The organism is Methylobacterium sp. Leaf361 (assembly GCF_001424445.1).
Lineage (GTDB): Bacteria > Pseudomonadota > Alphaproteobacteria > Rhizobiales > Beijerinckiaceae > Methylobacterium.
Genome location: NZ_LMPY01000013.1, coordinates 1 through 92,247, shown reverse-complemented (window position 1 = coordinate 92,247; position 92,247 = coordinate 1). Strand labels below are relative to the sequence as shown.

Below are 92,247 nucleotides of genomic sequence, written 5' to 3'. Positions count from 1 at the left end.
TGATCGTGCCGGTGGCCATGGAGGAGAAGCTGCGCTTCGCCATCCGCGAGGGCGGCCGCACCGTCGGCGCCGGCGTCGTCGCCGCCATCAACGACTGACGATCGATCCGGGGCGGCGCCGCGCGCCGCCCCGCCTCTCCGACGCCGGCCCCCGTCTCGACGGGGGCCGGCGTCGTCGTTTCGGGCGGGCGGGGTTCTGTCGGCGCCGCTTCCCGCCCGCTTCCCGCCCGCTTCCCGCAAGCGACCCCTTGCAAGCCGCGCCGCGATGGGGCATTGGGCGGTGCGCTAGGAGTGTAGCTCAACTGGTCAGAGCGCCGGTCTCCAAAACCGGAGGTTGCGGGTTCGAGTCCCTCCACTCCTGCCAGACATTCAGCCCGATCCCGCGCGGCGGCCCGGTCGACAAGCCGGGGGAGTTGCGCTAGAGCGGGCGCAATCCGAGATCTGAAGCGACCGTCGGTGCGGGCCCATCCGGGTCCTCGGCGCCGACATTCGCATTCCCGGATGCGGTCTCTGCCTCGGGGCCGAACACGCACAGACACTGGCGCCATGGCATCGAACGAAGCGACCAAGAAGGTGGACCTGGTGCGCGGCGCGGCCCGCGGTCCCGCGAATCCGCCGCCCGCCCGGCCCGCGACCCCCGCCCGCGCGCCGCAGAAGCGCGCCACGCCGGGCGAGTTCTTCGCCCAGGTGCGCGACGAGGCCCGCAAGGTCACGTGGCCGAGCCGCCGGGAGACCACGATCACGACCATCATGGTGTTCGTGATGGTCGTCGCCGCGAGCCTGTTCTTCACGGTCGTGGATCAGGCCCTGCGCTTCTTGGTCGGCCTGATCCTGGGCGTCTGAGAAATCCTGGGCGTCTGGGGGCGGCTCGCCGCCGATCGGGGGTGACCCCGGGGACTTGTCGGAGTTGAACGGAACCGTGTCGAAGCGCTGGTACATCGTCCACGCCTACTCGAACTTCGAGAACAAGGTTGCCCAGTCCATCAAGGACCAGGCGGCCCAGCGCGGGCTGACCGAGCTGTTCGACGAGGTGATGGTCCCGACCGAGAAGGTCGTGGAGGTCCGCCGCGGCCGGAAGGTCGACGCCGAGCGCAAGTTCTTCCCCGGCTACGTGCTGGTGAAGTGCGACCTCACTGACGAGGTCTACCACCTGATCAAGAACACCCCGAAGGTCACGGGTTTCCTCGGGGCCGACAAGTCGAAGCCGGTGCCGATCCCGGACGCCGAGGCCGAGCGGATCAAGGGCCAGGTCGCCGAGGGCGTCGACCGGCCGAAGCCCTCGATCTCCTTCGAGATCGGCGAGACCGTCCGGGTCGCCGACGGCCCGTTCGCCAGCTTCAACGGCACCGTCGAGGAGATCGACGACGCCCGCTCCCGCCTCAAGGTGGCCGTGTCGATCTTCGGCCGCGCCACGCCGGTCGAGCTCGAATACGCCCAGGTCGAGAAGGCCTGAGCCCCCGATCGCGGCGGCCCTCCGGCCGCCCGTCCGTTCCGGTCGCCGCATCCCCACCGGGTGCGGGGACCGCGAAGCCGCCGCGTTCCGCTGAGGGCGCGGCACCATCCGCGGGAGAACCGCCCGGCTTCGCCTCCGGGATCCACGGCTCGCACCGCGACCTGCAACCGTCCGACCCGCCGCGCTTCAGGCCGCACGGGGGCGGATTTTCATTGGGAGCAGTCCCATGGCGAAGAAGATCACGGGCTATGTGAAGCTTCAGGTCCCGGCCGGCGCCGCCAACCCGTCGCCGCCGATCGGCCCCGCGCTCGGTCAGCGCGGCCTCAACATCATGGAATTCTGCAAGGCCTTCAACGCGAAGACCGCGCAGATGGAGAAGGGCACCCCGATCCCGGTGATCATCACCGCGTATCAGGACCGCTCCTTCACCTTCGAGATGAAGCAGCCCCCGGTCACCTTCTTCCTGAAGAAGGCCGTCGGCCTGAAGCTCGGCAAGAAGCCGGCCTCCGGCTCGAAGACCCCGGGCAAGGGCCCGACCGTCGGCAAGATCACCGAGGCGCAGCTTCGCGAGATCGCCGAGAAGAAGATGCCCGACCTCAACTGCGACACGGTCGAGTCGGCCGTCGCGATGATCCGTGGCTCCGCGCGGGCCATGGGCCTCGAAGTCGTCGCGTAAGGGAGGGCAGCATGGCTAAGGAAGGCAAGCGCATCCGCGCCGCCCGCGAGGGCATCGAGGCGACCAAGCTCTACGCGCTCGACGAGGCGATCAAGCTGGTCAAGGAGCGGGCGACCGCGAAGTTCGACGAGACCGTCGAGGTCTCGATGAACCTCGGCGTCGATCCCCGCCACGCCGACCAGATGGTCCGCGGCGTCTGCAACCTGCCGAACGGCTCCGGCCGGACGGTGCGCGTGGCGGTCTTCGCCCGCGGCGCTAAGGCGGACGACGCCAAGGCCGCGGGTGCCGACATCGTCGGCGCCGAGGATCTCCTCGAGATCGTGCAGAGCGGCAAGATCGAGTTCGATCGCTGCATCGCGACCCCCGACATGATGCCGCTGGTCGGCCGTCTCGGTAAGGTGCTGGGCCCGCGCGGCCTGATGCCGAACCCGAAGGTCGGCACCGTCACCATGGACGTGAAGGGCGCCGTCGCCGGCGCCAAGGGCGGCTCGGTCGAGTTCCGCGTCGAGAAGGCCGGCATCGTCCATGCCGGCGTCGGCAAGGTGTCGTTCGACGCCGACAAGCTCGTCGAGAACATCAAGGCCTTCGCGGACGCCGTCGCCAAGGCGAAGCCCGCGGGCGCCAAGGGCACCTACGTCCAGCGCATCGCCGTCACCTCGACGATGGGCCCGGGCGTGAAGGTCGAGCCGAACACGGTCCTGACCGCCTGAGGCGGGACGAATCGTCGACGCTGCGGAGCGCCCGGCCGGGAACGGCCGGGCGCTCTGCGTTCGCGGGAGCGGGATCGGTGCTCGTCCCTGTCTCGGACCTGTCTCCGACGCAGGCCTGTCCAGGGCGCGAGGCAGGCGCGGAATACGGTCGGGGACGCGACAGGAAGACAAGCCGCGATGGGCCGGCCCGAACCTGCGTCCCTCACGCCATTCTTAACCGCCGAGGGGGGCGCCAACGGCCGCGGCTGTGCTAGATAGGCCGGCATGCGATGCACCCTGACGGTCACCTCCAAGCGACGCATCCTGTGCGTCTTTCCCGCCTACACGCCGTCCTTCGGGACATTCTCCCACGCCTACCCGCTGATGGGCGGGGTGAAGGCGTTCATGCCGCCGCAGGGGCTGCTGCTGATCGCGGCCTACATGCCGGAGGCTTGGGAATGCCGGTTCATCGATGAGAATATCCGCCGCGCGGGCCCGGCCGACTTCGCCTGGGCCGACGCGGTCTTCGTCTCCGGGATGCACATCCAGGAGCCGCAGATCCTCGACATCCGCGACCGCGCCCGCGCGGCCGGGAAGGTGACGGTGCTGGGCGGCCCCTCGGTCTCGGGCGCGCCTGAGAAGTACGGCGACTTCGACTACCTCCATATCGGCGAGATCGGCGACGCCACCGACCAGCTCGTCGCCCGCCTCGACGCGGACCTCACGCCGCCGCCCGCCCAGGTGGTGCTGGAGACCAAGGATCGCCTCCCGCTCGCGGACTTCCCGGCTCCCGCCTACGAGGCGGCGCCGCTCAAGCGCTACCTGATCGGCTCGCTGCAATTCTCCTCGGGCTGCCCGTACCGCTGCGAGTTCTGCGACATCCCGCAGCTCTACGGCCGCCAACCGCGGCTCAAGAGCCCGGAGCAGATGTGCGCCGAGCTCGACGCCATCGTCAGCCAGCCGGGCCACCCGGCGGTGGTCTACTTCGTCGACGACAACTTCATCGGCAACCGCAAGGCGACCCGCGAGATGCTGCCGCACCTCGTGGAATGGCAGAAGCGGAACAACTACCCGCTCCAGTTCGCCTGCGAGGCGACGCTGAACATGGCCAAGCAGCCCGAGATCCTCGAGCTGATGCGACAGGCCAACTTCATGACGGTGTTCGTCGGCATCGAGACGCCGGAGGCGGAGGCGCTCAAGGGCATCGACAAGACCCACAACGCCGCCGTGCCGATGTACGAGGCGATCGAGACCCTCAATTCCTACGGGCTGGAGGTCACCTCCGGCATCATCCTGGGCCTCGATTCCGACACCGACAAATCCGAGCAGAACCTGATCGACTTCATCGACCGCTCGGCGATCCCGGTCCTGACCATCAACCTGCTCCAGGCGCTCCCCAAGACCCCGCTCTGGGACCGGCTGGAGCGCGAGGGCCGGCTGCTGCACGACGCCAGCCTCGAATCGAACGTCCTGTTCAAGCGGCCCCACGACTCGGTGGTGAGCAGCTGGCGCCGCGCGATCGCGCACGCCTACGAGCCGGAGAGGATCTTCGAGCGGTTCAAGCACCAGTGCGCGGTGACCTACCCGAACCGGATCACGACGCCGACGGCCGGCAAGCTCACCTTCACCAACCTGCGCCGCGGCCTGATCCTCGGTTTCAACATCATCACCCGGGTCGGGATCTTCTCCGACTACCGCAAGCCGTTCTGGAGCGCGGCCGGCTACGCGCTGAAGCGCGGGCAGATCGAGGCGGTGTTCAACATGGGCTTCGTCGCCCACCACCTGATCCGCTTCACCCGCGAGGCCCTGCGCGGCGAGCACAACGCCTCGTTCTACGCCGCGAAGGCCGCGGAGGCGAAGGAGGCCCGCGACCGCAGCTGGTGGGAGGCCGCGCGGCGCAAGCTCGTGCCGGAGCGCGAGGCGGCGTAGCCCGGGATCCCGGGCCGCTCCGAGCGATGCGGTCGCGGCAAGGCTCCTGCGCAAGTCCTTGCCTGCGGCGGAAAAGTCGCGTTCCGGCCCTTGGCAGGCGGCTTGCTAGGCTCTATACACCGCGCCTCACGCATTTCATCCTCACGGAAGGAGAACGGCCGATCGGCCGGTTTCCGCTCGAAATGTCGCCCGGGCAACCGGGTGGCACTGGCCGGAAGGATCCCAGGGGCGACGAGCCCCGCGGAGCCTTGTCCGGCCATGTCCTGTCCGAGACTGCAGGTGCCGGTTCGCCGGCTTAATCCGCCAGCCTGCACAGACGGGGAAGACCGAATTCGAAAAGCCTCGCCCCGGCCCCGGCCGCGGAGGGGTGTCGGTTTGAACCAACTCGCCCGAGGCGGCCTCCAGGGGCACGCGCGGGGACAGGGCCGCGAAGCGTCGTTCGGACGTTCCCGGTCTTCCTGAAGGCCGAGACCACGTCCGGGCGGCATGTGCAACCGGCGGACCCGAGACCGGGTTCCGCCAACCGGAGAGAGCCCAGTGGACCGGACAGCTAAAGCTGATCTCGTCTCGACGCTCAACGGCGTGTTCAATCAGAGCGCCGTCGTCGTCGTGGCCCACTACAAGGGCCTCACGGTCGCCGACATGCAGAAGCTGCGCGCGCAGATGAAGCAGGCCGGCGCCACCGTGAAGGTCGCCAAGAACAGCCTCGCCGGCATCGCACTCGATGGCACGGACGTCGCCTCCATCAAGCCGCTCCTGAAGGGCCCGACCCTGCTCGCCTATTCCGGCGATCCGGTCGCTGCCGCGAAGGTCGCGGTCGATTTCGCCAAGGTCAACGACAAGCTCGTGATCCTCGGCGGCGCGATGGGGAAGACCGCCCTGAACCCGGACGGCGTGAAGGCGCTCGCCTCGCTCCCGTCCCTCGACGAACTGCGCGCCAAGATCGTGGGCCTCGTGCAGGCGCCCGCGACGAAGATCGCTCAGGTCGTCAACGCGCCGGCTTCCAAGCTCGCCCGCGTGTTCGGGGCCTATGCCAAGAAGGACGAGGCCGCCTGAGGCCCTTCAAAATCCATCCATTCAAACCGATATCTGAGAGGAATTCAAAATGGCTGATCTCGCCAAGCTCGTCGACGACCTGTCCTCGCTGACCGTGCTCGAGGCCGCTGACCTGGCCAAGATGCTCGAGGAGAAGTGGGGCGTCTCGGCCGCCGCTGCCGTCGCCGTCGCCGCCGGCCCGGCCGCCGGTGGCGCCGCCGCCGCCGTCGAGGAGCAGACCGAGTTCACGGTCGTCCTCGCCTCCGCCGGCGACAAGAAGATCGAGGTCATCAAGGAGGTCCGCGCGATCACCGGCCTCGGCCTCAAGGAGGCCAAGGACCTGGTCGAGGGCGCGCCGAAGCCGGTCAAGGAAGGCGTCGCCAAGGACGAGGCCGAGAAGCTCAAGGCCCAGCTCGAGAAGGCCGGCGCCAAGGTCGAGCTCAAGTAAGCCGACGATGGGCCGGTCCCGGCCCATCACCCCACGGAGGCTCCGCGCGAGCCTGTCGTGACCGGAGCCCGCGGGTCAGCGCCCGCGGGCTTTAGGCCGCTTCGGCGGATGGTCCCGCGAGGGACCGGCAAGAGATTCGGTTCGGTGGCGCGGCCCGGCGGGGCGCGCGTCACGGCCCGGTGCGGGAGGTCCCTTTCGGGAACGCTTCCCCGGGCGCGAGGCACGCGGGTAGGAGCGAGGTCACATGGCCAACACGCTGGTCGGTCGCAAGCGCATTCGGAAGTTCTTCGGCAAGATCAAGGAAGTTGCCGAGATGCCGAACCTCATCGAGGTTCAGAAGGCGTCCTACGACCAGTTCCTGATGGTCGACGAGCCCGAGGGCGGGCGCGCCGACGAGGGGCTGCAGAGCGTGTTCAAGTCGGTGTTCCCGATCTCCGACTTCGCCTCCACGGCGCTGCTCGAGTTCGTGCGCTACACCTTCGAGGCCCCGAAGTACGACGTGGACGAGTGCCGCCAGCGCGGCATCACCTTCGCGGCGCCGCTGAAGGTCACGCTCCGCCTCATCGTGTTCGATGTCGATCCCGACACCCAGGCCAAGTCGGTCAAGGACATCAAGGAGCAAGACGTCTACATGGGCGACATGCCCCTGATGACGGAGAACGGCACCTTCATCGTCAACGGCACCGAGCGCGTCATCGTCTCGCAGATGCACCGCTCGCCGGGCGTGTTCTTCGACCACGACAAGGGCAAGACCCACTCGTCGGGCAAGCTCCTGTTCGCCGCCCGCATCATCCCGTACCGGGGCTCCTGGCTCGACGTCGAGTTCGACGCCAAGGACATCGTGCACGTCCGCATCGACCGGAAGCGCAAGCTGCCGGCGACGTCGCTGCTCTACGCCCTGGGCCTCGACGGCGAGGAGATTCTGTCGACCTTCTACAACAAGGTCGTCTACGACCGGGACGGCGCCGACTGGCGCGTGCCGTTCGACGCCGAGCGCATGAAGGGCATGAAGGCGACCGTCGACCTGGTCGACGCCGATTCCGGCGAGGTCGTGCTCGAGGCCGGCAAGAAGCTGAATGCCCGCAACGCCCGCCAGATCACCGAGAAGGGCACCAAGTTCCTCAAGGCGACCGACGAAGATCTCGTCGGCCAGTACGTCGCCGAGGACCTCGTCAACGTGCAGACCGGCGAGATCTGGGCCGAGGCCGGCGAGGAGGTCACCGACAAGCTCCTGAAGAGCCTGGAGGAGGTCGGGATCACCGAGCTGCCGGTGCTCGACATCGACCACGTCAACATCGGCCCCTACATCCGCAACACGCTGGCGGTGGACAAGAACTCCAACCGCGAGGGCGCGCTGTTCGACATCTACCGGGTCATGCGCCCGGGCGAGCCGCCGACCCTCGAGACCGCCGAGGCGATGTTCCACTCGCTGTTCTTCGATTCCGAGCGCTACGACCTCTCGGCGGTCGGCCGCGTGAAGATGAACATGCGCCTCGACCTCGACGCCGCCGACACCGTGCGCACCCTCCGCAAGGAGGACATGCTGGCGGTGGTCAAGGCGCTCGTGGAACTGCGCGACGGCAAGGGCGAGGTCGACGACATCGACCACCTCGGCAACCGCCGCGTCCGCTCGGTGGGTGAGCTCATGGAGAACCAGTACCGCCTGGGCCTCCTGCGCATGGAGCGCGCCATCCGCGAGCGCATGAGCCAGGTCGACATCGACACGGTCATGCCGCAGGACCTGATCAACGCGAAGCCCGCGGCCGCGGCCGTGCGCGAGTTCTTCGGCTCGTCGCAGCTGTCGCAGTTCATGGACCAGACCAACCCGCTCTCCGAGGTGACGCACAAGCGCCGCCTCTCGGCGCTGGGCCCGGGCGGTCTGACCCGCGAGCGCGCCGGGTTCGAGGTGCGCGACGTGCACCCGACCCATTACGGCCGCATCTGCCCGATCGAGACGCCGGAAGGCCCGAACATCGGCCTGATCAACTCGCTCGCCACCTTCGCGCGGGTGAACAAGTACGGCTTCATCGAGACCCCGTTCCGCCGCGTGCGCGACGGCGTGGTCACCGACGAGGTCGCCTACCTCTCGGCCATGGAGGAGGCGAAGTACTACGTCGCCCAGGCGAACGCCCAGATGGACGAGGCCCGCAAGCTCACGGAGGACCTCGTGGTCTGCCGCCGGGCCGGCGAGGTGATCGTCGTGGGGCCCGAGCGCGTCGACCTCATGGACGTGTCGCCGAAGCAGCTCGTCTCGGTGGCCGCGGCGCTGATCCCGTTCCTCGAGAACGACGACGCCAACCGCGCGCTGATGGGCTCGAACATGCAGCGCCAGGCGGTGCCGCTGGTCCGCGCCGACGCCCCGTTCGTGGGCACCGGCATGGAGGCGGTGGTCGCCCGGGATTCCGGCGCCGCCATCGCGGCCCGCCGGGCCGGCATCGTCGACCAGGTGGACGCCACCCGCATCGTCATCCGCGCCACCGAGGAGGCCGACGCCAACAAGCCGGGCGTCGACATCTACCGGCTGCAGAAGTTCCAGCGCTCCAACCAGTCGACCTGCATCACGCAGAAGCCGCTGGTCCGCGTCGGCGAGTTCGTCAAGAAGGGCGAGATCATCGCCGACGGTCCCTCGACCGAGTTCGGCGAGCTGGCGCTCGGCCGGAACGTGCTCGTCGCGTTCATGCCGTGGAACGGCTACAACTTCGAGGACTCGATCCTGCTCTCCGAGCGGATCGTGAAGGATGACGTGTTCACCTCGATCCACATCGAGGAGTTCGAGGTGATGGCCCGCGACACCAAGCTCGGGCCGGAGGAGATCACCCGCGACATCCCGAACGTCTCCGAGGAAGCGCTCAAGAACCTCGACGAGGCCGGCATCGTCTACATCGGTGCCGAGGTGAACGCCGGCGACATCCTCGTCGGCAAGATCACCCCGAAGGGCGAGAGCCCGATGACGCCGGAGGAGAAGCTGCTCCGCGCCATCTTCGGCGAGAAGGCCTCGGACGTGCGCGACACCTCCCTGCGGGTGCCGCCGGGCGTCACCGGGACCATCGTGGAAGTCCGCGTGTTCAACCGCCACGGCGTCGACAAGGACGAGCGCGCCCAGGCGATCGAGCGCGAGGAGATCGAGCGCCTCGCCAAGGACCGCGACGACGAGCAGGCGATCCTCGACCGCAACACCTACGCCCGCCTCGCGGACGTGCTGATCGGCCAGGCGCCGGTGGCCGGCCCGAAGGGCTTCCGGAAGGACACCACGCTCACCCGCGAGCTGATCAACGACTACCCGCGCTCGCAATGGTGGCAGTTCGCCGTCATCGAGGACCGTCTCATGACCGAGATGGAGGCGATGCAGAAGCAGTACGACGAGTCGAAGAAGCGCCTCGAGCAGCGCTTCCTCGACAAGGTCGAGAAGCTGCAGCGCGGCGACGAGCTGCCCCCCGGCGTCATGAAGATGGTCAAGGTCTTCGTGGCGGTGAAGCGCAAGATCCAGCCGGGCGACAAGATGGCCGGCCGTCACGGCAACAAGGGTGTCGTGTCGCGGATCGTGCCGATCGAGGACATGCCGTTCCTGGAGGACGGGACGCATGCCGACATCGTGCTCAACCCGCTGGGCGTGCCCTCGCGCATGAACGTCGGCCAGATCCTGGAGACGCACCTCGGCTGGGCGGCTGCGGGCCTGGGTCGCAAGGTGTCGAAGGCGGTGGATGCCTATCTGAAGTCGCAGGACATCGCGCCGCTGCGGGAGGAGATGAAGGCGATCTACTCCCCCGGCGAGCTCGACGGCCTGACGGACGAGGAGCTGGCCGAGGCCGGCAACAACGTCCGCCGCGGCGTGCCGATGGCCACGCCGGTCTTCAACGGCGCCAAGGAGGCCGACATCGAGCAGATGCTTGAGATGGCCGGTCTCGACCGCTCGGCGCAGTCGACGCTCTACGACGGGCGGACCGGCGAGCCCTTCGACCGCAAGGTGACGATGGGCTACATCTACATGCTGAAGCTCCACCATCTCGTGGACGACAAGATCCACGCGCGCTCGATCGGCCCCTACTCGCTCGTCACCCAGCAGCCGCTGGGCGGCAAGGCGCAGTTCGGCGGCCAGCGCTTCGGCGAGATGGAGGTCTGGGCGCTGGAGGCCTACGGCGCGGCCTACACGCTGCAGGAGATGCTCACGGTGAAGTCGGACGACGTGGCCGGCCGCACCAAGGTCTACGAGGCGATCGTCCGCGGCGACGACACGTTCGAGGCCGGCATCCCCGAGTCGTTCAACGTGCTCGTCAAGGAGATGCGCTCGCTCGGCCTTAACGTCGAGCTGACGTCCTCCAAGAAGGCGGCCAACGACCAGCTTGAGCCCCCGGCCGACGCGGCCGAGTAAGCCAGCGAGAAAACCTCCCGTGGCGGCGGTTCCCGCCGCCACGGTCGAGCGGGGAGGGGAGGGGCCTTCCAGGGTTCGACGACGGTGAGCAGCGCCCGCGCGGGGCGCGGCGCCGGATCTTTTTCAGGACGCGGTGGCCCGGCGCGGGGCCGTCGGCGTCAACAAGGAGCGGATCATGAACCAAGAGGTCATGAACCTTTTCAACCAGCAGGCCCAGCCGGTCAGCTTCGATCAGATCAAGATCTCGATCTCGTCCCCGGAGAAGATCCTCTCCTGGTCGTACGGTGAGATCAAGAAGCCCGAGACCATCAACTACCGGACCTTCAAGCCCGAGCGCGACGGTCTGTTCTGCGCGCGCATCTTCGGGCCGATCAAGGACTACGAGTGCTTGTGCGGCAAGTACAAGCGCATGAAGTACAAGGGCGTCATCTGCGAGAAGTGCGGCGTCGAGGTCACCCTCGCGCGTGTCCGGCGCGACCGCATGGGCCACATCGAGCTGGCCGCCCCCGTCGCGCATATCTGGTTCCTGAAGTCGCTGCCGAGCCGCATCGGCCTGCTGCTCGACATGGCGCTCAAGGACCTCGAGCGGATCCTGTACTTCGAGTCGTATTGCGTCATCGAGCCGGGCCTCACCCCCCTGAAGGAGCGTCAGCTCCTGTCGGAGGAGGAGTACCTGCGCGCGCAGGAGGAGTACGGCGAGGACTCGTTCACCGCCATGATCGGCGCCGAGGCCATCCGGCGCATCCTGCAGGAGCTGGACCTCGACAAGATCGCCAACGATCTGCGCGAGGAGATCGCCGTCACCACCTCGGAGCTGAAGCCCAAGAAGCTCCTGAAGCGGCTCAAGATCATCGAGGCCTTCCAGATGTCCGGCAACAAGCCGGAATGGATGATCCTCACGGTCGTGCCGGTGATCCCGCCGGACCTGCGCCCGCTGGTCCCGCTGGACGGCGGCCGCTTCGCGACCTCCGACCTCAACGACCTCTACCGCCGCGTCATCAACCGCAACAACCGCCTGAAGCGGCTGATCGAGCTGCGCGCCCCCGACATCATCATCCGCAACGAGAAGCGGATGCTGCAGGAGGCTGTCGACGCCCTGTTCGACAACGGCCGCCGCGGCCGCGTCATCACGGGTGCCAACAAGCGCCCGCTGAAGTCGCTCGCCGACATGCTCAAGGGCAAGCAGGGCCGGTTCCGCCAGAACCTGCTCGGCAAGCGCGTCGACTACTCGGGCCGCTCGGTGATCGTGGTGGGTCCGGAGCTGAAGCTGCACCAGTGCGGCCTGCCCAAGAAGATGGCGCTGGAGCTGTTCAAGCCGTTCATCTACGCGCGCCTCGACGCCAAGGGCTTCTCGGCCACCGTCAAGCAGGCCAAGAAGCTCGTGGAGAAGGAGAAGCCGGAGGTCTGGGACATCCTCGATGAGGTGATCCGCGAGCACCCGGTGATGCTGAACCGCGCGCCGACGCTGCACCGCCTCGGCATCCAGGCCTTCGAGCCGAAGCTGATCGAGGGCAAGGCGATCCAGCTGCACCCGCTGGTCTGCGCCGCGTTCAACGCCGACTTCGACGGCGACCAGATGGCCGTGCACGTCCCGCTGTCGCTCGAGGCGCAGCTGGAAGCGCGCGTCCTGATGATGTCGACCAACAACATCCTGCACCCGGCCAACGGTCAGCCGATCATCGTGCCGTCGCAGGACATCGTTCTCGGCCTCTACTACCTGTCGATCGTGGCGGAGGGCGCGCCGGGCGAATTCAAGCCGGGCAACGCCAAGAACCCGATGCAGGGCGTCTACGGCGACATGGGCGAGCTGGAGCACGCTCTCGCCGCCAAGGCCGTGTCGCTGCACTCGAAGATCAAGTGGCGCTGGACCGGTATCGGCCCGGACGGTGAGCCCCTGACCAAGACCTACGAGACCACCCCCGGCCGCGTGATCCTCTCCGGCGCCCTGCCGAAGCACGCCAAGGTGCCCTTCGACGTCGTCAACAAGCTGATGACCAAGAAGGAAATCTCGGCGATGATCGACACCGTCTACCGCCACTGCGGTCAGAAGGAGTCGGTGATCTTCTGCGACCGGATCATGGCGCTCGGCTTCAACCACGCGTTCAAGGCCGGCATCTCGTTCGGCAAGGACGACATGGTCGTGCCGGAGAACAAGTGGTCGATCGTCGACACGACCCGCGCGCTCGTGAAGGATTACGAGCAGCAGTACAACGACGGCCTGATCACCCAGGGTGAGAAGTACAACAAGGTCGTCGATGCCTGGGCGAAGTGCTCGGACAAGCTGGCCGCCGAGATGATGGGCCGAATCTCGGCCGTCCAGAAGGACGAGCACGGGGCCGACAAGCAGGTCAACTCGATCTACATGATGAGCCACTCGGGTGCCCGCGGCTCGCCTGCCCAGATGAAGCAGCTCGCGGCGATGCGCGGCCTCATGGCCAAGCCGTCGGGCGAGATCATCGAGACCCCGATCATCTCGAACTTCAAGGAAGGCCTGGACGTTCTGGAGTACTTCAACTCCACGCACGGTGCCCGTAAGGGCCTGGCCGACACCGCCCTGAAGACCGCGAATTCCGGCTACCTGACCCGCCGCCTCGTCGACGTGGCCCAGGACGCCGTCATCCGCGAGGTCGATTGCGGCACGACCAACGGCATCAAGATGCGCGCCATCGTGGATGCCGGCCAGGTCGTGGCGACGCTCGCCACCCGCATCCTGGGCCGCGCCACGGCCGAGGATCTGGTGGCCGCGGACGGCACGGTGATCGTCAAGACCGGCGAGACCATCGAGGAGCGGCACCTGCCGGCGATCAACGCCGCCGGCATCCAGGAGGTGAAGATCCGCTCGGTGCTGGTCTGCGCCACCAAGAGCGGCGTCTGCGCCACCTGCTACGGGCGCGACCTCGCCCGCGGCACGCCCGTCAACATGGGCGAGGCCGTCGGCGTCATCGCGGCGCAGTCGATCGGCGAGCCGGGCACGCAGCTCACGATGCGCACCTTCCACATCGGCGGTGCGGCCCAGATCGCCGACTCGTCGTTCATCGAGTCGAGCTTCGAGGGCACGATCAAGATCCGCAACCGCGCGATCGCCAAGAACTCCGATGGCGATCTGATCGCCACCGGCCGCAACGTGGCGGTGGTGGTCGTCGGGTCGGACGGGGTCGAGCGGGCGGTCCACCGCCTGCAGTACGGCGCTAAGCTCCGGGTCGACGAGGGTGACAAGATCAAGCGCGGGCAGCGGATCGCCGAGTGGGATCCCTACACCCGTCCGATCCTCACCGAGGTGGACGGCATCGTGGCCTACGAGGACCTGGTCGACGGCCAGTCCATGACCGAGACCACCGACGAGTCGACCGGCATCGCCAAGCGCGTCGTCGTCGACTGGCGCGGCTCGGCCCGGACCTCTGACCTCAAGCCCGCGATGGTCGTGGTCGATCGGGACGGCAAGGCGCTCAAGCTGCCCCGCGGCTCGGACGCCCGCTACTTCCTTCCGGTCGACGCCATCATCGGCTTCGATCCCGGCGCGAAGGTGAATGCCGGCGACATTCTCGCCCGCGTCTCGACCGACTCGGCCAAGACCCGCGACATCACCGGCGGTCTGCCGCGGGTGGCGGAGCTGTTCGAGGCAAGGCGCCCGAAGGACGCGGCGATCATCGCAGAGAAGTCGGGCACCATCGCGTTCGGCCGCGACTACAAGAACAAGCGTCGGCTCACGCTGACGCCGCATGACGGCTCTGAGGCGGTCGAGTACCTGATCCCGAAGGGCAAGCACATCCACCTGCAGGACGGCGACGTGGTCGAGCTCGGCGATTACATCGTCGACGGGAACCCGGCGCCGCACGACATCCTGGCGATCAAGGGCGTGGAGGAACTCGCGGCCTATCTCGTCAACGAGATCCAGGAGGTCTACCGGCTGCAGGGCGTGTCGATCAACGACAAGCACATCGAGGTGATCGTCCGTCAGATGCTGCAGAAGGTCGAAGTGACCGACGGCGGCGACTCGGACATCCTCTCGGGTGACCAGATCGACCGGACGGAGCTGACCGACTTCAACGAGAAGCTGCTCGCCGAGGGCAAGAAGCCGATCCAGGGCGTTCCGGTCCTGCTCGGCATCACCAAGGCGTCGCTGCAGACCAAGTCGTTCATCTCGGCGGCCTCGTTCCAGGAGACCACCCGCGTCCTCACCGAGGCGGCGGTCAACGGCAAGGTCGACACCCTGGAGGGCCTGAAGGAGAACGTCATCGTCGGGTCGCTGATCCCGGCGGGCACGGGCTCGATGGTGGCGGATATCCGCTCCGTCGCCCGCCGCCGCGACGCGATGATCCTGCAGCAGAAGCAGGCCGAGAGCGGCGCCATGCCGGTCGAGGAGCTTCCGCCCGCCGCCGCCGAGTGAGGCCGTCGGCAGGACTGAGTTGGGAGAGGGCGGCCTTCGGGCCGCCCTCTCTCGTTCCGGCCTGCCTTTGTCCGGCCGTGTCCCCTCACCAACTCGAACGCCGTCTTTGCGAGCGCAGCGAAGCAACCCAGTGTCGCGCCACGCTGGAAGACGTCCCGCTGCCCTGGGTCACTTCGCTGCGCTCGTGATGACGGGCCGGGCAGTGTCGACTGCAACCCCGAAACCGTATCGAGACGCGCGCGACCGTCCGGCCTTAACGGCAGCTCAACCATACCGCGCGATAAATTCGGCGCGGCCGCAGAAACACCCTGGAAACGGGGAGGATCCGGCCGGTTCGGGTGCGTGAGTGCGGGTCTGGCGTCGTGGGCACGAGACGAGGACGGGAATCGAGCCTGCGCTGGCTCTCGGCGGCCCTGACGCCCTGGATGGTCGGTCTGGGCCTGCTGGTGTCGTTCACCGCCGATGCCGGCACGGAGAACGCCATCGGGGCGAGCCGGCTCGGGGTGATCGATGCCGACACGGTCCCGCCGCTGCCGCCCGGCACCCTGCTGATCGGATCGGCCCTCCGCCGCCTCGGCGACGAGCCGCCCCAGGCGACCTTCAAGACCGGCGCGCACGTTTTCCCGGTCGTGCAGCGGGCCGGCAAGGGCGACCCCGCCCGGCCGCCGGCCGAGAGCTTCGCGCGCCGGGCCGCGAACCTGCGCGAGGCGGGCGGCGCCCTGGTGTTCGGCGACGTTACCGGCAGCGTCACCGGCGTGCTGACGCAGGGCTCCGCGATCTGGGACCCGGAATCCGAGCCGGAGGCCGCCTTCGTCCCCGTGCCGGATCTCGGCCTCACCACCGGCAGCGGCACCGCCGCCTCCACGGGCGCGGGGACGGCCGACCTCACCGAGGATGGCGGCCCCGAGCGCTTCGACGGCTCGACCCCGCCGGTGCCGCGGGCCATCGCGCTGTCCTCCACGACGCCGGCGCCCGCCGACGCCATCCCCGTCGAGATCGCCGCGGCGAGCCTCGCGCTCCCCGATTTCGCGATCCGCACCGAGCGGCCCGACAGCGCCCAGCCGGTGCCCGAGGACGCGCGCCGGCGCTACGCCGACCTGATCGATCCGAACGCCCTCGACAAGGAGCAGCGCTGCCTCTCCGAGGCGGTCTATTTCGAGGCCCGGAGCGAGCCCGAGGCCGGCCAGGCCGCCGTCGCCCAGGTGGTGCTCAACCGGGTGAAGAGCGGCCTCTACCCGGCGAGCGTCTGCGGTGTCGTCTACCAGAACCGGCACCACTACATGGGGTGCCAGTTCTCCTTCGCCTGCGAGGGCAAGTCGCTGCGCATCACCGATGCCGGCGCCTGGGAGTCCGCCACCCGCATCGCCCGCTCGGTGATTGAGGGCCGGACCTACCTCGCGGAGGTCGGCGCCGCGACCCACTACCACGCCGACTACGTGCGTCCGGGCTGGGCCCGCCGTCTGCGCAAGATGGACGTGATCGGCCGGCACATCTTCTACCAACTCCGGGCCGGCCAGACCTGACCCGGGTCGGATCCGGTCTCATAAGAGAGACTGTCGAAGATCCGAACAATCCTACCTAGGTAGGCGACGCCTAAGCAGTCGAAACCAAGGGTTAATTTTACCTTCGTTCCCGATAATGCTTGCGCGCCGGGCAACGAGTCTGGCCTCTGGTACGTCGAGACGAGCGCCGCGTCCGCGCCGCGTCTCGTAGTAATGCGTATCAGAGGACTTCCATGACCGCGCCGGTCGCTCGCACCGCTCTCCTCGCCGCCGCCCTCGGTGGCGCGCTCCTCGCCGCACCCGCCCAGGCCGGCGGCTGCTACGGCTCCGAATGCTATCGCCGCGTCGTCACGCCGCCGGTCTACGACACCGTGCAGGAGAACGTGCTGGTGCGCCCGCCCCGCACGGTCTACCGGACCACGCCGCCGGTCTACGACACGGTGTCGGAGCGCGTGATGGTCTCGCCCGGCGGCCGCTACTGGCAGACCAGCCGCGGCCCCGGCGGCGAGCTGATCGGCTGCTGGGTGACCACGCCGCCGCGCTTCGCCGTCCGCACCCGGACCGTGCTGATCCGCCCGGCGCAGACGATCCCCGAGACGATCCCGCCGGAGTATGCCAGCGTCAGCCGCCGCGTCCTCGTCGCGCCCGCCCGGGCCGGCTGGGCGCCGATCGGCGGCGGTTACGGCTACCGGCCCGCGGCCTACGGCGGCCCGCTCGTCGGCTCGATCCCGGACGCCCTCGGCATCACCGGGGCGAGCTCCTCGGATATCGGCGTCGGTCTCGGCTTCTACACGGGCAGCCGGTACGAGGGATACTGAGCCGGTCACGACCGCGCCCGTCTTGATTCCGGGCGTCCCGGCCACACCTCACCGCGCGAAGCGGGAGGTGACGATGGGGACGTTCAAGGCCTGGGTGGTCGAGAAGAACGAGGCCGGCCAGAGCCTCGCCTTCACGGACTTCGACGACGCCGACCTGATGGACGGCGACGTCACCGTGCGGGTGACGCACTCGACCCTGAACTACAAGGACGGCCTCGCGCTCACCGGCAAGTCGCCGGTGGTGCGCCGCTTCCCGATGATCCCCGGCATCGACTTCTCGGGGATCGTCGAGACCTCGGACCATCCGGAGTACAGGCCGGGCGACGCGGTCGTGCTCACCGGCTGGGGCGTCGGCGAGACGCATCTCGGCGCCTACGCGCAGCGCGCCCGGGTCCGGGGTGACTGGCTGGTGCCGCTGCCCCAGGGGCTCACGGCCGAGCAGGCCATGGCGGTGGGCACTGCCGGCTACACGGCGATGCTGTGCTGCATGGCGCTCGACGCCCACGGCGTGAAGCCCGAGCACGGTCCGGTCATCGTCACCGGCGCCTCGGGCGGCGTCGGCTCCGTCGCGGTGGCGCTCCTCGCCCGGGCGGGCTGGCACGTCATCGCTTCCACCGGCCGGGACGGCGAGTCCGATTACCTGAAGGGGCTCGGTGCCGCCGAGATTCTCGACCGGGCCGAACTGTCGAAGCCCGGCAAGCCGCTGAGCAAGGAGCGCTGGGCCGCCGGCGTCGACGCCGTCGGCTCCACGACCCTCGCCAACGTGCTCGCCATGACCCGGGCGGACGGCGCCGTCGCGGCCTGCGGGCTGGCGCAGGGCATGGACCTGCCGACCTCGGTGGCGCCCTTCATCCTCCGCGGCGTCTCGCTGCTCGGCATCAACAGCGTCACCACCCCGCAGAAGAAACGCCGCGAGGCCTGGGCGCGCCTCGCCCGGGAGCTCGACCTGGCCAAGCTCGCCGCCATGACCAGCAAGGTCCGCCTGGAAGAGGTCGGCCGGCTCGGCGACGAGATCCTGGCCGGCAAGGTTCGGGGCCGGACCGTCGTGACGGTGGCGTAGGTCCGGCGCCCGTCAGGCGGCTTTCCGGGCCTGGAGCAGGTAGCTCATCGGCAGGAGCCGGTCGGCGGCGAGCACGTCGCAGGCCGTGCTGCTGATGTTGTCAGGAAACTCCCGGAACCGCTCGATCGCGAGGCCGGCACCGATCAGGCTCTCGATCAGCATCCCGACGGGATGGGCGAACCAGTAATGCGGTCCGACCCGCGGGGCCGGCCCGTCGCCGTACACGATGGCGTCCTCGCCAACGAACGGCGCCGTGCGGAAATAGGAGTGCCGGACCAGGAGCGGCTGCTCCGCCCGCGGCTCGAACATGTTCACGACGGGGTGCTCCTCGTGGATGAGGATCCGGCCGCCCGGGTGCAGGAGGCGCGCCGCCACGGCGAGGAAGCGCGGCAGGTCGGGCATCCAGCCCAGCACGCCGATGGTGATCACCGCGAGGTCGTAGGCACCGTCGTGCTCCGCGTCGATCGCGTGCACGTCGCCCGCGACGAAGCGGCAGTCGCGCCCGGCGATGCCGGCGAGGTCCCTGGCCTGGGCGAGGAACGCCTCCGACTGGTCGAACCCGGTCGCCGACCGGGCGCCGAGATTCATCAGCGACACCGTCTCCCGCCCGTTGTTGCAGCAGAGCTGCGCGACGGAGGTCCCGGCGAGGCCGATCGCCCGCAGGGCCGCCTCCATCGGCGGGTCGAAGCAGGAGAAGCCGGGATCCCGCGCGAAGTTCTGCGTCAGCCGGTCCCAAGACGGGTCGCTCCGGTGCAGGGGCGCGGAGGCATCCCAGGCCTGGCGGTTGGCGGCGACGGCCTCGGCGGCGGACAGGGTCGACATCGACGGCTCCGGATGTATCGCAGGAGAGTCTAGCGAGCGGTGCCCGTGTCGCGCCACGGCGAAAACGCCGGGCCGGCCGAACCGCCGTCGCGCGGGAACCTTTGCCGTACCTCGCGTGTTGGCGTCTTCATGAGCGTCGCATTCGTCAAAGAGCCCGAGGGTGGGGAAGCGTTCGAGAATCTGCCGGACCGGCCGATCTCGCCGCACACGAACTTCGTCACGCCGGAGGGGCTCGCGCAGATCGAGGCCGAAGTCGCGCGTCTCGAGAAGGAGGTCGCCTCGTTGGACCCCGCCGACAAGGCGGAGGATTCCCGCATCGGGCGCGATCTGCGCTACTGGGCCGCCCGGAAGAACACCGCCCAGCTCGTCGAGCCCAAAGGGGGCGACACTGTGCAGTTCGGCTCGACCGTCACGGTGGTCCGCGAGGACGAGGCGGGCAAGGAGACCCGGCAGACCTTCCGGATCGTCGGGGAGGACGAGGCCGACCCGCACAAGGGCTCGATCTCGTACGTGGCGCCGCTGGCCCGGGCGATCACCGGCAAGACGATCGGCGACGTGGTCGAGATGAACGGCCACGAGATCGAGGTGGTCGAGATCCGCTGAGGCGGGTCATCGGCCCTCGAAGCGCGCCCGCAGGGGCAGCAGCGCCTCGGCGACGTGCTCCATGAAGGCCCGGACCCGCGCCGCGTGGCGCAGGTCCGGATGCGTCAGGATCCAGAGGTCCGCCCCGAGTTCGGGGTGCGGCCCGGACAGGCGGCGCAGCGCCGGGTTGACGTCGGCCGTGAAGCAGGGGAGCGGGCCGATGCCGAGACCGGCCTCGACCGCCGCCTCCAGGCCCAGCACCGCGTTGATCCGCAGGCGGACGCGGTCGGATGGCACCCGCGCCTCCACGAACCGCGTGAGCGAGCCTCCCGCCACCAGCGGCCCCGGACTGATCCACGTCTCGCGGGCCAGGTCGCCGTAGGCGCGATCGGCGCGGCCGTAGACCGCCCAGGCGGTGAGGGCGAGGCGGCGGCCGACCAGGGTCTCGCTCGGCTCGCGGCTGATCCGGATCGCCACGTCGGCGTCCCGGCGCGAGAGGTTGAGCGTCGCCTCCGCGAGGATGAGGTCGATCCGAATCTCCGGATAGCGCTCGGCGAAGCTCGCCAGCATCGGCATCAGCAGGTCGGCGGCGAAGCCGGCCGGCGCGGTCACCCGCAGCTCGCCGGAGGGTGTCTCGCCTTGTCCCGCCACCGCGCGGGAGAACCGTGCCACGTCCAGCTCGATGCGCCCGGCCGCCTCGATCATCGCCTGCCCGGCGGCGGTCGGCACGTAGCCCGTGCGCAGCCGCTCGAACAGGCGCGCGCCGAGCCGCGCCTCCAGGGCGGCGAGGCGCCGGAACGCCGTAGAGTGATTGATGCCCAGTTCGACCGCTGCCGCGGTCAGGCCGCCCCGATCGGCCACCGCCTTCACGAACCGGAATTCGTCCCAATCGAGCGCCACGCCCCGAACCTTGCATCTGTGCAAGATCAATCTTGCATGTCGGGGCATTCTTGCAAGGCGGCAAATGCGCGATGGAGTGGCCTTCCGCCGGCCGACGATTCGGCCGGCCGTCCGACACGCAGGAGAGATCACCCGATGGCGAAGGTTCTGGTGCTGTACTACTCGACCTACGGTCACGTGGAGCAGATGGCCTACGCCGTCGCCGAGGGCGCCCGCGAGACGGGGTCCGAAGTCGTCGTGAAGCGCGTGCCCGAGCTGGTCCCGGAGGAGGTCGCCCGGCAGAGCCACTTCAAGCTCGATCAGGCTGCGCCGGTCGCGACCGTCGCTGAGCTCGCCGACTACGACGCGATCATCTTCGGCACGCCGACCCGCTACGGCAACATGGCCTCGCAGATGAAGCAGTTCATCGATCAGACCGGGGGGCTCTGGATGAAGGGCGCCCTGGTCGGCAAGGTCGGCTCGGTCTTCACCTCCACGGCCTCCCAGCACGGCGGCCAGGAGACGACGCTGACGAGCTTCCACACGGTGCTGTTCCACCACGGCATGGTGGTGGTCGGCCTGCCCTACAGCTTCCAGGGGCAGGCGGGCGTCGAGGCGGTGAAGGGCAACACGCCCTACGGCGCCAGCACGATCGCGGACGGCGACGGCTCCCGCCAGCCGAGCGCCGTCGAGCTGGAGGGCGCGCGGTTCCAGGGCCGCCACGTGGCGGGCATTGCCGCCAAGCTGGCCCGAGACTGAGAAGCCAAGAAAAAAGGCTCGGATTGCTCCGAGCCTGGAAGGAAAAAGGCCATTGGGGGCTGAGAAGGCCTTCGTGATTAGTAAACGGATCAGGCCGAACTCTGTTCCGCGGCCGGCGAAAGATTCTCCGCCGTCAGCGGGGCGCGGCCGCCCGGGCGAGGCGATCTCGGATCGCCTCGCCGAGCCCGTCCTCGGGGATCGGCGCGACCGCGATGGTCTCCGCCCCCGAGGCGTCGAGGTCGCGCAGGGCGCCGAACAGCCGGGAAGCGGCCTCGGCGAGATCGCCCGCCGGGCTCAGGTTGACGCTGGCCCACGCGAATTCGTGATCCGCCGGGAGATGCGAGCCGAACAGCAGGACCGCCTCGCCGGGTGCGATCCGCACCGCGTCGAGCCGGACCCGCGCCCGCGGCGCGTAGTGCGAGGCGAGCATGCCCGGGCCCGCCGGCCGGTCGGCATCCGCCGCCTCGGGCGCCGCCGGGTCGAGGCCGAGCACCGCCCGGAGCGCCGCCCGGGTGACGCCGCCGGGCCGCAGCAGCCGCGGCGTGCCGCCCAGGCAGGCCACCACCGTCGACTCGACGCCGACCGGCGTGTCGCCGCCGTCGAGCACCGCGGCGATGCGGCCGGCGAGATCGTCGAGGACGTGGGCGGCCCGGGTCGGGCTCACCCGCCCGGAGCGGTTGGCCGAGGGCGCCGCGACCGGCCGCCCGGCCTCGGCGAGGAGCGCGCGCGCGAGCGGGTGCGCCGGAACCCGCAGGGCGAGGCTCGGCAGGCCGGCGCGGGCGAGGTCGCAGACCCGCGTGCCCGCGTGCGCCGGGACCACCAGGGTGAGGGGGCCGGGCCAGAAGGCCTCCGCGAGGCGGCGCGCCGGCGCGTCGAAGACCCCTTCCGCCAGGGCCGCCGCCGCGTCGGGCAGGTGCGAGATCAGCGGGTTGAAGCGCGGCCGCGCCTTGGCGGCGAAGATGCCCGTCACCGCGGCGGGGTCGGTGGCGTCCGCCCCGAGCCCGTAGACGGTCTCGGTGGGGAAGGCGACGAGGCGGCCGGCCCGCAGGAGCGCGGCGGCCTCCGCGAGGCCGGCCGCGTCGGCGGGGAGCCGCCGGGTCGCGGCCGGGACCGTTGACCCGGGATCGTTCATGCGGGAAGCCGTCTCCGAGGTCATGGCGGTGCGAGCCCCGCGCGCCTATCCTCGCCCCGCCCTAGCGCCGGTGCGCGGGCGCGGTCAAACCCGCCCCGGATCGAACGCGCGGGCGGGCCGCCACACGGGAGGATCGTATGAGTTACCGCGCCCCGGTCCCCGAGATGCTCTTCACGCTGCGGCACGTGGCCGGGCTCGACGCGGTCGATCCCGACGATGCCGAGGCGATCCTGACCGAGGCCGGGCGGATCGCCGCCGGCGTGATCGCGCCGCTCAACCGGGTCGGCGACCGGCACGGCACCCCCTTCGCGGACGGGCAGGTCACCACGCCGCCCGGCTGGCGCGAGGCCTACCGCACCTTCACGGAGGGCGGCTGGAACGGGCTCTCGGCCGAGGCCGACCACGGCGGCCAGGGCCTGCCGAAGCTGATCGAGGCCGCCTGCACCGAGATGTGGAACGGCGCCAACCTCGCCTTCGGCCTCTGCCCGCTCCTGACCCAGGGCGGCATCGAGGCGCTCGCGGCCCACGGCTCGGACGACCTGAAGGCGCGCTACCTCGAGAAGCTGGTCTCGGGTGAATGGCCCGCCACCATGAACCTGACCGAGCCGCAGGCGGGCTCCGACCTCGCCCTGCTGCGCACCCGGGCGGTGCCGGCGGGCGACGGCACCTACCGGATCACCGGCAACAAGATCTACATCACCTACGGCGAGCACGATCTCGCCGACAACATCGTCCACCTCGTCCTGGCGCGCCTGCCCGACGCGCCCGCCGGCACGCGGGGCATCTCCCTGTTCCTGGTGCCGAAAGTGCTGCCGGACGGCACCCGCAACGACCTGCGCTGCTCCGGCATCGAGCACAAGCTCGGCATCCACGCCTCGCCGACCTGCTCGATGGCGTTCGGCGACGGCGGCGGCGCCACCGGCTGGCTGATCGGCCAGGAGAACAAGGGTCTGGCCTGCATGTTCACGATGATGAACGCGGCGCGGCTCAATGTCGGCCTGCAGGGCGTCGGAATCGCCGAGGCCGCGACCCAGCGGGCGCTCGCCTACGCGCAGGAGCGCCGCCAGGGCAAGGCGGTGGGCGCCGCCGAGGCGACCAGCCCGATCGCCGCCCATCCGGACGTGCAGCGCATGCTGCTCACCATGAAGGCCTCGACGGCCGCCGCCCGCGCCATCTGCTACCTCACCGCCGCGGCCCTCGACGCGTCGAAGGGACCGGAGGGGCAGGCGGCCCTGGACCGCGCCTCGCTGCTGACCCCGGTCGCGAAGGCGTTCGCGACGGACCTCGCCAACGAGGTGACCTCGCTCGGCGTGCAGGTCCACGGCGGCATGGGCTTCGTGGAGGAGACCGGGGCGGCGCAACTCATGCGCGACGCCCGCATCCTCGGCATCTACGAGGGGACCAACGGCATCCAGGCCATCGACCTCACCGCCCGCAAGCTGCCGCTGAACGGCGGGGCCACCGCGCGGTCGCAGATCGCCTGGATGCGCCGCGCCGCGGAGGGACTGCTCAAGGCCGGCGACCCGGCCTTCGGCCACATGGCGGCGCGGCTGCGCGACGGGATCGGCAGCCTCGACCGGGCGACGAGCCACCAGCTCGCCGCGCTGGCCTCCAACCGGCCGGAGACGGCGCTCGCCGGAGCGACCCCGTATCTGCGCCTGTTCGGCCTGACGCTCGGCGGCGCCTGCCTCGCCCGGAGCGCGCTCGCCGCGAGCGCCGCCCTGAAGGCCGGCGAGACGGATCCGGCGCACGCGGCCCGCATCGCGCTCGCCCGGTTCTACGCCGAGAACCTCCTGGTGGCCGCCTCCGGCCTGGAGCAGGCGGTGGTCGAGGGCGGCGCCTTCACGGACGACGCCGCCCTGGCGCTGGCGGTTTGAGGAGCGGATCATGGCCGAACCCGTCACGATCGACGACCTCGCGGGCGGCGTCCGCCTGATAACCCTGAACCGCCCCGAGAAGAAGAACGCCCTCACGGGCGCCATGTACGACGCGATGCGCGCGGGCCTGGCGCAGGCCGACGCGTCGGACGCGGTCGGCGCCGTGGTCTTCGCCGGGCAGCCCGGCATGTTCAGCGCCGGCAACGACCTCGCCGATTTCATGGGACATGCCGGCGATGGATTCAGTTCCTCGCCGGCGCTGGCCTTCATCCGCCAGCTCGCCCGGACCCGCACCCCGATGGTGGCGGCGGTCGACGGGATCGCGGTCGGCATCGGCGCGACCCTCTGCCTGCACTGCGACCTCGTCTACGCGAGCCCGGCGGCGCGCCTGCGCATGCCCTTCGTCGAGCTCGGCCTCGTGCCGGAGGCGGCGTCGAGCTACCTGCTGCCCCTGCGGGTCGGCCGGCTCCGGGCGACCGAGCTGCTGCTCCTGTCCCGGCCGCTCGAGGCCGACGAGGCGCAGGCCCTGGGCCTCGTCAACGCGGTGCTGCCCGCCGACATGCTGGTCGAGCAGGCGATCGCGCAGGCGGCGCGCCTCGCCGCCCTGCCGCGCGGGGCGCTGACGGCGTCCCGGGCGCTGATCCGGGGCGACCAGGCGCAGGTCGAGGCGGCCCTGGAGGCTGAGGCGAAAGCCTTCGACGCGCAACTGCGCTCGCCCGAATCCCAGGAGCGGCTCGCCGCCTTCCTGTCGCGGTCGAAGCCCGCCGCCTCGGCGTGAGCCCGCCCGACCTCTCCCAGAAGATCTGCCTCGTCGCGGGCGCGTCGCGGGGCGTCGGCCGGGGCCTCGCCCGGGCGCTGGGCGAGGCGGGGGCCACGGTGATCGTCACGGCCCGCTCCAGCGAGACCGGCCCGCGCACCGAGATGCGCGCGGAGGCGATCGAGGATACGGCCCGCGCGGTCGACGCGGCCGGCGGGCGCGGTCACCACTACCTCTGCGACCACCGCTCCGAGCGCGCCACCGACGCGCTGGTCCACTGGGCTCTGCGCCGGTTCGGGCGCATCGACGTCGCGGCCTGCAGCGTGTGGAGCGGCAACGAGGGCTACGACGGCGAGCGCTACCCGGACGGGGCCGGCTGGGGCACGCCGTTCTGGCGCCGCTCGGCGGAGCCGTACATCGGCCTCCTCGAGGCCGGGCCGCTCCCGGCCCTGCTGCTCGCCCGGGCGGTCGCCCCCGCCATGGTGGCGGCGCGGGCCGGGCTGCTGGCGCTCGTCTCCTTCGGGACCGAGGATTACCTCGGTGACGTGTTCTACGATTCCGCCAAGGCCGCGACCAACCGGCTGACCCTGGCCTTCGCCCGGGAACTCGCGCCCCACGGCGTCACCGCTCTCGGCCTCTCGCCGGGCTTCGTCGCCACCGAGCGGGCGCGCGATCTCGGCCAGGAGCAGCACGCCACCGAGAGCCCGCTCTACGCCGGCCGGGCGCTCGCGGCGCTCGCCGCCGACCCCGACATCGCCGCCCGGGCGGGCGCCGTGCTGCATGCCGGCGACCTCGCGCGGATCTACGGCTTCACCGACGCCGACGGGACGCGGCCGGAGCGGTTCCGCGTCGGGCCGTGACAGGCCGTGACGGGCCGGGACGGTTTTGGCGGGACCTGTCGCCCGAATGGCGCAGCCCCGCCGCAAACGGGCCGGATCCGCCCCGGGACCCGTCGGCGGGGTTGATTCGCGGGGCCCGGACGCGCGTCCTGTCGGGAACGGCGGCTCCGATTGCTGCGGGAGCGAAAAACGGCCTTAATTCGCCCGCAGGTCAGGGGAGCGATCCTGTACCCGCCCCGATCTCCGGTCGGGCCGGGACCGTGCGTGTGAACGAGGGAAACTGGCATGTCGGAAGCGAACACGGCCCCGCGCGTGCTGATGGTGTTCCCGAAGTTCTACGAAAACTCGATGTGGAACTTCAAAGAGGCCATGGAGCTGCAGGGCGCCCGCGCGCCGGCGCCGCCGCTGGGCCTCATCACGCTGGCCGCGATGCTGCCGCCGGCCTGGCAGGTGACGCTCGTCAACCGCAACTGCGAGGAACTGACGGACGCGCAGATCCAGGCCGCCGACCTCGTGATGACCGGCGGCATGCTGCCCCAGGAGCCGGACTGCCTCGTGGTCATCGACCGCTGCGTGGCGCTCGGAACCCCGGTCTGCGTCGGCGGCCCGGCCCCGACCTCGACGCCGGAGGTCTACGACAAGGCCGACTTCCTGGTGCTGGGCGAGGCCGAGGGCATTCTCGACAAGTTCGTGGCCGCCTGGGAGGCCGGCGAGCGCCGCGGCCGGCTCACGGCCGAGAAGTTCAAGGCCGACGTCACCAAGAGCCCGATCCCGCGCTTCGACCTGCTGACCTTCAGCCACTACCTCTACATCGGCGTCCAGTTCTCGCGCGGCTGCCCGTTCACCTGCGAGTTCTGCGACATCATCGAGCTCTACGGCCGCGCCCCGCGGACCAAGACCACGCCGCAGATGCTGGCGGAGCTCGACCGGCTCTACGGCCTCGGCTACCGCGGGCACGTCGACTTCGTCGACGACAACCTGATCGGCAACAAGAAGGCGATCAAACTGTTCCTGCCCCACCTGATCAAGTGGCAGGAGGAGCACGGCTACCCGTTCAAGTTCTCCACCGAGGCCTCGCTGAACCTCGCGGACGACGACGAGCTGCTCGGGATGATGCGGGACGCGAATTTCTTCGCCCTGTTCACCGGGATCGAGACGCCCGACGAGGCGACGCTGATCCAGACCCAGAAGAAGCAGAACACCAAGCGGTCCATCGCCGACAGCGTGCACAAGCTCTACGAGCACGGCATGTTCGTCACGGCCGGCTTCATCGTCGGCTTCGACACCGAGAAGGACAGCATCAGCAAGGCGATGTCGCTGTGCATCGGCCAGACCGGCATCCCGATCGCCATGGTCGGCCTGCTCTTCGCGCTGCCGAACACGCAGCTCTCGCGCCGCCTGCGCAAGGAGGGCCGCCTCTACGAGAACTACGCGGCGACCACCGCCGACCAGGGCGACCAGTGCACGCAGGGCATCAACTTCGTGACCCTGCGGCCGCAGCGCGACGTGCTGGCCGACTACCGCGACGTCCTCCAGGAGATCTACGACCCGCCGAACTTCTTCGACCGGGTCCGGGTGGTCGCCAGGCGGGTGAAGCGGCCGAAATTCGCCGCCCAGAAGCTCAACTGGGGCCACATCGCCCACGATCTCTACTCGCTGCTGCGGGTGTGCTGGCGGATGACCGTGCGGCGTCCGGAACTCGCCAAGCACTTCTGGAGCGTGTTCCTGGAGACCGCCCGCCGCAACCCGGCCGCCCTGGAGGCCGTGGTCACCAACATGGTGATCTACCTCCACGTCTACCCGTTCTCGCGCTACGTCATCCGCGAGATCAACGGCCGGATCGCCGACCTCGATGCCGGCCGCTGGGTGCAGCCGCCGGTCCTGGCGCCCGAGGCGGAGACCTGCAAGGCGCCGCCGGTCGGCAAGGTGGTGGCCAAGGCCGAGGTCAAGCACCTCGCCGCGGTGGCCTGAGGGATCCGCGGCCGCTGCGCTCGCGCGCTCGGCCGATCATCGCTAGCTGACCCGCCGCGAGGCCACGTCCTCTCCCCGCCACGCGGGACACAAGTCCGGGACGGCCCGGCCCTTTCGGGAGGGCCGCCGTGGCCTGGATCTATCTCGTCACCGCTGGCGTGCTGGAGGTCGTCTGGGCCTTCGCGATGAAGCAGTCGGAGGGCTTCACGCGCCTCTGGCCGACCGCCATCATGGCCGTGTCGATGGCCGGCAGCGTCGGCTTCCTGGCGCTGGCCATGCGCACGCTGCCCCTGGGCACCGCCTACACGATCTGGACCGGAATCGGCGCGGTCGGCGCCTTCCTGATCGGCATCGCCGTGCTGGGGGAGCAGGCGAGCGCCAGCCGGATCCTCGCGGCCGGCCTGCTCGGCTCTGGGCTCGTCCTGATGAAGCTGTCGAGCCCCGGCTGAGCCTGAGGCCGAGCCTCAGGCCGCGCGCACGGTGTGCAGGAAGGCGTCGATCTCCCGGCGCAGCTCGGCGGCCTCCTCCGAGAGACTCGACGCCGAGGCCAGCATCCGCGTGGCGGCCGTGCCCGTGTCGTCGGCCGCCCGCGCCACCGCGTCGATCGTCCCGGTGACCGCGCCGGTCCCGGACGCCGCCTCGGCCACGTTCCGGGCGATCTCCCGGGTCGCCGCGCCCTGCTGCTCGACGGCGGCCGCGATTGAGGTCGCCACCCCGTCGATCTCGCGGATGCGCGCCGTGATCCCGTCGATCGCGTCCACGGTCTGCCCGGTCGCGCCCTGGATACGGCCGACCTGACCGGCGATCTCCTCGGTGGCCCGGGCGGTCTGGGCGGCGAGCTGCTTCACCTCGCTGGCGACCACCGCGAAACCGCGCCCCGCATCGCCGGCGCGGGCCGCCTCGATCGTGGCGTTCAGCGCCAGCAGGTTCGTCTGGCCGGCGATGTCGGTGATGAGGCGCACGACGTCGCCGATCCGGCCCGCGGCGGTGCTCAGTTCCTGCACGAGGCCGGCCGTGTCGCCGGCCTGGACCACCGCGCTCCGGGCGAGTTCGGCGGACCCGTCGACCTGGCGGCCGATCTCCTGCACCGAGGCGCCGAGTTCCTCCGCGGCCGCCGCGACCGTGCCGACATGCTGGGCGGCCTCCTGGGCGGCGCCCGCCACCGTGGCCGAGCGCTCCGCGGTGTGCGTGGCCGTGCCGCTCATCGCCTCGGCGTCGGCCCGCAGGCCGAGGGCGGCGTCCGCCACCCGGGCCAGCACGCCGCCGACCGCGGCCTCGAAGGACTCGGCCATGGCGTGGACCGCGCGCCGGCGCTGCGCCTCGGCGCCGTCCCGCGCCAGGGCGGTCTCCCGCTCCAGGGCACGGGTGTGGATCAGGTTGTCCTTGAAGACCTGCACGGCCGCCGCCATCGCGCCGATCTCGTCGCGGCGCCCCGTATGCGGGACCGGCACGGTCTCGTCGCCCTCGGCGAGGCGGCCCATCGCGCCGGTCATGCGCTCGATGGGGCGCGCGATCCCGAACAGGGCGAACAGCATCGCGGCCGCCGCGACCGCGAGGCCGACCACCGTGGCGATCAGCGCGATCAGCTTGGCCCGCGTCGCCGCCTGCACGGTCTGGGTGACGTTGGCCTCGGTCTGGCCCCGCGCCGCCGCGATCGATTCGGTCAGGCTGGCCACCGCGGCGTCGTTCTGCGCCCCCGTCGCGGGATCCAGCACGAGTGCGAGGGCGCCCGGCTGGTCGCCCGCGATCATCAGCTCGACCACCTGCAGCTGGATGTTCTGGTAGGCGTTCCACGCGTTGGTGAAGCGCTCGTAGATCGCCCGGGCCTGCGGGCTCGTCAGGCGGTCCTGATAGGCTTGCCGGAGGCCGGACAACTCGCCGAGGGCGTCGGTCAGCGCCGTCTGGTTCCTGTCCAGGGCCGCCGCGTCGGGCGAGGCCACCGCGAGCCGGTAGAGCCGCAGGCGCGCGTCCCGCACGGCCGTCCCGATGGCCTCGGCCTGGTTCTGCGCGGGCAGGGCCTGCTGCGAGATCGCCGCGGCGTTCCGCTCGATCTCCGACAGGCTCACGACGCTGGCGATGCCCTGGCCGACGGCGGCGAGGGCGAGCAGGCCGATGGCGCCGGCGAGGACCGTCTTGAGGGAGAAGCGCATAGGAGGTTCCGTCTTCGCGGCCGCGCCGCGCCTTCAGGCCCCGCCATGCTCCCGCAGAGGTCTTAAGATTCTGTCGGCTCTATACCGGCGTTTGTTGTCAGAGCCACTTCTTCCACCGGAAGAAGAAGTAGGGAAATACCGCCGCCACGACCATCATGATCAGCGCCATCGGGTATCCGAAGGCGAAATCTAGTTCCGGTATGGACTTAAAATTCATGCCGTAGATCGACGCGATCAGGGTCGGCGGCATGAAGACCACCGCCATGACCGAGAACAGCTTGATGATGTTGTTCTGCTCCAGGTTGACGAGCCCCAAGGTCGCGTCGAGCAGGAACTGGATCTTCGTCGACAGGAAGGTGGCGTGCTCCTCGAGGGACTGAAGATCCCGCAGGGTCGAGCGCACGTCCTCGCGCAGGTCGCGCGGGGCCTTGTTGGTCCGGTAGGTCGCCGACAGCGAGAGCAGGATCCGCTCCATGGAGACGAGGCTCTCGCGCTGCTTGGAGATGAGATCGCCGTGCCGGCCCAGCGCCCGCAGCGTGTCCTGCAGCGCGGTGTTGCGGGCGGAGGGGTCCTCCTGCACTTCGAAGATCTTGCCCGACAGGCGGTCGATGCGCTCGCCCTGGAGCTGCAGCACGTCGGCGGCGCGGTCGATCACCGCCTCGATCAGCCCGGCCAGGATCGATTCGCCCGAGGGTGTCGAGGCGCCGCCGTTGCCCATCGAGCGCCCGGCGCGCTGCGTGTACATGCGGAAGGCCTGCGGCTCCTCGTGGCGCACCGTCACCAGCCGGTTGCCGCGCAGGATGAAAGTGATGCCGGCCAGCCCCGGCTCCTCGGCGTCGCTGACCTTCGAGAGCACCCGGCCGGTCATGTAACGGGCGCCGTCCTCGACGTAGAGCAGCTCCGAGGGCTCGATGTCCTTCATCTCCTCGCGGGTCGGCACCTCGATGCCCGCGAACGACTCGACCTTCAGTTCCTCCTCGCGGCTCGGGCGGATCAGATCGAGCCAGACCGTGTCCTCGGGGATCGTGTCCTGGAGATCGATGACGCGGCGCTCAAGCAGCGTGGCTCCGGCGCCGACGGCGGGCTGGTGGATGAAGATCACGTACGGGTCTCGGATGCGGATCGGTCACGGGACAGCGCGGGGCCGCAGCCCGCATCCGGCACCGCGACGGTCGATGCAAGCTGTGCCGCGGATGTGGCGCTGTTTTCTGACGCTTCCGTGACATCGCGGCCCGCCCCGTCAGAACAGCTCGATGTCGGGCGCTACCGGGTCGAGGGCTTGGTCGACGACTTGGTCGAGGGCCTGGGCGTCGACGCGGCGCTGGATCTGGGTGACGTAGCGCGCCCGCGCGGTCTCGAGGATCGCCGCCGGCGCGCTCGCCCGCCCCGGCCCGGTGCCGATCAGTCGCCGGCGCAGGCCGTCGAGGCAGAGCTGCAGCGCCGCGTTGGCGGCATCGACCGCCTCGATCTGCTGGCGGACGACGTCCTGGAACTGAACTTGGCCGAAGACCGACAGCACCTCGTCGCCCACCGCCGCATTCTGCGCCTTGACCTCGGCGAGGTCCGTCCGCGCCATCCCGAGGAGGACCCGGGTGGTCGTCTCGGCGATCCCGCCGAGTTCGGCCATCAGCGCGCGGAGGCGCTCCTGCTCGGTGCGGGTCGCGTCGTCCCCGCGATCGGCGATCAGCACCCGGCTGATCGTCTGCTGCGCGTCCGCCACCTGCACGCGCGCCTCGGCCATCGCGGTCTGGGAGGTCTGCGCGAGATCCTGGAGCTCCCGGGCGATGACCCGGAAGCCGGCTCCGTGGGCCCCGGCGCGGGCCGCCTCGATGTTGGCGTTGAGCGCCAGCATCCGGGTCGCCGCCCCGACCTTCTCGAGGCTGAGGATCAGGGCATCGAGCCCGCGCATCTGCCCGACGGCCACCTCGACGGTGCCGCGTTCCTCGCGGGTGTCGTTCAGGCGCCGGTCGAGATAGGCGCCGAGGGCCGCCGCCAGGGATTGCAGCGCGGCGTCGCTCTGCTCGGCGAAGCCGACGATGCGGTCGTGCGCGCCGCCGATGCAGGCGGCGCTGCGCGCCTGGGCGGCGTCGAGCCTCTGCAGCGAGGCGAGGATCGCGGCGGCGGCCGCCTCGGTCTGCGCGACGATGCTGCGCAGCTGCTCGCCCGTCACGGCGAAATAGGGGTCGAGGTCGCCGAGATCCCGGGCCACGGCCTCGGCGCAGCCCGCTCCGTGCGCCGGGGCGACTGCCGGTTCGGCCCGAGGCGTGACCGCCATCGGCGGGGCATCCGGCTCGACCGCGCGGCAGGACGGTTGCAGCCCGCGGGTCACGAGGCCCCCGCAGAGCGCGGCGGCGGCCGCGAAGAGGAGCTGCGCCGGCTGCGCTATCCCCAGGATCAGCGGCACGGCCCCGACCGCGCCGCCGGCCGCGGCACTGAGCAGGAGCGTCCGCAGCTCGGTCATCGCGGAGGGATGGGCAGCAATCTGCATCGCGGGAACGGTCATTCGGTCGGAAGCGGTGGCGCGGGGCCGGGCGAGGCCGAGGCCCGCGGAGCGGGCTTCAGCGGGGAGGGGTCGCCCGGATCAGGCGGCGCGGCGCTGAATCGCGGGGGCGACCTGTGTCAGGACCTGCAGCAGCTTGTCGGCCTGGACCGGCTTCACCAGCCAGCCGGTCGCCCCCGCCTGGCGCGCGCCGTCGCGCTTCTCCTGCTGCGATTCCGTCGTGAGAACGAGCATCGGCGTGAAGCGGGTCGGCGCGAGCTTCCGCAACTCTTGGATCAACTGGACGCCGTCCATGCCGGGCATGTGGAAGTCCGTGATCACGAGGGCCGGCTTCAGGCCTGCCTTGACCTTCGCGAGTGCCGTCTCGGCATCGGCGGCCTGATCAGTTTCATATCCCGAACTGCGGAGTATCCCTGACATGCTCGAAAGAATTTTCGGTGAGTCGTCCACAAGTAATATCGTATTCATTTCTCGCTCTGAACTCCATCTCTGTGCGAACGGCTAAGTTTTAATCGTTCCAATCTGCCCGGCAATGCATTTTTCCATGACGTGGTCGCATAACAGCTCGAAGTCCTGCACCGCCCGCGCACGGGGCTTCACGTACCGAACCGGCCGTCCGCATCCGAAGGCCTCCGCCAGAGCGATGTCCGTGCGGATCCCAGCCAGGAGGCGCTCCCGGCCGAACCGGCTCGCGAGCTGCTCGAGGGCCTCCCGCTGCATCGTGATCCGGAGATCCACCTGCACCGGCACGATCGAGAGGCCGCGCAGACCGGGATTGAGGCTCGTCGCCACCCGGAAGAACGCGCGCGCGAACTGCCCGACGCCGTCCACCGCGAGGTGGCTGAGCTGCGTCGGAACTAGGACGTGGTGCGCGCTCGCCAGGGCGCTGATCAGCAGGGCGTCGGCCGTCGGTGCGGTGTCGATCAGGATCACCGCGTAATCCGTCGCCAGGGGCTTCAGCGCCGCCGCGAGGCCGAGGGGCGCGACGGCGCCGTCGGTGCCCGAGAAGCCGCGATCGGCCGGCAGCACGTCCACGTTCGGCACGGCGGTGCGCCGCACGGCGCGCCCGAGATCCGTCACCCCGGTGCCGCGGAACAGGTCGTGCACCGTCGGCTCGCCGGGCCTCGCCCGCACGCCGAAGCCGAGGCCGGCATGGCCCTGGCTGTCGAGGTCGACGAGCAGCACCCGCCGGCCGCGCTCCGCGAGGCTTGCGGCGAGATTCACGGCCGTCGTGGTCTTGGCGGTGCCGCCCTTGCGGTTCGCCACGGCGAGGATGCGCCCGGTCCCCGGCTCGGTCATCCGCGCTCGGCCTCCGCGGCGCCTTCCGCGGCGGCCTCGGGCAGCGCGGCCAGGCAGGCCGCCGGCACGGCTCCGGCCGGCCGGCCGCGGAGGGCGGGTGCCGCGACCATCAGCACCTGGAGCACCGCCGTGTGGAGCCACGCCGCGCCGGTGAGGTCGACGACGGCCTCCGGGGTGGCGCGCAGGATATCGAGCAGCGGCTCGGCATCCTCGACCGGGCAGTGGCCCGAGAGCCGGATGCGGGCGCCGCTGTGTTCGAGGGCCATCAGAGCAGATCCGACAGGTTGAGGACGAGGAGAACCCTTCCGTCGCCGAGGAGCGCCGTCCCGGAGAAGCCCGCGAGGCCGGCGAGGAGACCGTCGAGGGGCCGCACGATGACCTCCATGCGCTCGCGGAAGCCGTCGACCACGATGCCGACCCGCTCGCGTCCGACGCGGGCGACCATGACGGCCTCCTCCTCCGGCGGCGCGTCCGAGGCCGCCGGGAGGCCCAGGCTGTCGGCGAGCCGGATCAGGGGGATCATCGCGTCCCGCAGGACGAAGGTCTCGCGCTGCTTGATCCGGTGGATCTGGTCCCGCGGAACCTTCACGGTCTCGGCCACCGCGTCCATGGCGACCCCGTATTGCTGGCCCCGCGCCACCACGGTGACGATGCGGGTCACCGCCATGGTCAGGGGCAGCTGCACGGTCACGCAGGTGCCCGCGCCCGGCTGGCTCGCGAGCCGGACGTCGCCGCCCGCCCTGCGCACCGCGCTGCGCACGACGTCCATCCCGACACCCCGCCCCGAGAGGTCCGAGACCTGATCCCGCGTCGAGAAGCCGGGCGCGAAGACGAGGTTGACGAGATCCTCCACGGTCATCTGGGCGGCCTGATCCGGGCCGATCAGGCCGCTGCGCAGCGCCTTCGCGCGGACCGCCTCCGGGTCGATGCCGCGGCCGTCATCGGCCACCTCGATGATGACGTTGTCGTTCTCCTGCCGCGCCGCGAGCCGCAGGGTGCCGCGCGCCGGCTTCCCGGCGGCGATCCGGATCGCGGGGGTCTCGATCCCGTGATCGAGGGCGTTGCGGACCATGTGGATCAGCGGGTCGGCGAGGCTCTCCAGCACGTTCTTGTCGGCCTCGGTCTCCTCGCCCAGGATCACCAGCTCGACCTCCTTGCCGAGCTTGCGCGTGATGTCGCGGACGAGCCGGGGGAAGCGCTGGAAGACCTGGCTCACCGGCATCATGCGGATCGCCATGACGCCGACCTGCAGGCTCTGGGCGATCCGGTCGATGACCGCGTACTGCTCCTTGATCTCTCGACCGAGCTGGCGCGAGCCGCTGACCTGCTCGACGCGCCCGGCGAGATAGGCGAGCCCGTTCTTGGCGACCGTCAGCTCGGCCGCGAAGTTCATCAGGGCGTCGACCTTGCCCTGCTCGACCCGCAGCATGCGCGGCGGACTCTTGGCGTCGGGGCCGGCTCCCTCCGGGGCATCGCGTGGCTCGGTCGCCGGCGGCGGGGCCGCGGTGGGCCGCGGCACGGGCTCTCCGGAGGGTGTCGGCATCGGCGGTGCGGCGGCCGCGCCGCGCGCCGCGCCGCGGAGAACGGCGCCGAGGGCCTCGGTGGCGCCCGCGCGAGATCGGCCCAGGGCTGTTTCCAGGGCGGCGGCCCGGCCGGGCGCCAGATGCGGCAGGCAGCGCCGCACCACCGTGCGCACGGACTCGAACCGGCCCTCCGCGACGGCCGTGTCCGCCGGCACGGCCAGCATCTCGGCCTGCGCGGCGAGGATCGCCTCTGCCTGCTGGCGCAGGGCGAGGTCCGGGGCGGGCGCGTCCGCGGGCGGCCGATCGGTCGGCGGCGAGCCCGAGGCCGGCCGCGGGCCGCCGAGGTCGGCGGCGAGGCGGCGCAGCGTCTCGGTCTCCGCCGTGGCGGCCAGCGCCGCGATCCAGCGCAGGGCGCAGGCCTGCCGGGTCCCGGCACCGACGATCCCCAGCAGGGCGTCGGCGGCGGCGGCGAGGTCCGCCCGGGCGTCCTCGGCGAGGAGCGTCCCGGCCCGCGCGGCGAAGTCGCCGAACACCTCGGCCTCATCCTCCGTCCCGGTCAGGACGATCAGGTCGTCGGGCCGGATCGCGCCGATCCGGACCTGATCGGCGACGTAGCGCAGATGGTCGGCGACCGCCTCGGCGTCGGCGACGCACAGAACCTCGAAGCGGAGCCAGCTCAGCACCGGGTCGCAGGTCTCCGGCGACGGGGTTGCGGCGCGCGGCCGGACCCGCAGCGCGACGAGGCCCGGGGCCTGCGCCACCAGATGGGCCGGGTCGTCGCCGCGGAAGAAGCAGGTCTCGTCGGGCTCGTAGTGCCAGGCGGTCAGGGGGGTGCCCGCTGCCGCGGCGCGCCTCCAGGCGGCCTGCCGGTCCGCCTCGGGGAGGTCGGCGAGCCAGTCCGGCGGCCCGTGATCGGCCCGCGCGACGGTGGCCTCGATCGCCGCGGGCAGCCAGGCCCGCAGGGTCGTCACCCGTCCCGCCATGACGGCGTCGGCGTCGTCCGGCAGGACCGCGCGGCTCTCCAGGACGTCGATCCAGTGGCCGACCAGATCGAGGCTGTCGAGGAGCCCGTCCACGATCGCGGGTTCCAGGACGAGCGTGCCGGCCCGGACCTCGACCAGAAGGTCCTCGGCCGCGTGGACCAGATGGGTCAGCGGCGCGATCTCGAACAGGCCGGACGTGCCCTTGAGGGTGTGCACCGCCCGGAAGACGTCGTCGAGGGATTCGGCGCCCGGCGACTTCTCCAGGGCCAGCATGCCGCTCCCCGCGCGCTCCAGGAGCTCGCGGGCCTCGGGGATGAACTGGGCGAGCAGGGCGTTGGTCACGGTGCGGCTCCGGCCATCACGGTGGCGACCGCGACGAGGACGTCCGGGCGCACCGGCTTGACGAGGTAGAGGTTGGCGCCCGCCGCGAAGGCCCGCGCGCGGTCGGCGCCGGCGCTCTCCGTGGAGATCATCACGGCCGGCACCGCCTGGAGCTCCGGCATGGTCCGGCCCTGCCGCAGGAAGGCGTAGCCGTCCATCTTAGGCATGTTCACGTCGACGAGGACGAGGTCGAAGCCCTCGGCGACGGCCTTCTCCAGGCCCTCGTAGCCGTTCACGGCCTCCTCGACCGCGAAGCCGGCCTCTTCCAGCACGTCGCGGTAGTACAGGCGCACCGTGGTGGCGTCGTCGACGACGAGGATCCTGGCCATGTCAGGCCTCCGCGCTCAGGGGCTTCTGGTAGACGATCGCCTCCGCGAACTTCCGGAGGTCGAACAGCGCGGAGATCCGGCTCATCGACTCGGAATGGCCGAGGCAGACGAAGCCGCCGGGATCGAGCGCCTCGTAGAGCGTCTGGGCGGCGCCGCGGCGGGACGCGTCGTCGAAGTAGATCAGCAGGTTGCGGCAGAACACGACGTCGAAGCCGCGGAAATGCCGGGTCGAGAGCGGGTCCGAGAGGTTGACCTGCGCGAAGGCGATCGAGTCGCGGATGTCGGGGATCACCTCGTGGGCGCCCTGCGCCCGCCGGGTGTACCGCTCCAGGGTCGCCCGCGGGACGTGCTGGACCGCGCGGTCGCCGTAGAGGCCGCGCTTGGCCTGGTCGAGGACGGCGGTGTCGATGTCCGAGGCGACGATCTCGATGTCGTACCGGTCGACCTCCGGCCACGTGTCGAGGAGCTGGAAGGCGATCGAGTAGGGCTCCTCGCCGGTCGAGCAGGGCACCGACCAGATCCGCACCGGCTCGCCCGGCCGCTTGCGCCGGGTGACCTCCGGCAGGATCGACCGGACGAGGCAGCGGAACTGGTACTCCTCGCGGTAGAAGTAGGTCTCGTTGACGGTCATCAGGTTGACGAGCGTCTGGAACTCCTGGCCGCTGGCCTGGAATCGCAGGGTGTTGAAGTAGTCGCGGAAGACCGGCAGCGCGCTCGCGAGCATCCGCTCCTGCAGGCGCTTGTCGACGAAGTAGCGCTTGTTGTCGGCGAACATGATGCCGGTCTTGCGGTAGAAGAAGTCGCGGAAGCGGACGAAGTCGGCATCGGTGACGACGGGCGTCGGCGGCGGGAACGGTGCGGTCATGCCGGCCGCCGGTCAGGTGATGCGGCGGCAGGCGGCCCTGGCCGCGAAGCGCAGGAACGGGGCGTCGGGGAAGCGGGCGGCGGCGGCCTCGATCTCCGGCGCCATCTCGGGCGTGCCGATCTCGGCGAGCACGTCGAGGGCGGCGGCGCAGACGTTGACGTGCCCGTCCTCGGCCAGGACCCGGCGGGCGTAGGTCGCGGCCGCCGGGTGGCGCAGGGAGACCAGCACGTTCACCGCGAAGATCCGGCGGTCGCTGTCGGGATCGGCGAGGGCCCGCTCGAGGGCGCCGAGCACCGCCGCGTCCATCTCCTGCAGCGTCTCGATGGCGGCATTGCGCAGCCAGACATCCTCCGAGCCCAGCAGGTCGAACAGGCGCTCGGCCGCCGCCGGGGTGCCGATGCGGCCGAGGGCGCCGAGGATCGCCTCGCCGACGCTCCGGTCCGCCTCGCGGGCGAGGCGGTCGGCCAGCTGGCCGGCGGCGTCGGGATCGGCGGCCAGGCGATGGGCCGCGTCGCGGCGCCCGGCGGCCGTCGGGCCCTCCAGGGCGATCCGGGGATCCTCCGGGGCTTCCGCAGGCGCGGGGAGGGCGGGGTGCTTGCGGACCAGGGCCATGGCAGTCTCGGTGTCGATCTCAGGACAGCCAGCCGACGAGCTGGGCCGGGATGGAGCGGGCGGGCAGCGTCAGGGTCGCGCCGCCGAGGCGGATCAGCTCGGCCGGCATGCCGAACACGACGGCGCTCGACTCGGCCTCCGCGATAGTGCGGCCGCCGGCCGCCCGCAGGGCCGCCAGGGCGGCGGCGCCGTCGTCGCCCATGCCGGTGAGTTCGACGCCGATCAGGGCCTCGGGCGGCAGGTGATCCCGGGCGCTGCGGACGAGGCGGTCGACGCTGGGGTGCCAGCGCAGGGCCGGGTCGCTCGGGACGGTGGCGACCGCGAGCCGGCCGAGCCGGCGCTCGATCACCACGTCGGCGTCGCCCCGGCCGATGTAGACGCGGCCCGCCGCGAGGGGGGCCGGGACGGTCACCTCCACGACCTCCAGGGCGCAGAGGCGGTCCAGGCGCTGGGCGAAGGCCCCCGTGAAGGAGCCCGGCATGTGCTGGGCGATCACGACCGGCCAGGGCAGGTCGGCCGGAAGCTCCGGCAGGATCTCCTCCAGCGTCCGCGGTCCCCCGGTCGACACGCCGATCAGGACGCAGCCCTCGACGCGGGCCGCGGCCCGGGACGCCGGGCGGCGCTTCGCGATCTCGCCGCGCCCGCGCCGGACCCGGTCGAGGAGGCCGCGGGCGCGGCGGGGCTTGGCCCGGGCCGCGACGCGGACCTTGGCGACCATCTCGTCCCGGACCTCGCCGATGTTGAGGGAGACGGTGCCGCCGGGCTTCTCCACGTAATCGACGGCGCCGAGCTGCATCGCCTCCAGGGTCACGGCGGCGCTCTCGCGGGTCAGCGACGAGACCATGACCACCGGGCGCGGGCGCGCCGCCATGATCTCGCCGAGGCAGGTGAGCCCGTCCATCTCGGGCATGTTGATGTCGAGGGTGACCACGTCTGGCTCGAAGCTGTCGATCTGGTCCAGGGCGTCACGGCCGTTGCGCGCCGTGCGCACCTCGAACTGGCCCGTCTCCTCGAAGATCAGGCGAAGGTGTTTGCGCATCAGGGCGGAGTCGTCGACGATCAGGAGCTTGGGCATGGCGGGTTGCGTGGCAGGAGCGGCCTCGGACCGGGCCCGGAGACGGCGGCTCAGGCCGCCTGCAGATCCGCGACCTCGTGCCGGCTGAGGAGCCGGTCGACGTTCACCATCAGGATGATCCGCTTGGCGGCGGCGAGGTTGGCGACCCGCTCGACGGCGCTGTCGTCGTCCTGCGCGAGGTCCGGCGCCGACACGATGGCCGAGCGGGGGATCTTCAGGACCTCCGAGACCGAGTCGACGATGAAGCCGGTCCGCACCCCCGCGATCACGAAGACCATGATGCGCTGGCGGTCGTTGCGCGCGGCCTCCGGCAGCCGGAAGCGGCGGCGCTGGTCGACCACCGGCAGCACCGCCCCCCGCAGGTTGACGATGCCCTCGATGAAGCCGGGCGTCCGCGGCACGTGGGTGAGCTGCTCGGGGACGCGGACGATCTCGTGCACGGCGTCGATCGGCACGCCGTACTCCTCGTCCGCCAAGCGGAAGACGACGAACTGCTCCTCCTCGTCGGCGCGCGTCGGCGCGGTCGCGGTCTGACGTTCCTGCACGGGTCCCTCCTCTGCGGCTCCGAGGCCGGCGAGGCCGCCGGCGATCCCGGTGGTGGCGAACAGGCGGGCGGCCGACAGGATCGAGACCAGCCGTTTGCCGCCGCCGAGCCGGCAGATCGCCTCGACCTCGCGCAGCGCGTCGCCCTGCGTGAGCAGGTCGGGCAGCGGGTCGACCACCGCGCGGGGCACCCGCAGCACCTCCTTCACCGTGTCGGTGACGATGCCGACGGAGCCGGCGGATTCCCGGGAGGCGACCACCACGATCCGGTTCTGCTCTCCCAGGGGCACGCCCGGCAGCCCGAACAGCGCCCGCAGGCTGACCAGGGGCAGCAGCCGGTCGCGCAGGTTGATCACACCGATGACGTGGCGCTCGGCCTTCGGCAGCTCGCTGACGCGGTCGGGGACCTGGACGATCTCCTGCACCTGCTCGATCGGCAGGGCGTATTCCTGGCCCGCGAGCTCGAAGGACACGAGCTGGATCTCATCGGAGAGCCCGGCCTCGCCCTCCGGCCGCGCCGAGGCCGCGCCGCCGGCCTCGATCGGCCCGACCGCGTTCCGTCCGCCCGACCCGCCCAACCCGCCCTCTGCGCCGGCGCGCCCGGACCCGCTGCGCTGCAGCAGGCGCCCGAGATCGATGATCAGCACGATGCCGGCCGGCCGCTTGATCACGCCCGCGAGCAGTTCGGTCGCCGCGGTGGCGGTGAGGCCGTCGGTCCCCTCGATCTCCCCGGGCTCGGCGGTGATCACGCTCGCCATCCGGTCGACCACGAAGCCGGAGGTCCCGCCGGCGCCGCCGCCCTGGCCGGCCCCCTGGCCGACCACGACCACCCGGGTGGCGTCGTCGTGGACCCGGTCGGGCAGCTCGAACAGCCGCCGCAGGCTCGCCACCGGCAGGACCGAGCCGCGCAGGTTGGCCAGTCCCGCCAGGGCGGGGGGTGCCAGGGGAACGTCGACCATGTCGGGCAGGCGGATGATCTCCTGCACCTCCGCGAGGGGCACCGCGTAGGTCTCGCGGGCGACGTGGAAGGTCACGAACTGGCGCGCGGAGGCGGTCTCCGACCGGCCGGTCGCGGCCGAGGCTGGGGCGTCGTTGGACATGGCGGGCTCCGGGCTGAGCAGGATTCGGGTGGGGCCGTCCCGGCCGGGCGCGTCTCAGTCCTGGTTCTGGAGTTCGTCGGCCAGCGACGCGACCTCCTCGATGGCGGCGGCGAGTTCCTCCGCGCCGTTCGCCTGCTCGCGGGCAGCCTGCTGCGCCTCGTTCACCGCCTGGCCGCCCTGGCGGGCCGCCGTGGCGATCTGGTCGACGCCGCGCTTCGCCTCCTCGACGTTGCGGATGATCAGGTCGGCGCCCTGGAGGATCTGCCGGTTGCCGTCGAGCACCACGCCCATGTCGTCGGCGGTGGTCTCGAGGTCGCGGGTGATCGCCCGGTTCTTCTCGACCTCGGCGGCGGCCGCCGCTGAGATCGCCTCCAGGTCCCGGCGCACCACCACGATCTGGTCCTGGATCGCCTTCACGAGGTCCTTGATCCGCTCCGCGTTCTCCGAGGAATCCCGGGCAAGGTTGCGGATGTCGGTGGACACCACCATGAAGCCCTTGCCGAACTCGCCGGCCCGGGCCGCCTCGATCGAGCCGTTCACCGCCAGCATGTTGGTCTGGATCGCCACCGTGGTGATCGCGTCGACGATCTTGTCGATCTTCCGGCTCACCTGCTCCAGGGCGTTGATCTGCTCTCGGCTCCGGTCGGTCTCCGCGAGGGCGTTGCCGACGCCCGCGACCAGTCCGTCCACCGCGGCCCGGTTCTCCTGAAGCTGACTCGTGATCAGGCCGCCCTTCTCCAGGGCGTCGCGGGCGCTGTCCTGGGCGAGGAGCGCTCCCTTCTCGATCTGCGCGATCGCGGCCGCCGATTGCTGCGCGGCTGCCGTCTGCTGCTGGGCGCCCCGGTCGATCTGGTCGAGCGCCGTGGTGATCTGCGCGGCGGCCCGGTTGATCTCCTCCACCGCCGAGGACAGCTCCTCGGCCGCCGAGGCGACCTCCTCGGCGCTCTTGCCGACGTCGGTGGCGTTCTTCAGCTCGTCCGCCAGGGTCGCGAGCTCGGTGGCAGCCTGCTCGCTCTCCCCGAGGGCGGTGGTCTGCTGCTCGATGGTCTTGAGCGATTGCTGGCAGGCGGAGGATTGCTCCTCGGCCGCCGCCGCGATCAGCTCGGACCCCTTCTGCGCCTCGACCGCGGCCCTCTCGGACTCGAGCGCCACCCGGGCGATGGTCTCGGCGCCGCGCATGATCTCGACCATGGCCTGCCGCACCGCCTCGAGCTGGGCGGTGATCGTCTCGCCCCGCGCGACCTCTTGGCGCGCGCCCTCGGCCGCGCGGTTGATGCCCTCGGCGATGACCTTCACGTCTTCCTGGATCCGGCCGATCAGCGCCTGGATCTCCTGGGCGCTGCGCTCGGAGGTCTCCGCCAAGGTGCGGACCTCGTCGGCGACCACTGCGAAGCCCTTGCCGTGTTGGCCGGCCCGGGCCGCCTCGATGGCGGCGTTCAGGGCCAGGAGATTGGTCTGGTCGGCGATGCGAGCGACGGCGCGGACGATGTCGCCGATATTGGCCGCCTGCCGCTCCAGCTCGACGATCAGCGTGACCGAGGCCGCCTGACGCTCGGCCGCCGTGGCGATCGAGCCGACGCTGAGCCGGATCTGCTGGCTCACGCCGGCGATGAGTCCCTGGAGCGCCTCTGATTTCTGGCGCGAGGTCTCGGCCTCGGTGCGGGCGGTGCCGATCACCTCCGACACGGTCGTGACGGCGCGCTGCGACTGCTCGGAGGCCCCGGCCGCCTCCTCGGCGCCGGCGGCGATCTGCTCCATCGCCTTGCGCAGCTCCTCGGCCGCCGACGAGGCCTCGGCGACGCCGCTGGCGAGCTGGGTTGTCGCCGCCGCGATGCGCTCCGCCGCCTTCTGCTGCTTGGCGAAGGTCCTGGCCTTGCGCCGGCTCTCCTCGTTGAGGCGCCCGAGCTGGCTCAGACTGGCCGGCTCGCCCTTCCGGACCTGCGCGTGCGGTCCCGACAGGGCGGCTTTCTTCACGAGGGCCATGGCGGCGTTTCCTTCACTTGAAGTCGCGGCTGTACGTCGCCGCCCCCAGGCTAGGACCCGCGACGCGCAAGTCTTACGAAGCATCAAGTTGCGAATCAATAAACGAGAACACGATTTTTGAGCAATGATCCGCTCTAAGGACCGCCATATCCGTGAATATGAAGATCAATATTTGGAGTATATCTCCAAAAAACTGACTTGAAGATAGGATATTGGATTATGAAGATGGATATATTTGCAACCAATATGGAAATATGCTCTGGCAACAATCCTGTTCGCCGGTCGCTGCTGTATCGAGCCGGCGGTTTGGCCAAGCCCCTCGGCGGACCCGCGGAGCCCGCAGGCCGGAGCGAGCGCGATCTGAAGTTCCGCGCCGCCCGAGGTCGCGCCGAATGGAGAGCCGTTTGCGGGGCACGGCCCGGTCGAACACCGCAACCCGGACAGGCGATGGCCTGAGCGGGAACCCGGCCCGAGCGACCCCGACCCGATCTCAGTTGCAGCCGTCGCAGATGCTGCCTTCGATCTTGTCGGTCAGAGCGCGCTCGCGCCGCCGCTGCTCCGGGGTCGGCACCTCGCCGGGGCCGAGGGACGTGCCGGGCGGCTTGGTGACGCCGAGGCTGTTGGTGTTCGGCGCCGTGATGGTCGAGACCGGGCCGCCGCCCGTGCCGGTCTGGTCGGGCGCTCGCGTCTGCGCCGCGAGCGGGGTGATGAGGGCGAGGCTCAGCGCACCGAGCGTCGCGGTACTGAGGAATCCGCGGATCATGGAAGGTCTCCCGTCGCCGGGAGAACGGGAAACGTGGCCGCCGGTTGCGTGGCCTAGCGCCGCCGCGCGGTCTCGCGCCGGAACACCCCGACCATCTCGACATGGCCCGAATGGCGGAACTGGTCGACCGGCGTGATGGTCTCCAGCCGGTACCCGCCGGCGACCAGCGTCGCCGCGTCCCGCGCGAAGGTTCCGGCGTCGCAGGCGATGCCGATCACCAGGGGCACGCGGGCGGCGGCAAGCTGGCGGGCCTGGGCCTCCGCGCCGGCCCGGGGCGGGTCGAACACCACCGCGTCGAAGGCGTCGAGTTCGGGGGGTAGCAGGGGCCGGCGGAACAGGTCGCGGCGCTCGCTGCTGATCTTGCGCAGGCCCGCGGCGGCGCGCGCGGCCCGCTCGAGGCCCGCGAGGGCTGCGGCATCGGATTCGACGGCGTGGACCGCGGCCGTCCGGGCGATCGCCAGCGTCAGCGGCCCGCAGCCCGCGAACAGGTCGGCCACGCGCCGGATGCGGGGGCCGAGGGCCGCCAGGGTCAGGTCGCAGAGCGTCGCCTGACCGGCCGCGGTCGCCTGCAGGAAGCCGCCGGGGGCCGGGTAGAGGCGCGTCGCCGCGGCGGGGCCGTCCGCCGTGACCGAGACCGGCTCGGCCTCCATCAGGCGCTCGCCGTGCAGGGAGAGCCGGGCGAGGCCGAGTTCGCCGGCGATCCGCACCAGCGCGGCGCCGACGCCGGCGCTGACCGGTCCGTGACCGCGCAGGTCGACGTCCAGGCCCTGGTCGGTGGCCGTCACGGCGACGTCGAGGGGCTTGCGCCCGTGGCCCAGCGGGGCGGCGAGGCGGCGCGCGACCTCCGGGGCCGGGTGGAGCGCCGGCACGGTGATCGGGCAATGGTCGATCAGCACCAGCGCGTGGCTGCGCGCCGCCATCAGCCCGGCCTCGGCCCGGCCGCCGATCTCGCGCACGTGCAGGGTAAGGCGGCGGCGGCCCGCCCCGTGGGCGTCGACAGCCGGCCCGGGCGTCACGTCGAGGCGCGCCTGGGACAGGGCCTGGGCGACGAGGTCGCGCTTCCAGGCGAGCTCCGCTTCCCGCGCGAGGTGCTGGGTGCGGCAGCCGCCGCAGCGCATGTAGTAGGGGCAGAACGGCTCTACCCGGTCGGGCGAGGCCTGCGCGACGCCGAGCAGCGCGGCGCGGCGCGCCTCGCGGCGGATCTCCGCGCGCTCCCCGGGCAGCGTGTAGGGCACCGGGGTGCCGTCCTCGGCGATCCCGTCGCCGCGGGCGCCGAGCCCCCGGATCTTGACCGTCTCGCTATCTGTTGTCTCGCTCACCGCAACCTCGCGCCGATCAGGAACTCGGCATTGCCGTCGCCGCCCGGCACCGGCGAGTCGATCAGGCCCAGGATCGCCGCGCCGAGCCCCTCCAGGGTCCCGCGGACGGCCGCGCAGACCTCGGCGTGGACCGCCGGATCGCGCACGAGCCCGCCGCGGCCGACCCGGGCGCGGCCGGCCTCGAATTGCGGTTTGATCAGCGCGACGATCGCCGATCCCGGCCTCAACAGGCCCGGGAGGACCGGCAGCACGAGGCGCAGGCCGATGAAGCTCACGTCCACGCTCGCCAGCTCGGGGGGCGGCACGAGGGCGTCCGCGCCGAGGTCGCGGATGTCGGTGCTCTCGCAGTTGGTCACGCGCGGGTCCCCGGCGAGGCGCGGATGGAGCTGCCCCCGGCCCACGTCGAGGGCGTGGACGTGGCGCGCCCCGCGGGCGAGCAGCACGTCGGTGAAGCCACCCGTCGAGGCGCCGACGTCGAGGGCGACGCGGCCGGCCGGATCGACGCCGAACGCGTCCAGGGCGGCGGCGAGCTTGAGGCCGCCGCGGGACGCGTAGGGATGCTCGGCTTCCGCCTCGACCCGCGCGCCCGGGGCGATCGGGTCCGAGGCGCGCGCGAGCGGGCGCCCGTCGACCCGCACGAGCCCGGCACGGATCGCCGCCTGGGCCCGGGCCCGGCTCTCGAAATGGCCGTGCGCCACGAGATACAGGTCGGCGCGCCGCGGCGCAGGGTTCTCCGCGGGATCGTCCGCGGGGGCCGCGCGGTCCGGGCTGGTCCGGTCTCGGGTCATCGGGGCTTCGTGCGGTTCCGGCAGGTCTGCGGCGGAGGTTTCGGGCCGCCGCCCTGTCGAAGGCCGGCGCGCTCCCTAACTAGACCGGGCCGGAAAGGAGAGCCACCGCATGACCCGCACCCTGCCGCTGCTCGTATTGCTCGGGACCGCCGCCGCCGGCGGCGCCCTGGCACAGGAGCCTCCCAAGGAGGCGGCCAAACCGGCAGAGACCTACACGGCGCCGATCAAGAACGCGAAGGGCGACCCGATCGGCACGCTGGCGATCCGCGACGGGGCGAATGCCCTGGTCCTGCGCGTGACGATCCAGCCCGGCGGCCTGCCGCCCGGCTGGCACGGGATGCATTTCCACGCCGTGGGCGACTGTTCGGACCCGAAGTTCATGAACTCCAAGGCGCACGTGAACCACGACCAGAGCAAGCACGGGCTGCTCAACGCGGAGGGCCCCGACGAGGGCGACCTGCCGAACCTCTACGCGGCGCAGGACGGCTCGGCCAATGCCGAGGTCTCCAGCGAGACGCCGCTGAACGGCGAGGGCGGCCTGAAGGACGGGGACGGCGCGGCGCTGATCATCCACGCCAACGAGGACGACCACAACACCCAGCCGATCGGCGGTGCCGGCGACCGCGTCGCCTGCGGGGTGATCAAGTAGTCGTCGCGGACGGGGACGGCACTGCCGGCGGGATCTGCCGCGGCCGGCCGTCCTCGTCGATGGCCACGAAGGTGAAGGTGGCCTGCGTGACCCGCTCGCGGACCTGGGTGCAGAACCGCCGTGCCCAGGCCTCGACCTCGATCTTCATCGAGGTCCGGCCGACATGCGATACCCGGGTGTAGACGCACAGCACGTCGCCGACCCGGACCGGCCGGATGAAGGTCATCGATTCCAGCGCCACGGTGACCACCCGGCCCTGCGCCCGGTCGACGCCCGCGATGCCGCCGGCCTGGTCCATCTGCGACAGCACCCAGCCGCCGAAGATGTCGCCGTTGGCGTTGGTGTCGGCCGGCATGGCGATGGTGCGCACCGTGAGATCGCCCTTGGGCAGATCGACCTCAGCGGGCGGCGCGCCTCCGGCCGGTGAGAGTGCGACGTGCTGCATGCCGTCCATCCGCCCCCCCGCACGCCGTCAGGACATCACGCCGGCGAGCTTGAGCCCCGCCGCCAGCAGAACGGCGACCGCGCTCAGGATGCATTCGAGCGGGATGGATTGCCAGAGGTCCGGCGTCGCCGCCGCGGGCTCGGCGCGTTGCGCAATATCGTTCATCGGGCTTCCTCTCGGGCGCGCCGATCTGCCGTCGGCGGTCCCGTTACCGGCACGATAAAGCAAGGCTCGCGGTCGCGCACCCCGAATCGGGGCGTGAAAAAGCCCGGCGGCTCGCTGGAGCCGCCGGGCCGGTCAGGTCGGAGAGCCGATCAGTAGTAGAACCGACGGCGCCAGTAGGGACGACGGTAGTAGGGCCGCGGGCCGTAGTAGAACCGGCGGCCGTAGTACGGGCGGCGCCAGTAGGGCCGCGGGCCGTAGAACCGGCGACGGTAGTAGTACTGGGCCTTCTCGGCCACCGCCGGCGCGGCTTCGGCGGGCAGAGCCAGCCCCGGGCCGATGGGCGCGGCGGACGCGCCCTCCGGCGCCGCGGCCGAGAAGCCCAGCGCCAGCAGGGCCGCGAGCAGGAATTTCCTCAGCACGGTCTCGACTCCCTTTGTGTCATTCGTCCTGGTCGACGAACCGCGCAGGGCGACGGGCTCCGCTCGGTCCGAACCGCTGCAACGCGTGGGCGAGCGGAAGCGTTGCAGCTTAACCGCTGCGACGTTTCGGACAGGGTTGATCGCAGGTTGAGACGCGCGGGGTCAGGCGATCTTCGTCGTCATGTCCTCGATGCGCGCCTCGGCGCTCTGGCGGACCAACGCGATGCCGTGCTCGCAATCCTCGCGGCGGACATAGCCTTCGCCCGAATCGGCGATCACCTCGCCGTTGCGCGCCCGCAGGCGCCAGCGCCACTCGCCCTTGGCGTCCCGGTAGAGTTCGAACCGCATGTCGCAGGCCCCCGCTTCTTCCATCCCTCAGATGGGGGCGCGCCCGCGCAAGGGAAGGCGGGGCGGTGAGGGCGCCGCGAGGCGGACGGGCCACCGAGCGGCGCGCGTGCGCGATCGGCCGCCGGGATTCGAGTTAGAATTTTTCTTCCTCTCATTGTACGCTTCGCCGATCGGGATCCGGGACGCCTGAACAATAACGGGACGCCCGCGGCCGGTGAGGAAGAGAGTATGAACGAGATCGTCCAGCCCGAGGCCTACTCGGAGGTCTTCTACGGAGGCTGCCCGCACGATTGCCCCGACACGTGCTCGATGCTGTTCGAGGTGAAGGGCGGCGAGCTCCTGAGCGTGCGCGGCAACCCGGACCACCCGATGACCCGCGGCGGTCTCTGCGTGAAGCTGAAGGACTACGAGAAGCGCCACTACCACCCCGACCGGCTGCTCTACCCGATGAAGCGGATCGGCCCGAAGGGCTCGAAGCAGTTCGAGCGGATCACCTGGGACGAGGCGCTGGACACCATCGTCACCCGCTGGAAGGCGATCATCGACCAGTACGGGCCGCAGGCCATCGCGCCCTACAGCTACCTCGGCAACCAGGGCCTCGTGCACGGGCTGAACGGCGGCGACGCCTTCTTCAACCGCATGGGCGCCACCGTCACCGAGCGCACCTTCTGCGGCGAGGGCTCGTGCACGGCCTGGCTCCTCACTGTCGGCCCGACCGCGGGCCTCGACCCGGACAGCTACATCCACTCCAAGTACATCGTGATCTGGGCCTGCAACTCGGTCAGCACGAACCTGCACCACTGGGCGATCGTGAAGGACGCCCAGAAGCAGGGCGCCAAGGTCGTCGTGATCGACGCCTACGCGTCGCGCACCGCCAAGGCCGCCGACTGGCACATCGCGCCGAAGCCCGGCACCGACGGCGCGCTCGCCATGGCGCTGATCAACTCGATCATCGAACAGGGCCTCGTCGACCAGGACTACGTCGACAACCACACGGTCGGCTTCGCGGAGCTGAAGGAGCGGGCCAGCACGCGCACGCCCGAATGGGCCGCGGCGATCACCGGCGTCTCCGCCGACGACATCCGGAAGCTCGCCCGCGAGATGGCGACCGAGCAGCCGGTGGGCATCCGCATCGGCGTGGCGCTGGAGCGGCACTACGGCGGCGGCCAGACCATCCGGGCGGTGACCTGCATCCCGGCGCTGACCGGCGCGTGGCGCCATGTCGGCGGCGGCATCACGCAGTTCGGCGTCTGGGAGCATCCCTACAAGTTCGACGTCATCTGCCGCCCGGACCTGATCCCGGAGGGCACCCGGGTCGTCTCGAACCTTCAGATCGGCCGGGCGCTCACCGGCGAGATGCAGCTCGACCCGCCGATCATGTCGATGATGTGCTGGAACTCGAACCCCGTGACTCAGGCGCCCGAGACCGACAAGATCGTCGAGGGGCTGATGCGCGAGGACCTGTTCATGGTCTCGGCCGAGCACTTCATCTCAGACACGGCCTCCTATGCCGACATCCTGCTGCCGGCCACGATGGGCGCCGAGATGGAGGACATGATCCTCTCCTGGGGGCACCTCTACCTGACCTACAACACCAAGTGCGCCGAGGCGCCGGGCGAGGCGATCCCCAACAACGAGATCTTCCGCCGGCTCGCCGCCCGGCTCGGCTTCGAGGAGGAGAACTTCAAGTGGAGCGACAGCGAGTGCCTTGAGCACTACGTCGACTGGTCGTCGCCGGCCTGCGAGGGCATCGACCTCCAGTACATGCGCGAGCACGGCTTCGCCCGGCTGAAGGTGGGCACGCCGGACGACCGGGCGCCGCACCGAGAGGGCAACTTCCCGACACCGACCGGCAAGTGCATGCTGAAGGTCGAGGGCGCCACGAACTTCGTCGCCCCGCCGTTCCGGCAGATGTACGAGGGCTTCCAGCCCGGCGAGGCGCTCGACCCGCTGCCGGACTACCTCGGCCCGCGCGAGTCGCACACGAACGATCCCGAACTCGCCAAGCGCTACCCGCTCAACATCGTCTCGCCGAAGAGCCACTACTTCCTGAACTCCTGCTACGCCAACATGGAGGACAAGCAGAAGGGCCAGGGCGAGCAGTTCGTGATGATCAGCCAAGCCGATGCGGACGCCCGGGGCATCCGGGACGGCGACCGGGTCCAGGTCGCCAACGACCGCGGCGCCTTCAAGGGCGTGGCCCGCATCACCGACGACGTGAAGGCCGGGATCGTGGTGGCGACGCTCGGCTACTGGCGCCAGCTCAACGAGGGCACGGTGAACAGTATCTCGTCCGGCGCCTTCACCGATATGGGCCACGCGCCCTCGTTCTCCGACAACCTCGTCGAGGTCTCACGGGCGAACTGAATGGCTCCGCGCGCGGCGATCCGCTCTCGATCGCCGCGCCGGGTTCACACGGAGGGTCGAGCCGTCATCCGGTTGCGGTTTCGCCGCTCGTCCGGCGCGGTCACCGGAAACGAAGCCGCCCGGGACGGATCCGTCCCGGGCGGCTCGATCGTCACTCAGGCCATCTTCGCTCAGGAACGGGGCGCCCGCTCCAGCCAGCCGATGCTGCGACCCTCGCCGCCGCCACCGCCGCTGCGCGGACGGGCATCGGCGCGCTGGGGCCGGGCGTCGCGGCTCGGGCGACCCTGATTCGGGCGCTCGCCCTGCGGGCGGGCGGGCCGGTCCGCGCGGGCGTCGCGGCCCTGCGGGGCGTGGCCGCGATTGTCACCGCGGTTGTCGCCGCGGCCGTCCTGGGGTCGGCCCTGCCGGGGCGCGCCCTGGCTGGGACCGCCGAAGCCGCGGCCGCCCTCGGGCCGGCCCTGCTGGGGACGGCCCTGCTGCTGCCGGGGCCGCTGGCCCTGGCGGCCGCCGCCTGGGCGCTGCTGCGGACGCTCGGGCCGGCGCTCCTCCTCGCGGGCGATCTCGGCGGCCTCCTGGCGGGACGGCGGGGTGAAGCCCTCAGGGAAGCCCGCCACCGGGACCTTCTGCCGGGTCACGCGCTCGATGTCGCGCAGGTAGGCCTTCTCCTCGTCGTTGCAGAACGAGATGGCGAGGCCGTCGGCGCCGGCGCGGGCCGTGCGGCCGATCCGGTGGACGTAGCTCTCCGGCACGTTCGGCAGGTCGAAGTTGACCACGTGGCTCACGCCCTCGACGTCGATGCCGCGGGCCGCGATGTCGGTGGCGACCAGGACCCGGCAGGAGCCGTCCTTGAAGGCGGCCAGCGCCCGCTCGCGCTGGGGCTGGCTCTTGTTGCCGTGGATCGCGGCAGCCGCGATGCCGACCTTGTCGAGGCCGCGCACGACCCGGTCCGCCCCGTGCTTCGTCCGGGTGAAGACGAGCACGCGCTCGATCGCCGGATCGCGCAGGATGTGCCCCAGCAGCGCCTGCTTGGCGCCGGTATGGACGAAGATCACCTCCTGCTCGACCCGCTCGGCCGTGGTGGCGACCGGCGTCACCGCGACCTGGACCGGATCGGTGAGGTACTGGGACGCCAGGCCCGCGATGTTCTTGGGCATGGTGGCCGAGAAGAACAGGCTCTGGCGCTTCTGCGGCAGCATCTTCACGATGCGCTTGAGGGCGTGGATGAAGCCGAGGTCGAGCATCTGGTCGGCCTCGTCGAGGACGAGGATCTCGACGCCCTCCAGGGTCAGCGAGCGGCGGTCGACGAGGTCGATCAGCCGGCCGGGGGTGGCGACGAGGACGTCGACGCCCGGCGCCAGCGCCCGCTCCTGGCGGCTGATGGTGACGCCGCCGAACACCACCGTCGTGGTGTAGGACAGGTGCCGGCCGTAATCGGTGAACGACTCGGCGATCTGGTTGGCGAGCTCGCGGGTCGGCGAGAGCACCAGCACCCGACAGCCGCGGCGCGGCGCGCGGCGGTCCGAGAGCGAGAGGCGGTGCAGGATCGGCAGCGCGAAGGCCGCGGTCTTGCCGGTGCCGGTCTGGGCGATGCCGCAGAGGTCGCGGCCCGCCATGGCCGGCGGGATCGCCTGGGCCTGGATCGGGGTCGGCGCGACGTAGCCGGCCTCGCTGAGCGCCCGCAGCACGGGCTGGGCGAGGCCGAAATCGGTGAATTGGGTCAAGGATGTATCCGATGCAGCAGGGCCGGCCGGGCGCCTCGCGTCGCTCGCGAGCTGTGCCGTGTATGAGCCGGTCCGTTGGCAGGGGGCAGCCCGCGTGATGGGGCGGCCCGGGTGCATGCACGTTATGAAGAGGGGGGCCGGATCACGCCGGGGAGGCGCCCGATCCGTCACGCAGCCCCCTCAAGCGGGCCGTGGCGGCCGCTGACGCTGCATCGCCGATATGCGTGTGTGCGGCTGCGAAGTCAATGCAGGGCCGGGTTGCGGTCCGCTCAGGCTGAGCGCCGCCGTCGCGCCGGTGAACAGCGGGCGCTCGTCCGACGGTGCCGTGCCCCGTGCACTCGGGATCGCCCGAAGACGCGGCTCGGCTGCCGATACGTGTCGATCCCGTCTTCCCGATGTGGTCGGGGCGGGCGTTTATCGTCGTTGTGACCGAGGATCGCCTCTGATCTGTCCGTTGAGATATAATTGTTTCGGAATTGACGGTATTGTTGGATCATCCGAGCGTGAAAGTGTATCTAAAGATACGCAGCGATCGGTATTCAACGATCGCTGCGCGGCCGAACGGCGCGGCCGCAACTTCAGATATTGCCTATGCAGACAGTGTTTTCGACGGAGGTCTACACCCCCGGAGCGGCTTCAAGCTCTGGCGAGACCTTCTCGGGGAGCGGCTCGTGCCGATCGAGGTCGAGCGCCTCGACGACGGGCCGTTCCGGGGCAGGCTCGACGTCGCGGAGATCGGCGCGCTGTACCTCTCGCGCCTGACGCAGAGCGCCCTGCGATGCGAGACGACGCCCAGCGCGGCCCGGCGCCACGACAGGGCCGGGATGGTCGTGGTGCTGTTCAAGCTCGCGGGCCTGTCGACGAGCGTTCAGGACGGCCGGGAGGCCGTGCAGCGGCCGGGCGACATGGTCGTGCTCGACCATCGCCCCTCCGTGCTGACGACCCACAGGGACAGCCAGGCCCTGTTCCTGGAGCTGCCGCGGGAGCGCCTGGAAGGCGTGCTCGGCTCGACACGGCTTTACACCGGCCTGTCGGTCGGGGCGGACCTCGCGTCGGCCACGCTGGCGACCGGCTTCATCCACGACCTGATCCGGGTGCGGCACCAGCTCACGCCCGACGCCGCCGAGCGCATGTCGGCGATCGCGGTCGACCTGATCGTGGCGAGCCTCGCCGAGCGGCTCGCGCAGGATGTGCCTCGCCCCGTCCACGGCAGCGTCGTCGTTCAGCGCGCGAAGGCGCATGTCGAGGCCCATCTGGACGATCCGGGACTGGACCCGCCCCAGCTCGCGGCCGCCACGGGGGTCTCGCTGCGCCGGCTCCAGGAGCTGTTCCACGAGCGCGGCCAGCACATCTCCGACTGGATCTGGGAGCGCCGGCTGGCGGCGGCGGCCAAGCGGCTGTCCGACCCAGCCTGCCTGCACCTGTCGATCGGGATGCTCGCCTACGGCTGCGGGTTCACCAGCCAGGCGCACTTCTCCCGCCGGTTCAAGGACCGCCACGGCCTGACCCCGCGCGAGTACAGGGAGGCCGCCCTGCTGCGGGCTTCCGGTGCTCCGTCGGCTCCCTGATCGGGACGGTGGCCGGCCTCCGCCGATCCCGCGACGTCCCGGCGCGGAATGATGCGCGCGGTTCTCGCGCAACCCCTGGCCGGGCGCAGGCGCCTGCGCCCGGCGTGCGAACGGCACGCGCGTCGCGACCCGGCGCGTCGGCTCAGATAATGGTGTATCGTGATCGGCGGCGCACCGCCCTGTCATGCGCCACATCCGGGTTGCCGAAGATCCGGGCAACCGAAACAATGTGGTGCGGCCAAGAGGACTCGAACCTCCACCCCTCTCGGGACTAGCACCTCAAGCTAGCGCGTCTACCAATTCCGCCATGGCCGCATCGGACGCGAAGACCGGTCCGTTCGCTCGACCGTCGCGCGCCGCGGGAGAACCCGGGGCCGCTTTCGTGTCGCGCGGCGCAGCGGATAACAGATCGTCCGGCCGCCGACAAGCGCAGTCACGGGGAATCGTAGCCGCCCTCCAGGAAAGGCGCCGCGCCGTCGCCGATGCTGACGCCCGGCTCGACGATCGAGGCCGCCTTGCGGATCAGCTCGGTCACCTCCACGGAGATGCGGTCGCCCGTCACCACGATCTGCCCGCGCGCGATCGGGTGGTCGTTGGCCAGGATCTCGACCATGTCGCTGTCGCTGGCTTCGAGCTCGATCACGGCGCCGCGGCCCATCCGGAGGAGCATGTGCAGCGGCATGCGGGCCCGGCCCAGCACCACCGTCAGATCGACCTTCAGGGTCTCGAAGACCGCCACCGTCCGCCATCCCGTCTCGCAGCCGGAACCTTGCAACCGCCGGCCGCGGATGTTGAAGGCTTCGAACATCGACGCAGGATGGTGAACTCTTGGTAAACGCGCCCCGCCTCACGGTCAGCCCGCCCGCCTTCCCGAAGCGGCCCGGCACCGATCCGGTCGCCGGCCCGGTGGGCTGGCGCGTGAGCGACGCGGCGGTGGAATACGCCGCCGCCCTCGCCTGGATGGAGGCGCGCGCGAAGGCGATCGCCCGCGGCGCGGCGCCCGAATGCGTCTGGCTGCTGGAACACCCGCCGCTCTACACGGCGGGCACGTCGGCCCGCCCGGAGGATCTCGTCGCGCCGGACCGGTTCCCGGTCCACGCGACGGGGCGGGGCGGGCAGTACACCTATCACGGCCCCGGCCAGCGGGTGGCCTACGTGATGCTCGACCTCGACCGGCGCAGCCGCGACCTGCGCGCCTACGTGGCGAGCCTGGAGGCGTGGCTGATCGAGACGCTGGCCGCCTTCAACGTCCGCGCCGAGCGCCGCGAGGACCGGGTCGGCGTCTGGGTGCGCCGGCCCGAGAAGGGGCCCGGCGTCGAAGACAAGATCGCGGCGATCGGCATCCGCGTCCGCCGCTGGGTCAGCTTCCACGGCATCAGCCTGAACGTGGAGCCCGACCTCGCGCATTTCGACGGGATCGTGCCGTGCGGCGTCCGGGAGCACGGCGTGACGAGCCTCGTCGATCTCGGCCTGCCGGTGAGCATGGCCGAGGTCGACATGCAACTCCGCGCCGCCTTCGAGGCGATCTTTGGGGCGACCGCGATCGAGGCGGCGGAGTGAGCAGGGCCGCGCCATCGGGCGATGCCGCCGTCGTCGCGAGCGCAGCGACCCAGGAGGCGTGTCGTCCAGAGCCCGGACCGGATCGCTTCGCTCGCGAATACGCATAGCGTCCGAACGCTCCGGCCGGAGGCCGTCTCACCGGCGCCGATCAGAAATCGGCGTGCAGCCGCGAGGCGAAGAAGTGCGCCGGCCCGCGGTCGCGATTGTATCCGGGATTGTCGATGAACTGGTAGTCGAAGGTCAGCGTGACGAACTTCGTGAGGTTCAGGGCGTAGTAGGCCTCCAGCGCGCGCTCGGTACCGTAGTTGAGGCGCCCGTCGCCGATCAGCAGCCCGAGATACCCGGCCGCGAAGGCGGCCCGGTGCGAGGGCGAGAGCCCGTTCATTGCGGCGCCGATGCCGACTGTGTCGTCGGGGCGGTCCCAGGCCTTGCCCTTCAGCGACAGGCCGCCGGAGAAGCTCCGGTCGATGTCGGTGAACGAGATGTTCTCGGTGCGCCCGTCGTTCAGGCTCGCCCGGGCGAACAGCCCGAGTTCGGGCGTCAGCGCCTGCTCCAGGTTGATGTAGCCGCCGGTCTTGCGGCGGGGACGCCGGGTCGCCGCGACGGCGTCGTTGATGTCGTCGAACAGGCCGAGCTGGGTCAGGGTGACGACGTCGCGGTTGTTGGCCGAGACGCCGACATTCGAGAACAGCCCGATGCGGATCTTGCCGGGCTGCTCCAGCCACGGGAGCACGTGCCGCTCCTCGAACTCGACGTTCAGCCCCGCGCGCCGGAACACCCGCGGGTCGAGCACGTCGCTCGACGGCTCCTTGGGCACCTGCGTGTAGGCGGCGCGGATCGCGAATTCGGGGCGGTTGTACTCGGCGTAGACGCCCTGCGTGAAGCCCGGGAGATTGGCCGGGAAGTCCCAGGCCGAGGAACCCCAGAGCGACCAGTTGAAGAAGTCCACGCGCGGGTCGTGCGCGTAGATGTTTCCGTCGAAGAAGTCGCCCAGCGCGAACTTGCCGGCGATCAGCGTGATCCGCTCGGCGTCGTAGCGGGTGGCCACTTGGTTCGGTCCGTCCGGCACCTCCACGGTCTCGCCGCCGAGCCCGAAGGTCTGCTTCACGTAGTAGCGGTTCGAGCGCAGCTTCGGGAACGGGGCGCCGGCCTTCTGCGCCTCGCCGTTGACGAAGCCGGCGACGCCGAGCGTCCGCGACAGGCCGAAGCCCTGGCTGAACTCGGGATTGTAGTAGATCTCGGTGCTGTCGGTGAGCTTGAGGCCGAGGAAGATCGTGGCCGTCGTGGTCTGCCGGGCCTGATGGGGGATCAGGCTCTGCGCACCCTCGTAGGGCGAGCGGAAGCCGGGAACGCCCTGCGCGATCAGCGTCGTCTGGCCGTGGAGCGAGAAGCGGTCGGTATCGCCGTTGTCGGGATCGTGCGGGGCGGTCTCGTCCCGGTCCGGGGGGACATTCAGCCCGTCCGGAAACCACATCAGCCGCGCGAACAGCTCGTTGGACGTGAAGCGCGCCCGGGTCGTGACCGGCCCGCCCGCGTCGCCGGGCACCGTGCCCAGCGGAAAGCGCCGGCTGCCCCCGAGATCGATGTAGCGGTAGTCGATGCCCAGCGCGAGGCTGTCGGTGATGGCGTACTGCACGCCCGCGCCGAGGGTGAAGCCGACGTAGCCGAGGTCCTGCCGCGCGGTGGTCTGGCCGCCCGTGTCGAGGTCCGGGTAATTCGCCAGGATGCGTGCGTTCGCCCCTGCGAGGCCGAAGGTGCCGTAGATCAGGTAGCGGTCGAAGCTGTAGCCGAGCCGGGCGCGCAGGGTGCCGTAGAGATCCGTCTTGGCGCGCACGATGTTGAAGGCCGGGTCCACGTCCGCGTAGCCGAAGCCCGCGATCGTCGAGGGGACGGGCCGCTTCAGATTCGCCGCATCGAGACTCGCCTCGACGCCGTAGACCCATGGCCCGGCCTGCCAGTTCCAGCCGCCGAACAGGCCGCCGACCGCCGTCGTGGCGTTCTTGCCCTGGTCGCTGCGGCCGGTGGAATCGCCGCTCTTGAAAGCCGGGACCGGCCGGGCGCCGATCGTCGTCGGACCGAAATTGTATGCGCCGTAGGACCCGCCGGCACTGCCCTCGAGGCCGACATAGCCCCCCGACCAGTCGGTGTAGGACGGCGCCTCGACTGGGCGCGGCGGGGAGATGTCGGCCGCCCGCGCGGCGGCGGGCGCCAGGAGAGGGACGGCCAGGACGAGCGCCGCGGTGCGGACCAGGGACACGGAACGGGATCTCATCCGACTCACAGAAAAGTATAGCTTTTGCTAAAACGCGTCACGGGGCCGCGCAAGCCGGGTCGCGCGCTCGTGATCGCGGGCCATCGTGCGATCCATGGCCTTGCCGCCTCGCATCCTCGGTTCGTCGCATGGCACTGGCGTGACGATCCAGCCCGCGTTGGATTCGTCAAGATCCAGAGGGCATCGCACCGCGAATAGCTTCGTGTAAGTGCGCCGTGATCGACCTTTTTCGATGCAACGACATGCGAATACCGTAATGTCGATTCGGCTGACCGGCAGATTAGAATTGTTATTATTTGACTCTCGTGCGATTCCGGTTTGATCTTCCCGCGGCCTGGATTATGTGCGGTCGCATGCACGCCTCGCACATCCTCCCGGTTCTCCGCGGCCTCGCCGCGGCCTCGCTCCTGGCGTTCGCCGGTGCCGCGGCCGCCAAGGAGGTGCCGATCGGTCCGCACGTGACGCGCAACGGCCTGGAGGTCGCGGCCGTCTATCTGCAGCCGATCGAGATGGATCCGCCCGGCATGATGCGCGAGGCCGCCAAGTCGGACATCCACCTCGAGACCGATATCCGCGCCGCCAAGGACAACCGCAACGGCTTCGCGGAAGGGGACTGGGTGCCGGCGCTCGACGTCCGCTTCGAGGCGGTCAAGCTCGACGGCGACAAGCCCACCGACCAGACGGTGTCGGGCATGCTGATGCCGATGGTCGCCAACGACGGGCCGCATTACGGCGACAACGTCAAGCTGTTCGGCCCGGGTCGCTACCGTCTGAAGGTCACCGTCGCGCCGCCCGGCAAGGACAGCCATTTCGGCCGCCACGTCGACAAGGAGACGGGCGTCGGCCCGTGGTTCGAGCCCTTCGAGATCACCCAGGACTTCACCTTCGCCGGCGTCGGTAAGAAGGGCGCCTACTGAGAGTGCCGGAGCTGACCGTGTCCCGCCTGCCGCGCTCCCTCGTCCGAGCCATCCCGCTGCTGCTGGTCGCCGCCGCGTCGGCCTCCGCGCCCGCGCGCGCCGACGACATGCCGGTCATCAAGGTGGAGATGCGCGACGGCGTGATCATCCCGACGGTGATCGAGGTTCCGGCCAACACCCGGTTCAAGCTGGAGATCTCGAACACTGGCCAGACGCCGGTGGAGTTCGAGAGCACGGAACTGCGGCGCGAGAAGGCGCTGGCCGCGGGCTCGACCTCGGCGATCGTGTTCCGCACCCTCGATGCCGGCACCTACCAGGTGTTCGACGATTTCCACCCGGAAGCGAAGGCGACCCTGGTGGCCAAATGAGCGCGTCCACGACAGCGCCCGGCTCCCTGGCCCTCGCCGACGTCACGCCGCGCCGCTCCGCGGTCGACGCGCGGCTCGCCCGGTTCGGCGACGCGCTGCGCCGGTACGGCTGGATCATCCGGTCCGTGCAATGGCTGATCGTCGCCGTCTACGCGGTGCTGGTGATCGTGCCGGCCCTGCTGCCGCTGCCCGACAACGCCGCCCACATCTGGACCAACCTGACGCTCGCCGCGCAGTTCGCCTTCTGGGGGATCTGGTGGCCATTCGTGCTGGTCAGCATGGTGCTGGTCGGCCGGGCCTGGTGCGGCGTGCTCTGCCCGGAGGGGGCCCTCAGCGAGTTCGCGAGCCGGTGGAGCCGCGGCTACGCCGTGCCGCGCTGGATCACTTGGCAGGGCTGGCCGTTCGTGGCCTTCGCCGGAACCACCGTCTACGGGCAGATGACCAGCGTGTACGGCTACCCGAAGCCGGTCCTCGCGGTGCTCGGCGGCTCGACCCTGGCGGCGATCGTGGTCGGGCTGCTGTACGGGCGCAACAAGCGCGTCTGGTGCCGCTACCTCTGCCCGGTCAACGGCGTCTTCGCGGTGCTGTCGAAGCTCGCGCCGGTGAGCTTCCAGGTCGACCGCGCCGCCTGGGCGGACTCGCCCAAGCCCGTCGGCGGCACCGAGTCCTTCAACTGCGCGCCCCTCGTGCCGGTCAGGACCATGCGCGGCGCGGGCGCCTGCCACATGTGCGGCCGCTGCAGCGGCCACCGCGGCGCCGTGCGCCTCGCCCTGCGCTCGCCCAACCACGAGATCGTCCACGTGGCCGGCGCGGAGCCCAGCCTCGACCAGACCATGCTGATCCTGTTCGGCATGCTGGCGTTGGCGGTCGGCGCCTTCCAGTGGTCCTCGAGCCCCTGGTTCGTCGATGCCAAGCAATGGGCGGCCACGTGGCTCATCGAGCGCGGGACGACGTGGCCCCTGGAGCACTCGGCGCCCTGGTTCGTGCTGACGAACTACCCCGACCGCAACGACGTCATGACGCTCCTCGACGGCGGGCTGCTGCTGGCCTACATCGGCGCCGCGACGATCGTCCTCGGGCTCGCCCTGTCGGGGATCGTGGCGCTCGCGACCCTGAGCCTCGGCGGCTGGTCGCTCCGGCGCTTCCACCACCTGACCCAGACCCTGATCCCGGTCGCGGGCTGCGGCGTGTTCCTGGGCCTGTCGGCGCTCACCGTGACGTTCCTGCGCGGCGACGGCATCGTGATCCCCTACGTGGCGGAGATCCGCGCGGGCCTGCTCGCCGGCGCCAGCCTGTGGAGCGTCTGGCTGGCCTGGCGGGTGGCGGGTCTCGCCGCCGGCGGCCTCCGCCGGGTGGCGGCCTCGGCCTGCATCGCCGGCGCGGCCGCCCTCTCGGTGGCCAACTGGGTGCTCCTGTTCTGGATCTGGTAGCGCGCGGTCCGCGCGCGCCGCGTCACACGACCTCACAAACCCTGGAGACCGCCATGATCGGCGCCTTCGTCATCGCCTTCCGCGAAGTCATCGAGGCGGGCCTCATCATCTCCATCGTGCTGGCCGCCACCCGCGGCATCCCGGGCCGGATGCGCTGGGTCCTGCTCGGCATCGCCGGCGGCCTCGCGGGCGCCGCCCTGGTGGCGCTGTTCGCCGAGAAGATCTCGGACGCGTTCGAGGGCAGCGGGCAGGACATCCTGAACGCCGCGGTCCTGATCGTCGCGGTGCTGCTGCTGATCTGGCACAACACCTGGATGAGCAAGCACGGCAAGGAGCTGGCGGGCGAACTGCGCGCCGCCGGCGCGGCGGTGCGCTCGGGCGAGCGGGAGGCGGCGGCCCTGTCGATCGTGATCGGCGCCGCGATCCTGCGCGAGGGGGCCGAGCTGGTCCTGTTCCTCTACGGCCTCGTGGCCTCGGGCACCTCGGGCGCCGACATCCAGTTCGGTGCGGTCGCCGGCATCGGCGCCGGCGCGCTCCTCTCGGCGGTGACCTATCTCGGGCTCGCCTCGATTCCGAGCCGCTACGTCTTCTCGGTGACCAGCGTCCTGATCATCTTCCTCGCGGCCGGCCTCGCCGCGCAGGCGGCGCAGTTCCTGGCGAATGCCGGGGTGGTCGAAGTTCTCGGATACACCCTCTGGAACAGCTCCGGCGTGATCGCCGAGAATTCCTGGCCGGGCCGCGTCCTGCACGCCCTGGTCGGCTACACCGACCGGCCGACCGCCCTCCAGGGGCTGGTCTACGTCGCCACCATCGCGGTGATGGTCGGCCTGATGCAGTGGAGCGCCGCCGACAAGCGCCGCGCGGTGCGGCCGGCCTAGTTGCGACGGGCCGGCGGGCGGCGGGCATCGACCTCGCCCGCCTCCGCGGCGTCCGATCGCCGCGCGCTACGGCGCGCCCGTCGCCACGGCCCGGGCCGGGTCGGCGCCCCATTCCGACCAGGAGCCGTCGTAGAGCCCCCGCGCCGGGCGGCCCATGGTCTCCAGCGCCAGCGCGATGATCGCAGCGGTCACGCCGGAGCCGCAGGTGGTCACGATCGGCCGGTCCGGATCGACGCCGTTCTCGGCGAAGACCGCCTTCAGCTCCTCGGGGCTCTTCATCCGGCCGTCGCGCTGGAGGGCCGCGTAGTGCAGGTTGCGCGCGCCGGGCATGTGCCCCGGCCGGACGCCGGGGCGGGGCTCCGGCTCCTCGCCGCGGAACCGCGTGCCCGAGCGGGCGTCGACGACCTGCGCCGAGCCGCTGTCCAGGGCGCGGGCGACGTCGTCCGCGTCCGCCACGGCGCCGTGGTCGAAGCGGGCGGTGAAGTGCCGCCGCTCGGGCTGGCGCGGGTCGCCCTCCTCGGTCGGGTAGCCCGCCGCCACCCAGGCCGGCAGGCCGCCGTCCAGCACCAGCGCGTCGCGCACGCCGAAGGCCTTGAGCATCCACCAGACCCGCGGGGCGGAGAACAGCCCCTGCCCGTCGTAGACGACGATCTGCATGCCGTCGCCGACGCCGAGCGCGCGCATCCGCGCCGCGAACACCTCGGGCCGTGGCAGCATGTGCGGCAGGTTCGACTCGGTGTCGCTCATGGCGTCGAGATCGAAGCGGCGGGCGCCGGGTATGTGGGCGGTGCGGAACTCGGCCTCGGGATCGCGGCCCGCTGCGGGCAGGTACCAGGAGGCGTCGAGCACGACGATGTCGGGGGCCGCGAGGCGGTCGTGCAGCCATTCGGGTGACACGAGGGGCGCTTGGGCCATGGTCGGCGGATCCGGCTCTGTTCGCGTTGCGGACTCACAGAACCACAGGTCGCCCAGCGTTGCACGCCCGGGCCATCGCGGGACGGCGGCGTTCGGGCGGATTCGTCAGCCGCGCCAATGCCAATCGAGCGCGCGCCGGATCGGATGAGCTACGCATCCCGCACCGTGGTCCGATGCATCCAGCGCAGGCTGGTCTTGTTTTAAAGAGCCGTAACCCCAGTTACGACACCATGATGACGCCAATCGCGTCGGCCGTCCGGCCGGCATCGTGTTGGCCGCCCCGGACGTTCCGCTCGCGGACGCGATACGGGGACGTCGCCTGAACGAGATGCGTTCAAACCTTCCCTGTCTGCCCGGGTACCCGACCCACCGTGCAGGATGCTTATTGAGCCGATCGACACCATGAATCAACTCGTCCGCATGTCCCAGATCGGCGACGCCGAGACCGTCGAGGAGCCGTCGGCCGACCTGCGCGTGCCCTTCGCGCAGTCCGGCGCCTTCGTGTGCAAGTACATCATCGGCGAGCCGAACGACCGCGCCGTCTGCTGCGGCGCCCCCGTGTCCGACGGCAAGAGCTGGTGCGCCTACCACCGCCGCATCGTGTTCGAGCCGACCCGCCCCGGCCGCATCCGCTGAGCCTCTCCTTGCGCCATCCCGGCCGTCACTGCGTCCGCATGATCTGGATGACCGCCGGCGTGATGATGACGACGAACAGCACGGGCAGGAAGAACAGGATCATCGGCACGGTGAGCTTCGGCGGCAGACCGGCCGCCTTCTTCTCTGCCTCGTTCATGCGCATGTCGCGGCTCTCCTGGCTCAGCACCCGCAGCGCCTGACCGACCGGCGTGCCGTAGCGCTCGGCCTGGATCAGCGCCGTCGCCACGGACTTCACCGGCTCGAGGCCGGTGCGCATCACGAGGTTCTCGTAGGCCTGACGCCGGTCGGGCAGGAACGACATCTCGGCGGTCATCAGCGCGAGCTCCTCGGCCAGCACGACGGAGGACGTGGCGATCTCGGTGCTCACCTTCCGGAACGCGTTCTCGATCGCCATGCCCGATTCGACGCAGATCAGCGTGAGGTCGAGGGCGTCCGGCCACGCCTTGCGGATCTCGGTCTGGCGCTTCTTGGCGGTGTTCACCAGGAACAGCTCGGGCGCCTTGATGCCCATGTAGGCCGCGCCGATCACGAGCCCGAACCGCATGAGGTACGAGGCGTCGAGCACCTCCAGCACGAACAGGTAGAACAGGGCCGCGATCACCGCCGCGACCGGCACGACGAGGCGGAAGAACAGGAAAGCGGTCTCCGCCCCCTGGCCGCGGTAGCCTGCCTGCATCAGCTTGCGCTTGGCCGTGTCCGTGCCGAGCCAGCGGCGCAGCTGGTACTTCTCGACGACCGACTTCATGTAGGCCTTCGGCTCCGTGCGCAGCGTCGCCCGGCTTCCGGTCCGCTCCGCGCTCAGCCGCTCGCGCCGCCGGATCTGCTCGCGCTCGTCGCTGACGAGCTTCATCCGCTTGCCGAGGCGGTCGGTCTCCAGGAAGGGCTGCGCCACCGCGTAGGCGGTCGCGGCCGCCGCGACGGCGGTCAGCAGCGTGCCCATGAAGCGGGGATCGAACAGCTTCTCGGCGATGGCGTCGATCATCGGGCGGGATCCGGCAGACGGCGCACCGCGCCTAGAACTCGAAGGCGATCATCTTCTTGATGGTGAAGATGCCGATGGACATCCAGATCGCCGCGCCGACCAGGGCGATCTTGCCCGTGTCGGTGGTCCAGAGCAGCGAGATGTAGTCGGGGCTGGTGAGCGCGGTGATGCCCGCCACCGCGAAGGGCAGGCAGGCGATGATCGAGGCCGAGGCCTTGGCCTCCATGCTCATCGCCTGGACCTTGCCGCGCATCTTGGCGCGGTCGCGCAGCACCGTGGAGAGGTTGTTCAGCGCCTCGGAGAGGTTACCGCCCGACTGCTGCTGGATGTTGATCACGATGGCGAAGAAGTTCACCTCGGCGGTGGGCACGCGCTCGAACAGCCGCGTGCAGGCCTCGCCGAGGGACAGGCCCATCGCCTGCGTCTCCACCACGGTCCGGAACTCGCTGCGCACCGGCTCCTCGGCCTCGCGCGAGACCATGCGGAAGCAGTCGCCCACCGGGATGCCGGTGCGGATGCCGCGGACCACCACGTCGACGGCGTTGGGCAGCTCCTTGTTGAACTTCGCGATGCGCTTGAGCCGCAGATGGCGCAGCAGGTAGGCCGGCAGGCCGAAGCCGCCCGCGAAGGCGGCGCCGAGCGCCGCCAGGGCGTTGTCGGTGATGACGAAGAGCAGGAGCCCGAAGACGACCCCGCTCAGGGCCGAGACCCCGTAGAAGGTCTGCTTCGTCCAGCCGAGGCCGGCGCGGGCGAGCTTCAATTCCACGCTGGCCTTCGAGGCGCCCTTGGCCTTCGCCTCGATCTCGCTCAGCGTCTTGGCGACCTGCTCGCGCCGGTTGACGGCGACGCCCCGGGTCGCCGCCCCCGAGGCGGAGACGCTGATCGTCTTCAGGCGCTTGGTGGCCCGGCGCTCGCCGCCGAGCAGGGGCAGGACCGCCACGTAGGCGATGGCGGCCACCGCGATGCCGGCGAGGCCGGCGGCGATCGGCAGGTTGGAGGCGTCCGCCATCGGCTCAGTTCCGGTCGACGACCTCGGCGGCGTCGAGCGCCTCGCCGAGCCGCTGTTCGAGGCCGTAGTAGCGGGCGCGCTCCCAGAATTTCGGCCGGCCGACGCCGGTGGAGCGGTGACGCCCGATCAGCTTGCCGTTCGCGTCCTCGCCGACGATGTCGTAGAGGAACACGTCCTGGGTGGTGATGACGTCGCCCTCCATGCCGAGCACCTCGGTGATGTGGGTGATGCGCCGGGAGCCGTCGCGCAGACGCATCGCCTGGATCACGACGTCGATCGAGCCGCAGATCATCTCGCGCAGGGTCCGCGACGGCAGGGTGAAGCCGCCCATCGAGATCATCGATTCGATACGCGACAGGCACTCGCGCGGGCTGTTGGCGTGGAGCGTGCCCATCGAGCCGTCGTGGCCGGTGTTCATCGCCTGGAGCAGATCGAAGGCCTCCGGTCCGCGCACCTCGCCGACGATGATCCGTTCCGGGCGCATGCGCAGGCAGTTCTTCACGAGGTCGCGCATGGTGACCTGGCCCTGGCCCTCCATGTTGGGCGGCCGTGTCTCCAGGCGCACGACGTGCGGCTGCTGGAGCTGCAGCTCGGCCGCGTCCTCGCAGGTGATGACCCGCTCGTCGTGCTCGATGAAGGCGGTGAGGCAGTTGAGCAGCGTGGTCTTGCCCGAGCCCGTGCCGCCCGAGATGACCACGTTGCAGCGCGACTGGCCGATGATCTTGAGGACCTCGGCGCCCTCGGGCGAGATCGCCCCGAAGCGCACGAGCTGCTCCAGGGTGAGCTTGTCCTTCTTGAACTTGCGGATCGTGAGCGCCGGGCCGTCGATGGCGAGCGGCGGCGCGATGACGTTGACGCGGGACCCGTCCGGCAGGCGCGCGTCGCAGATCGGCGAGGCGTCGTCGACGCGCCGGCCGACCTGGCTGACGATGCGCTGGCAGATGTTCATCAGCTGCTGGTTGTCGCGGAACCGCACGCTGGTCAGCTGGATCTTGCCGTTGACCTCGATGAAGGTCCGGTGGGCGCCGTTGACCATGATGTCGGCGATGTCGTCGCGGGCGAGCAGCGGCTCCAGCGGGCCGTAGCCCAGCACGTCGTTGCAGATGTCGTCGAGCAGTTCCTCCTGCTCGGAGATCGACAGGACGATGTTCTTGAGCCCGATGATCTCCGTGACGATGTCGCGGATCTCCTCGCGCGCGGTTTCGGCGTCGAGGCGCGAGAGCTGCGTCAGGTCGATCGCCTCGATCAGGGCGCCGAAGATCAGGCTCTTGGTGCGGTAGTAATCCTCCGAGCGCGCGGTCTCGACGACGACCGGGGCCGCCGGCGCCGGGCGCTGGGCCGGCGCGGGCGACGGCGCGTCGCGCAGCACCGGCGTGGCCGGGGCCGGGGTCCGCATCTGCGGCATCGGCGGGGGCGGCGCCGACGCGCCGCCGGACTGTCGCCTACCGAACATGGGTCAGAGCCCCGACGCTGACCCGCGGCACCGGCCGGGTGAGGGATCGCGTCCGCATCAGGATGCCTTGCGGCCGGAAAGCTTGGCGAGCAGCGGCTCCAGCAGGCTCGGACGGCCCCGCCGGCTCTCGGGACGTCCGAGGGTCATGGCCGCCAGGTCGTTGAACAGCTCCGCCACCTTCGAGCCCGCCTGGATCTCGGCGATCATCTGGCCGTTGTTGGCGGCCGTGCCGAACAGGGTCGGCTCGAACGGGATCGTCAGGGCCACCGGCGCCTCCAGGGCCTTGGCGAACTCGGCGGTGCCGATCTCGGGGCGCTTGGGCACGCCGACGCCGTTCAGCACGATGCGGGGCGGCTGGTCGTTCGGGCGACCGTGCTTCAGCGCGCCGAGGAGGTTCTTGGCGTTGCGCAGGCAGGCGAGGTCGGGCCCGGTCACGATCAGGATCTCGTCGGCCGCCGTCAGGACGCGCTTCGTCCACGCGTTCCACTGGTGGGGGATGTCGAGGACCACGCACGGGACGCTCGCCCGCATGTGCTCGATCAGGGTGTCGAAGGCCGGCTCGGACAGGTCGATGGTCCGGTCGAGGCTCGCCGGGGCCGAGAGCAGGCTCAGGTTGTCGCTGCACTTGGACAGCAGCCGCTCGACCAGGGCGGAGTCCAGCCGCTCGGGGGCGAACACCGCCTCGGCGATGCCCTGGGGCGGGTCCTGGTTGAAGTTGAGCGAGGCGGTGCCGAAGGCGATGTCGAGATCGGCGATCACCGTCTGGACGCCCTGGCCCCGGGCCACCGACCACGCGAAATTATGCGCCACGGTCGAGGCGCCGATGCCGCCCTTGACGCCGTAGACCGCCACGGTCCGGCCCACCGGCTTGACGCCCGGGGCCGTGAACAGGTCGGAGATCGCCGCGATGAGCGTCAGGGGCTCGACCGGCGCCATCAGGTAATCGGACACCCCGCGCTGGATCAGCTGGCGGTAAAGCATCACGTCGTTGACGTGACCGATCACCAAGACGCGGGTCCCCTCGTCGCAGACCTCGGCCAGGGCGTCGAGGCACTCGATCGGCCGCGAGCGCGCGCCCTGGATCTCGAGGACGATGACGTTGGGCGTCGGCGCGTGCCGGTACGCCTCGATCGCCGCGGCCCCGCCGCCCATCCGGACCTTGACCTGCGCCTTCTGCATGCGCCGGTCGAGGGCCGCGCCCTCGATCATCGCCGCGGTCTCGCCGGTCTCGCAGAAGGCCTGGATGGTGATCCGGGGCACCGGGGCGATCGTGCGCTCGGTTGTCTCGGACAGCTCTGCCATGACGGCGCTTTCGGGTTCGCGTGCGGGGTGCGGCGTTGCGATCGGCGGCGGGGCTGCCCATCCCCGGCGCCGGCTGTCTCAGTTCGTGACCTGGGCCTTCACGGCGGTCTGACCATCTTGCCGCCATGTGGTTGACGGATCCTTGCCGTCCCGCAACTGGCCAATGTCCCGGACCCGCTTGACCGTGTCGATGCGGCCCTCGGGCCGGCCGCGCACGAGGTCGACCGGGTCGGCAACCTGCGCGGCGACGTTGGACTGCATGGCGCAGCCCAGGTTCCAGCTCGGCCGGTTGTTGTAGTCGGTCGCGAAATTGCCGGCCCCGAGGTCCTGAGGCCAGAGGCCGCAGGCGTCGGCCACCTTGGCCTGCATGCGCTGGAAGCTCAGCCGGATCGGCGCGGCGAGGGTCGGCGCCGCCACCGCGTAGCCGCTGACGGCGATCTCGCGGGCGTTGACGCCGTTCTGCGTGCCGAGCCGGCCGAGAACCGAGGCCGTCCGCTGCACGGCGGCGACCTGGTCGGGCGGGACGCCCTGGGGTACCTGCATCAGTAGGGTTCCGCGGCCGTAGCGCCGGTACTCCAGCATGAAGGCGTCGACATCGGTCGCCTGGCGCGGGTCCAGATGGCCCGTGCCGGTCGGGAACACGTCGAGGCTGCGGGGGCCGTCGGTCAGCACGATCGGGTGGCGCGCGCGGTAATCCGTGACGTCGATGCCGCCAGTCGTGACGGGATCGGTCTTGCAGGCCGCCGCGAGGGCGGAGAGAGCGCAGGCGGCGAGCACGCTCGCGGCGCGGCGCGGCAGGGCGGGCGGGTGACGTCCGGTCGTGGGTCCGGTCATGGGTCCGGTCATGGGTCCGATCCTGGGAGGCGCGGCGGGGCGCTACTCGACGATGAAGCCGACGCGGCCGCGGTAGGTGCGGCCGAGCGGCGCCGCGGCGGCCGCGCCGGGCGGGGCGACCTTGCCGTAGATGCGGTTGATCTGGCCGAGCAGCACGGTCTGGCCGTCGCTGGCGTCGACGAAGTTGTCGTCGGGCCGGCTGACCTGCTTCGCCTCCATCGGCCGGGCGATGTAGGGCGTGCACATGATCATCAGCTCGGTCTCCATCCGCTGGTAGTCGCGGGAGCGGAACAGCGCGCCGAGAATCGGGAGATTGATCAGGCCGGGCAGGCCGGCGATCGCCTGCCTGTTGACCTGCTGGATCAGGCCGGCGGTCATCATCACGCCGCCGGAGGGCAACTCGACGGTGGTCTCGGAGCGGCGCACCCGGGTGCCCGGCACCGAGACCGAATTGTTGCCGACGACGTAGCTGAAGTTCTGCGTCGGATCGATCTCGGTCACGTCCGTGGCGACGCGGATCGAGATCCGGTTGTCGGCCAGCACCGTCGGGGTGAACGACAGGGCGACGCCGTAGGGCTTGTAGGTGATGCCGGGCGAGCAGACGCCGCCGACCGCGCAGGTGGCCGAGGACGGGACCGGGAACTCGCCGCCGGCCAGGAACTTGGCGGCCTCGCCCGAGATGGCGGTGAGTGTCGGCTCGGCCAGGATGCGCGAGACGCCGGCCTGCTCGAACGCTTTCAGGGTCGCCTGGAGCGAGAAGCCGCCCGCCTGGACGGAGGCCTGGATCTGGTTTCCGGTGGCGAGCCCTGGGTTCACCGGGAAGGGCAGGCTGTTGGTGATCACGTTCGGGATGTTCGCCGGCACCAGCGTGGCCGCAGAGGTGCCGCCGTTCACGAGCGTCTGCCCCAGGTTTCCGACCGGGTTCAGAGCCGACCAGTTGCCGGCCATGTTGATCCCGAACTGCTTCAGGACGTTGCGGGACACCTCCACCACGGTGACGCGGAGCATCACCTGGTCCTTGTTGCGGATCGTGAGGTTGTTGATCACCGCGCCCCGCGAGCCGGCGGCGACGCCGCCGCTGGCCGCGCCCGCCGCTCCCGCGGCCCCGGCACCGCCCAGGCCCACGAAGGCGTTGGCGATGTCGATCGCCTGCTGCGCGTCCGCCGAGGAGTTGACCGCCCCCGACAGGAGCACCGAGGCGCCCGAGGAGCGCACGTCGAAGCGTCCGCCCGGGATGCTCTGGTTGAGTAGCTCGCGCAGGGTCCCGAGGTTCAGGTCCCGCGCCACCGTCACGTCGAGGGCGGCGATCTGGCGGCCCTCGGCATCCATGATGAAGATCGAGGTCGCGCCGTCCGCCATGCCGATCACGAAGACCTTGCGGGTCGAGCGGACCACGGCGTTGGCCACCGCGGGGTTGGCCACGAACACCTCCTTGGCGTCCCGCGGCAGGTCGACGATGACGGACCGGCCCGCGGTCAGCTCGACCCGCCGGGTCGAGCTCGCTTCCGCGGCTCCGACCGTGAGGATCGGCGCCGGGCCGAAGGTCTGGCGGTCCTGGGAAGAGGCCGGCCCGGTCAGGGCGACGAGCAGCGCGAGGGCGCCGGCCGAGCAACGGCGCGGGCCGCGGTCGGGGCGCCGCGTCGGGCGCGTGAGGGACAGCGAAGCGGTCATGGCGGTCACGGCGTCTGCTGCCGCGCGACGCCGAAGCGCACCACGGTCAGGGCGGGTTCGGGCATCTGCGCGGCGGACGCGTCGGCCAGCGGCACGGCTTCCGGCGGCAGCCCGGCATCGGCGAGGCTGCGCAGGGAGAGGGTCAGGGCGCCGACCTTCTGGGCGAGCGCCAGGGTCTCGGCCTGCGCGGGCGTCACGGCCAGCGTCGCGGTCTCGCCGGTGACGACGTTGGTGCCGTTCTTCTCCTGGACCAGCTGACCGATCGCCAGGACGCGGATGTCGGTGAGGATCGTCTGGGAGAGCTGCACGTCGCTGTTGTTGGCCCGCGAATTGGACTCGTCGCGGAAGGTGCGGATCACGTCGACGCGGTCGTTCGGCAGGATGAAGCCGCCGGCCGAGTTGGTTCCGCGGCTGTCGGTGACGATGGCGACCGCGCGCATGCCGGGCGGCAGGATCGCCGCCATGAACCCGCTCTCCGGACGCACCAGCTTCTGCGCGCGGATCGGCTCGCCCGTCAGGAAGCCCGAGCGCACGGACGCACCGACGGTCTCCTCGAGGGCCTTGGGGTTGATCTTGCGGGTCATGTAGCCGTTGGCCACGGCGCCGTCCGGCCAGGGCTGCCAGCGCAGGTCCGCGGCCCGGAGCACCTGGCCCATGGGCATGTCGATGGCGGCCACGAGCACGTCGGTCGTCGGCTGCGGTGGCGCCTCGGCCGTCGGCGGTGGTGGCGGCGGTGGCGGATCGCCGCCGCTCATCAGGAAGGCCGCCCCGGTGCCCGCCGCGAGGGCGATTCCGAGGACGGCGAAACGGGCTGGGTTCATCGCATCGCCACGCGCCGGAGACGGCCGGATTGCCGTCCATGACCGGAACCTGCGCGGGGATTCGTGTAATTATGGTTAAGGTATTATAACCTCTGCCGTTGTCGCCGGTCCGGAAACGGGTCGATCGGAACCGCGTCACAATCCGCGGAATCCTTCAGCTCCCGCCCGACCTCGGCCGTGGCGCGGCGCCGGGTCGTCCCCTATCGTGCCGCCGGAACCGCCTCAGAAGCGGGCACTCGGGCGAACCGGGGGGAGACATGATCAGAACAATCGGCGGCGCGGTGATGGCGGCCGCTCTCGCGGGGACCGTGCTCGGGTCCGCTCCGGCGGCCGCGCAGGGAAGCTTCTCGGACAACGCGATACGGATCGGCGTCCTCAACGACCAGTCCGGCCTCTACGCCGAGTACGGCGGTCAGGGCTCGGTCGAGGCCGCCCGGATGGCGGTGGAGGACATGGGCGGCAAGATCGGCAGCGTGCCGATCGAGATCCTCACGGCCGACCACCAGAACAAGCCCGACATCGCCTCGGCGATCGCCCGGCAATGGTACGACCGCGACAATGTCGACGCGATCATGGAGCTGACCACCTCCTCGGTGGCGCTGGCGGTCCAGGGCCTGTCCAAGGAGAAGAAGAAGATCACCATCACCACCGGGGCCGCGACCAGCGACCTCACCGGCAAGGCATGCTCGCCCTACGGCTACCATTGGGCGTTCGACACGCGGGCGCTGGCGGTGGGCACCGGCGGCGCGCTGACCCGGGCGGGCGGCAACACGTGGTTCTTCCTCACCGCCGACTACGCCTTCGGCTCGGCGCTGGAGGCCGACACCAGCAAGGTCGTGCTCGCCAACGGCGGCAAGGTGCTGGGCAGCGTCCGGCACCCGCTCTCGAACCAGGACTTCTCGTCGTTCCTGCTCCAGGCGCAGGGCTCGAAGGCCAAGGTAATCGGGCTCGCCAATGCCGGCCTCGACACCTCGAACGCGATCAAGCAGGCGGCCGAGTACGGCATCGTCGAGGGCGGCCAGAAGCTCGCGGCGCTGCTGTTCACCCTCTCGGAGGTGCACGGGCTCGGCCTCAAGGTCGCCCAGGGCCTGACGCTCACCGAGGGCTGGTACTGGGACGCCAACGACGAGACCCGCGCCTTCGGCCAGCGCTACATGAAGCGCACCGGCCGGATGCCCAACATGATCCAGGCCGGCACCTACTCGGCGGTCCTGTCCTACCTGAAGGCCGTCAAGGCGGCCGGCACCGACGAGACCGACGCGGTCAACGCCAAGCTCAAGGAGCTGCCGGTGGACGACGTCTTCGCCCATGGCGGGATCGTGCAGCCGAACGGCCGCATGGTCCACGACATGTACCTGTTCGAGGTCAAGAAGCCGGCCGAGTCGAAGGGTCCGTGGGACCTCTACAAGCTGATCTCGACGATCCCCGGCAAGGAGGCCTTCGCCTCTCCGGCTGAGAGCGGCTGCCCGCTGACGGCGGCGAAGTAGGTCTCACCCCGTCATCGCGAGCGCAGCGCAGCGACCCGGGGCGGCGCGTCCCTGGATTGCTTCGCTCCGCTCGCAAAGACGGCGGCGGGTCGAATGTCCCGTCTCAGGATGTGCTCTACTCCGAGAGGGTATCACCCCGCCCAGACGCGCCGGTACAGGGCCACGATCTCGTCGGCGCTGGGCTCCACCGGGTTGTTGGCGGGGGAGCCGGAAGCCAGCGCCTGGGCCGCCATGGTGGGGAGCAGCGCCTCCCAGCGGGCCGGGTCGATGCCGTATTCCTGCGGCCCCGGCACGTCGAGGTCGTCGTTCAGCGCCTCGAGCTCGGTCACCAGGGCCGACACCGCCGAGCGGTCGTCGGTGTCCGGGCCGGCGATCTTCATGGCGCGGGCGCAGGCGGCGTAGCGGTCGATCGCGGCCGGGGCCGAGAAGGCCGTGACCGCCGGCAGCAGCATCGCGTTCGAGAGCCCGTGCGCGACGTGGAAATGCGCGCCGATCGGCCGGCTCATGCCGTGGACGAGCGCCACGGAGGCGTTCGAGAAGGCGATGCCGGCCTGGGTCGCGCCGAGCATCATCGCCTCGCGGGCCGCCCGATCGCCCGGATCGGTCCAGACCCGGCGCAGGTTCGGGGCGATCAACCGCATCGCCTGAAGCGCCAGCCCGTCCGAGAACAGGTTCGACTTGCGCGAGACGTAGGCCTCGATCGCGTGGGTCAGGGCGTCGATGCCGGTGTCGGCGGTGAGCCGCTTGGGCTTGGTGAGCGTCAGCTCGTAATCGACCAGGGCCGCCACCGGCAGGTAGGCGAGGCCGATGCAGAGCATCTTCTCGTCCGAGGCCTCGTCGGTCACGATGGTGAAGCGGGTCGCCTCCGAGCCGGTGCCGGCGGTGGTCGGGATCGCCACGATCGGCAGGCCGGGCTCGTCCTGCTGGCGCGGCGCCTTGTAGTCGCGCATGTGGCCGCCGTGGCGGGCGAGCACCGCCACCGCCTTGGCGGTGTCCATGGGGCTGCCGCCGCCGAAGCCGACCACGCAGTCGAAATCGCCCGCCTGGAGGGCCGCCAGCGCCGCCTCCACGGACGCCACGGTCGGGTCCGGCACGGTCTCGGAGAAGATTGTGGCCTTCGCGCCCGCCTTGGTGAGGCGCTCGAGCAGCGTGTCGGTGCGGCCGCTGCCGGCGAGATAGGGATCGGTGACTACGAAGGGCCGCGACAGGCCCAGCTGGCCGAGCACCTCCGGCAGGAGCCGCGAGGCGCCGGCGCCGACGCGCATCAGCCGGGGCAGGGCGATCGAGGCGACCATACTCTTGCTTCTCCCACCCGGCGCCTCTGCTGGTGCGCCGGAACGACGATCTTAGGACCTGCGCCCGCCGGGCGAAACTGCCGGTGCTTACACTGCCGGCCCGGCGAAGAGCGCGGCGGCGGCCTCCACCTCGCCCGCGATGAAGCCCGCCACGGCGCGGATATGGGCGGCCTTCCGGTGATCCTCGTGGATGTGCATGTGGAACGAGCGGGTCAGAGACACCGCCCCGGGCAGCACCGGCACGAGCCCCGGATGGGCCGCCGCGATGAAGGCCGGCAGCACGCAGAGGCCTGCGCCGCCGAGCGTCGCGTGGACCTGGGCCAGGAGGTTCGTGGAGCGCAGACGCGCCGAGACCGGCGGGCCCAGGGCGCCGAGATAGTTCAGCTCGCGCGTGAACAGCATGTCCTCGATGTAGCCGACGAAGGGATGCCCCGAGAGATCTCCGACCTCCGCGATCGGTCCGGTCCCGGCGAGGTAGGATTCGGCCGCGTAGACGAGCAGCCGGTAATCGGTCAGCCGGCGCGCCACCACCCGCGCCTGCTGCGGGCCGGACAGGCTGATGACGATGTCGGCCTCGCGCTTCGACAGGCTGAAGATCCGGGCGGTCGCCATGATCTCCACCTCTAGCCCCGGATGGCGCGCGGTGAGCCGGTGCATCCGGGGGGCCAGGAACACGCTGCCGAACCCGTCCGGCGCGCCGATCCGCACCGTGCCGGAGACCGCCTGGGCGGCCTCCGTGGCGGCGCTCGCCGACAGGAACGCGCTCTCCATGGCCTCGGCGACGCCGAGCAGGTTCGCGCCGTCCTCGGTGAGCGCGTAGCCGAGGTTGCTGCGGTGGAACAGCCGGGCGCCGAGCCCTTCCTCCAGGGCGCGGATCCGGCGCCCGACCGTGGTGTGCTCGGTGCCGGTACGGGTCCCGGCGGCACTCAGCGTTCCGGTCCGCGCCACGGCGAGGAAGAAGCGGAGGTCGTCCCAGTTGGGCCCCGTCCTGGCCATGATCGCACCCTCGCTGTGCATCGATGCACGACGGCTGTAAGCGCATCCGGCTTTATCGCTCAAGCGATCCTGATAGGGTGCGCCAAAATCGAACGCCACATCACAGGGAGGCGCGCATGCGCACGATCGGGCATTACATCGGCGGCCGGAACGTCGGCGGCGAGAGCGGGCGGTTCGCCGACGTGTTCCACCCCTCGACCGGCGAGGTGCAGGCCAAGGTCGCGCTCGCCAGCAAGGCCGAGATGCGCGCCGCGGTCGAGAACGCCGCAGCGGCCCAGCCGGCCTGGGCGGCGACCAATCCGCAGAAGCGCGCCCGCGTCATGATGCGCTTCCTCGAGCTCATCCGCGGCGAGAACGATTCGCTGGCCGAGTTGCTGGCCTCCGAGCACGGCAAGACCGTGCCGGACGCCAAGGGCGACATCCAGCGCGGCGTCGAGGTCGTGGAGTTCGCCTGCGGCATCCCGCACCTGCTCAAGGGCGAGTACACGGAAGGGGCGGGTCCCGGGATCGACGTCTACTCCCTGCGCCAGCCGCTGGGCGTCGTCGCCGGCATCACGCCGTTCAACTTCCCGGCCATGATCCCGCTGTGGAAATGCGCCCCGGCCATCGCCTGCGGCAACGCCTTCATCCTGAAGCCGTCCGAGCGCGACCCGAGCGTGCCGATCCGCATCGCCGAGATCTTCCTGGAGGCGGGCCTGCCGCCGGGCATCCTCAACGTCGTCAACGGCGACAAGGAGGCGGTCGACGCGATCCTCGACGACGAGGACATCAAGGCGGTGGGCTTCGTCGGCTCCTCGCACATCGCCGAGTACATCTACGTGCGCGCCGCCGAGACGGGCAAGCGCGCCCAGTGCTTCGGCGGCGCCAAGAACCACATGATCATCATGCCGGACGCCGACATGGGCCAGGCGGTCGACGCGCTGATCGGCGCCGGCTACGGCTCGGCCGGCGAGCGCTGCATGGCCATCTCGGTGGCGGTGCCGGTGGGCGAGCAGACCGCCGACCGCCTGATGGAGAAGCTGATCCCGCGGGTCGAGTCGCTCAAGATCGGCCCGTCCCATGACGGCTCGGCCGATTACGGCCCGCTCGTCACGGCTGAGGCCGTGCAGAAGGTCGCGAGCTACATCGACAAAGGCGTCGCCGAGGGCGCGCAGCTCGCCGTCGACGGCCGCGGCTTCAAGCTCCAGGGCTACGAGAACGGCTTCTACATGGGCGGCTCGCTGTTCGACCGCGTGACGCCCGACATGACGATCTACAAGGAGGAGATCTTCGGCCCCGTGCTCTCGGTGGTTCGGGCCAGGGATTACGAGGAGGCGCTGGCGCTGCCCTCGACCCACCAGTACGGCAACGGCGTCGCGATCTTCACCCAGGACGGCGACGCGGCCCGCGACTTCACCGCGCGGGTCAACGTCGGCATGGTCGGCGTGAACGTGCCGATCCCGGTCCCGATCGCCTACCACACCTTCGGCGGCTGGAAGCGTTCGGGCTTCGGCGACCTGAACCAGCACGGGCCGGACTCGATCCGCTTCTACACCAAGACCAAGACCGTGACGCAGCGCTGGCCGAGCGGCATCAAGAGCGGGGCGGAGTTCTCCATCCCGACGATGCGGTAGAGCGCGACGGCTCGAGGTGGGGCCCGGGTCCCCCTCTCCCGCGCGGGGAGAAGGTACGGCCCGCCTTGGGGCGGCCGATGTGCGTACCTCGCGCGGTGGCTGACGAACATGAGGGAGTGCCCATGAGTTTCGGGCTCGACGAGGACCGGACCGCGATCCGCGAGATGGCCCTCGGCTTCGCGGCCGAGCACATCGCGCCGCACGCCCTCGACTGGGACCGCGACAAGACCTTCCCGGTCGAGACCCTGCGGGAAGCGGCCGCCCTCGGCATGGCGGGCATCTACGTCCGCGAGGATGTCGGCGGTTCCGGCCTGTCGCGCCTCGACGCGACGCTGATCTTCGAGGCGCTCAGCACCGGCTGCCCGACCGTGGCGGCGTTCCTGTCGATCCACAACATGTGCGCCTGGATGATCGACGCCTACGGCGGCGACGATCAGCGCCGCCGCTGGCTGCCGTCGCTCATGGGCATGGAGCGGATCGCCAGCTACTGCCTCACCGAGCCGGGCTCGGGCTCCGACGCCGCGGCGCTCCGCACCCGCGCCGAGCGGGACGGCGACCATTACGTGCTCACCGGCGAGAAGCAGTTCATCTCGGGCGCCGGCGCCAGCGACCTCTACGTCTGCATGGTCCGCACCGGCGAGGCCGGGCCGGCGGGGATCTCCGCGATCGTGGTCGAGAAGGGCACGCCCGGCCTGTCCTTCGGGGCCGACGAGCGCAAGATGGGCTGGAACGCCCAGCCGACCCGCGCGGTGCGCTTCGACGGCTGCCGTGTGCCGGTGGGCAACCGCCTCGGCGCCGAGGGCCAGGGCTTCAAGATCGCCATGAGCGGCCTCGACGGGGGGCGGCTCAACATCGCGGCATGCTCGCTCGGCGGCGCGCAGGCGGCCCTCGACAAGGCGCTCGCCTACATGGGCGACCGCCGCGCCTTCGGGGCGAGGCTCACCGACTTCCAGGCGCTGCAGTTCCGCCTCGCCGACATGGCGACGAGCCTGGAGGTGTCGCGCACCTTCCTGCGGCACGCGGCCGCCGCGCTCGACGCCAAGGACCCGGCCGCGACCCAGCTCTGCGCGATGGCCAAGCGCCACGTCACCGACGCGGCCTTCGAGGTCGCCAACCAGGCGCTCCAGCTTCACGGCGGCTACGGCTACCTTGCCGAGTACGGCGTAGAGAAGATCGTCCGCGACCTGCGCGTGCACCAGATCCTCGAGGGGACCAACGAGATCATGCGGCTGATCATCGCCCGCGGGCTGACCGGGGGGCGCCGATGAGCGACGTGATCGTCGAGCGGGTCGGCGCGCTGGGCCGGCTGCGACTCAACCGGCCGAAGGCCCTCAATGCCCTGACCCACGGCATGGTCGGCGAGATCGACCGGGCGCTCGACCGGTTCTCGGCCGATCCGGGCATCGCCGCGGTGCTGCTCACCGGGGAGGGCGAGCGCGGCCTGTGCGCCGGCGGCGACCTGCGCTCCCTCTACGACAGCCCCGACACCGCCTTCGCCGAGACCTTCTGGCGGGACGAGTACAGGCTCGATGCGCGCATCGCGGCCTACGAGAAGCCCTTCGTGGCGGTCATGGACGGCATCACCATGGGCGGGGGTGTCGGGCTCGCGGGCCACGCCGCGCACCGGATCGTCACCGAGCGTTCCCGCGTCGCCATGCCGGAGACCGGCATCGGCTACCTGCCGGATGTCGGCGGAACGTGGCTGCTGCCGCGCGCGCCCGGGGAACTCGGCACCTATCTCGGCCTGACCGGCGAGCCGGTCGGCGCCGCCGACGCGATCTTCTGCCGGCTGGCCGACGCCCTGGTGCCCTCCGCGGGTCTGCCTGACCTGATCGACGCCCTCGTGGCGCTCGACCCGGATGCCGGGCAGGCGGGCGTGCGGGACACGATCGCACGGCTCGCCCGTGATCCGGAGCCGGCACCGCTCGCCGCGCACCGGGCGGTGATCGACCGCTGCTTCGCCTTCGACATGGTGGACGAGATCCTGTCGGCCCTGGCGGCGGACGGCTCGGACTTCGCCGCCGCGACCCGGGCGACGCTCCTGACCAAGGCGCCGTCGAGCCTCGTCCTGACGCTGTGCCTCCTGCGGCTCGGTCGCGGCGCGCCGAACCTGGAAGCCTGCCTGGAGCGCGAGTTCCACGCCTCGCTGGCGCTGCTGGCGGAGGGCGATTTCCGCGAAGGCATCCGCGCCGCGGTGATCGACAAGGACAAGAGCCCGCGCTGGAACCCGCCGACCCTCGACGCGGTCGATCCGGCGCGGATCGCCCGCTGGCTGGAGAAGCGGGCGGAGCCGGTTTTTTCGGAATCGCGCACGGGGCCGGTGTGATGACGCGTCGCTCGTTCCCACTCACACCCTCATCCTGAGGTGCCGAAGCGTAGCGTAGGCCTCGAAGGAGGGCTCCAGAAGCCGCCGTGATTCCTGGAGCCCTCCTTCGAGGCCCGCGTCGCGGTCACTTCAGGATGAGGACGCGGGTGGAAGACGCGAACGACAGCAATCAAGGGAGAAGCAGGATGGCGCAGACCATCGGGTTCATCGGTCTCGGCAACATGGGCGGGCCCATGGCGGCCAACCTCGTGAAGGCGGGCCACACCGTGCGCGGCTTCGACCTGGTGCCGGCCTCGCTGGAGGCGGCGCGCGCCGGAGGCGTCGCTGTCACCGGCTCGGCCCTGGAGGCGGCCCAAGGGGCGGACGTCGTCATCACCATGCTGCCCGCCGGGCGGCACGTGGTCGAGGTCTGGACGCAGCTCGCCGAGGCCCTGCCCGCCGGCACGCTCCTGATCGATTCCTCCACGGTCGACGTCGAGAGCGCCCGCAAGGCCCACGCCCTCGCCGAGGCGCGGGGCTGCCTGTCGGTGGACGCGCCGGTCTCCGGCGGCACCGGCGGCGCGAAGGCCGGGACGCTGACTTTCATGGCCGGCGGCGCCGCGGCCGCCTTCGCCAAGGCCGAGCCGCTGCTGAAGGTGATGGGCAAGAACGTGTTCCATTGCGGCGATGCCGGCGCCGGGCAGGCGGCCAAGATCTGCAACAACATGATCCTCGGCATCTCGATGATCGGCGTCAGCGAGGCTTTCGCGCTCGGCGAGAAGCTCGGCCTGTCGCACCAGGCGCTCTACGACGTGGCCTCGGTCTCCTCGGGTCAGTGCTGGTCACTGACCACCTACTGCCCGGTGCCGGGCCCGGTGCCGACCTCGCCGGCCAACAACGGCTACAAGCCGGGCTTCGCCGCCGCGCTGATGCTCAAGGACCTCCGGCTTGCCCAGGCCGCCGCCATCGCCGCGGGGGCGGCGACGCCGCTGGGCGCGGAGGCCGCGCAGATCTACGGTCTGTTCGAGGGCGCGGGCCACGGGGGAGAGGACTTTTCCGCGATCATCCGTATGCTCCGCGGGCAGGGAGGCGAGTCGTGAGCGACACGTACGAGACGATCCTGACGGAGACGCGCGGGCGCGTCCTGCTGATCACCCTCAACCGGCCGAAGGCGCTGAACGCCCTCAACGCGCAACTCACCCGGGAGGTGATCCGGGCGGCGACCGAGGCGGATGCGGATCCGGGTATCGGCTGCATCGTCCTCACCGGCTCGGCCAAGGCCTTCGCGGCCGGCGCCGACATCAAGGAGATGCAGCACGCCACCTACGCGGAGATGTATTCCGGCGACCGGTTCGCCGACTGGGACCGGTTCGTCGCCGTGCGCAAGCCGATCATCGCCGCGGTGGCGGGCTACGCGCTCGGCGGTGGCTGCGAACTCGCCATGATGTGCGACATCATCCTGGCGGCCGACACGGCGCAGTTCGGCCAGCCCGAGATCAAGCTCGGCGTGATGCCGGGGATCGGCGGCAGCCAGCGGCTGACCCGCTTCGTCGGCAAGGCCAAGGCCATGGAGATGTGCCTGACCGGGCGGATGATGGACGCCGCCGAGGCCGAGCGTGCCGGCCTCGTCTCGCGCGTGATCGCGGCCGACCAGCTCCTCGACGAGGCACTGAAGGCGGCCGAGACCATCGCGTCGATGTCGCTGCCGATCGCGATGATGACCAAGGAGGCGGTCAACCGGTCCTACGAGACCACGCTGACCGAGGGCATCCGGTTCGAGCGGCGGGTGTTCCACGCCATGTTCGCCACCAAGGACCAGAAGGAGGGTATGGCCGCCTTCGTAGAGAAGCGGCCGCCCCGGTTCGAGAACACCTGAGCGGGGACCAGGCGATGGATGTGCTGGACCACGACGAAGTCCGGTTCGAGATGGCCTTCCCGCGCGCAATCGTCGCCCAGAAGGCGCGCGGGCGCGAGGAGACCATCAACGAGCACCTCGTGAAGCTGCTCGCCTTCGACGTGCCCCAACGGACGCGGTCGGTCTGGCGGAAAGAGCTGACGCGCCATTTCCGTTTCCTGGCGGCGCTGCGGGTCAAGCCCGGCGCCAGCCTGATCCCGCTCCGCGATTGGCGGGCATGGCTCTACGCGGATCCGTTCGAACACAACGAGGCCGGCTACACGGCCGGCCTGATCGCGCTGAACCCCGACGATTTCGCCCGCAACGACCGCAGTGTTGGGGCGATTGCCGGGCAGATCCGCGACTTCCACGCCGCCATGGTTCAGCGTCTCGCGCAGGGCGAGGCCGGTGAGGATCTGATCCCGGCCTGAAGACGCCGGGTCGGGATCGGTCAACGAGGACGAGGGGGAACGACCATGCCGAGCTTCCGGGAGGCCCGCGACCTTCTGCTGGTCCACCGCACCGACTACGCCGCCGCCGTCGCGGCCTTCGCGTGGCCGGACCCGGTGCCGTTCAACTGGGCGCTCGACTGGTTCGACGCCGTCCTCGCCGGCCCCGAGAGCCGCGACCGCGCCGCCCTGCGAATCGTCGAGGCCGCCAGCGGGGCCGAGCAGAGCCTCAGCTTCGGCGAGCTCGCGGCACGGTCCAATCAGGTGGCCAACCACCTGCGTCAGCTCGGCCTGAAGCGCGGTGACCACCTGCTCCTGCTGCTCGGCAACGTGCCGGCCCTGTGGGAGACCATGCTGGCCGCGATGAAGCTCGGCGCCGTGGTCATCCCGGCGACCACGCTGCTCACCGCCGACGAGCTCGCCGACCGCCTCGCCCGCGGCCGCCCGCGGGCGATCGTGGCCGGGCCGGAGCAGATCGCACGGTTCGCCGGCCTCGACACGGGCGGCGCCGTCCGCCTCGTCACCGGGGCTCCGACGGAGGGCTGGGCGGCCTACGACGACGCCTTCACCGCCTCGGACAGCTTCGCGCCGGACGCCCCGACCGCCGCCGACGACCCGCTGCTCCTCTACTTCACCTCCGGCACCACGGCGAAGCCGAAGCTGGTGCGCCATAGCCACCGCTCCTACCCGGTGGGCGCGCTCTCGACCATGTACTGGCTCGGGCTGCAGCCGGGGGACGTGCACTGCAACGTCTCCTCGCCGGGCTGGGCGAAGCACGCGTGGTCCTCGTTCTTCGCGCCCTGGAACGCCGGCGCGACGATCCTGGTGATCAACCAGGCGCCGTTCAACGCGGCCGCGCTGCTGGCGCAGCTGGAGCGCACCGGCGCCACGACGCTCTGCGCGCCGCCGACCGTCTGGCGGATGATCATCCAGGAGGACCTGTCCGGGAAGCGGCTCGCCCTGCGCGAGGTCTGCGCGGCGGGCGAGCCCCTGAATCCCGAGGTGATCGAGCGCGTGAAGAGCGCCTGGGGCCTCACGATCCGCGACGGCTACGGCCAGACCGAGACCACCGCGCTCATGGCCAACACGCCGGGGCAGCCGGTGGTGCCGGGCGCCCTGGGCCGGCCTCTCCCGGGCTACCGGGTGCGCGTCCTCGACCTCGACGGTCAGCCGGCCACCGAGGGCGAGGTCTGCCTCGAACTCGGGGCCCACCGGCCCGCCGGCCTGATGCAGGGCTACGACGACGGCCAGGGCAACCTGTCGGGCGCGGCCGGCGACCTCTACCACACCGGCGACGTCGCCTTCGTGGACGAGCAGGGCTGCTACACCTTCGTCGGCCGCGCCGACGACGTGTTCAAGTCGTCGGGCTACCGGATCAGCCCCTTCGAGCTGGAGAGCGTGCTGATCGAACATCCGGCCGTGGCCGAGGCGGCGGTGGTGCCGGTGCCCGATCCGATGCGTCACACCATCCCGAAGGCCTACGTGTCCCTGGTGGCCGGAGCCAGCCCCGGGCCCGAGACGGCGCTCGACATCTTCCGCTTCACCAACGCCCGGCTCGCGACCTTCAAGCGCCTGCGCGGGCTCGAATTCGTCACCGATCTGCCCAAGACGATCTCGGGCAAGATCCGGCGGGTGCAGCTCCGCCGCCTGGAGCACGAGGGCATCACCGAGGACCCGCACCGGGGCCGCGCCTACACGCAGGCGGACTTCCCGGAGCTGAAGGGCGAGGCCGAGCGCAAGCTCGACCAGACGGCGGGCTGAGCGTTTCCACCTTGTGATCGCGGGCGCAGCGAGGCGACACAGGGCAGCGCGACATCGGTCGGCCTGGCGCAGTCCTGGCGCGCCCCGCTGCGCCCGCGATGGCGGCGGCGCTCCTGAAGGCTCGGGTCCCCGGGTGACGAACCCTCAAGGTTTCCGGTTTCCGAAGCCGAAGCCGCCGATTTACAGGGGTTCTCAAGTCTCCCGTCGACGCTGTCGCGCGTGAGCGGGCCCGCACCGGCGGATCGGTAAAATTGCGCGCATCCGCTTCAGCGCCGCGGAGGCTCTGCGGCGCAATCCTGTCCTTAACAACGGGGACGGGTTCGATGGGCGCGGCGCTTCTCAGGACGGTTCGGGGGATGCTGGTCGGAGCGGCGACGCTGCTCGGCCTCGCCGCTCCGGTTCAGGCGCAGACGCTGGCGAGCCTGCCCGCGGACGTGGGCGCCAAGATCCTGGGCGACGCCAAGCCGATCGCGGCGTGGGTGACGTTCTGTCAGAATTACGCGGCGGAGTGCGCGCTGGACCGGGGCGAGCCGGCCCGGATCAGCCTGACGCCCGCCACCTGGGCGACGATCGTGTCGGTGAACCGGCGGGTCAACAAGGCGATCGAGCCGATGACCGACCAGGACCACCTNGAGTGCGCGCTGGACCGGGCGAGCCGGCCCGGATCAGCCTGACGCCCGCCACCTGGGCGACGATCGTGTCGGTGAACCGGCGGGTCAACAAGGCGATCGAGCCGATGACCGACCAGGACCACCTGCACGTGGCCGACCGCTGGGACCTGGCCGAGGACGGCATCGGCGACTGCGAGGACTTCCAGCTGCTCAAGCGCCACMTGCTGGCCGAGGCCGGCCTGCCGCGGCGGGCGATGCGCATGACCGTGGTGATCGACGAGAAGGGCGAGGGCCACGCCGTGCTGACCCTGATCACCGACCGGGGCGACCTGGTGCTCGACAACAAGACCAGCGCGATCCTGCCCTGGCACAAGACCGGCTACGTGTTCATCAAGCGCGAGAGCCAGGACGCCGTCGCCTGGGTCTCCCTCGGCGGCGTCACCTCCCCGGTCACCACCGCAAACCGGTGACGCGGCCTCAGGGCGCCGTTCCTGCTCAAGCACAACAAGACCAGCGCGATCCTGCCTTGGCACAAGACCGGCTACGTGTTCATCAAGCGCGAGAGCCAGGACGCCGTCGCCTGGGTCTCCCTCGGCGGCGTCACCTCCCCGGTCACCACCGCAAACCGGTGACGCGGCCTCAGGCCGCCCGGCTCAGCGACGGCTGGGCGAGGCTCGCCACGTAGGACTCCACCCGGCCGATGAAGGCCGCGAGATGCGGGGCGACGCCCCGGAGACTGGCGAGATCCCGGACCAGGATGTCCCGCGACAGCGCCCTGTCGCCCTCGCTCGGCGCGTCGGCGAGGTAGGAATCGACCGCGTGCTCCGCGATATTGATCGCGCCGGCCCGACCATCTTCGGCGAGCGCTCTGATCACCTGCTGGATGGCGGGCTGCATGGCGGGTCCTTTCCTGGGGTGCGGCCCCGTCGGCGACGGGCTGGCCGGCTTCACGCGTCTCGATCGAGCCCGCCGCGAATCCCCCGTGCGAGCCGTGCTGAGAAGCCGGCAAAGCTGACCTGAATCAAGGCCTTCCGAGAAGGCGCAGAGCGGCTATTCACTCAGTGCATACGGTTTCGGCCAGCCCCGCGGATGCAACACTCTCTTAAATCGGAACCGATACGGCTCCCCGCGCGTTAGCTGGCTCCCCCTGACCCATTGTGCGTCGCACGTGGCCGTGTCACCCTTCCGTCATCATCGGGCGGCGGGGGCTTGAACCATGCGGCACGCGGATGGCGGTATCTCGTGTCAGGTCTTCGGCCCGCTCCGTTGGCGCGGGTGGACGCACGCGGCGTGCCGCGCGCGGCAGGCGGCGAGTTTCGCCCTGCTCGGCACGATCCTCGCGATGGGCGGCGCCACGACCCACGCCCACGCGCGGCTGGTCCTGCCGGATCAGGTGACCGCCGCCGAACCGACCGGGCCGGTGCGGGCGATCGCGGGCTGGACGGATTTCTGCGCCCGCACGCCTCAGGAATGCACGGTCGACACGGCCGAGCCGGTCGAGATTTCCCTGACCGTGGCGGTGTGGCGGACCCTGCAGAGCGTCAACCGCCGCGTGAACGCGCGCATCCGGCCGATCACCGATCAGGCGCACTGGGGCGTCGTCGACCGCTGGGACTTCCCCGATGACGGGTTCGGCGATTGCGAGGATTACCAGCTGCTGAAGCGGCGGATGCTGGTGGAGCGCGGCCTGCCGCGGCGCGCCCTGCTGATGACCGTGGTGATCGACGAGACCAACGAGGGCCACGCGGTGCTGACGGTCCGGACCGACCGCGGCGACTTCATCCTCGACAACAAGACCGACGCGATCCGCTCCTGGCGCCGCACCGGCTACAACTTCATCAAGCGGGCCGGCCAGGACGGCGCGGCCTGGGTGTCCCTGGAGGGCAAGGACGGGACCGCGCAGGTGGCCACCGCCGAGCCCTGAACCCGGTCAGGCGCCGACCAGCATCGCGGCGAGGTCGAGGGCGACGCGGCCGGAGAGCAGGCTCCAGCCGCACGCGATGACCGTCGCCAGCATCACGAACGGGATCGGGCGCCCCTCGATCCGCCGGCCGCGCACCGTGTTGCGCAGGATGATGAACGGCGCCGAGAAGGCCAGCATCGGCAGGGCGGCGACCGCCGGCAGACCACCGCGCTCCAGCAGGCTGAAGCTCGCCCGCCGCGCCGCGAACAGCTCGAAGGCGCTGGCGATCAGGCCGGACAGCGCCAGTCCGATGCAGAGGGTCCGGATCGACTCGAGGGCGACGGGCGTGAGGACCATTATTCGCGCTCCTGATACAGGTTGCGCGCACTGTACTCACGCCGTTTACCGGTTGTTAAGCACGAGTCTTTGTTAGCGTTAATCCGTGCACAGGTGCGGCCGGCGGAACCCGATCCGAGACGCGGGTCCGGCCGGAGCGCGGGGCCTCAGGCCTCTTCCTCGAGATCGATGTCGAGGATCGCCATCCGGAAGACGAAGGAATCGTCGCCGTCCTCCTTGTCGTCGGCGATCACGCCGATCGACTCCTCGCCGATGAACACCTCGGCGGAATCGCCGGTCTTCATCGCGGTGAGGCGGATATTGTTGTTCGCGAACTTGCGGCGCAGATAGTCCTGAAGCTTCGCGGTCTCGGCTTTGGTCACGCTGGTCGATCTCCCCTGGCGGCGCTGGCGCCGCGGATGGGCCGAGGGCTTGCCACGCCGCGGGCGGAGCGGCAAGCGCGACGGCCCCGGGTCAGATCCCGTCGCCCAGGTGGATGAACTGATCGAGGGCGACGAGTTGGTCCATCGCCCGAGCCGGATCGTCGCAGCCGGCGGTGCCGACCACGCGCGCCGGCACGCCGACGACCGTCGTGTTCGGCGGTACCGGCCGCAGCACCACCGAGCCCGCCGCCACTCGGGCGCAGGCCCCGACCTCGATGTTGCCCAGGATCTTGGCGCCGGCGCCGATCATCACGCCGCGGCGGATCTTGGGGTGGCGGTCGCCGCGCTGCTTGCCGGTGCCGCCCAGGGTCACGGCGTGGAGGATCGACACGTCGTCCTCGATCACCGCGGTCGACCCGACCACGAGGCCGGTGGCGTGGTCGAGGAAGACGCCCCGACCGATCCGCGCCGCCGGATGGATGTCGCACTGGAACACCTCCGAGATCCGGCTCTGGAGGTAGAGGGCGAGGTCGCGTCGACCGCGGTTCCAGACATGGTGGGCGAGGCGGTAGGCCTGCAGGGCGTGGAAGCCCTTGAAGTACAGGACCGGTTCGAGGGCCCGGAGCGTCGCCGGATCCCGGTCGATCACCGCGCCGATATCGGCGCGGAACGCCTGGCCGATTCCGGGATCGACCGTGATCGCCTCGTGGAAGGCGTGGGCGACGAGTTCGGCCGGGAGCGACGGGTGCCCGAGCCGCGCCGCGACCCGGTGGGAGACCGCGCCTTCCAGCGTGGTGTGGTTCAGGATGGTGGCGACGATGAAGGAGGCGAGCTGCGGCTCGGTCCGCAGGACATCCTCCGCCTCGTCCCGCAACCGCGACCAGACCGGGTCGACGACCGCGAGGTCATGCGATGGATGAGTGAAGGCAGGACTGGCGCTCATAGTCGGATGCTCATGTCCGGGACTTCGCAGGGTCTGCCGGTCGCGCGTGGGGCGGGGCCGGTCCAGCACCCGCTCGAGCGGGGTGGTTGTCCCGCCCGGAGAGACGGCAGCGGCGGCGACGGACCGCGGGTACTGCCCTAGCGTGGTGCGCTGCACCGCGGCGATCAAGGGCCGGCGCGGCCCGGGGGTCGCATCGGTCGCATGGCTGTCAGCGAACGCGGGCGGGTCAGTCCGCCAGCGGCACGCCCTGCCCGAACCGCGCCTCGATCGCCGCCGTCAGGCGGTCCAGCATCGTCTGGACAGGGATGTTGGAGGTGTCCACCGTCGCCGGGGCCCGGGCGTAGAGCGGCTCGCGGCTCGCCAGCACGGCGCGCAGCTCCTGCATCGCGGAGGCGTGGTCGCCCGTCGTGGCGAGGTGTCCCTGCTCGCGGACGCGGCTCATATGCTCCTCCGGCCGGGCGCGCAGCCAGATGGTGTAGAACGCCTGGAGGAGCAAATCGTAGGTCAGCGGTTCCGCGACGATGCCGCCGCTCGTCGCGAGGATCAGCGGCCCGGGATGCTCGGTCAGGCGCCGCAAGGCCGCCTGCTCGAGCCGGCGGTAGCCTTCCTGGCCGTAGATCGCGAAGATCTCCTGGACCGAGAGGGCGTTCTCCCGCTCGATCTCGGCGTTGAGCTCCACGAAGGTCCAGCCGAGGCGCTCGGCCGCGAGCTTGCCGAGGGTCGACTTGCCGGCGCCGCGCAGTCCGGTCAGCGCCACGCGCGGCCGGTTGCTCGATTCGGGCCGGCTGCCGCCGGACAGGGCCTCCTTGGCGGCGACGATCTGGGCCGGGCTCGCCTGGGCGAGGAGGTCGCGCACCACGGGCCAGTCGGGCAGCGCGTCGTTGCCGGTGATCAGGTCGTCCAGCCGCACACCCATGGCGTTCGCCACCCGCCGCAGCAGGATGATCGAGACGTTGCCCTGGCCGCCCTCTAGCTGCGCGATGTAGCGCTCGGACAGGCCCGAGGTCTGCGACAGAACCTTGCGCGACAGCCCGCGCACGGTGCGCGCGTGCCTGACGCGTCGCCCGAGGTCCGTGAGAAAGAGAGATTCCTGTTCCACGCCGGTCATGGCGCCGTCCGCTTTCCTGCCAGCTCGAAAGCAGAGTCCGTGCCCTGCATGCCTGCCGCTTCGAGATCCATCGCGCTTTGGCGTTCCGCCAGACAGGAAGCTGCCTGAGAACGTGCGCGTGTAGACCGGCGTTTCCTGCCCTGAGATCCGTCGTGCGCCACCCGCGTACGGCCGCTGTCTCGCGGCGCCGGTCCGTACCGTAACGATCCAACCACGTTGCTGGCGTGGCGCCTATGTGTTGCGGATCGACCCGATGGTCAAGCCTTGGGCATGATCCTTGTGTGGGCAGAAGGCCCGGCCGGGCGGGCGATCGGCGGTCTGCACCCGCGCCGGAGAGGGCGCGCTACTCGACCGGCAGGGCCGTGGCCTCGCGCACCGGCGTGGCGAGCGCCGCGGCGGCCGGAGCGCGCCGCGGCGTCGCGGCGGCGAGCATCTGGAGCGACGGACGGCGCGGCGGCAGCGGCACCTCGACCGCCTCGACCGCCGCTTCGGTGGCCAGTGCCGAAGCGGCCGCGGGGGTCATCGGGGTGGCGGCCGCCGCGGGCTGCGGCGAGAGCCGGAGTTCCGCCATCTGCGCCGGCGAGGCCTCCGCGCTCCCGAGGGCGGTGGGTCGGCGCGGCGGCAGCGGCACCTCCACGGAGGGAACCGAGGCGGCCTGCGGGGCGGCCGGGGTCGCGCCTGCGGCCGGGTCGATGGAGAGGCTGGCGAGCTCGACCGCGGCGCCGGCCAGGGCAGCGGGCCGGCGCGGCGGCAGCGGCACCTCGACGGTCTCGGTCGGAACCTCCGCCACGGCGGCGGCCGTCGGCGCGTAGGCCAGGGCGGCGGCCGCGGGGTTGGGTTTGGAGTCGGCGACGCCGCCGCCGAACAGGCTCGCGAGGGCGCTGGCCGACGCCGCCACCGGGGCGACCACCGAGGCGACCTCGGTGGAGATGCCCTGGCGCTTGGCGGCGTAGTAGTAGCCGCGGTTGTAGTACTGGTAGGCCTGGGCGACGTTGCCCTTCGCCGTGCGGTAGGCGCCCGCCAGATAGGCCACGCCGTAGCGCAGGTTGGTCTCCGGATCGTACAGGCCGGCGGCGTCGCCGGTGTAGCCCATGCCGCGCGCGGTCGCGTGCTTGATCTGCATGAGACCCAGGGCGCTGCCGCCCTTCGCCCGCGGATTGTAGTTGCTCTCGCGCTTGACCACGGCGTGCACGAAGCTCGCCGGAACGCCGTTCGCCTTCGCCTGCTGCTCGATCAACGCGTCGATATTGTCGCGCGCGCCCTGCCCGAAGGCGGCGGCGGGCGCGACCGCGAGGACGGCGGCCAGGATGAGGCGATGCATTCCGAGACCCGGTGCTGCTTGTTCTGTAGTCAAGCTAGGTCACGGGGAAATGAGGCCGGAAAGCGGCCCCCGTTCGGCAGCCTGTGGGCGGCCGGGGCGACGGGCGTGCTTGTGATCCGCGCGCCACAGGGCGGCGCGCGGACGCGGTCGGCCGGTCTGGGGAGCCGGTCAGGGAAGGATGAAGCGCTCGACCGCGCGGGCGAACCCGTCGGCGTCGTTGCTGTCCGTGACCGCGCTGGCGGCCGCCTGGACGCTCGCCTCGGCATTGCCCATCGCCACGGAGTAGCCGCTCTGCGCGAACATCGGGCGATCGTTCCCGGCATCGCCGAACGTGGCGATCCGCTCGCGCGGGATAGCGAGATGCGCGCTCATCCAGGCGACGAAGCGACCCTTGTCGAGATCGGGCGGCGTCACGTCGAGATAGTACTTCTGCGAGCGGTGGACGGTGGCCCGGCCGGCCAGCGCCGCCGCGATTCGCGTCTCGCAGGCCTCGAGATGGGCGTGGTCGCGGCTGACGCCGACGATCTTGGCGGCCGTACCCATGAGCGTTCCGAGATCCGGCACGACCCGGGGCTCCGCGTCGATCGTGCGGCGCTCTAGGTCGGTGTAGGGACCGTCCGGGTCGCGCAGGCACCACGCGCCGTCGGCGAAGACCCAGACATCCAGCCCCTCGGCCAGGAGCCGGTCGAGGGCCGCCCGGGCCGCCGGCTCCGGGATGGTCCGTTCCTCGATGATCGACAGGTCCGGCCGGACGACGCTCGCGCCGTTGAAGGCTCCCATCGGCAGGTCGAGGCCGAGCTCCGCCACGAGGCTCCGCAGCCCGATCGGCGGCCGCGCCGAGGCGATGCTGAAGCCGATCCCGGCCGCGCGCAGGCGGCGGACGGCCGCCACCGTCGCTGCCGTCAGGCGCTTGTCCCCGGTGACCAGGGTGCCGTCGACGTCCGAGATCACCAGGGCGATCCCCGCGGCCTTGCCGGTTCCTGCAGTCATCGCGTCACTCCCCACCCGGATCCCGCCCCACCCGGATCGCGACGCGCCGCGGCGGCGAGTTCCGCCACGACCCGGTCGGCAATCGCCTCGGGCGGCTCGAGGATCCCGACGGTGATCGGGTGCTCGTCGGGGCCCGGGACCTCGAGGGTCGCGAACTGGCTGTCCAGGAGATGCGGCGACATGAAGTGACCCTGGCGTTCCGCGAGACGCCGCGCGATCAGGGCCTTGTCGCCGTCGAGGTAGACGATGCGGACCCGCCGGCTGCCCCGGGTGAGGACGTCCCGGTACGCGCGCCGGAGCGCCGAGCAGACCACCACGCCGGACTCGCCGGCGTCGAGGCGCTGCTGGATCCAGGTCGCGATCCGGGCGAGCCACGGCGCGCGGTCCGCGTCGTCGAGGGCGTGGCCCGCGTGCATCTTCGCCACATGCTCCGGCGCGTGGAAGCTGTCGCCGTCCACGAAGATCCAGCCGAGCTTCTCGGCGATCAGCGCCGCCACGGTGCTCTTCCCGGACCCCGAGACGCCCATGACCACGAGCACCTGAGCGGCCGTCCCGGCATCGAATGGCGAGTCTGATTGGGACGTCATCCGGACCACCGTGGCTCCGAGGCGCGCCGGGGCGCCGCGCGTCACGATCATGCGGAGCGCGCGCGCGGAAGGGAAGATCGCCGCGCCCGACGTTGCCGCCGTGTCGGCAGGAACCGTCGCGGCGCGGGCCGCGTTGACGACCCAGAACGCGAACATTTAGGGAACACGAGTCGCATGGCTACCACCACCGCGAAGGCGACGTCGAAGGCCGATCGGGATTCCGGAGCGCGCCAGGATGCGCACCAGAACGTGCCGGAGAACCCCAAGACCGACCCGAAGGACGTGTCGAACCAGATCAAGGATCCGGACCAGTGGACCACCGGCGGCGAGCCGATGACCGGCGCGCAGGCCTCCTACCTGAAGACGCTCTCCGAGGAGGCGAAGGAGCCGAAGGCGTTCGATCCCGACCTCGACAAGGCCGAGGCCTCCAAGCGGATCGACGACCTGCGCCACAAGGCCGGCCACGCCTGAGCCGTCGCGGGCGCGCCCTCGCCGGGCGCGCCCGCCGCGCGGGGCGGTGCATATCCCGCCCGGAATCGGCCCGATGCCCTGTTTCGGACACTTCGTTAAGCCGGCGGCAAGCGCGGGCCGGTAACAGCCTTCCGAGCGCGTGAGGTCACGCGGACGGCGGGACGGGAAGGCGCGTTCGACCATGGATGAGCCGGGCGGCGACGGGGCGGGGCGGCGCGCGGTGCGATCCCGGGCGGCGGCCGCCCTGACGGATCGGATCCCTGTCGCGGCCGCGCGCTTCGCCCGCGACCTCCGCGGATCCACCGCGACCGAGTACGCCCTGCTCGGGGGCCTGATCTTCCTCGTCGCGGTCGGCAGCATCCGCTACTACGTGTCCCGCGTCAGCGCCGTCTACGGCGACATCACCGCGGCGGTGACCCAGGGTCAGTGAGCGGATCGCGCCGGGGCCGTGCGGCCCTGGAGTCGATGGGCCGACTCGTTACCGTCGACAGCGCTCGGATTTGTGTCCCGATATTTCAGCAGCGCGCGCTGCGCCCGGCATTCGTCGTCCCTGTGCCCCGAAAAAGCTGTGCTTAACGAGGATGACTTAGCAGTCTCGGTCGTGGCGGGCGGAGTGTGGCTCACCCGCTACGGACACCTGGGCCGCTATGGGCTAGGCACGGGCTCGGCAATACCGATGGGCAACATCTGGATGCGCAAACTTCCCCTCGTCCTGCTCGCCGTCACGGCGATGTCGGGCTGCACGTACCTGCCCGCGGCGGGTCCGACGGCGAGCGCGATCCAGGCCGGGGCCGAGGTCGCCACGGCCGACGGCGGGATCCTTGCCCGCTACGAGATCATCGACGTC

General features: G+C 71.0%; 84 protein-coding genes, 2 tRNA genes and 4 pseudogenes. 45 read left to right on the top strand and 45 right to left on the bottom strand.

Annotation, left to right across the window (positions count from 1 at the left end):
• The 14 genes and pseudogenes from ASG32_RS32405 to ASG32_RS12485 all read left to right on the top strand — a co-directional run.
• Window positions 1-98, top strand: a pseudogene (locus ASG32_RS32405) (elongation factor Tu); the annotation flags it as partial.
• Window positions 99-286: 188 nt separating this feature from the next.
• Window positions 287-363: transfer RNA gene (locus tag ASG32_RS12545), tRNA-Trp, on the top strand.
• A 182-nt stretch (window positions 364-545) separates the two neighbouring features.
• Window positions 546-842 carry a preprotein translocase subunit SecE gene (gene secE, locus ASG32_RS12540; protein WP_056526345.1) on the top strand — a complete coding sequence of 99 codons (297 nt, stop codon included), beginning with the start codon at window positions 546-548 and terminating at the stop codon, window positions 840-842.
• 76 nt (window positions 843-918) lie between these two features.
• The gene (gene nusG, locus ASG32_RS12535; protein ID WP_012320778.1) at window positions 919-1,452 is read left to right on the top strand and encodes a transcription termination/antitermination protein NusG; all 534 of its coding nucleotides are present in this window, start codon (window positions 919-921) and stop codon (window positions 1,450-1,452) included.
• A gap of 226 nt (window positions 1,453-1,678) precedes the next feature.
• Complete coding sequence (gene rplK / locus ASG32_RS12530; RefSeq protein ID WP_010686899.1) at window positions 1,679-2,128, top strand: 50S ribosomal protein L11; 450 nt, start codon at window positions 1,679-1,681, stop codon at window positions 2,126-2,128.
• A gap of 11 nt (window positions 2,129-2,139) precedes the next feature.
• The gene (rplA, locus tag ASG32_RS12525) at window positions 2,140-2,838 is read left to right on the top strand and encodes a 50S ribosomal protein L1 (protein ID WP_020096224.1); all 699 of its coding nucleotides are present in this window, start codon (window positions 2,140-2,142) and stop codon (window positions 2,836-2,838) included.
• A 264-nt stretch (window positions 2,839-3,102) separates the two neighbouring features.
• Entirely contained in the window at window positions 3,103-4,746 is a 1,644-nt protein-coding gene (locus ASG32_RS12520; protein ID WP_056526342.1) for a B12-binding domain-containing radical SAM protein, read from the top strand.
• Between the two features lie 537 nt (window positions 4,747-5,283).
• A complete protein-coding gene (rplJ, locus tag ASG32_RS12515; protein ID WP_056526339.1) occupies window positions 5,284-5,802 on the top strand; it encodes a 50S ribosomal protein L10 in 519 nt (172 codons plus the stop codon).
• Window positions 5,803-5,851: 49 nt separating this feature from the next.
• Window positions 5,852-6,229 carry a 50S ribosomal protein L7/L12 gene (gene rplL / locus ASG32_RS12510; RefSeq protein ID WP_056526337.1) on the top strand — a complete coding sequence of 126 codons (378 nt, stop codon included), beginning with the start codon at window positions 5,852-5,854 and terminating at the stop codon, window positions 6,227-6,229.
• 244 nt (window positions 6,230-6,473) lie between these two features.
• Complete coding sequence (rpoB, locus tag ASG32_RS12505; protein WP_056526333.1) at window positions 6,474-10,598, top strand: DNA-directed RNA polymerase subunit beta; 4,125 nt, start codon at window positions 6,474-6,476, stop codon at window positions 10,596-10,598.
• Between the two features lie 175 nt (window positions 10,599-10,773).
• A complete protein-coding gene (rpoC, locus tag ASG32_RS12500) occupies window positions 10,774-14,985 on the top strand; it encodes a DNA-directed RNA polymerase subunit beta' (protein ID WP_056526366.1) in 4,212 nt (1,403 codons plus the stop codon).
• Between the two features lie 425 nt (window positions 14,986-15,410).
• Complete coding sequence (locus ASG32_RS12495) at window positions 15,411-16,508, top strand: cell wall hydrolase (RefSeq protein ID WP_056526330.1); 1,098 nt, start codon at window positions 15,411-15,413, stop codon at window positions 16,506-16,508.
• Between the two features lie 212 nt (window positions 16,509-16,720).
• On the top strand, window positions 16,721-17,305 hold the full coding sequence (locus ASG32_RS12490; protein ID WP_056526327.1) for a hypothetical protein: 585 nt from the start codon (window positions 16,721-16,723) through the stop codon (window positions 17,303-17,305).
• Between the two features lie 73 nt (window positions 17,306-17,378).
• On the top strand, window positions 17,379-18,365 hold the full coding sequence (locus tag ASG32_RS12485; protein WP_056526324.1) for an MDR family oxidoreductase: 987 nt from the start codon (window positions 17,379-17,381) through the stop codon (window positions 18,363-18,365).
• A 12-nt stretch (window positions 18,366-18,377) separates the two neighbouring features.
• On the opposite strand, the gene ASG32_RS12480 is transcribed toward ASG32_RS12485, so the two are convergent.
• The gene (locus ASG32_RS12480; RefSeq protein WP_056526316.1) at window positions 18,378-19,187 is read right to left on the bottom strand and encodes a class I SAM-dependent methyltransferase; all 810 of its coding nucleotides are present in this window, start codon (window positions 19,185-19,187) and stop codon (window positions 18,378-18,380) included.
• A 129-nt stretch (window positions 19,188-19,316) separates the two neighbouring features.
• On the opposite strand from ASG32_RS12480, the gene greA reads away from it, so the two are divergent.
• Window positions 19,317-19,790, top strand: a complete 474-nt coding sequence (gene greA, locus ASG32_RS12475) for a transcription elongation factor GreA (RefSeq protein WP_056526314.1) — start codon at window positions 19,317-19,319, stop codon at window positions 19,788-19,790.
• A 6-nt stretch (window positions 19,791-19,796) separates the two neighbouring features.
• Here the strand turns inward: greA and ASG32_RS12470 are convergent, their stop codons facing one another.
• Window positions 19,797-20,669: a LysR family transcriptional regulator gene (locus ASG32_RS12470; RefSeq protein ID WP_082557843.1), complete on the bottom strand. Its 873-nt coding sequence runs from the start codon at window positions 20,667-20,669 to the stop codon at window positions 19,797-19,799.
• Between the two features lie 135 nt (window positions 20,670-20,804).
• Here ASG32_RS12470 and wrbA point away from each other — a divergent pair, with 135 nt between their 5' ends.
• Complete coding sequence (wrbA, locus tag ASG32_RS12465; protein WP_056526308.1) at window positions 20,805-21,407, top strand: NAD(P)H:quinone oxidoreductase; 603 nt, start codon at window positions 20,805-20,807, stop codon at window positions 21,405-21,407.
• A gap of 133 nt (window positions 21,408-21,540) precedes the next feature.
• Here the strand turns inward: wrbA and ASG32_RS12460 are convergent, their stop codons facing one another.
• Window positions 21,541-22,539, bottom strand: coding sequence for an L-threonylcarbamoyladenylate synthase (locus tag ASG32_RS12460; protein WP_056526363.1), 999 nt, complete (start codon window positions 22,537-22,539; stop codon window positions 21,541-21,543).
• Between the two features lie 137 nt (window positions 22,540-22,676).
• Between ASG32_RS12460 and ASG32_RS12455 the strand changes: the two genes are divergently transcribed.
• The 5 genes from ASG32_RS12455 (at window position 22,677) to ASG32_RS12435 (ending at window position 28,432) form a co-directional block, all read left to right on the top strand.
• Window positions 22,677-24,416, top strand: a complete 1,740-nt coding sequence (locus ASG32_RS12455) for an acyl-CoA dehydrogenase (protein WP_056526305.1) — start codon at window positions 22,677-22,679, stop codon at window positions 24,414-24,416.
• A 10-nt stretch (window positions 24,417-24,426) separates the two neighbouring features.
• Window positions 24,427-25,194, top strand: coding sequence for an enoyl-CoA hydratase-related protein (locus ASG32_RS12450; RefSeq protein WP_029359305.1), 768 nt, complete (start codon window positions 24,427-24,429; stop codon window positions 25,192-25,194).
• Window positions 25,191-26,033 carry an SDR family NAD(P)-dependent oxidoreductase gene (locus ASG32_RS12445; protein WP_056526302.1) on the top strand — a complete coding sequence of 281 codons (843 nt, stop codon included), beginning with the start codon at window positions 25,191-25,193 and terminating at the stop codon, window positions 26,031-26,033. The genes ASG32_RS12450 and ASG32_RS12445 overlap by 4 nt, the downstream gene beginning before the upstream one ends.
• A gap of 264 nt (window positions 26,034-26,297) precedes the next feature.
• A complete protein-coding gene (locus tag ASG32_RS12440; RefSeq protein WP_056526299.1) occupies window positions 26,298-27,983 on the top strand; it encodes a B12-binding domain-containing radical SAM protein in 1,686 nt (561 codons plus the stop codon).
• 128 nt (window positions 27,984-28,111) lie between these two features.
• Complete coding sequence (locus ASG32_RS12435; protein ID WP_056526296.1) at window positions 28,112-28,432, top strand: multidrug efflux SMR transporter; 321 nt, start codon at window positions 28,112-28,114, stop codon at window positions 28,430-28,432.
• Window positions 28,433-28,447: 15 nt separating this feature from the next.
• Here the strand turns inward: ASG32_RS12435 and ASG32_RS12430 are convergent, their stop codons facing one another.
• The 16 genes from ASG32_RS12430 to ASG32_RS12355 form a co-directional block, all read right to left on the bottom strand.
• Window positions 28,448-30,133 (bottom strand): methyl-accepting chemotaxis protein, encoded by a 1,686-nt coding sequence (locus tag ASG32_RS12430; RefSeq protein WP_056526293.1) that lies wholly within the window; start codon window positions 30,131-30,133, stop codon window positions 28,448-28,450.
• Between the two features lie 97 nt (window positions 30,134-30,230).
• Window positions 30,231-31,235, bottom strand: coding sequence for a magnesium transporter CorA family protein (locus tag ASG32_RS12425; protein ID WP_012320756.1), 1,005 nt, complete (start codon window positions 31,233-31,235; stop codon window positions 30,231-30,233).
• A 138-nt stretch (window positions 31,236-31,373) separates the two neighbouring features.
• Entirely contained in the window at window positions 31,374-32,636 is a 1,263-nt protein-coding gene (locus ASG32_RS12420) for a methyl-accepting chemotaxis protein (protein WP_082557842.1), read from the bottom strand.
• Window positions 32,637-32,714: 78 nt separating this feature from the next.
• Window positions 32,715-33,083 (bottom strand): response regulator, encoded by a 369-nt coding sequence (locus ASG32_RS12415; protein WP_107351948.1) that lies wholly within the window; start codon window positions 33,081-33,083, stop codon window positions 32,715-32,717.
• Window positions 33,084-33,134: 51 nt separating this feature from the next.
• Window positions 33,135-33,932: a ParA family protein gene (locus tag ASG32_RS12410; protein WP_056526285.1), complete on the bottom strand. Its 798-nt coding sequence runs from the start codon at window positions 33,930-33,932 to the stop codon at window positions 33,135-33,137.
• Window positions 33,929-34,198, bottom strand: a complete 270-nt coding sequence (locus ASG32_RS12405) for a hypothetical protein (RefSeq protein WP_042672513.1) — start codon at window positions 34,196-34,198, stop codon at window positions 33,929-33,931. Before ASG32_RS12405 ends, ASG32_RS12410 begins: the two co-directional genes overlap by 4 nt.
• Window positions 34,198-36,780 (bottom strand): chemotaxis protein CheA, encoded by a 2,583-nt coding sequence (locus tag ASG32_RS12400; protein WP_056526282.1) that lies wholly within the window; start codon window positions 36,778-36,780, stop codon window positions 34,198-34,200. The genes ASG32_RS12405 and ASG32_RS12400 overlap by 1 nt, the downstream gene beginning before the upstream one ends.
• Window positions 36,777-37,148 carry a response regulator gene (locus ASG32_RS12395; protein ID WP_056526278.1) on the bottom strand — a complete coding sequence of 124 codons (372 nt, stop codon included), beginning with the start codon at window positions 37,146-37,148 and terminating at the stop codon, window positions 36,777-36,779. The genes ASG32_RS12400 and ASG32_RS12395 overlap by 4 nt, the downstream gene beginning before the upstream one ends.
• 1 nt (window position 37,149) lies before the next feature.
• Window positions 37,150-38,013, bottom strand: coding sequence for a protein-glutamate O-methyltransferase CheR (locus ASG32_RS12390; protein WP_056526275.1), 864 nt, complete (start codon window positions 38,011-38,013; stop codon window positions 37,150-37,152).
• Between the two features lie 12 nt (window positions 38,014-38,025).
• Window positions 38,026-38,625, bottom strand: a complete 600-nt coding sequence (locus tag ASG32_RS12385) for a HEAT repeat domain-containing protein (RefSeq protein WP_056526272.1) — start codon at window positions 38,623-38,625, stop codon at window positions 38,026-38,028.
• 19 nt (window positions 38,626-38,644) lie between these two features.
• Entirely contained in the window at window positions 38,645-39,700 is a 1,056-nt protein-coding gene (gene cheB, locus ASG32_RS12380) for a chemotaxis-specific protein-glutamate methyltransferase CheB (RefSeq protein WP_056526269.1), read from the bottom strand.
• A gap of 50 nt (window positions 39,701-39,750) precedes the next feature.
• The gene (locus tag ASG32_RS12375) at window positions 39,751-41,343 is read right to left on the bottom strand and encodes a chemotaxis protein CheW (protein WP_056526266.1); all 1,593 of its coding nucleotides are present in this window, start codon (window positions 41,341-41,343) and stop codon (window positions 39,751-39,753) included.
• Between the two features lie 54 nt (window positions 41,344-41,397).
• Window positions 41,398-43,326 carry a methyl-accepting chemotaxis protein gene (locus ASG32_RS12370; protein ID WP_056526263.1) on the bottom strand — a complete coding sequence of 643 codons (1,929 nt, stop codon included), beginning with the start codon at window positions 43,324-43,326 and terminating at the stop codon, window positions 41,398-41,400.
• Between the two features lie 490 nt (window positions 43,327-43,816).
• Window positions 43,817-44,089: a hypothetical protein gene (locus ASG32_RS12365; RefSeq protein ID WP_056526260.1), complete on the bottom strand. Its 273-nt coding sequence runs from the start codon at window positions 44,087-44,089 to the stop codon at window positions 43,817-43,819.
• 53 nt (window positions 44,090-44,142) lie between these two features.
• Window positions 44,143-45,408, bottom strand: a complete 1,266-nt coding sequence (locus ASG32_RS12360; RefSeq protein WP_056526256.1) for a class I SAM-dependent RNA methyltransferase — start codon at window positions 45,406-45,408, stop codon at window positions 44,143-44,145.
• Window positions 45,405-46,196: a TlyA family RNA methyltransferase gene (locus ASG32_RS12355; RefSeq protein ID WP_082557841.1), complete on the bottom strand. Its 792-nt coding sequence runs from the start codon at window positions 46,194-46,196 to the stop codon at window positions 45,405-45,407. The genes ASG32_RS12360 and ASG32_RS12355 overlap by 4 nt, the downstream gene beginning before the upstream one ends.
• Before the next feature lie 109 nt (window positions 46,197-46,305).
• On the opposite strand from ASG32_RS12355, the gene ASG32_RS12350 reads away from it, so the two are divergent.
• A complete protein-coding gene (locus tag ASG32_RS12350) occupies window positions 46,306-46,845 on the top strand; it encodes a superoxide dismutase family protein (protein WP_056526253.1) in 540 nt (179 codons plus the stop codon).
• Here ASG32_RS12350 and ASG32_RS12345 read toward each other — a convergent pair.
• From ASG32_RS12345 to ASG32_RS12335, 4 genes are all read right to left on the bottom strand, one after another.
• Entirely contained in the window at window positions 46,838-47,290 is a 453-nt protein-coding gene (locus tag ASG32_RS12345; protein ID WP_020095626.1) for an acyl-CoA thioesterase, read from the bottom strand. The two genes, ASG32_RS12350 and ASG32_RS12345, sit on opposite strands and share 8 nt — an antisense overlap.
• Window positions 47,291-47,317: 27 nt before the next feature.
• The gene (locus tag ASG32_RS34450; protein ID WP_165923092.1) at window positions 47,318-47,455 is read right to left on the bottom strand and encodes a hypothetical protein; all 138 of its coding nucleotides are present in this window, start codon (window positions 47,453-47,455) and stop codon (window positions 47,318-47,320) included.
• A gap of 149 nt (window positions 47,456-47,604) precedes the next feature.
• Window positions 47,605-47,874, bottom strand: coding sequence for a hypothetical protein (locus tag ASG32_RS12340; RefSeq protein WP_056526250.1), 270 nt, complete (start codon window positions 47,872-47,874; stop codon window positions 47,605-47,607).
• 162 nt (window positions 47,875-48,036) lie between these two features.
• Window positions 48,037-48,222 carry a DUF1508 domain-containing protein gene (locus ASG32_RS12335; protein ID WP_026605317.1) on the bottom strand — a complete coding sequence of 62 codons (186 nt, stop codon included), beginning with the start codon at window positions 48,220-48,222 and terminating at the stop codon, window positions 48,037-48,039.
• Between the two features lie 228 nt (window positions 48,223-48,450).
• On the opposite strand from ASG32_RS12335, the gene ASG32_RS12330 reads away from it, so the two are divergent.
• Complete coding sequence (locus tag ASG32_RS12330) at window positions 48,451-50,589, top strand: molybdopterin oxidoreductase family protein (protein WP_056526247.1); 2,139 nt, start codon at window positions 48,451-48,453, stop codon at window positions 50,587-50,589.
• Window positions 50,590-50,759: 170 nt separating this feature from the next.
• Here the strand turns inward: ASG32_RS12330 and ASG32_RS12325 are convergent, their stop codons facing one another.
• Window positions 50,760-52,310 (bottom strand): DEAD/DEAH box helicase, encoded by a 1,551-nt coding sequence (locus ASG32_RS12325; protein ID WP_056526244.1) that lies wholly within the window; start codon window positions 52,308-52,310, stop codon window positions 50,760-50,762.
• 671 nt (window positions 52,311-52,981) lie between these two features.
• Here ASG32_RS12325 and ASG32_RS12320 point away from each other — a divergent pair.
• Window positions 52,982-53,878 (top strand): helix-turn-helix domain-containing protein, encoded by an 897-nt coding sequence (locus ASG32_RS12320; protein WP_244491916.1) that lies wholly within the window; start codon window positions 52,982-52,984, stop codon window positions 53,876-53,878.
• A gap of 230 nt (window positions 53,879-54,108) precedes the next feature.
• On the opposite strand, the gene ASG32_RS12315 is transcribed toward ASG32_RS12320, so the two are convergent.
• Both ASG32_RS12315 and ASG32_RS12310 read right to left on the bottom strand, forming a co-directional pair.
• Window positions 54,109-54,193 (bottom strand) — tRNA-Leu (locus ASG32_RS12315).
• 118 nt (window positions 54,194-54,311) lie between these two features.
• A complete protein-coding gene (locus tag ASG32_RS12310; RefSeq protein ID WP_020095633.1) occupies window positions 54,312-54,617 on the bottom strand; it encodes a FliM/FliN family flagellar motor switch protein in 306 nt (101 codons plus the stop codon).
• An 89-nt stretch (window positions 54,618-54,706) separates the two neighbouring features.
• Here ASG32_RS12310 and lipB point away from each other — a divergent pair, with 89 nt between their 5' ends.
• Entirely contained in the window at window positions 54,707-55,438 is a 732-nt protein-coding gene (gene lipB, locus ASG32_RS12305) for a lipoyl(octanoyl) transferase LipB (protein WP_056526241.1), read from the top strand.
• A gap of 148 nt (window positions 55,439-55,586) precedes the next feature.
• Here the strand turns inward: lipB and ASG32_RS12300 are convergent, their stop codons facing one another.
• Window positions 55,587-57,710: a carbohydrate porin gene (locus ASG32_RS12300; RefSeq protein ID WP_056526238.1), complete on the bottom strand. Its 2,124-nt coding sequence runs from the start codon at window positions 57,708-57,710 to the stop codon at window positions 55,587-55,589.
• Window positions 57,711-58,063: 353 nt separating this feature from the next.
• Here ASG32_RS12300 and ASG32_RS12295 point away from each other — a divergent pair, with 353 nt between their 5' ends.
• From ASG32_RS12295 to ASG32_RS12280, 4 genes are read left to right on the top strand one after another with little or no spacing between them, the layout of a single operon-like run.
• Entirely contained in the window at window positions 58,064-58,627 is a 564-nt protein-coding gene (locus tag ASG32_RS12295) for an iron transporter (RefSeq protein WP_020095636.1), read from the top strand.
• Between the two features lie 17 nt (window positions 58,628-58,644).
• Window positions 58,645-58,995 carry a cupredoxin domain-containing protein gene (locus ASG32_RS12290; RefSeq protein WP_026605320.1) on the top strand — a complete coding sequence of 117 codons (351 nt, stop codon included), beginning with the start codon at window positions 58,645-58,647 and terminating at the stop codon, window positions 58,993-58,995.
• Entirely contained in the window at window positions 58,992-60,425 is a 1,434-nt protein-coding gene (locus ASG32_RS12285) for a 4Fe-4S binding protein (protein WP_056526235.1), read from the top strand. The genes ASG32_RS12290 and ASG32_RS12285 overlap by 4 nt, the downstream gene beginning before the upstream one ends.
• A gap of 53 nt (window positions 60,426-60,478) precedes the next feature.
• Window positions 60,479-61,303 (top strand): FTR1 family protein, encoded by an 825-nt coding sequence (locus tag ASG32_RS12280; RefSeq protein ID WP_042672594.1) that lies wholly within the window; start codon window positions 60,479-60,481, stop codon window positions 61,301-61,303.
• A 66-nt stretch (window positions 61,304-61,369) separates the two neighbouring features.
• On the opposite strand, the gene sseA is transcribed toward ASG32_RS12280, so the two are convergent.
• Window positions 61,370-62,218, bottom strand: a complete 849-nt coding sequence (gene sseA, locus ASG32_RS12275; protein WP_056526232.1) for a 3-mercaptopyruvate sulfurtransferase — start codon at window positions 62,216-62,218, stop codon at window positions 61,370-61,372.
• Between the two features lie 402 nt (window positions 62,219-62,620).
• Between sseA and ASG32_RS12270 the strand changes: the two genes are divergently transcribed.
• Window positions 62,621-62,854 (top strand): GcrA family cell cycle regulator, encoded by a 234-nt coding sequence (locus ASG32_RS12270; RefSeq protein ID WP_020095642.1) that lies wholly within the window; start codon window positions 62,621-62,623, stop codon window positions 62,852-62,854.
• A 25-nt stretch (window positions 62,855-62,879) separates the two neighbouring features.
• Here the strand turns inward: ASG32_RS12270 and ASG32_RS12265 are convergent, their stop codons facing one another.
• The 7 genes from ASG32_RS12265 to cpaB form a co-directional block, all read right to left on the bottom strand.
• On the bottom strand, window positions 62,880-63,857 hold the full coding sequence (locus ASG32_RS12265) for a type II secretion system F family protein (RefSeq protein WP_020095643.1): 978 nt from the start codon (window positions 63,855-63,857) through the stop codon (window positions 62,880-62,882).
• 31 nt (window positions 63,858-63,888) lie between these two features.
• Window positions 63,889-64,866, bottom strand: a complete 978-nt coding sequence (locus ASG32_RS12260; RefSeq protein ID WP_020095644.1) for a type II secretion system F family protein — start codon at window positions 64,864-64,866, stop codon at window positions 63,889-63,891.
• 4 nt (window positions 64,867-64,870) lie between these two features.
• Entirely contained in the window at window positions 64,871-66,262 is a 1,392-nt protein-coding gene (locus tag ASG32_RS12255) for a CpaF family protein (protein WP_244491914.1), read from the bottom strand.
• A 114-nt stretch (window positions 66,263-66,376) separates the two neighbouring features.
• Complete coding sequence (locus tag ASG32_RS12250; protein WP_056526226.1) at window positions 66,377-67,621, bottom strand: AAA family ATPase; 1,245 nt, start codon at window positions 67,619-67,621, stop codon at window positions 66,377-66,379.
• A gap of 78 nt (window positions 67,622-67,699) precedes the next feature.
• Window positions 67,700-68,467 (bottom strand): CpaD family pilus assembly protein, encoded by a 768-nt coding sequence (locus ASG32_RS12245; RefSeq protein WP_175556351.1) that lies wholly within the window; start codon window positions 68,465-68,467, stop codon window positions 67,700-67,702.
• A 30-nt stretch (window positions 68,468-68,497) separates the two neighbouring features.
• Window positions 68,498-70,126, bottom strand: a complete 1,629-nt coding sequence (locus ASG32_RS12240) for a type II and III secretion system protein family protein (RefSeq protein ID WP_056526223.1) — start codon at window positions 70,124-70,126, stop codon at window positions 68,498-68,500.
• A 5-nt stretch (window positions 70,127-70,131) separates the two neighbouring features.
• Window positions 70,132-70,947, bottom strand: coding sequence for a Flp pilus assembly protein CpaB (gene cpaB / locus ASG32_RS12235; protein ID WP_020095649.1), 816 nt, complete (start codon window positions 70,945-70,947; stop codon window positions 70,132-70,134).
• Between the two features lie 281 nt (window positions 70,948-71,228).
• Here cpaB and ASG32_RS12230 point away from each other — a divergent pair, with 281 nt between their 5' ends.
• Window positions 71,229-72,434, top strand: coding sequence for an ABC transporter substrate-binding protein (locus tag ASG32_RS12230; protein ID WP_199866105.1), 1,206 nt, complete (start codon window positions 71,229-71,231; stop codon window positions 72,432-72,434).
• 131 nt (window positions 72,435-72,565) lie between these two features.
• Here the strand turns inward: ASG32_RS12230 and ASG32_RS12225 are convergent, their stop codons facing one another.
• Window positions 72,566-73,729 (bottom strand): iron-containing alcohol dehydrogenase, encoded by a 1,164-nt coding sequence (locus tag ASG32_RS12225; RefSeq protein WP_056526218.1) that lies wholly within the window; start codon window positions 73,727-73,729, stop codon window positions 72,566-72,568.
• Between the two features lie 87 nt (window positions 73,730-73,816).
• Window positions 73,817-74,725: a LysR family transcriptional regulator gene (locus ASG32_RS12220; protein WP_244491912.1), complete on the bottom strand. Its 909-nt coding sequence runs from the start codon at window positions 74,723-74,725 to the stop codon at window positions 73,817-73,819.
• Window positions 74,726-74,841: 116 nt separating this feature from the next.
• On the opposite strand from ASG32_RS12220, the gene ASG32_RS12215 reads away from it, so the two are divergent.
• The 10 genes and pseudogenes from ASG32_RS12215 to ASG32_RS32400 all read left to right on the top strand — a co-directional run.
• Window positions 74,842-76,338, top strand: a complete 1,497-nt coding sequence (locus ASG32_RS12215; protein WP_056526215.1) for a CoA-acylating methylmalonate-semialdehyde dehydrogenase — start codon at window positions 74,842-74,844, stop codon at window positions 76,336-76,338.
• 122 nt (window positions 76,339-76,460) lie between these two features.
• Entirely contained in the window at window positions 76,461-77,606 is a 1,146-nt protein-coding gene (locus ASG32_RS12210) for an isobutyryl-CoA dehydrogenase (protein ID WP_056526212.1), read from the top strand.
• Window positions 77,603-78,664 (top strand): enoyl-CoA hydratase/isomerase family protein, encoded by a 1,062-nt coding sequence (locus tag ASG32_RS12205; RefSeq protein ID WP_056526209.1) that lies wholly within the window; start codon window positions 77,603-77,605, stop codon window positions 78,662-78,664. The genes ASG32_RS12210 and ASG32_RS12205 overlap by 4 nt, the downstream gene beginning before the upstream one ends.
• 185 nt (window positions 78,665-78,849) lie before the next feature.
• Entirely contained in the window at window positions 78,850-79,743 is an 894-nt protein-coding gene (gene mmsB / locus ASG32_RS12200) for a 3-hydroxyisobutyrate dehydrogenase (RefSeq protein ID WP_056526206.1), read from the top strand.
• Window positions 79,740-80,519 carry an enoyl-CoA hydratase gene (locus ASG32_RS12195; protein ID WP_020095657.1) on the top strand — a complete coding sequence of 260 codons (780 nt, stop codon included), beginning with the start codon at window positions 79,740-79,742 and terminating at the stop codon, window positions 80,517-80,519. The genes mmsB and ASG32_RS12195 overlap by 4 nt, the downstream gene beginning before the upstream one ends.
• Before the next feature lie 14 nt (window positions 80,520-80,533).
• Complete coding sequence (locus ASG32_RS12190; protein ID WP_056526204.1) at window positions 80,534-80,968, top strand: hypothetical protein; 435 nt, start codon at window positions 80,534-80,536, stop codon at window positions 80,966-80,968.
• 45 nt (window positions 80,969-81,013) lie between these two features.
• Complete coding sequence (locus ASG32_RS12185; protein WP_056526201.1) at window positions 81,014-82,747, top strand: AMP-binding protein; 1,734 nt, start codon at window positions 81,014-81,016, stop codon at window positions 82,745-82,747.
• Between the two features lie 356 nt (window positions 82,748-83,103).
• Window positions 83,104-83,378: pseudogene (locus tag ASG32_RS12180) on the top strand (transglutaminase-like cysteine peptidase); the annotation flags it as partial.
• A gap of 1 nt (window position 83,379) precedes the next feature.
• Window positions 83,380-83,828: transglutaminase-like cysteine peptidase (locus ASG32_RS12175; protein WP_206780035.1), on the top strand; the 449-nt coding region annotated here is incomplete at its 5' end.
• 21 nt (window positions 83,829-83,849) lie between these two features.
• Window positions 83,850-83,990 (top strand): annotated as a pseudogene (locus ASG32_RS32400) (transglutaminase-like cysteine peptidase); the annotation flags it as partial.
• Window positions 83,991-83,997: 7 nt separating this feature from the next.
• On the opposite strand, the gene ASG32_RS12170 reads toward ASG32_RS32400, so the two are convergent.
• Window positions 83,998-84,255, bottom strand: a complete 258-nt coding sequence (locus ASG32_RS12170; RefSeq protein ID WP_012320711.1) for a hypothetical protein — start codon at window positions 84,253-84,255, stop codon at window positions 83,998-84,000.
• A 319-nt stretch (window positions 84,256-84,574) separates the two neighbouring features.
• Here ASG32_RS12170 and ASG32_RS12165 point away from each other — a divergent pair, with 319 nt between their 5' ends.
• Window positions 84,575-85,282, top strand: a complete 708-nt coding sequence (locus ASG32_RS12165) for a transglutaminase-like cysteine peptidase (RefSeq protein ID WP_056526198.1) — start codon at window positions 84,575-84,577, stop codon at window positions 85,280-85,282.
• A 6-nt stretch (window positions 85,283-85,288) separates the two neighbouring features.
• On the opposite strand, the gene ASG32_RS12160 is transcribed toward ASG32_RS12165, so the two are convergent.
• The 7 genes from ASG32_RS12160 to ASG32_RS12130 all read right to left on the bottom strand — a co-directional run bounded on the left by ASG32_RS12160 (window position 85,289) and on the right by ASG32_RS12130 (window position 90,929).
• A complete protein-coding gene (locus tag ASG32_RS12160) occupies window positions 85,289-85,618 on the bottom strand; it encodes a hypothetical protein (protein WP_020095662.1) in 330 nt (109 codons plus the stop codon).
• A 146-nt stretch (window positions 85,619-85,764) separates the two neighbouring features.
• Window positions 85,765-85,980 carry a DUF3126 family protein gene (locus ASG32_RS12155; RefSeq protein WP_007565940.1) on the bottom strand — a complete coding sequence of 72 codons (216 nt, stop codon included), beginning with the start codon at window positions 85,978-85,980 and terminating at the stop codon, window positions 85,765-85,767.
• A gap of 91 nt (window positions 85,981-86,071) precedes the next feature.
• Window positions 86,072-86,923, bottom strand: a complete 852-nt coding sequence (cysE, locus tag ASG32_RS12150) for a serine O-acetyltransferase (RefSeq protein ID WP_056526196.1) — start codon at window positions 86,921-86,923, stop codon at window positions 86,072-86,074.
• 226 nt (window positions 86,924-87,149) lie between these two features.
• On the bottom strand, window positions 87,150-88,031 hold the full coding sequence (locus ASG32_RS12145) for a helix-turn-helix transcriptional regulator (protein ID WP_020095664.1): 882 nt from the start codon (window positions 88,029-88,031) through the stop codon (window positions 87,150-87,152).
• Window positions 88,032-88,374: 343 nt separating this feature from the next.
• The gene (locus ASG32_RS12140) at window positions 88,375-89,352 is read right to left on the bottom strand and encodes a transglycosylase SLT domain-containing protein (RefSeq protein WP_056526193.1); all 978 of its coding nucleotides are present in this window, start codon (window positions 89,350-89,352) and stop codon (window positions 88,375-88,377) included.
• Between the two features lie 168 nt (window positions 89,353-89,520).
• Complete coding sequence (locus ASG32_RS12135; RefSeq protein ID WP_056526190.1) at window positions 89,521-90,342, bottom strand: Cof-type HAD-IIB family hydrolase; 822 nt, start codon at window positions 90,340-90,342, stop codon at window positions 89,521-89,523.
• Window positions 90,339-90,929, bottom strand: coding sequence for a gluconokinase (locus tag ASG32_RS12130; RefSeq protein WP_056526352.1), 591 nt, complete (start codon window positions 90,927-90,929; stop codon window positions 90,339-90,341). Before ASG32_RS12130 ends, ASG32_RS12135 begins: the two co-directional genes overlap by 4 nt.
• Window positions 90,930-91,103: 174 nt before the next feature.
• Between ASG32_RS12130 and ASG32_RS12125 the strand changes: the two genes are divergently transcribed.
• The 3 genes and pseudogenes from ASG32_RS12125 to ASG32_RS35025 form a co-directional block, all read left to right on the top strand.
• A complete protein-coding gene (locus ASG32_RS12125) occupies window positions 91,104-91,400 on the top strand; it encodes a DUF3072 domain-containing protein (RefSeq protein ID WP_244491911.1) in 297 nt (98 codons plus the stop codon).
• A 181-nt stretch (window positions 91,401-91,581) separates the two neighbouring features.
• Window positions 91,582-91,830 carry a hypothetical protein gene (locus tag ASG32_RS12120; RefSeq protein WP_056526187.1) on the top strand — a complete coding sequence of 83 codons (249 nt, stop codon included), beginning with the start codon at window positions 91,582-91,584 and terminating at the stop codon, window positions 91,828-91,830.
• Window positions 91,831-92,091: 261 nt separating this feature from the next.
• Window positions 92,092-92,247, top strand: a pseudogene (locus ASG32_RS35025) (sugar transporter); the annotation flags it as partial.

Excerpts from the sequence above, each read along its gene's own strand:
- ASG32_RS12300 (WP_056526238.1), bottom strand. The coding sequence starts at position 57,710 with ATGAGATCCCGTTCCGTGTCCCTGGTCCGCACCGCGGCGCTCGTCCTG.
- ASG32_RS12140 (WP_056526193.1), bottom strand. The coding sequence starts at position 89,352 with ATGCATCGCCTCATCCTGGCCGCCGTCCTCGCGGTCGCGCCCGCCGCC.
- ASG32_RS12330 (WP_056526247.1), top strand. The coding sequence starts at position 48,451 with ATGAACGAGATCGTCCAGCCCGAGGCCTACTCGGAGGTCTTCTACGGA.
- cheB (WP_056526269.1), bottom strand. The coding sequence starts at position 39,700 with ATGCCCAAGCTCCTGATCGTCGACGACTCCGCCCTGATGCGCAAACAC.
- ASG32_RS12495 (WP_056526330.1), top strand. The coding sequence starts at position 15,411 with ATGGTCGGTCTGGGCCTGCTGGTGTCGTTCACCGCCGATGCCGGCACG.
- ASG32_RS12220 (WP_244491912.1), bottom strand. The coding sequence starts at position 74,725 with ATGGCCAGGACGGGGCCCAACTGGGACGACCTCCGCTTCTTCCTCGCC.
- ASG32_RS12345 (WP_020095626.1), bottom strand. The coding sequence starts at position 47,290 with ATGCAGCACGTCGCACTCTCACCGGCCGGAGGCGCGCCGCCCGCTGAG.
- ASG32_RS12460 (WP_056526363.1), bottom strand. The coding sequence starts at position 22,539 with ATGAACGATCCCGGGTCAACGGTCCCGGCCGCGACCCGGCGGCTCCCC.
- rpoB (WP_056526333.1), top strand. The coding sequence starts at position 6,474 with ATGGCCAACACGCTGGTCGGTCGCAAGCGCATTCGGAAGTTCTTCGGC.
- ASG32_RS12205 (WP_056526209.1), top strand. The coding sequence starts at position 77,603 with ATGAGCGACGTGATCGTCGAGCGGGTCGGCGCGCTGGGCCGGCTGCGA.
- ASG32_RS12165 (WP_056526198.1), top strand. The coding sequence starts at position 84,575 with ATGCGGCACGCGGATGGCGGTATCTCGTGTCAGGTCTTCGGCCCGCTC.
- ASG32_RS34450 (WP_165923092.1), bottom strand. The coding sequence starts at position 47,455 with ATGAACGATATTGCGCAACGCGCCGAGCCCGCGGCGGCGACGCCGGAC.
- rplK (WP_010686899.1), top strand. The coding sequence starts at position 1,679 with ATGGCGAAGAAGATCACGGGCTATGTGAAGCTTCAGGTCCCGGCCGGC.
- ASG32_RS12335 (WP_026605317.1), bottom strand. The coding sequence starts at position 48,222 with ATGCGGTTCGAACTCTACCGGGACGCCAAGGGCGAGTGGCGCTGGCGC.
- wrbA (WP_056526308.1), top strand. The coding sequence starts at position 20,805 with ATGGCGAAGGTTCTGGTGCTGTACTACTCGACCTACGGTCACGTGGAG.
- ASG32_RS12405 (WP_042672513.1), bottom strand. The coding sequence starts at position 34,198 with ATGGCCCTCGAACACAGCGGCGCCCGCATCCGGCTCTCGGGCCACTGC.
- ASG32_RS12295 (WP_020095636.1), top strand. The coding sequence starts at position 58,064 with ATGCACGCCTCGCACATCCTCCCGGTTCTCCGCGGCCTCGCCGCGGCC.
- ASG32_RS12485 (WP_056526324.1), top strand. The coding sequence starts at position 17,379 with ATGGGGACGTTCAAGGCCTGGGTGGTCGAGAAGAACGAGGCCGGCCAG.
- ASG32_RS12245 (WP_175556351.1), bottom strand. The coding sequence starts at position 68,467 with ATGACCGGACCCATGACCGGACCCACGACCGGACGTCACCCGCCCGCC.
- rplA (WP_020096224.1), top strand. The coding sequence starts at position 2,140 with ATGGCTAAGGAAGGCAAGCGCATCCGCGCCGCCCGCGAGGGCATCGAG.
- ASG32_RS12395 (WP_056526278.1), bottom strand. The coding sequence starts at position 37,148 with ATGGCCAGGATCCTCGTCGTCGACGACGCCACCACGGTGCGCCTGTAC.
- ASG32_RS12440 (WP_056526299.1), top strand. The coding sequence starts at position 26,298 with ATGTCGGAAGCGAACACGGCCCCGCGCGTGCTGATGGTGTTCCCGAAG.
- ASG32_RS12420 (WP_082557842.1), bottom strand. The coding sequence starts at position 32,636 with ATGACCGTTCCCGCGATGCAGATTGCTGCCCATCCCTCCGCGATGACC.
- secE (WP_056526345.1), top strand. The coding sequence starts at position 546 with ATGGCATCGAACGAAGCGACCAAGAAGGTGGACCTGGTGCGCGGCGCG.
- ASG32_RS12210 (WP_056526212.1), top strand. The coding sequence starts at position 76,461 with ATGAGTTTCGGGCTCGACGAGGACCGGACCGCGATCCGCGAGATGGCC.
- ASG32_RS12280 (WP_042672594.1), top strand. The coding sequence starts at position 60,479 with ATGATCGGCGCCTTCGTCATCGCCTTCCGCGAAGTCATCGAGGCGGGC.
- ASG32_RS12145 (WP_020095664.1), bottom strand. The coding sequence starts at position 88,031 with ATGACCGGCGTGGAACAGGAATCTCTCTTTCTCACGGACCTCGGGCGA.
- ASG32_RS12455 (WP_056526305.1), top strand. The coding sequence starts at position 22,677 with ATGAGTTACCGCGCCCCGGTCCCCGAGATGCTCTTCACGCTGCGGCAC.
- rplL (WP_056526337.1), top strand. The coding sequence starts at position 5,852 with ATGGCTGATCTCGCCAAGCTCGTCGACGACCTGTCCTCGCTGACCGTG.
- ASG32_RS12185 (WP_056526201.1), top strand. The coding sequence starts at position 81,014 with ATGCCGAGCTTCCGGGAGGCCCGCGACCTTCTGCTGGTCCACCGCACC.
- mmsB (WP_056526206.1), top strand. The coding sequence starts at position 78,850 with ATGGCGCAGACCATCGGGTTCATCGGTCTCGGCAACATGGGCGGGCCC.
- ASG32_RS12350 (WP_056526253.1), top strand. The coding sequence starts at position 46,306 with ATGACCCGCACCCTGCCGCTGCTCGTATTGCTCGGGACCGCCGCCGCC.
- ASG32_RS12285 (WP_056526235.1), top strand. The coding sequence starts at position 58,992 with ATGAGCGCGTCCACGACAGCGCCCGGCTCCCTGGCCCTCGCCGACGTC.
- sseA (WP_056526232.1), bottom strand. The coding sequence starts at position 62,218 with ATGGCCCAAGCGCCCCTCGTGTCACCCGAATGGCTGCACGACCGCCTC.
- ASG32_RS12120 (WP_056526187.1), top strand. The coding sequence starts at position 91,582 with ATGGATGAGCCGGGCGGCGACGGGGCGGGGCGGCGCGCGGTGCGATCC.
- ASG32_RS12125 (WP_244491911.1), top strand. The coding sequence starts at position 91,104 with ATGGCTACCACCACCGCGAAGGCGACGTCGAAGGCCGATCGGGATTCC.
- ASG32_RS12170 (WP_012320711.1), bottom strand. The coding sequence starts at position 84,255 with ATGCAGCCCGCCATCCAGCAGGTGATCAGAGCGCTCGCCGAAGATGGT.
- greA (WP_056526314.1), top strand. The coding sequence starts at position 19,317 with ATGAGCGTCGCATTCGTCAAAGAGCCCGAGGGTGGGGAAGCGTTCGAG.
- ASG32_RS12490 (WP_056526327.1), top strand. The coding sequence starts at position 16,721 with ATGACCGCGCCGGTCGCTCGCACCGCTCTCCTCGCCGCCGCCCTCGGT.
- ASG32_RS12480 (WP_056526316.1), bottom strand. The coding sequence starts at position 19,187 with ATGTCGACCCTGTCCGCCGCCGAGGCCGTCGCCGCCAACCGCCAGGCC.
- cysE (WP_056526196.1), bottom strand. The coding sequence starts at position 86,923 with ATGAGCGCCAGTCCTGCCTTCACTCATCCATCGCATGACCTCGCGGTC.
- ASG32_RS12520 (WP_056526342.1), top strand. The coding sequence starts at position 3,103 with ATGCGATGCACCCTGACGGTCACCTCCAAGCGACGCATCCTGTGCGTC.
- ASG32_RS12410 (WP_056526285.1), bottom strand. The coding sequence starts at position 33,932 with ATGACCGAGCCGGGGACCGGGCGCATCCTCGCCGTGGCGAACCGCAAG.
- ASG32_RS12135 (WP_056526190.1), bottom strand. The coding sequence starts at position 90,342 with ATGACTGCAGGAACCGGCAAGGCCGCGGGGATCGCCCTGGTGATCTCG.
- ASG32_RS12355 (WP_082557841.1), bottom strand. The coding sequence starts at position 46,196 with ATGACCCGAGACCGGACCAGCCCGGACCGCGCGGCCCCCGCGGACGAT.
- ASG32_RS12430 (WP_056526293.1), bottom strand. The coding sequence starts at position 30,133 with ATGCGCTTCTCCCTCAAGACGGTCCTCGCCGGCGCCATCGGCCTGCTC.
- ASG32_RS12365 (WP_056526260.1), bottom strand. The coding sequence starts at position 44,089 with ATGATCCGCGGATTCCTCAGTACCGCGACGCTCGGTGCGCTGAGCCTC.
- ASG32_RS12255 (WP_244491914.1), bottom strand. The coding sequence starts at position 66,262 with ATGCGGACCCCGGCCCCGGCCACGCCGGTGCTGCGCGACGCGCCGTCG.
- ASG32_RS12160 (WP_020095662.1), bottom strand. The coding sequence starts at position 85,618 with ATGGTCCTCACGCCCGTCGCCCTCGAGTCGATCCGGACCCTCTGCATC.
- ASG32_RS12390 (WP_056526275.1), bottom strand. The coding sequence starts at position 38,013 with ATGACCGCACCGTTCCCGCCGCCGACGCCCGTCGTCACCGATGCCGAC.
- ASG32_RS12250 (WP_056526226.1), bottom strand. The coding sequence starts at position 67,621 with ATGGCAGAGCTGTCCGAGACAACCGAGCGCACGATCGCCCCGGTGCCC.
- ASG32_RS12130 (WP_056526352.1), bottom strand. The coding sequence starts at position 90,929 with ATGACGTCCCAATCAGACTCGCCATTCGATGCCGGGACGGCCGCTCAG.
- ASG32_RS12270 (WP_020095642.1), top strand. The coding sequence starts at position 62,621 with ATGAATCAACTCGTCCGCATGTCCCAGATCGGCGACGCCGAGACCGTC.
- ASG32_RS12265 (WP_020095643.1), bottom strand. The coding sequence starts at position 63,857 with ATGATCGACGCCATCGCCGAGAAGCTGTTCGATCCCCGCTTCATGGGC.
- ASG32_RS12260 (WP_020095644.1), bottom strand. The coding sequence starts at position 64,866 with ATGGCGGACGCCTCCAACCTGCCGATCGCCGCCGGCCTCGCCGGCATC.
- cpaB (WP_020095649.1), bottom strand. The coding sequence starts at position 70,947 with ATGAACCCAGCCCGTTTCGCCGTCCTCGGAATCGCCCTCGCGGCGGGC.
- ASG32_RS12450 (WP_029359305.1), top strand. The coding sequence starts at position 24,427 with ATGGCCGAACCCGTCACGATCGACGACCTCGCGGGCGGCGTCCGCCTG.
- ASG32_RS12215 (WP_056526215.1), top strand. The coding sequence starts at position 74,842 with ATGCGCACGATCGGGCATTACATCGGCGGCCGGAACGTCGGCGGCGAG.
- ASG32_RS12375 (WP_056526266.1), bottom strand. The coding sequence starts at position 41,343 with ATGTCCAACGACGCCCCAGCCTCGGCCGCGACCGGCCGGTCGGAGACC.
- rpoC (WP_056526366.1), top strand. The coding sequence starts at position 10,774 with ATGAACCAAGAGGTCATGAACCTTTTCAACCAGCAGGCCCAGCCGGTC.
- ASG32_RS12240 (WP_056526223.1), bottom strand. The coding sequence starts at position 70,126 with ATGACCGCTTCGCTGTCCCTCACGCGCCCGACGCGGCGCCCCGACCGC.
- ASG32_RS12190 (WP_056526204.1), top strand. The coding sequence starts at position 80,534 with ATGGATGTGCTGGACCACGACGAAGTCCGGTTCGAGATGGCCTTCCCG.
- ASG32_RS12370 (WP_056526263.1), bottom strand. The coding sequence starts at position 43,326 with ATGGCCCTCGTGAAGAAAGCCGCCCTGTCGGGACCGCACGCGCAGGTC.
- ASG32_RS12385 (WP_056526272.1), bottom strand. The coding sequence starts at position 38,625 with ATGGCCCTGGTCCGCAAGCACCCCGCCCTCCCCGCGCCTGCGGAAGCC.
- ASG32_RS12225 (WP_056526218.1), bottom strand. The coding sequence starts at position 73,729 with ATGGTCGCCTCGATCGCCCTGCCCCGGCTGATGCGCGTCGGCGCCGGC.